Annotated in this window: 92 protein-coding genes and 5 pseudogenes; 34 read left to right on the top strand and 63 right to left on the bottom strand. The window is 66.1% G+C overall.

Annotated features, from left to right (window positions below):
- Window positions 1-620: 620 nt before the first annotated feature.
- Window positions 621-1,045, top strand: a pseudogene (locus ACH49N_RS33120) (transposase); the annotation flags it as partial.
- A gap of 30 nt (window positions 1,046-1,075) precedes the next feature.
- Here the strand turns inward: ACH49N_RS33120 and ACH49N_RS33115 are convergent.
- The 3 genes from ACH49N_RS33115 to ACH49N_RS33105 all read right to left on the bottom strand — a co-directional run bounded on the left by ACH49N_RS33115 (window position 1,076) and on the right by ACH49N_RS33105 (window position 2,755).
- Window positions 1,076-1,432, bottom strand: a complete 357-nt coding sequence (locus ACH49N_RS33115; protein WP_358276967.1) for a type II toxin-antitoxin system PemK/MazF family toxin — start codon at window positions 1,430-1,432, stop codon at window positions 1,076-1,078.
- Window positions 1,429-1,641, bottom strand: a complete 213-nt coding sequence (locus ACH49N_RS33110; protein WP_358276966.1) for a ribbon-helix-helix domain-containing protein — start codon at window positions 1,639-1,641, stop codon at window positions 1,429-1,431. The genes ACH49N_RS33115 and ACH49N_RS33110 overlap by 4 nt, the downstream gene beginning before the upstream one ends.
- A gap of 472 nt (window positions 1,642-2,113) precedes the next feature.
- Complete coding sequence (locus tag ACH49N_RS33105; protein ID WP_358276965.1) at window positions 2,114-2,755, bottom strand: PAS and ANTAR domain-containing protein; 642 nt, start codon at window positions 2,753-2,755, stop codon at window positions 2,114-2,116.
- A 146-nt stretch (window positions 2,756-2,901) separates the two neighbouring features.
- On the opposite strand from ACH49N_RS33105, the gene ACH49N_RS33100 reads away from it, so the two are divergent.
- The 4 genes from ACH49N_RS33100 to ACH49N_RS33085 all read left to right on the top strand — a co-directional run bounded on the left by ACH49N_RS33100 (window position 2,902) and on the right by ACH49N_RS33085 (window position 7,303).
- Window positions 2,902-3,612, top strand: coding sequence for a GAF domain-containing protein (locus tag ACH49N_RS33100; protein ID WP_358276964.1), 711 nt, complete (start codon window positions 2,902-2,904; stop codon window positions 3,610-3,612).
- Window positions 3,613-4,491: 879 nt separating this feature from the next.
- Entirely contained in the window at window positions 4,492-5,151 is a 660-nt protein-coding gene (locus tag ACH49N_RS33095) for a helix-turn-helix domain-containing protein (protein ID WP_358276963.1), read from the top strand.
- Between the two features lie 30 nt (window positions 5,152-5,181).
- Window positions 5,182-6,363: a hemerythrin domain-containing protein gene (locus ACH49N_RS33090; RefSeq protein WP_358276962.1), complete on the top strand. Its 1,182-nt coding sequence runs from the start codon at window positions 5,182-5,184 to the stop codon at window positions 6,361-6,363.
- Window positions 6,364-6,877: 514 nt separating this feature from the next.
- Entirely contained in the window at window positions 6,878-7,303 is a 426-nt protein-coding gene (locus ACH49N_RS33085) for a hypothetical protein (protein ID WP_358276961.1), read from the top strand.
- Window positions 7,304-7,961: 658 nt separating this feature from the next.
- On the opposite strand, the gene ACH49N_RS33080 is transcribed toward ACH49N_RS33085, so the two are convergent.
- From ACH49N_RS33080 to ACH49N_RS33070, 3 genes are read right to left on the bottom strand one after another with little or no spacing between them, the layout of a single operon-like run.
- Entirely contained in the window at window positions 7,962-8,576 is a 615-nt protein-coding gene (locus tag ACH49N_RS33080; RefSeq protein ID WP_358276960.1) for a hypothetical protein, read from the bottom strand.
- Entirely contained in the window at window positions 8,573-9,397 is an 825-nt protein-coding gene (locus ACH49N_RS33075; RefSeq protein WP_358276959.1) for an ImmA/IrrE family metallo-endopeptidase, read from the bottom strand. Before ACH49N_RS33075 ends, ACH49N_RS33080 begins: the two co-directional genes overlap by 4 nt.
- A complete protein-coding gene (locus tag ACH49N_RS33070) occupies window positions 9,394-9,732 on the bottom strand; it encodes a helix-turn-helix transcriptional regulator (RefSeq protein WP_358276958.1) in 339 nt (112 codons plus the stop codon). The genes ACH49N_RS33075 and ACH49N_RS33070 overlap by 4 nt, the downstream gene beginning before the upstream one ends.
- A gap of 284 nt (window positions 9,733-10,016) precedes the next feature.
- Between ACH49N_RS33070 and ACH49N_RS33065 the strand changes: the two genes are divergently transcribed.
- Window positions 10,017-10,586 carry a hypothetical protein gene (locus ACH49N_RS33065; RefSeq protein ID WP_358276957.1) on the top strand — a complete coding sequence of 190 codons (570 nt, stop codon included), beginning with the start codon at window positions 10,017-10,019 and terminating at the stop codon, window positions 10,584-10,586.
- Window positions 10,587-11,457: 871 nt separating this feature from the next.
- Here ACH49N_RS33065 and ACH49N_RS33060 read toward each other — a convergent pair.
- From ACH49N_RS33060 to ACH49N_RS33045, 4 genes are all read right to left on the bottom strand, one after another.
- A complete protein-coding gene (locus ACH49N_RS33060; RefSeq protein WP_358276956.1) occupies window positions 11,458-11,772 on the bottom strand; it encodes a pyridoxamine 5'-phosphate oxidase family protein in 315 nt (104 codons plus the stop codon).
- Window positions 11,773-12,145: 373 nt separating this feature from the next.
- Entirely contained in the window at window positions 12,146-12,787 is a 642-nt protein-coding gene (locus tag ACH49N_RS33055) for a hypothetical protein (protein ID WP_358276955.1), read from the bottom strand.
- Window positions 12,787-13,794 (bottom strand): inorganic phosphate transporter, encoded by a 1,008-nt coding sequence (locus ACH49N_RS33050; protein ID WP_358276954.1) that lies wholly within the window; start codon window positions 13,792-13,794, stop codon window positions 12,787-12,789. Before ACH49N_RS33050 ends, ACH49N_RS33055 begins: the two co-directional genes overlap by 1 nt.
- Window position 13,795: 1 nt before the next feature.
- Window positions 13,796-13,951, bottom strand: a complete 156-nt coding sequence (locus ACH49N_RS33045; RefSeq protein ID WP_358276953.1) for a hypothetical protein — start codon at window positions 13,949-13,951, stop codon at window positions 13,796-13,798.
- Between the two features lie 1,162 nt (window positions 13,952-15,113).
- Between ACH49N_RS33045 and ACH49N_RS33040 the strand changes: the two genes are divergently transcribed.
- The 3 genes and pseudogenes from ACH49N_RS33040 to ACH49N_RS33030 all read left to right on the top strand — a co-directional run bounded on the left by ACH49N_RS33040 (window position 15,114) and on the right by ACH49N_RS33030 (window position 17,062).
- Window positions 15,114-16,172 (top strand): YbhN family protein, encoded by a 1,059-nt coding sequence (locus tag ACH49N_RS33040; RefSeq protein WP_358276952.1) that lies wholly within the window; start codon window positions 15,114-15,116, stop codon window positions 16,170-16,172.
- A 127-nt stretch (window positions 16,173-16,299) separates the two neighbouring features.
- Window positions 16,300-16,572: a hypothetical protein gene (locus ACH49N_RS33035; protein WP_397504896.1), complete on the top strand. Its 273-nt coding sequence runs from the start codon at window positions 16,300-16,302 to the stop codon at window positions 16,570-16,572.
- A 56-nt stretch (window positions 16,573-16,628) separates the two neighbouring features.
- A pseudogene (locus tag ACH49N_RS33030) lies at window positions 16,629-17,062 on the top strand (CBS domain-containing protein).
- On the opposite strand, the gene ACH49N_RS33025 reads toward ACH49N_RS33030, so the two are convergent.
- From ACH49N_RS33025 to ACH49N_RS33015, 3 genes are all read right to left on the bottom strand, one after another.
- Complete coding sequence (locus ACH49N_RS33025; RefSeq protein WP_358276951.1) at window positions 17,052-17,879, bottom strand: hypothetical protein; 828 nt, start codon at window positions 17,877-17,879, stop codon at window positions 17,052-17,054. The pseudogene ACH49N_RS33030 and the gene ACH49N_RS33025 sit on opposite strands and share 11 nt — an antisense overlap.
- A gap of 87 nt (window positions 17,880-17,966) precedes the next feature.
- On the bottom strand, window positions 17,967-19,334 hold the full coding sequence (locus ACH49N_RS33020) for a wax ester/triacylglycerol synthase family O-acyltransferase (RefSeq protein ID WP_358276950.1): 1,368 nt from the start codon (window positions 19,332-19,334) through the stop codon (window positions 17,967-17,969).
- 114 nt (window positions 19,335-19,448) lie between these two features.
- Complete coding sequence (locus tag ACH49N_RS33015) at window positions 19,449-19,988, bottom strand: hypothetical protein (RefSeq protein WP_358276949.1); 540 nt, start codon at window positions 19,986-19,988, stop codon at window positions 19,449-19,451.
- 371 nt (window positions 19,989-20,359) lie between these two features.
- On the opposite strand from ACH49N_RS33015, the gene ACH49N_RS33010 reads away from it, so the two are divergent.
- The 4 genes from ACH49N_RS33010 (at window position 20,360) to ACH49N_RS32995 (ending at window position 24,277) form a co-directional block, all read left to right on the top strand.
- Window positions 20,360-20,662 (top strand): hypothetical protein, encoded by a 303-nt coding sequence (locus ACH49N_RS33010; protein ID WP_358276948.1) that lies wholly within the window; start codon window positions 20,360-20,362, stop codon window positions 20,660-20,662.
- A 104-nt stretch (window positions 20,663-20,766) separates the two neighbouring features.
- A complete protein-coding gene (locus ACH49N_RS33005) occupies window positions 20,767-21,759 on the top strand; it encodes an Acg family FMN-binding oxidoreductase (RefSeq protein ID WP_358276947.1) in 993 nt (330 codons plus the stop codon).
- 70 nt (window positions 21,760-21,829) lie between these two features.
- Entirely contained in the window at window positions 21,830-22,480 is a 651-nt protein-coding gene (locus ACH49N_RS33000; RefSeq protein ID WP_358276946.1) for a response regulator transcription factor, read from the top strand.
- A 75-nt stretch (window positions 22,481-22,555) separates the two neighbouring features.
- The gene (locus tag ACH49N_RS32995; protein ID WP_358276945.1) at window positions 22,556-24,277 is read left to right on the top strand and encodes a GAF domain-containing protein; all 1,722 of its coding nucleotides are present in this window, start codon (window positions 22,556-22,558) and stop codon (window positions 24,275-24,277) included.
- A gap of 122 nt (window positions 24,278-24,399) precedes the next feature.
- On the opposite strand, the pseudogene ACH49N_RS32990 reads toward ACH49N_RS32995, so the two are convergent.
- Both ACH49N_RS32990 and ACH49N_RS32985 read right to left on the bottom strand, forming a co-directional pair.
- Window positions 24,400-25,036, bottom strand: a pseudogene (locus ACH49N_RS32990) (response regulator transcription factor).
- Window positions 25,037-25,394: 358 nt separating this feature from the next.
- Window positions 25,395-25,730 (bottom strand): hypothetical protein, encoded by a 336-nt coding sequence (locus ACH49N_RS32985; protein WP_358276944.1) that lies wholly within the window; start codon window positions 25,728-25,730, stop codon window positions 25,395-25,397.
- 180 nt (window positions 25,731-25,910) lie between these two features.
- Here ACH49N_RS32985 and ACH49N_RS32980 point away from each other — a divergent pair, with 180 nt between their 5' ends.
- Complete coding sequence (locus ACH49N_RS32980; protein ID WP_358276943.1) at window positions 25,911-26,231, top strand: hypothetical protein; 321 nt, start codon at window positions 25,911-25,913, stop codon at window positions 26,229-26,231.
- A gap of 13 nt (window positions 26,232-26,244) precedes the next feature.
- Here the strand turns inward: ACH49N_RS32980 and ACH49N_RS32975 are convergent, their stop codons facing one another.
- Together ACH49N_RS32975 and ACH49N_RS32970 are read right to left on the bottom strand one after the other, a co-directional pair.
- Window positions 26,245-26,913, bottom strand: a complete 669-nt coding sequence (locus tag ACH49N_RS32975; protein ID WP_358276942.1) for an RES family NAD+ phosphorylase — start codon at window positions 26,911-26,913, stop codon at window positions 26,245-26,247.
- A 1-nt stretch (window position 26,914) separates the two neighbouring features.
- Window positions 26,915-27,985, bottom strand: coding sequence for a hypothetical protein (locus tag ACH49N_RS32970; protein WP_358276941.1), 1,071 nt, complete (start codon window positions 27,983-27,985; stop codon window positions 26,915-26,917).
- A gap of 605 nt (window positions 27,986-28,590) precedes the next feature.
- Between ACH49N_RS32970 and ACH49N_RS32965 the strand changes: the two genes are divergently transcribed.
- Window positions 28,591-29,001 carry an FHA domain-containing protein gene (locus tag ACH49N_RS32965; protein ID WP_397504892.1) on the top strand — a complete coding sequence of 137 codons (411 nt, stop codon included), beginning with the start codon at window positions 28,591-28,593 and terminating at the stop codon, window positions 28,999-29,001.
- Between the two features lie 934 nt (window positions 29,002-29,935).
- Here ACH49N_RS32965 and ACH49N_RS32960 read toward each other — a convergent pair.
- The 7 genes from ACH49N_RS32960 to ACH49N_RS32930 all read right to left on the bottom strand — a co-directional run bounded on the left by ACH49N_RS32960 (window position 29,936) and on the right by ACH49N_RS32930 (window position 35,782).
- On the bottom strand, window positions 29,936-31,288 hold the full coding sequence (locus ACH49N_RS32960) for an MBL fold metallo-hydrolase (protein ID WP_358276939.1): 1,353 nt from the start codon (window positions 31,286-31,288) through the stop codon (window positions 29,936-29,938).
- Between the two features lie 89 nt (window positions 31,289-31,377).
- Window positions 31,378-32,151: a sulfite exporter TauE/SafE family protein gene (locus tag ACH49N_RS32955; RefSeq protein ID WP_358276938.1), complete on the bottom strand. Its 774-nt coding sequence runs from the start codon at window positions 32,149-32,151 to the stop codon at window positions 31,378-31,380.
- Window positions 32,152-32,191: 40 nt separating this feature from the next.
- Window positions 32,192-32,605 carry a DUF302 domain-containing protein gene (locus ACH49N_RS32950; RefSeq protein WP_358276937.1) on the bottom strand — a complete coding sequence of 138 codons (414 nt, stop codon included), beginning with the start codon at window positions 32,603-32,605 and terminating at the stop codon, window positions 32,192-32,194.
- A 34-nt stretch (window positions 32,606-32,639) separates the two neighbouring features.
- Entirely contained in the window at window positions 32,640-32,825 is a 186-nt protein-coding gene (locus ACH49N_RS32945) for a DUF2892 domain-containing protein (protein WP_358276936.1), read from the bottom strand.
- 45 nt (window positions 32,826-32,870) lie between these two features.
- Window positions 32,871-33,140, bottom strand: a complete 270-nt coding sequence (locus ACH49N_RS32940) for a metal-sensitive transcriptional regulator (RefSeq protein ID WP_358276935.1) — start codon at window positions 33,138-33,140, stop codon at window positions 32,871-32,873.
- Window positions 33,141-33,234: 94 nt separating this feature from the next.
- Complete coding sequence (locus ACH49N_RS32935) at window positions 33,235-35,391, bottom strand: MMPL family transporter (RefSeq protein ID WP_358276934.1); 2,157 nt, start codon at window positions 35,389-35,391, stop codon at window positions 33,235-33,237.
- Between the two features lie 76 nt (window positions 35,392-35,467).
- Window positions 35,468-35,782 (bottom strand): rhodanese-like domain-containing protein, encoded by a 315-nt coding sequence (locus ACH49N_RS32930; protein WP_358276933.1) that lies wholly within the window; start codon window positions 35,780-35,782, stop codon window positions 35,468-35,470.
- A 378-nt stretch (window positions 35,783-36,160) separates the two neighbouring features.
- Here ACH49N_RS32930 and ACH49N_RS32925 point away from each other — a divergent pair, with 378 nt between their 5' ends.
- From ACH49N_RS32925 to ACH49N_RS32910, 4 genes are all read left to right on the top strand, one after another.
- Window positions 36,161-37,540 (top strand): MBL fold metallo-hydrolase, encoded by a 1,380-nt coding sequence (locus ACH49N_RS32925; RefSeq protein ID WP_358276932.1) that lies wholly within the window; start codon window positions 36,161-36,163, stop codon window positions 37,538-37,540.
- Between the two features lie 45 nt (window positions 37,541-37,585).
- Complete coding sequence (locus tag ACH49N_RS32920; protein WP_358276931.1) at window positions 37,586-37,960, top strand: thioredoxin domain-containing protein; 375 nt, start codon at window positions 37,586-37,588, stop codon at window positions 37,958-37,960.
- A gap of 1,025 nt (window positions 37,961-38,985) precedes the next feature.
- Window positions 38,986-39,735 (top strand): hypothetical protein, encoded by a 750-nt coding sequence (locus ACH49N_RS32915; protein ID WP_358276930.1) that lies wholly within the window; start codon window positions 38,986-38,988, stop codon window positions 39,733-39,735.
- A gap of 322 nt (window positions 39,736-40,057) precedes the next feature.
- Entirely contained in the window at window positions 40,058-41,320 is a 1,263-nt protein-coding gene (locus ACH49N_RS32910; protein WP_358276929.1) for a site-2 protease family protein, read from the top strand.
- 89 nt (window positions 41,321-41,409) lie between these two features.
- On the opposite strand, the gene ACH49N_RS32905 is transcribed toward ACH49N_RS32910, so the two are convergent.
- From ACH49N_RS32905 to ACH49N_RS32880, 6 genes are all read right to left on the bottom strand, one after another.
- On the bottom strand, window positions 41,410-41,568 hold the full coding sequence (locus ACH49N_RS32905; protein ID WP_358276973.1) for an SPW repeat protein: 159 nt from the start codon (window positions 41,566-41,568) through the stop codon (window positions 41,410-41,412).
- Between the two features lie 200 nt (window positions 41,569-41,768).
- Window positions 41,769-42,203, bottom strand: a complete 435-nt coding sequence (locus ACH49N_RS32900; protein WP_358276928.1) for a CBS domain-containing protein — start codon at window positions 42,201-42,203, stop codon at window positions 41,769-41,771.
- A gap of 58 nt (window positions 42,204-42,261) precedes the next feature.
- A complete protein-coding gene (locus ACH49N_RS32895) occupies window positions 42,262-42,420 on the bottom strand; it encodes a hypothetical protein (RefSeq protein WP_358276927.1) in 159 nt (52 codons plus the stop codon).
- Between the two features lie 40 nt (window positions 42,421-42,460).
- Window positions 42,461-42,928: an Hsp20/alpha crystallin family protein gene (locus tag ACH49N_RS32890; RefSeq protein WP_358276926.1), complete on the bottom strand. Its 468-nt coding sequence runs from the start codon at window positions 42,926-42,928 to the stop codon at window positions 42,461-42,463.
- Window positions 42,929-43,838: 910 nt separating this feature from the next.
- Window positions 43,839-44,837 (bottom strand): Acg family FMN-binding oxidoreductase, encoded by a 999-nt coding sequence (locus ACH49N_RS32885; protein ID WP_358276925.1) that lies wholly within the window; start codon window positions 44,835-44,837, stop codon window positions 43,839-43,841.
- A 50-nt stretch (window positions 44,838-44,887) separates the two neighbouring features.
- A complete protein-coding gene (locus ACH49N_RS32880; protein WP_358276924.1) occupies window positions 44,888-45,493 on the bottom strand; it encodes a hypothetical protein in 606 nt (201 codons plus the stop codon).
- A 219-nt stretch (window positions 45,494-45,712) separates the two neighbouring features.
- Between ACH49N_RS32880 and ACH49N_RS32875 the strand changes: the two genes are divergently transcribed.
- From ACH49N_RS32875 to ACH49N_RS32855, 5 genes and pseudogenes are all read left to right on the top strand, one after another.
- Window positions 45,713-45,979, top strand: a complete 267-nt coding sequence (locus ACH49N_RS32875; protein WP_358276972.1) for a hypothetical protein — start codon at window positions 45,713-45,715, stop codon at window positions 45,977-45,979.
- 105 nt (window positions 45,980-46,084) lie between these two features.
- Complete coding sequence (locus ACH49N_RS32870) at window positions 46,085-47,077, top strand: Acg family FMN-binding oxidoreductase (protein ID WP_358276923.1); 993 nt, start codon at window positions 46,085-46,087, stop codon at window positions 47,075-47,077.
- A 24-nt stretch (window positions 47,078-47,101) separates the two neighbouring features.
- On the top strand, window positions 47,102-47,359 hold the full coding sequence (locus ACH49N_RS32865; RefSeq protein ID WP_358276922.1) for a hypothetical protein: 258 nt from the start codon (window positions 47,102-47,104) through the stop codon (window positions 47,357-47,359).
- 233 nt (window positions 47,360-47,592) lie between these two features.
- A pseudogene (locus ACH49N_RS32860) lies at window positions 47,593-47,712 on the top strand (IS110 family transposase); the annotation flags it as partial.
- Window positions 47,713-48,063: 351 nt separating this feature from the next.
- On the top strand, window positions 48,064-48,945 hold the full coding sequence (locus ACH49N_RS32855; protein ID WP_358276921.1) for a universal stress protein: 882 nt from the start codon (window positions 48,064-48,066) through the stop codon (window positions 48,943-48,945).
- 237 nt (window positions 48,946-49,182) lie between these two features.
- On the opposite strand, the pseudogene ACH49N_RS32850 reads toward ACH49N_RS32855, so the two are convergent.
- The 11 genes and pseudogenes from ACH49N_RS32850 to ACH49N_RS32800 form a co-directional block, all read right to left on the bottom strand.
- A pseudogene (locus ACH49N_RS32850) lies at window positions 49,183-50,236 on the bottom strand (NAD(P)-dependent alcohol dehydrogenase).
- 37 nt (window positions 50,237-50,273) lie between these two features.
- Window positions 50,274-51,674, bottom strand: coding sequence for a wax ester/triacylglycerol synthase family O-acyltransferase (locus ACH49N_RS32845; RefSeq protein WP_358276971.1), 1,401 nt, complete (start codon window positions 51,672-51,674; stop codon window positions 50,274-50,276).
- 137 nt (window positions 51,675-51,811) lie between these two features.
- A complete protein-coding gene (locus tag ACH49N_RS32840; RefSeq protein ID WP_358276920.1) occupies window positions 51,812-52,681 on the bottom strand; it encodes a universal stress protein in 870 nt (289 codons plus the stop codon).
- On the bottom strand, window positions 52,678-53,145 hold the full coding sequence (locus ACH49N_RS32835; RefSeq protein WP_358276919.1) for a hydrogenase maturation protease: 468 nt from the start codon (window positions 53,143-53,145) through the stop codon (window positions 52,678-52,680). Before ACH49N_RS32835 ends, ACH49N_RS32840 begins: the two co-directional genes overlap by 4 nt.
- The gene (locus ACH49N_RS32830) at window positions 53,142-54,431 is read right to left on the bottom strand and encodes a nickel-dependent hydrogenase large subunit (protein ID WP_358276918.1); all 1,290 of its coding nucleotides are present in this window, start codon (window positions 54,429-54,431) and stop codon (window positions 53,142-53,144) included. Before ACH49N_RS32830 ends, ACH49N_RS32835 begins: the two co-directional genes overlap by 4 nt.
- Window positions 54,428-55,207 (bottom strand): oxidoreductase, encoded by a 780-nt coding sequence (locus ACH49N_RS32825; protein WP_358276917.1) that lies wholly within the window; start codon window positions 55,205-55,207, stop codon window positions 54,428-54,430. The genes ACH49N_RS32830 and ACH49N_RS32825 overlap by 4 nt, the downstream gene beginning before the upstream one ends.
- The gene (locus tag ACH49N_RS32820) at window positions 55,207-56,037 is read right to left on the bottom strand and encodes an FAD/NAD(P)-binding protein (RefSeq protein ID WP_358276916.1); all 831 of its coding nucleotides are present in this window, start codon (window positions 56,035-56,037) and stop codon (window positions 55,207-55,209) included. Before ACH49N_RS32820 ends, ACH49N_RS32825 begins: the two co-directional genes overlap by 1 nt.
- Before the next feature lie 4 nt (window positions 56,038-56,041).
- Entirely contained in the window at window positions 56,042-56,503 is a 462-nt protein-coding gene (locus ACH49N_RS32815) for a cyclic nucleotide-binding domain-containing protein (RefSeq protein ID WP_358276915.1), read from the bottom strand.
- Window positions 56,500-57,654 carry a 4Fe-4S dicluster domain-containing protein gene (locus ACH49N_RS32810; RefSeq protein WP_358276914.1) on the bottom strand — a complete coding sequence of 385 codons (1,155 nt, stop codon included), beginning with the start codon at window positions 57,652-57,654 and terminating at the stop codon, window positions 56,500-56,502. The genes ACH49N_RS32815 and ACH49N_RS32810 overlap by 4 nt, the downstream gene beginning before the upstream one ends.
- 132 nt (window positions 57,655-57,786) lie before the next feature.
- The gene (locus ACH49N_RS32805) at window positions 57,787-58,074 is read right to left on the bottom strand and encodes a dsRBD fold-containing protein (RefSeq protein WP_358276913.1); all 288 of its coding nucleotides are present in this window, start codon (window positions 58,072-58,074) and stop codon (window positions 57,787-57,789) included.
- A 12-nt stretch (window positions 58,075-58,086) separates the two neighbouring features.
- A complete protein-coding gene (locus tag ACH49N_RS32800; RefSeq protein ID WP_358276912.1) occupies window positions 58,087-58,359 on the bottom strand; it encodes a hypothetical protein in 273 nt (90 codons plus the stop codon).
- A gap of 134 nt (window positions 58,360-58,493) precedes the next feature.
- Between ACH49N_RS32800 and ACH49N_RS32795 the strand changes: the two genes are divergently transcribed.
- The 3 genes from ACH49N_RS32795 to ACH49N_RS32785 are packed head-to-tail and all read left to right on the top strand — an operon-like array spanning window position 58,494 to window position 61,508.
- Window positions 58,494-59,045 carry a GNAT family N-acetyltransferase gene (locus ACH49N_RS32795; RefSeq protein WP_358276911.1) on the top strand — a complete coding sequence of 184 codons (552 nt, stop codon included), beginning with the start codon at window positions 58,494-58,496 and terminating at the stop codon, window positions 59,043-59,045.
- An 11-nt stretch (window positions 59,046-59,056) separates the two neighbouring features.
- Window positions 59,057-60,502 carry an AAA family ATPase gene (locus tag ACH49N_RS32790; protein WP_358276910.1) on the top strand — a complete coding sequence of 482 codons (1,446 nt, stop codon included), beginning with the start codon at window positions 59,057-59,059 and terminating at the stop codon, window positions 60,500-60,502.
- A 43-nt stretch (window positions 60,503-60,545) separates the two neighbouring features.
- Window positions 60,546-61,508, top strand: a complete 963-nt coding sequence (locus ACH49N_RS32785; RefSeq protein ID WP_358276909.1) for a 1-phosphofructokinase family hexose kinase — start codon at window positions 60,546-60,548, stop codon at window positions 61,506-61,508.
- Here the strand turns inward: ACH49N_RS32785 and ppsA are convergent.
- Window positions 61,505-63,859 carry a phosphoenolpyruvate synthase gene (ppsA, locus tag ACH49N_RS32780; RefSeq protein WP_358276908.1) on the bottom strand — a complete coding sequence of 785 codons (2,355 nt, stop codon included), beginning with the start codon at window positions 63,857-63,859 and terminating at the stop codon, window positions 61,505-61,507. The two genes, ACH49N_RS32785 and ppsA, sit on opposite strands and share 4 nt — an antisense overlap.
- 150 nt (window positions 63,860-64,009) lie before the next feature.
- Here ppsA and ACH49N_RS32775 point away from each other — a divergent pair, with 150 nt between their 5' ends.
- A complete protein-coding gene (locus ACH49N_RS32775; RefSeq protein ID WP_358276907.1) occupies window positions 64,010-64,684 on the top strand; it encodes a hypothetical protein in 675 nt (224 codons plus the stop codon).
- On the opposite strand, the gene ACH49N_RS32770 is transcribed toward ACH49N_RS32775, so the two are convergent.
- Together ACH49N_RS32770 and ACH49N_RS32765 are read right to left on the bottom strand one after the other, a co-directional pair.
- Window positions 64,649-65,560: a 3-oxoacyl-[acyl-carrier-protein] synthase III C-terminal domain-containing protein gene (locus ACH49N_RS32770; protein ID WP_358276906.1), complete on the bottom strand. Its 912-nt coding sequence runs from the start codon at window positions 65,558-65,560 to the stop codon at window positions 64,649-64,651. The two genes, ACH49N_RS32775 and ACH49N_RS32770, sit on opposite strands and share 36 nt — an antisense overlap.
- Window positions 65,544-66,647 carry a 3-oxoacyl-[acyl-carrier-protein] synthase III C-terminal domain-containing protein gene (locus ACH49N_RS32765; RefSeq protein WP_358276970.1) on the bottom strand — a complete coding sequence of 368 codons (1,104 nt, stop codon included), beginning with the start codon at window positions 66,645-66,647 and terminating at the stop codon, window positions 65,544-65,546. The genes ACH49N_RS32770 and ACH49N_RS32765 overlap by 17 nt, the downstream gene beginning before the upstream one ends.
- A 195-nt stretch (window positions 66,648-66,842) precedes the next feature.
- Between ACH49N_RS32765 and ACH49N_RS32760 the strand changes: the two genes are divergently transcribed.
- Window positions 66,843-67,415: a CBS domain-containing protein gene (locus ACH49N_RS32760; protein WP_358276905.1), complete on the top strand. Its 573-nt coding sequence runs from the start codon at window positions 66,843-66,845 to the stop codon at window positions 67,413-67,415.
- 38 nt (window positions 67,416-67,453) lie between these two features.
- On the opposite strand, the gene ACH49N_RS32755 is transcribed toward ACH49N_RS32760, so the two are convergent.
- The 3 genes from ACH49N_RS32755 to ACH49N_RS32745 all read right to left on the bottom strand — a co-directional run bounded on the left by ACH49N_RS32755 (window position 67,454) and on the right by ACH49N_RS32745 (window position 69,339).
- Window positions 67,454-68,839, bottom strand: coding sequence for a wax ester/triacylglycerol synthase domain-containing protein (locus ACH49N_RS32755; protein WP_397504903.1), 1,386 nt, complete (start codon window positions 68,837-68,839; stop codon window positions 67,454-67,456).
- A gap of 74 nt (window positions 68,840-68,913) precedes the next feature.
- Complete coding sequence (locus ACH49N_RS32750) at window positions 68,914-69,048, bottom strand: hypothetical protein (RefSeq protein ID WP_358276904.1); 135 nt, start codon at window positions 69,046-69,048, stop codon at window positions 68,914-68,916.
- A gap of 36 nt (window positions 69,049-69,084) precedes the next feature.
- The gene (locus tag ACH49N_RS32745; protein WP_109328373.1) at window positions 69,085-69,339 is read right to left on the bottom strand and encodes an SHOCT domain-containing protein; all 255 of its coding nucleotides are present in this window, start codon (window positions 69,337-69,339) and stop codon (window positions 69,085-69,087) included.
- A gap of 244 nt (window positions 69,340-69,583) precedes the next feature.
- Between ACH49N_RS32745 and ACH49N_RS32740 the strand changes: the two genes are divergently transcribed.
- The gene (locus ACH49N_RS32740) at window positions 69,584-70,483 is read left to right on the top strand and encodes a universal stress protein (RefSeq protein WP_358276903.1); all 900 of its coding nucleotides are present in this window, start codon (window positions 69,584-69,586) and stop codon (window positions 70,481-70,483) included.
- A gap of 529 nt (window positions 70,484-71,012) precedes the next feature.
- On the opposite strand, the gene ACH49N_RS32735 is transcribed toward ACH49N_RS32740, so the two are convergent.
- Complete coding sequence (locus ACH49N_RS32735; RefSeq protein ID WP_358276902.1) at window positions 71,013-71,921, bottom strand: universal stress protein; 909 nt, start codon at window positions 71,919-71,921, stop codon at window positions 71,013-71,015.
- 264 nt (window positions 71,922-72,185) lie between these two features.
- On the opposite strand from ACH49N_RS32735, the gene ACH49N_RS32730 reads away from it, so the two are divergent.
- Window positions 72,186-72,716, top strand: a complete 531-nt coding sequence (locus tag ACH49N_RS32730) for a flavodoxin domain-containing protein (RefSeq protein ID WP_358276901.1) — start codon at window positions 72,186-72,188, stop codon at window positions 72,714-72,716.
- 58 nt (window positions 72,717-72,774) lie between these two features.
- Here the strand turns inward: ACH49N_RS32730 and ACH49N_RS32725 are convergent, their stop codons facing one another.
- From ACH49N_RS32725 to ACH49N_RS32710, 4 genes are all read right to left on the bottom strand, one after another.
- On the bottom strand, window positions 72,775-72,972 hold the full coding sequence (locus ACH49N_RS32725) for a PLDc N-terminal domain-containing protein (protein ID WP_358276900.1): 198 nt from the start codon (window positions 72,970-72,972) through the stop codon (window positions 72,775-72,777).
- A 26-nt stretch (window positions 72,973-72,998) separates the two neighbouring features.
- Window positions 72,999-73,616 (bottom strand): hypothetical protein, encoded by a 618-nt coding sequence (locus tag ACH49N_RS32720; RefSeq protein WP_397504880.1) that lies wholly within the window; start codon window positions 73,614-73,616, stop codon window positions 72,999-73,001.
- A gap of 113 nt (window positions 73,617-73,729) precedes the next feature.
- Window positions 73,730-74,266 carry a flavodoxin domain-containing protein gene (locus tag ACH49N_RS32715; protein WP_358276898.1) on the bottom strand — a complete coding sequence of 179 codons (537 nt, stop codon included), beginning with the start codon at window positions 74,264-74,266 and terminating at the stop codon, window positions 73,730-73,732.
- Window positions 74,263-75,777: a DUF4389 domain-containing protein gene (locus tag ACH49N_RS32710; protein ID WP_358276897.1), complete on the bottom strand. Its 1,515-nt coding sequence runs from the start codon at window positions 75,775-75,777 to the stop codon at window positions 74,263-74,265. Before ACH49N_RS32710 ends, ACH49N_RS32715 begins: the two co-directional genes overlap by 4 nt.
- Window positions 75,778-76,385: 608 nt before the next feature.
- Here ACH49N_RS32710 and otsB point away from each other — a divergent pair.
- The gene (gene otsB, locus ACH49N_RS32705; protein ID WP_358276896.1) at window positions 76,386-80,021 is read left to right on the top strand and encodes a trehalose-phosphatase; all 3,636 of its coding nucleotides are present in this window, start codon (window positions 76,386-76,388) and stop codon (window positions 80,019-80,021) included.
- On the opposite strand, the gene ACH49N_RS32700 is transcribed toward otsB, so the two are convergent.
- Genes ACH49N_RS32700 through ACH49N_RS32690 form a run of 3 tightly spaced genes read right to left on the bottom strand, consistent with a single transcriptional unit; the run spans window position 80,018 to window position 82,403 of the window.
- Window positions 80,018-81,562 carry an FAD-dependent monooxygenase gene (locus tag ACH49N_RS32700; protein ID WP_358276895.1) on the bottom strand — a complete coding sequence of 515 codons (1,545 nt, stop codon included), beginning with the start codon at window positions 81,560-81,562 and terminating at the stop codon, window positions 80,018-80,020. The two genes, otsB and ACH49N_RS32700, sit on opposite strands and share 4 nt — an antisense overlap.
- Complete coding sequence (locus ACH49N_RS32695; protein ID WP_358276894.1) at window positions 81,537-82,145, bottom strand: hypothetical protein; 609 nt, start codon at window positions 82,143-82,145, stop codon at window positions 81,537-81,539. The genes ACH49N_RS32700 and ACH49N_RS32695 overlap by 26 nt, the downstream gene beginning before the upstream one ends.
- 45 nt (window positions 82,146-82,190) lie before the next feature.
- Window positions 82,191-82,403, bottom strand: a complete 213-nt coding sequence (locus tag ACH49N_RS32690; protein ID WP_358276893.1) for a hypothetical protein — start codon at window positions 82,401-82,403, stop codon at window positions 82,191-82,193.
- Window positions 82,404-82,611: 208 nt separating this feature from the next.
- On the opposite strand from ACH49N_RS32690, the gene ACH49N_RS32685 reads away from it, so the two are divergent.
- Entirely contained in the window at window positions 82,612-83,058 is a 447-nt protein-coding gene (locus tag ACH49N_RS32685; protein ID WP_358276892.1) for a pyridoxamine 5'-phosphate oxidase family protein, read from the top strand.
- A gap of 98 nt (window positions 83,059-83,156) precedes the next feature.
- Complete coding sequence (locus ACH49N_RS32680; protein ID WP_358276891.1) at window positions 83,157-83,807, top strand: response regulator transcription factor; 651 nt, start codon at window positions 83,157-83,159, stop codon at window positions 83,805-83,807.
- A 38-nt stretch (window positions 83,808-83,845) separates the two neighbouring features.
- On the opposite strand, the gene ACH49N_RS32675 is transcribed toward ACH49N_RS32680, so the two are convergent.
- The 8 genes from ACH49N_RS32675 to ACH49N_RS32640 form a co-directional block, all read right to left on the bottom strand.
- Complete coding sequence (locus ACH49N_RS32675; RefSeq protein ID WP_358276890.1) at window positions 83,846-84,187, bottom strand: hypothetical protein; 342 nt, start codon at window positions 84,185-84,187, stop codon at window positions 83,846-83,848.
- 82 nt (window positions 84,188-84,269) lie between these two features.
- Entirely contained in the window at window positions 84,270-85,634 is a 1,365-nt protein-coding gene (locus tag ACH49N_RS32670; protein ID WP_358276889.1) for a wax ester/triacylglycerol synthase domain-containing protein, read from the bottom strand.
- Window positions 85,635-85,710: 76 nt separating this feature from the next.
- A complete protein-coding gene (locus ACH49N_RS32665) occupies window positions 85,711-86,469 on the bottom strand; it encodes a DUF6544 family protein (protein ID WP_358276888.1) in 759 nt (252 codons plus the stop codon).
- Window positions 86,470-86,966: 497 nt separating this feature from the next.
- On the bottom strand, window positions 86,967-87,272 hold the full coding sequence (locus ACH49N_RS32660) for a hypothetical protein (protein ID WP_358276974.1): 306 nt from the start codon (window positions 87,270-87,272) through the stop codon (window positions 86,967-86,969).
- A 368-nt stretch (window positions 87,273-87,640) separates the two neighbouring features.
- Window positions 87,641-87,952 carry a histone-like nucleoid-structuring protein Lsr2 gene (locus ACH49N_RS32655; protein ID WP_358276887.1) on the bottom strand — a complete coding sequence of 104 codons (312 nt, stop codon included), beginning with the start codon at window positions 87,950-87,952 and terminating at the stop codon, window positions 87,641-87,643.
- 5 nt (window positions 87,953-87,957) lie between these two features.
- A complete protein-coding gene (locus tag ACH49N_RS32650) occupies window positions 87,958-88,155 on the bottom strand; it encodes a hypothetical protein (protein ID WP_358276886.1) in 198 nt (65 codons plus the stop codon).
- Between the two features lie 978 nt (window positions 88,156-89,133).
- Window positions 89,134-89,313 (bottom strand): hypothetical protein, encoded by a 180-nt coding sequence (locus tag ACH49N_RS32645; protein ID WP_358276885.1) that lies wholly within the window; start codon window positions 89,311-89,313, stop codon window positions 89,134-89,136.
- A gap of 94 nt (window positions 89,314-89,407) precedes the next feature.
- On the bottom strand, window positions 89,408-89,608 hold the full coding sequence (locus tag ACH49N_RS32640) for a hypothetical protein (RefSeq protein ID WP_358276884.1): 201 nt from the start codon (window positions 89,606-89,608) through the stop codon (window positions 89,408-89,410).
- Window positions 89,609-89,737: the final 129 nt, after the last annotated feature.

The raw sequence follows: 89,737 nt of genomic DNA, 5'->3' as shown, positions 1-89,737 counted from the left end.
AGCGGATCGGGGGGACTTACGGCCAACCCAATCCTGACCGGCCGAGAACAGCCAAATCATGCTCACCGTGGCGCCTCATTTTTCAGGTCGAAGTAGCTAGCGTAGCGGGGTTAGCTATCCTCGCCTTGCCGTCACGGCCGCGGACCGTCCGGGCGCACGCTTGATGACGACGTCACTTCTGCGGCACGCCATCCGGATTCGACGGGAGAAGTAGACAACCGGGCCCCCGCTGGGGCACTTACGCCACTGCGATGAAAAGTTGCCCTCTCCCACCACAAGGGCGGCACGACATCCAATCACCAACTGCTCAGCAACTGAACATCATCACCACCCACCTCGGGATCGTGGGCGGCGTGCGGCGAGCGTCAACTCCCCAGGTACATCCAGGACCGAACTCGACGGATCTATGTTGCTGCATCGTGCGGGGTGTAGGTGTTGCTTGCGGCGATGGCGGACTCGACACGGCAGCGCAGGTTTTCGTCCTCCAGATGTGGAATTGCCGACCCCGGTTACCACCAGCAGCGCGGTTCCGATGCGGATCTGGGCAGTCTTGTCGACCACCGCACTGAACTGTCCTGGACGAGGTGGAGACTCCTGATCTAACAAGGAGAAATGCCGGTATGCCTGCACCGAAGAAGTACGACGCCGAGACCCAGGATCACGCCGTCCGGATGTATCGGGACCGGATCGACGAGCACGGAGGCTCGAAGGTCGCAGCCGTCGCCATGTCGGGGAGCTGCTCGACATCGCGCCGGCGACGCTGAGGAACTGGATCGAGCGGGAAGAGAGCGGCCAGGCCCGGGCGGATCGTCTTCGGCACCTGGCGTGTCGGCCGAGGTCGCCAGACTTCGCCGAAAAGTATCCGAATTACGCAGAGCCAACACGTTTTTGAAGACCGCGAGCGCGTTCTTCGCGGCGGCGGAGGTCGACCACCGACTGCGGCCAAGCAGCGCGGACCCATCTCGGGCACCGACCTGAGCGAGGCATACGCCGTTCACGCGTGCACACGGTGTACGCGGCCGACAAACGCCTCTACGGTGCCCGCACGATCTGTGGCGGAGATGTGCGGCAGTGATCAGCGCAGATCAAGATGCAGCCGCAAAGCTTCCTCGAGCGCGGCAAGCGTTCTCGTCGACAGCTTCCCGACAGGCTCAATGTCGAGGCGACGCACCGAAATCGAACGCACCTGTTCCGCTTGAGCCTTCGACTCACGCGGTATACCCGATTCGTCAGGGTCGACGAGAACCTGAAACGCGAACACATGTGCAGTGTTACTCGTCAACGGCACCACAGTAACTATCCCCTGACCGAGCCTCTCGGCGGTCGCATTGGCGCGATCATTACTGACCACAACAGCGGGTCTACGCTTGGCCGCTTCGCTCCCCTGCGCCGGATCAAGATCAACCCAGTGCACATGACCCCGCCGGATCATTCGTCATCTGCCGAAGTGACATCCCAGTCGTCGTCGACACCACCGTCGACAAATGCCGCCGCGTAGTCGCGTTCGAGACCCACCGCCCCGAGCATCCGAACCGCCGCTCGAATCCCCGCCGACCGGCCACCCAGACCGTGGTCGCGAACGTATGCGTCGAGGACGCGAGCGTCCTCGTCGGGCAAACTGATCGTGAACCTCGTCGTCATACCGCAATCATACTCCAGTATGAATCAATCGGGGCAGGCCGAAACCGCCGACATCTCGGGCAACCCACCCTCCGCTCCGCGTGCGGATGCGTCCCGAACAACTCATGCATCAGCGGCGCCTCGCGGCAATGGCACGGCTACTTGCGCGAGAAGGTGTCCGGGTCGAGGCTGACCTCGACCCGGTCCTTCTCCACCACAATACTTCGCGACCGGGGTTTGCGAACGCTCCCTCAAGTAGCCCATTTCGCGCTCGGACGGCATGTTGCTGTGCACCGCGCCCGCTGGAACTGACACTGCGGCTGCCCGGTTTGCGTCAACAGAAGGATCTCCCGGCAGCATCTACAGCGCCGCTGCTTCCCCGCCCGCCCTACCCACCGCGTTGGGCGGAAAATCCGCGCGAGTGGGCCACACCAGGAGCCTCGGCCGCAGCGGCCACCCCACCGGTGTGGTCACCGTCACGGCCGGGGGGAGGTCAGCGGCCGCGGCTGTGCACGGTCAGCAGCAGGTGATCGACCCGGTGGCGGAGCCCGCCCTCGTCGGGGTCGAGGTCGGCAAGACCGGCGACGAACGATTCGGCGATCGTGCGCAGCCGGATGTTGGTGTCCTGGGATCGCCAGGCGAGGATATCGAACGCCCGATCCGCGGAAATGCCGTAGGCCAGCATCAGCGCCCCCTTGGCCTGCTCGATCACCGCCCGTGACTGCGTGAGTTCGGCGACCACTTCGTCGACGGAGTCCTTCACATCGCTGGTGTGCGAATCGGTGATGTCGATGTAGAACCCGCTCGTGCCGATCACCCGGCCGGTGTCGTCGTGCACACGGTCACCGACGACGACGACGTGCCGGACCTTGCCCGCGGTATCGACAATGCGGTGTTTGCTGCTGAACGGTTCGGCATCGGTGACCATCCGATCGAGAACCCGGGCGACCTGCGGGTGGTCCTCGGGATGTTTGTGTGAGAGCAACAACTCGGTGGTCGGCTCGACCGCACCCGGCTGGTAGCCGTGCATCCGGGCGACGGTGTCGGACCACTCCCACCGCTGGCCGGCGAGGAGGAACCGGAAACTGCCCACCCGCTGCGCCTCACCGTCACCGACCACCTGCTCGGAATTCACGCCTATTTCTAGCGCATGAGTAACCGAAGGGTTGCGGGGAACCCTGTCCGGTGTCGCCGGCCGAGGCAGCGGAGTGCACCCTAACCGAGGTTCGTGGCGTGCGCCGCGGGCTGTTTACGGTCCCGCCGCCGGGGAAAGTGGAGGAAATGAGCGCCGAACAGAACCCAGCTCATCCACACGACGATCAGGCGGTGTCCGTGCTCACTCGCACTCGTACCCTGTGCGGACGATGCTCGGGCGTCGCCGGTGTCGACGGCGTCGCCGTCGCGGTGTTCGCCAGCGACACCAGTCGGGACCTGGTGTACGCCACCGACAGCACCGCCGAACGGCTCGATGAACTCGAGTTCACCCTGGGCGAGGGCCCCGGCCTTACCGCGTATCGCTCCTCGATGCCCGAAATACTTCCCGATCTGGCGGATCCCGCCGCAGCGACACGGTGGCCGATGTTCGTCCCCGAGATAGTCGACCTCGGCGTTCGCGCCGTCTTCACCTTTCCACTCCGCCTGTTCACCGGCGCCCGCATCGGTGTCCTCGAGCTCTACCGCACCCAGCCCGGCCCGCTCGATGCCCAGCACTCCCGGGCCGCGGCGGACTACGCCGCTGCCCTCGGCCCGATAGTGGTCGATGAACTCGATCCCACGCGCAACCCGACGGTGGTCGATCCCGCCCTGTTTCCGCGCGGCACAGTGCACGTGGCCGCCGGAATGATGGCCGTCCAGCTTCGGGTCTCTCCTACCGCTGCCCTTGCCCGGCTGCGGGCGATGGCATTCGCGCAACACCGCAGGATCACGGAGATCGCCCGGGACATCACCGCCGCCCGACTCAGGTTCCGCCCCGAGGATCCCAGCGGCAACTGAACTTCACCGACGGCATTGCAGTTCCAAGCACCCGTGCCGGGACTGATCGGATGCAACCTCGTCATGCGGACCCGCGGCAGCGACTGCCGTCGCGACAGGAACCCCGTCGTCCTACGCGTAGCTGACCTCGACCTCTCTTGTCCTGGGAGCGCATCCGGTGTTCCCGAGTGACACGAAACCTGGAAAGTGACACGCGAGTGACATGAAATTTGGAAAGTGACACGGATTCTCTTCATGGTTGAGATCTGTCTAATCGGCCGCTTCAGCCCGGCTTGGTGCCTGAGGTGCCCATTCCTCCTGACCCGCGGGGATGGCAGAGCCCGATGTACCCGCCGCGGGACAGGCCTTGGGTGCGAGAGGCAGGAGTCCTCGTGGATCTGCAAGTAGCGACGACCCCGAACACCTGACCAGTCAGGGATCCGCTTTTGGGACGGAAGCCGACCACTGCTGGACATGCGCTGGGACGTCGATCTCGGCCCGGTGACGGTTCCTCATCCGGAGCCTTCGATGGTCCAGTTGCCCGGAGCGGTGGGTCGCGAAAGCCGGGATCGCCCTGGTCCGCGGTAACGGTCGGATCTGCGCGGCGAAGGAGGTCACCGTTACCGGCGAAGACGGCACTGTCACCGTCCTGACGGCACGGCATGCCGTGCCGTGGCCACCGGATCGGATCCGTTCGTTCCGGAGATCGACGGCTTGACCGCGGCGCAGCCGTGGACCGCCCGCGAGGCGACGACCGCCAAGTACGTCCCGTCCGAGACTGGCAATCATCGGCGGCGGCGTCGTCGCCACCGAGATGGCGACCGCATCCGCCGGCCTGAGACGGCAACGAAATCACCTGAACGCTGTTGTATCGAAAACTTGCCCGTTCTAGACTGAGGTATGGCCACGGTCGGTCGTGATTCGGCGGCGCCAAGCGGGTTCCAATCCCGCCGGTACCGTTCTCCGCTGCGTCGGATGCAGGCAGCTCAAACCCGAGCGGCCGTACTCGAGGCCGCCGCGCGGTTGTTCGCCGAGCGCGGCTGGGCCGGCACCGGCATCAGGGATATCGCGCAGGCCGCGACGGTGTCCGTCGAAACCGTCTACACGACGTTCGGTTCCAAGGCCTACCTGTTGACGGCGGCGCTCGAGGCCGCCATTGTCGGCGATGACGCGCAGGTGCCGTTGGCCGACCGGCCCGTCTACACGGCAATCGGTGCGAGGCACACGAGTGGCGACCGCATCGAGATCGCTGCGCGCATGATCGCCTCGATCAACGAGCGCATCTACCGCCTGGCCGGGGCAATCCGCCAGGGTGCGACGGTCGATACCACGCTCGCAGCGGCGTCCGTCGACCTGGAAGGGCAACGCAGGCGCTCGGCCGCCGACGTCGCAAATATGATCATGGGCCGTCAACCCGACCCCGGCCAGGTCGACGAACTGTGCGTCCAGACCAGCGACCAGGTATATGCCCTGTTCATACAAGAATGCGGCTGGACTCGCGTCCGATACGAGTCGTGGCTGATCGACCGCATCACAGAAATCCTCAACCGCCCGAGCTGAATTCTCGTGCGCCTTTATCTGGAGTCCGTCATGACCACCGACACTCTGCCCCACGCCGACACCCGGATCATGCGCATCGTGCACAACGCGCTACGCCGCGATCTTGCTCGCGCGATACGGGTGCTGGGCGCCGCCCCTGCGCCCACTACGGCCCAGCGGGTCGCCCTCGCCGACCACCTCGTGTGGATGATGCATTTCCTTCACCTGCACCACCGCGGCGAGGACGATGCCCTATGGCCTCTGGCCCGTCAGTTGAACCCGGCCGCCGGAGCACTCCTCGACGTGATGGACGCCGACCATGCTCGGATCGGCCCCCAGATCGAGCGGGTCACCGCCGCGGCAATCGCATATCGTGCCGATTCCGCTGCCCGAGAAGACCTTCTACAATCCCTCACCGTTCTGGAGCAGGTTCTCCTGCCGCATCTGCAGCGTGAAGAGGACGAGATGATGCCGGTCGTCGCCCGGACCCTGACCGGTCGGCAATGGTACGAGGTGGAGCAGCGCGTCTTCATCGACTCGAAAACCAAGCGGGAGTTGGGAACTGAAGCGCACTGGATCGTAGACGGTGTCGATCGCGAGGACTACGACGTCGCCGTCGGTAAAGTCGGTCCCGTCACTCGGTTCATCTTGCTCCATACGTTCGCACGACCCTATCGGCGGGCGTGCGCCGCCCGGTGGGGCGCTCATCTCGACGTCAGCCCCCGTCTCCACCGGCCACCACGCACCGAGGGCTCGGTGGAACTGTGGATCGACGCCCCGGCCCGACAGCTGTACGACGCGGTCGCCGACGTCACCCGCATCGACGAACGCAGCCCCGAGTGCCGACGCTGCACATGGTTGCCGGGACGGCCACCGGGAACCGTGGGCGCTCGATTCCGGGGGCACAACCGCGCCCATCACCTGCGCTGGTCGCGGCTGTGCGAGGTGACCGTCGCCGACCCGGGCAGGACGTTCGAGTTCCACACGGTCTCCGAGCGTCGCAACCCGCTGTACCACGACTCGACAACCTGGACATACACCTTCAGAGCGGACAGCGACGGAACGCACGTGACGCATTCGTATCGGATCGACCGACTGCCGTACCGCCCACTGCTCGCGCTCTATTTGCATCTGCTCCCGCAGCATCGAGACATGCGACCCCAGATGCGACAGAATCTCGAGGCGCTGCGGACGCAGGCGCATGCCGGCACGACCCTGCCCAGAACGGCGTAGGCACTCCGGACAGTCGAGATCGGGCGGGCTTGCCCGAGTCGGCCGAGTCCACCACGCTGAGCAGCGAGCACGAAGACTATTACCGCAAAGAGTTCCTCGTTGTCGATCTGAGATGCGGGGAATGAATCGCCCCTCCGAGATCTCCCGTAGCGGATCCTTGACCGGTCAGTGATCGTCAACCAGGACTGGCGAACACGCGAGGCGTCCCGTCCGTTGTCGTTATGAATCGCCGTCGATGCGCCGGATCCGCGCCACCCTTTGGATTCGCGGCAAGCGGAACCCAGCCTGCCGCCGCGGCCGCCGATGACCCAACGGCTGACAATCTCTAACCGTTTGCCCCGACGTGCCGGCCCCAGATCCCTTGATTACCACACGGGACCCTGCCCTACCAGCAAACCGAGGGCCGAGACCGCCGACGGCCCCGACCGGAGCCTTTACTTCGCGATGCCGCCAGAGCACCCTGGCAGGTGCATCCCGCATCCTCTTTCGAACCACAGACCCGGGAGGTTCCTCGATGCGAACACACTACCGACTCCGCGGCACCTCGCTCGTCGTCGGCTCTGCGGTCGGAGTCGCGGCTGTGCTGCTGTTCGGGGCGCCGCCGGCCACCGCGGCGCCGACCGAAACCGTCTTTCCCATTCCGGTCGCCGGGATCGGCGTGGGCGTGACCGGACTCCCTAGCGCGGGCCACTACTACATGACTGCCACCACAGACCCGGACACGCCGGGCTTCACCGGCGTGGGGCCCTACACCGGCGTCTTCGTCCACTGGCGGAACATCTCGACCGGCGAGGGCGGCATCACGTACCTCGATAACCCCGGCGGCACGCAGATTCGGACCGGTTCCGGGACGGTGGTTGCCGCGGTCACGGTGCCCGACCAGGCGGGAACCCGAGTACTCGCCCTCGTACCAGGCGCCGGTGCCTGGTCCGTGCCGTAACTGTCTGACACGCGCGCCTGGGGTCGCGGCAAATAGGACGCTCGATACCAGATTTTCACCGGTGAGACCCGATGAGCACCTCCGCGGGTGTCCTGTTTGCCGATCGGGCTGCGGCGGGGGTCATCGGCTCACCACCGCAGTGCGGGTCAGGATCGCACCCGACAGCAGGGCATCTTTTACCGGCTCTGAGAGGCCCACAGTCTCGCCGTGGCGGTCGTGGGCAGCGAACACCGCCACACCGCAGAACGGCTGCCAGATCGCGCCATGGCCCGCGCAATCTCCGTCGCAACGACGTTGACCTGTGCGTCCGCCAGAGTCGCGCCCACGTCATCGGCCCGTACCGCCGACCTCGAGCACCCCGCCGGCCTGATACGCCGGCCCCCGGTTCACCCCCGTTCAGATCCCCAATCCGAGATCCCCAATCCCCGGAACCAGGGGATGCGCCCCCAGCTCAAACCCGCAGCCTGCGGGCGTTCGTGGTCGGTCAACTTCGTCGCCTTCATTCCGGCCGATCCCCGGCAACGCCCAAAGGCCGTTTGAAGGTCCCAGGCCGAGCGGGGTCTGGTTCGTCGACAGGCCCGATCCCCGGCCCACCGCCGTCAGTAGAGCGTTCAACGCCTCGGCCTGAGTGACGAGAATCGCCCGCGCCGCCGGCGGGTCATCGCCACATAGCCGCGGAGAGTAACGGTGTCCTCTCGATCGGTTGCAGTCCATCGTCACAGCCGCGGAGCCTCGTGTAGACGGCCCGCATCGCGCCCTTGTCAGGCAGGTACTCACCGCCGGCCGCGCGTTGCAGGATTGTCACCGTATTCACTAGCGCAATCGACCCGACCGGTTTCCCCGCCTCGCGGAGTCGATCCAATCGCTGCTTCTCGGCCGTTGCGACTCGAGCGCCAGCCTGATCGTCGATGATGACCGTCACATCGTGGCCGGTTTCGGCCGCGACGACCGCGTGCGCCACGACCATCACCTCACCGAGGTCCTTCGCCTTCGTCTTGCGCTCGGCCATCGGAAGTTCGCTGATGCGGATAACGGCGGCGTTAAGCGCAGGAGTGATGTCGTCGGACAAAATTTGGAGAAACTTTGGCGGAATCTTGGCCCACACCTTCTCCACCGCACCAAACCGAGAGTCGCTGCGAGACTTACGGAAAACTTCTTCCGCCACGGTCTCTGGCGTGCTGATCGGACCCACTGTCTTGATGAGCAGCCGCTCCTTGTTGATGGCGAGGAAGTTCAGGGCCGGGCCAGCATCGATAATCGGCCGCACGCTCATCCGGCCGAGCCCTCGGGCTCCTCGTCGCCCCAGTCACCGAGGTCGATATCGGAATCGGGAAGATCGGTCGCGGCGGCCCAGGCGATCCCCGCCTCACGCGGCTCGATGCCATCGGTGCGCAACTCGTTCTCGACCTCGCCAACGTCCATATTGCGCAAGGTGGCGATGGTCTGCGCGGACACGACGTTCTCCACATACCCAGTGGTTGCACGCGTCAGGAGCTTTTGCGGTGCCCGCCGCTGATCGGACTCCGCCTGCAACGCCCGATACTGATCCGCCCACCCGAACCGGGTCGCCAACGTCCTCGTCGCGATCTGCTTCCACTCATCCTTGGTCGCCGAGCCGATGTAGCCAGCTTGCTCGAGGGCGATCGCGGCCAAGTACGGGGACACCTCGAACCGCTGGACTACCCGGGACAACGTGCTCAGATCAATCGCACCGCGCCCCACCACCTCTTTGACCCCGGCGACCGGAACGAGCAGGTGCCGCGCGAAGGAATTCGCGCGGCTCTCCACCGGGCTGTTCACGGACAGATTCGCGGTATCGGTCCAGTCCTCGAACACCACATGGGCAAGCTCATGCGCGAGGGTGCTGCGCTGACGCATCGGATTCCGGGTGCGGGCAACAGCGATGAACACCGCACCGCGCTCCGGATCGCGCATCGTCAGACCGTGCTCATCCGGGCCGGCATCGAGGACCGCCACATCGATCCCGGTCGTCTGCTCGATCAGCGCGACCAGATCACCGAGCGGCTGGGTCCCCAGTTCGTGTTCGCGCCGGAAACTTCCCGCGGCGTCGCGACCCTCCATCTCCGCACTCATGCGCTCGTGCGGATGCCCTGGTCATCGAGGTAGGCATCGAGCTCGAGATAATGCACCAATGCCCGCCGCATGTCCTCCATGCTCGCACCGTTCGTCGCCCGCGCAGCGCACTGGACACGGCCGGCCACAGTCGACGCCCCAGTGAGTTCGGCGACGGTACACCCGGTCGCGGCGGCGATCGCCACCAGCTCATTCACCTTCGCCGCCCTGGTTCCGGCGATGATGCGCGACAAGGTGGCCTGCGCGATACCCGTCGCGTCCGCCAACGACCGCTGGCTCAGTCTCGCGTCGTCTCGGGCACGATCGATCAGCGCGCCCACGGCCACTACAGTCATGCGCCCACCCTCCTCTGAATCACTTTCCATCGTCGTGATTCAGTCTACGTAACCTCCCTTCCTCCGACAACACCCCTGCCCGGTTCACCCGTTTCCCCACGATGTCCGCACAGGACCCCCGCTCGGCTCCTGGAGTCGAAACTCCACCGGCTCAACCGCCCGGAACACCCCGACCGCACCGATACCAGCGTCGATCGCCGCCACTGGCGCCGATACCGGCGTCACCACCGAGCAACAAGCTCATCGTCGACAGCCGAGTGGCGTGTCGAAACGGTTGGGCCGTCATGATCGACGACACCACACCGGCGGCTCCCGCGGCTGTGGTGATCCCCCCGACGCTGCCGGCCCCTCCCCAGCAGGTCGCCGGCATCCCCAGCGCTCTTCCTCACGTTCTGCTTCATGAAGGCTCGGCGGAGAAGGTCGAGGTCGTCGACGCTGTCGGCTCTTGCGAGCATCCACGCAACGATGCCCCCGGTCCGGCGGCCGGGTTCGGTGAATCGACCCTCAGATGCTGCTCGCGCAAGTCGTGGAACCGGCGGATTCAGCCAGCCGCATCACCGGCGCCAGGTCCACTGCCGACACGAGATTTGGATCATCGAAAGTGGGTGTGGCGGTGTGCGATTCTTTCAGAAGGGGGTACGGGCCTCGACCGGCTTATCGACGATGATTCCAACGCCTTGTTCGGCGCGAGTCACGGTCACGTAGAAGCGGGCAGCCTGTCGCTGCGCGAGTGCGGTCCCCTTCTTTACAAACCTCATTATCGCACCGGTCGGGTAGATCAAGACGTGTTCACGTCCGAGCCCCTTCACATCGCCAAAGGTCCTGAAGCCCAGGGGCTCGAATCGCTTCCCTGATCTGGCGGAGTATCGCAGCAGCAGAAGCTATTCAGGACATTTCGGCCCCATTACCGGTGACTGGGTGACATCGCCGAACTCACCGCGGGTGTGGTCGATTGGGGTCGGCAGTCTTCGTTCCACCGCTATCGCGGGCAGTTTGCCGTCCAGCTGTGGCGGCCACCTCGTCGTTCCAGGGTCCTTATGCCCTACAGATCCGCTCCAGTCCGGGCGTAACGTTCATTTTACTCGTCCGCTCCTCGGCCGAGGACCAACCTTCAGAATGCAAGGAGAAAATCCCATGTCCAGGAACATGAAGATCACCCTGGGCGGCACCGCAGTAGGAGCCTCGATGGTCCTGGCCGCCGTATTACTACAGCGCACTCGCACGAGCTAGTTTCCTGCTGCCACAGCGGGGTGCGTTTCCCCCACCTGCACCGACTATGCCCGCGATGTGCGACTAAGTAGGACCGGTTCGGTGAGCATGGGATAGGAATGCTCGGATCATCGGATTTGCGTTTCGCACTCTGCCGGTCGCTGCGATGAACTACGAACCGAACGCCAAATTGCTGGGCTGGAGAGTCGGACCACTACTGGTGTTCACAGTGTTGCAAACGGTCGATCCCTCTGTGCAGTAACAGCATCAACCGCTCCTCCACCGTCATCGGTGGCAATGCCGGAACCACCAATCACCACTCAGTCGCCGACCTGGCGAGGGAGTCGGGAACGGAGGCGTGGACGAAGCGCACGTCGGGTGGATGCCGGGCACACGAGAACTGTCGTACACGTGGACATCCGCAGCAAAAAGGTAGACCGGCATCCTTGTCGTGGAGTTCGTTGTCCATCAGCACTAGCACGTCGAGGTCGACGAATTAGCTTCCAGTCCGCACCGCTACTCCGCGGGCGAGCATCGCACGTTCGCGAAGGGCGTCTGCCACAAGGCCGGGTGGACAATCGGAAACCGGCGGCCAGTCACCGTGGTGGGAACGAGGCGGATGAAAAGGTTCTTCGCCCCGGCCTGCCACGGAAAGGCCGGCAAATCGATGGTATCCATCAACTCATCGATCTCACGGATGCGCTCGGCACGTCCCGTCATCACCACGCTCCACGCTTCGCGCGACGGAGGCTCGTAGCCGTCGACTTCGAGCGCAACCAGCGCGTCCGACAGCGCAGCGGACACCTTGGTGCCTCTCCCGGATCGAAACACGACGGTTCCGTGATCGACCGCATAATTGAGGGGAGATATCCGGATGGTCGTCAACCCACACGGCGAGACGATCCACACTCTCGGTGCGGAGCAGCGCCCAACATTCACTGATAGCGAGTTCCTCGACGCTCGGCTCAGTGCCTCCCATTGCCTTCGCCTCCTGTCGTGGCATCAAGTTCGTGCCGTTCGTTCCGGCGCGATAAATCCGCCGTAGCAGGCATCGTCGTCGCTGTCTCGGCTCTGCGCGATATGACGTGAACGCCACTAGGCTGATGAACCGACCCGTCAGGCGGGGACGGCCCCGAAGTGTCGTCGGACGTGGTGCGATCGGTTCCGAGTCGCCGATCTCCGCTGTGGTGACGGTGAGAACGTCTCAACGTAACTTGTACACCGAATATCCGGTACGCCTCGCGACCCGCAAGATCGCGGCGTGCAGATGCTCAGCTCGGCGATAGATCTCCCGCCGGCGCAGCTCCCGCCGCACGTCGGGCTCGTTCTTCAGGTCGGCGACCGCGGCACGGTAGGCGTGCTCGGCCGCCGACAGTGCCTCGATCGCGCGATCCGCGTACGTCGCGGCAGCGCCCCTCGGCAGCGCACGCAGCCCTTGGGCCAAAGGGACTGCCGCGTCGGCGAGCGCGTCGAGTAATCCCACCAAGTACAGGTCCGGGGTCAGAGACGTCGGCCCCGAACACGACAACTCCGACTCCCGGATCAGCGCATACCCGGCCTCGGTGATCTCGCCGAGCCGTTCCCCCAACTCGAACAGATCCTCCGCCTCGATCGGCGTGCTGAAACTGTCGCGCACCGCGTTATGGAGATCGCGACGGGCGACGCGCTCAGCCTCGGCGACGACCCGCAGCTCCGCGGCCGCATCGTGGGTCGCGACGTCGCCGTGCCCCCACCGGTTCAGCACCCGCATGCCCTGCTCCACAAGCACCAGCTGTGCGCGCAGCATGCCGAGTACGTCGAACGAACGCGGCAGAAACCAGGAGGTCGGCAGGTGCGGCCAGCGCATCAGATCACCTCCCACACCGGGAACAGTGCCGCCCCCAGCAGCGCGGTCACCGGCAACGTGACAACCCACGCCAAGCCCATCTCCTTGACCACCCTCCAGTGCACATGCCGCGTGCGGTGCTGTGCCCCCACCCCTACCACGCCGGCCGCGACCACGTGCGTGGTGCTCACCGGCGCACCGACGAGGGAAGCGCCGAGGATCACTCCCGCCGCCCCGGACTGGCTCACCAGGCCGTCGAGCGGAGTCATCCGAAACACTCCGCGGCCCACGGTCCGCACGATCCGCCACCCCCCGAACGCGGTGCCGACGGTCAGGCTCGTCGCGGCCGCAAGCTTGACCCACAGCGGCACCGTGAATTCCGTGAGATGTCCGCTCGCGACCAGAAGCAGCGTGATCACACCCATGGTTTTCTGCGCATCGTTGCCGCCATGGCTGAACGCGAGCATCGCGGCCGTGCCCCATTCGGCGCCCCGCACCGGCGTGAGGGCACGCCGGCGAGCCCGCCGCATCAGACGCCAGGCGAACGCCCCGAGCAGCGCGCACGCGAGCGCCCCCAGCACCGGGGAGAGCGCCAGCCCGGCAAGGATGCCCACCACCCCGGTGGGACGGCCGTCGGTGAACCCACCCCAACGCACCCCGTCGGTGCCCGCGGCGACGAGGCACGCGCCGACCAACCCACCGACCAGCGCGTGCGACGAACTCGACGGCAATCCGAACCACCATGTCAGTAGGTTCCACGCAATCGCCGCAGTCAGCGCGGCCCCGACCGCTGACACCGTCGCCCCTGCGGGCAGCTCCACGACCCCACCGACGGTGTCGGCGACGGCCGTGCCGATCAGCAACGGTCCCACGAAGTTCCCGGCCGCGGCAAGTATCAGCGCGTGTCCGGGCCGGGCAGCCCCGGTCGCGACAAGCGCGGCAATCGAATTCGCCGAATCGTGGAAACCATTGGTGAGGTCGAACGCGAGCGCCGTCGCGATCGCCAGGACCAGGGCGACCTCCACCATCTCAGTACCGGGGACGCCAGCACGAGCGCCAGGAGGTATTGGCGATCGGCTCGACCCTCACGCTCGAGACGACACGGTCCACCGTGTGCGGCGCCAATCCCCCAGCCGCCGTCGGCTCGACATCGGGCAGTACCGGACTGATACGGCGAGTTGTCATCGGGACCTCCTGTCCAACAGTCTGAGCCACATAGCCAGGGCCGCACGCACGAACGCCGCCACAAACCCGGCAGTTGCTGTCCGTCATGCACAACGGTCGCGCGCTGGCCGCCAACGCATACGAGTCGGAGTATCGGCGCCGAGCGGATACACGGGGTGTAGGTGAAAACTACGGCGTGCGTTGCCCGTGAGGCGTACGCGGACTGCGTCGACAGGGCATTTGCGTGGCCAGGTGCAACCGTCGATCGACTGACGCGCGCCAGGGGCTGCAAGGCGTTACCCGTTCAATGAATTCCTCGACGACGGTCACAATGGCCGAGACCGGAGGACCTGCCGATACGGTGGCTTCGATCGACCCCTTCATGATTGACCCGGGGGCTGCAGTTCGCCGGTACGCAAGACAGGGTTTATTTCTGGGCGAGAAGGTAACGCCACCGGGCACGAGATCGTGAAGATACCTTCTCCTATGTGGCGGTGACATCACCTGGCGGAGATCGATCGGCAGCTCGATCGTCCGCTCGAAGCAGCCGTACCTGAACCGCGATCGCCAGGGAGAGGTGCGAGGGTCATTGCGTTGAACTTCGATCGCCAACTCCCGTCCATTAATCTCTGCGGTCACATCACGGATGGGTTTTGCGAGTCCAGGTAACGCCGCGCGCACCAGATAGCATTCGCCGGCGATCTGCTCCTCGACCCGGATACGGCGCACGTCCCGCCAGGCCGACCCCGCCCAGCTGCGGTCGAATCACAGCCACATATATCGGGCCAAACAGCGATTCGGGTCCGGTTGTTGTACCCGTCGCGGGTGTCAGGTGGCGCAGTCGCCACAGAATTTCATCCCGTTCTTGGTTGCCTGCCAGCCAGGCGGTGCACGAGGAAGAATCCGGAACACACGAATTCGTCGGCTTTTTTGGGGGACGACCCGCGCGGCTCGAACGACTGAGCGTCGCCCTCGGCATCGTCGTCGAGTCGGGTGCTTCCCGGCCCATCGCAGTCGGTAACCGCAGCTAGGGGCGTTAGCTCGATACAAGAGACCACCACCGAAGCGGCGACAGCAGTCTTCGGCTACCTGACACAGGGCCCGCGGTTTCGCCACCGGACAGTAACAGGCCAAAGACGGCGGATCCACGGTGCAATCGCCGCGCCCTGTGTAATGGACGCGTATGACTGACGCCGAAGACACTCGCCCGACGCCCCGCAGGCGTCGTGTCGAATGGGTGATCGGCGGCCTGCTCGTCGTCGTGCTCGCGGTGGAGATCGTCCTCATCTGGCCGGACCTCTCGGAGAGCGTCCAAAACCTCGGCGACCTCGAGTGGGGATGGGTGGCCGCGGCCGTCGTGGCGTCGCTGGCGTCGATGTCGAGCTTCGCCCGGGTCCAGCGCTGCCTGCTGGCGGTCGCGGATGTGCACGTCACACAGCGGCAGTCCCTCGTGGTGACGTTCGCCTCCAATTCGATGAGCGTGACACTGCCGGGCGGCCCGGTTCTGGCGACCACGTTCAGGTACCGGCAGACGCGCCTCTGGGGTGCGTCACCGGTGGTCGCGACGTGGCAACTGGTGATGGCCGGCGTCCTCCAGGCGATCGGTCTGGCGCTCGTCGGACTTGCGGGCGCACTGCTCGTCGGGGCCAAGACCAACCCGTTCTCGCTGATCTTCACGTTCGGCGGCCTGTGCGCCTTCCTCGTCGTGGCTCAGTACGCCGCCTCGCGACCCGACGCCCTCGAAGGTGTCGGCATCACCGCACTCCACGGATTCAACGCGCTCCGGAAGAAGCCTCCGCTGACCGGCGTTCATCACTGGAAGCACATCGTGAACCAGATGAGCGCCGTCCGGATGGATCGCCGCGACACGGCCCGCGCATTCGGGTGGTCGCTGTTCAACTGGATCGCCGACGCCGCATGTCTCACCTTCGCCTGCTACGCGGTCGGCGCCCATCCGGGGTTCGCCGGACTCGCCGTCGCGTATGCGGCGGGCAACGCCGCCCGTTCGGCCATCCCGCTCCTGCCCGCAGGGCTCGGTGTCATGGACGCCGTGCTCGTCCCCGCACTGACCGCCAGCGGAATGACCGGTGCCGAAGCGGTGTCCGCGATCGTCGTCTACCGCCTGGTCAGCTTCCTGCTCATGGCCGCCATCGGCTGGATCGTCTTCGCGGCACGCTTCCGCGGTACCCAGCAGGGCGAGGAAGGCCCGGACCTCGCACCACTGTGGCGCCCCGGGAAGTAGGAGGTCTCGCGCAGCGAGCGCACGACAGGACCTCGGTGGCACTGCAATGATCCAGTCGTTTCACTGACGGCGCGAACCTAGCCAGAATGCGTCCGCCTGTTGCCAGAACCACACCCACGCCCCGAAGATGCCCAGGGCGTATATTGCACCGCCGCCGGCAGCACCGGAGTTGCTGTTGATCATCGTTAGGTACCTCCGCCACAACGAGTCCGCGGTCCTGGCTGTCCACTGGTTCTCTGCATGTCGATATCCATTCGTCCGCAATACGACACGCGCAACCGTGCGTGTGTCGTGGTTCGATCGTTCGCGCACCATCGCCTTCGCGATTGCCGCGCCGGCCGCCGTCCTCCTGGGCACGTACCTGCTGGCCAGTGCCGTCACCGGCTCCAACGGCCACTGAAGCCTCAGCGCGGACCATCGAAACAAGTGTTTGCAACCTTTTTGGAGATCACCACCATGACCACAGCAAGTGACACCATGCATACCGGTGCGGCCTCATCGGCGAACACCACACCCTCACCACCGCCGCGCAACGCATGCACGAGCTCGACGTCGGAGCGCTACCGATCTGCGGAGACGACGCCCGCCTCCACAGCATCATCACCGACCGGGACATCATCCTCAAATGCGTCGCCGCCGGCACAGACCCTCACACGATTACCGCCGGCGACCTCGCCCAGGGCAGCACCTACCACGTCGACGCCGCAGCCTCCGTCGAACAAGTCGTCACCGTCATAGAAGAACACCAGATCCGCCGTCTGCCCGTCCTCGACGACCACCGGCTCATCGGCATGATCAGCGAAGCCGACATCGCCCGCCACCTCCCCGAACACGCCGTCGGCGCGTTCGTCGAAGCCATCTGCGCACCGAAAGCCCTCCCTAGCCACTGAAACCCACCACGATGAGGAGTGCCCACACCAGCCGTCCCCACGCCGGGCAGCCGAACAATTCAACGCTCAGGACGCAGTGGCGCCATTCAGTGATCACGACGAATACGCCGTGGCAATCGGTATTACTGCCCTCCGGCGGGAGTTCGTTGCCGCCGGGGCTGTCGGCGGCCCCGACGATCTGATCGACCCGCTCATGGAATATTCGCCACCGTCGCTCGTTCTCGTGCGTGAGCACCGCGCTGCGAGCCGCGAGATCCGCGGCAAAATTGAGCATTTCCGAGACGGAGAACATATACCGCGGAACGACACGGTGCGCAGTGAGATCCGCGCGCAGGGCGGCCGGGGTGAAGTCGACCCGACCGAGGATCGCGACCGCGCGCTCGAGGTTCCGGGCGATGAGATCGGCCATCGACGCGCACTGCCAATCGTTGCTCACGATACGGTGCCGCTCGGCCAGCAGATCCGCACGTTCCGGGTAGCTCAGCAATGCCTCCAACATGTCCCATGCCGCGGACATCGCGGACGTCAGCCACTGCCCGGTCGCCCGGTTCGCCTCCGCTAGCGCGCGGAGATCACCTTTCAGATTCGTGATCTCCATAGGCTCGCCACCGCCCTCCATGAACAAGATCCCGAGCGTCTCTGTGGCGCGATCATCATTGAGGTCGGAAGCTCCTGCGAACGGGCTGAGGTACTTCTCGCCAGACGGTTCGACCACCAACCACCGCTCGGCCAGTGCCTGTAATGCCCGTGAATCACGCTGCAACCGGATGACGTGGGTTGTGCACCGTGAACAGCAGCTGGTCTCGCTCCGCTGCATCGTTCGAGCGTGGCACAGCGCGACGAGACATCGCCGACGAATCGGAGAACTCTCGCATCGTCGGGGGTAATTCTCCTCGCGAGTGGATCAATCCCGGTGCCGTGACGCCTCGAGTGACCGCAGCGTCTGCTCCACTCCGCGGGCGACCACGTCGACCTCGGGGCATACGGCACCGTCACCGACAACCGTGATCGTGAACTGCCCCGCATAGGAAAACGCGCCGGCACCCACCGCGATGTTTCCCATCAGGGCCACTATCGGGACGATCTCACGCACGGCGGCCCCGAAGAGGTAAAGGGGGACGGGCGGGCCGGGCACGTCGGCGACGTACGTGTTCATCATGCGTTGCCGAGACAGCAGAGTCAGAGCAACCCACCGGACGGTCCGCCCGCCGACCACGGCGGCCCCCCGGCGCGGACGGACACCCCGCTTACGGGTGGCGGTGTCGGCGGCTATCGACACCAGTCGGCGGACGGGATCGTCGATCCAGAGCGGGAGCGGCACGATCATCTGCCCGAGCAGATTCCCGCGCGCCGGCCCCGGCACCTCCCGATGCAGCGACACGGGCACGACCGCACGCAACTCGAGGTTGTCGACCGGTTCCCCTCGACTGCGTAACAGTTCACGCAGGCCACCGGCGAAGACGGCAAGCAGCACATCGTTGACCTTCACACCGTACCAATCGGAGATCCTCCGCATCGTTACGAGTTCGGTTCGTACGACAGCGAACTCACGAGCAGCACCGATCGGCCGATTCAGGCTGCATCGCGGCGCCCGCCCCCCGGAGACCATCTCCCGCACCGATGCCCACGCACACCGGATACGACACACGATCGTCACCGGCCGTGTACACGCCACCAGCACACGAGCCACCGCGGCCCGGCGACGCCGGAGGTTGTCGACGATCAACTCGTTCGCCGCCGGCACCGGGGCCGGCATCCACGGCTCGACCCGAGGAGCCGGACCGTCGGGCGCAGAGTCGAACAGTGCACCGAGCATCGCCACCCCGGCCGGGCCATCGGCGATCACGTGGTGGACCCGGACATAAACCGCGGTCCGGCCACCCGCCAGGCCGGGTACGAACCACATCTCCCATAGCGGCCGGGAGCGGTCGAGCGGACGCCGACGCAACTCCTCGACCACCTCGAGTAGCCCCGCCTCGTCAGCGCGATCCACCGGCGGGACGGAACACACGTGGTCTCGAACATCGAAGGCTGCAGCATCCACCCACAGTGGCCGGCCCAGACCCCACCGAGGCACGTGGACCACCTGCCGCAGACGCGGCGCCAGCTGCAACCGCGCCTCGATCGATGTCCGGACGTCCCCGAGTAGAATCCGCCCGTCCGTGTCGACGAGGTCAAAGGCGTCGAGCAGGGCCACGAGACCGATGTCCTGCGACCACCCGGCCTCGTCCGGCCACAGAGTCATCACGTCCTGCGCGGTCAACCGCTCCATCAGCCTCACCCCATTAGTACAGGAACGTCCGTCCCGGACCGACCACGACTACCACGGCCTCGCGGGTTGTCGTCCTACCATCAGTGTCGATCCGGGAGTGCGCGGAAAATAGGGTCACAGGTCAACAACCACGGGCGACCCCGGGTTCGACACGATGCCAGCCGCACGATTCGAACGCGAACCGTCTCCCGCGGCAGCCCCGTCGACGTCCCGGCATTGGCCGTTTGAGCCGATGCGACCGTTGCCGCCACTGTTGCGGCCTGGACCGACAACGATTCTCCGGCGGCGGAGGCCGCGGCAAGTGCTGCGGGATGAGCGTCGGCGAGCCCGCCTACAGCGGCTGCCGCGATCACGCCGCTGCCACCGAAGGAGTCGGCGCACCCCTTGCAGGTCGTGCGCCGCGTCGAGCAGAACATCGGCGGTCCTCGCGCCGGACAGTAGCGAACATGTCAGGGAAGGGTGGGGTGATCGTCGCGTACGAACGCCATCGTGCTCGCGGTGATTCGCTCGCCGTCGGTGTGTGAAAGGTGTGTGAAAGATGTCGGCGGACGGGGTGGGATACGGCTCGCCGTACCAAATGGTGGGGATCGGGATCGCGTGTGCCAGGTGCAGGGTGGCCCGATGGAGCACGGCGACAGACGCCGCCCACCGCACGGCCTGGGTCGATGCCGTCGTGCTGTCGACGCCGACGGTGACATCACCTCCACGAGAAGGCAGGCCTCGTCGTCACTTTCCCGGATGAATTCCGTTGGCATTTAAGGGTGTCAGTGCCGAGGTGGCACCGGTCGTGACTTTGGGCCCGCATCGCGACATCTGGCGGTGTGGTCGTCGGACTGCTCATTGCCGTCGTTGCGCCGAGCGCTGGCTTGCCCGCCACGGGTGAATTGCGGCGACCGGACATTGCGGCCGACATGTGTGGGAGAAGTGACTTTCGGCCCTCCCCAGGGAGGTCACCGCTACCGCACCGTTGAACGGAGCCGAACTGCACATTCTGGAACCGACGTCGGCGGTGGAACGAGGTCATCATGCCCGGCAAACGCGCACCGGCAGCAATGCACGGCGCGGACCAGTGTTCGCCGCAGCAAGATGCCGATCCTGCAGACGTGCGGTTTCTGCATCCGGCCGGCATCGCAGCTGCCGTTCTCGTCGGTGCCGGCATCGCCTTCCTCGTCGTTCTCCTGGGCGTGTGGTTCGCGACACTGATGATCGGTGTCGGTGCGGCAGCGGCTCTCGTGGGTACGGTATGCCTTGCCACGGCAATGCTTTTACCGCATCGTCCCCATCGGCGATCCCGGCGGTACCCGGCGATTCACCCTCTTCCACGGTGACTATCGGCCCTAACCGCTCCGTCGCGTTCGGCGAAGACTGAAGGGCATGCACCACACTCCCGCCGTGAAGTCGAGGCGGGGAGTGAACCGAAGCGGAGGCGATCATGGACAGCACCATCCCCGACGAGAATGTCGTTCGGATCGCCGTGGACCTTGCATGCCGCGCGCCGTCGGTGCACAACAGTCAGCCGTGGCAATGGAACTACACGGACGGCCGACTCGATCTGCGCACCGAACGTGGCCGCCTCCTGGCGTCAGCGGACCCGACCGGCCGGCAACAGGTAATCAGCTGTGGGGCGGCACTGCACCACCTGGAGACGGCGCTGACCGCACTGCGATGGTCGACCGACATCCACCGCCTCCCGGAGGGCCCGCACTCGGGCCACCTGGCGACGATCCGCTTCCGACACGACGCCCGACCCCGCTCCCACGACTTCGACCTACTCACCGCGATCAGGCATCGGCACTCCGATCGCCGACCGTTCGGTCCACTCGGATTGAAGAATCCCCTTCCCCGTTCGCTCGCCGATCTGGTGCGCCGGCGGGGGGTGCGACTGACGGTCCTGCCGCAGGACGCGCGCCCGGTACTGGCCGCGGCCACCGAACTCACCGCCGCGGCACGCAAGTACGACTCCGCATACCAATCCGAGTTACATTGGTGGGCAGGCCATTCCATTCCGGCAGGAGGGATTCCTGCCGAGGCGTTGGCGACCGCGGACAATCGCGCACGGGTGGATATCGGTCGGAAGTTTCCCATCGGGCTGGACGATGACGCGACCGAGGAGATCGATCGGTCGACTGTCTTGCTGTTGAGTACCGAAAGGGACGGACGGCTGGATTGGCTTCGCTCCGGTGAGGCGTTGTCCTCGGTGCTCCTCGAAGTCACCGTCGACACCATCGCAACGTGCCCCCTCACCCATGTGATCGAAGTGCGCCGGAGCAGAGACATGATCCGGAACCTTCTCCCGGACGGGGGATATCCCCAGGCATTGATTCGTGTGGGAGCCGTCGAGCAGGAGCTTCCCCCGCGGCAGACTCCCCGGCGCGCGACGGACTCGGTGTTCTCGGTGGGGCCCCGACGGGGCGGCCTCCGATGACGGCAGAAGACGACCAGCTCCGACCTGGCCTGTGACGTGACTGCGCTTCTTCGCGGAGAGGACATTGCGCATGATCAACGTATTTCTCGTAGATGATCACGAAGTCGTTCGCCGCGGAATCGCCGATCTGCTCACTGCGGATTCCGAACTGGCAGTGATCGGGGAGGCGGCGTCCTACTCGCAGGCCCTTGCGAGGATCCCCGCGCTCAAACCCGATGTCGCGGTACTCGACGTCCGCCTGCCTGACGGCAACGGCATCGAACTCTGTCGGGAACTGCTCTCGAAGATGCCCGGCCTGCGGTGCCTGATGCTGACCTCCTATACCGACGACCAAGCGATGCTCGACGCCATCCTCGCCGGAGCCAGCGGCTACGTCGTCAAAGACATCCGGGGGATGGAGCTGGCCCAAGCCGTTCACGATGTCGGCGCAGGCAAATCCCTACTCGCCAGTCGTGCCGCCGCCGCGCTGATGGCCAAGCTCCGCTCGGACGCGAACGAAGAGAAGGGGGCGTACGCGCACCTGACCACCCAGGAACGGACCTTGCTCGGGCTCCTGGGCGAAGGGCTGACCAATCGGCAGATCGCCGAACGGATGTTCCTCGCCGAGAAGACCGTCAAGAACTATGTGTCACGGCTGCTGACCAAGCTGGGCGTCGAACGCCGCACCCAGGCGGCCGTGCTGGCGACGAAGATGCCACACCACCGCGGCGGGAACCACTAGATTCTCGCCGGTTCCCCCGAGGTGCCCCGAACTATTCGCACTCTCGGGCAGCGCCGACGTGGGAGACTGTGCCTCGTGCCCCGTCGACAGCGTGACCGGGATCGCCGTTCCCTGCTCGGACCGCTCTCCGAGCTCCGTCTGCGCGAGCTGCTCACCGAAGTGCAGGACCGCATCGAGCAGATCGTCGAATCACGCGACCACGTCGACGGCCTGCTCGACGCCATGCTCGCGGTGACCTCAGGGCTCGACCTCGACGACACCCTCCGCACAATCGTTCACGCGGCGATCAACCTGGTGGACGCACGCTACGGCGCGTTGGGGGTCGTCGGGGCAGGGGGCGATCTGAGCGCTTTCATCTTCGAGGGAATCGACGAGGAGACGCGCGCCGAGATCGGCGAGCTTCCCCGTGGACGGGGGGTACTCGGCTTTCTCATCACGAACCCGAAGCCGATCCGCCTCGACGACCTCGCCCACCATCGGGCATCCGTCGGGTTCCCGGCGCACCACCCGCCGATGAGCACCTTCCTCGGTGTTCCGATCCAGATCCGGGACACCGTATTCGGGAACCTGTATCTCACCGAGAAGGCGAACGGCCAATCGTTCACCGAGGACGACGAGGTCATCCTGCGTGCCCTGGCCGCCGCCGCGGGAATCGCCATCGAGAACGCTCGCCTGTACGAGGAGTCGCGCACCAGACAGTTGTGGCTCGAGGCGACCCGGGAAATCGCCACGGAGTTGCTTGCCGGCAGTGACACCGCCGACGTACTGCAGGTCGTGACGGACGATGCGCTGGCACTGACCGGCGCGGACAGCACCTTCCTGGCTGTGCCCGACAACCCCGAGGTGCCCTCGGACGAGGTCACCGAACTGATCGTGACGGTATCGGCGGGGACGGTGTCCGATCGGATCATCGGCGGAACGATTCCACTCGAGGGGTCGACCTCGGGTGAGGCCTTCCGCAGCATGATGCCGCTGCGGGTCGACGAACTCGCGTTCGACCCCGGTTTCGACTCCACCACACCGTTCGGTCCGGCGCTGGTCCTGCCGCTGCGGGCGGTTCAGTCGGTGACCGGGGTGCTGGTCGCCCTGCGCAGTAAGGGAGCGGCGGCGTTCACCGAGGACCAGCTGGCCCTGATGTCCGGTTTCGCGGATCAAGCGGCGGTGGCGCTGCAGCTGGCCAATACCCAACGGAGGATGCGCGAACTCGACGTGCTCACCGACCGCGATCGCATCGCCCGGGATCTTCACGATCATGTGATCCAGCGCTTGTTCGCGGTCGGGCTGTCGCTGCAGAGCACACTGCAACGTGCAAAGTCGCCCGAGGTCAGAGACCGGCTCGGGCACACGGTCGACGACCTGCACGACATCGTGCGAGACATCCGAACCGCGATCTTCGATCTGCACGGCGGTGCCGGTGAAACCACCCAACTGCGGCGTGAGCTCAACGAGATCATCGCGGAGATCACCGCGGACTCCGGGCTGCGCACCACCGTGCAATTGTCTGGTCCGCTGTCCGTCATCGATACAACGCTGGCCGACCACGCCGAAGCGGTGCTCCGCGAGTCCCTGAGCAATGTGGTGCGGCATGCGGCCGCCGATACGGTGACCATCAGCATTTCCGTCTACGACGACCTCACGATCGAGGTGGCCGACAACGGCGTCGGCATCCCCGACGACGCCGAACACAGTGGGCTCGACAATCTGGCGTCCCGGGCGCGTCAAGCCAACGGCCGGTTCACGATCGACTCGACGGCAGGCGGCGGCACCACCCTGCAGTGGTCCGCTCCTCTGCCCTGAGCACCAGCCTTTTATGCCACCTTGTCGGGGTCATCGGAACGTTGCGGTCTGCGGGGCACGGGAACACGCTCCCCGCCACGTAGGGGGATATTGGGCGGGCCACCTCGGCTTTCAGCGTCCTTTCAGCTTGTGTCGATGCTCGTCGTACCGAACGGAGCATCAATCTTGCGCCGAAGATAGCCGATGCAGACCTCCACGATGTTGTCGTCGCCCTCATAGTTGGCGTCCCACACCGACTGCAAAATATCGTGTTTAGTGACAACCGATCCGGCGCGGCGCATCAGGAACTCGAGCACACTGTATTCGCGGGGCGTGAGGCGAAGGCGGATCTCACAGCGAGTGACCCGCCGCATCGCCGGGTCCAACGAGAGCCCCGCTGCACTCAATACCGGTGGTCGCGGCGGAGCCCCACGCCGCACCAGCGCCCGCAACCGGGCGATCAGCACCACGAACGAGAACGGCTTGACCAGATAATCGTCGGCGCCGAGGTCGAACGCATCGGGGAGGTCGTACTCGCCGTCCTTGGCCGAGAGCATCAACACCGGCGTCCACACCTGCTGCCGACGCATCTCCCGGACCACGTCGTACCCGTGTATGCCGGGCAACATGATGTCGAGGCACATCGAAGCCGCCACTCACCGCGGCCGCCAACCCGGCAACGCCGTCGTGCTCAACCTGCACGGTGCACCCGTCAGCCGTCAAGCCGCGGCGCACCGTCGTGGCCAGTCGTGTTTCGTCCTTGACCAGCAACACCCGCACCGCCGCCTGCTCCACAACATTCCGACATCGGTCAACCCCAACGGTACGACCGGCAGCGCGGTCACCGCCCCCTACGGACCAGGACCGGACGAAGGTGCTGCACCTGCACAATTCTGGACCCGCACCCGGCAGGGTGACGCTACCGTGCGAAGGTCAGCGTGCCGGGAGCCATCGAAGATTGCGATGTTGTGGTGAGCGATTCGGAGTAAGTCGCGGAGCCTAGTGCGCCTTGATGATCGGCAGTTTCATCGAAGGCGTAAACGCAGTAGGACTTCTGCGCCGTACGCTCTTCACTCGACCGGGGCACCACCATCAGCGCCAGCGCGGTCGCACCGGTCTGCTCACGTCCGCACCCGGTTTACATCGCCACCCTTGTCCTGGGCGACGTCATCCCGACAGTCGCCAAACCGTGCAGAACCCCCGCCGGTGCGAGCACCAGCGGCGCGGTTGCCGGGGTACCACCCACAGCGCCGGTCGACGCCAGCCAGAGATGTTCCCAGCCAGGCAACTCCGCCCAAGCGTACTTGAGAACCCCGGTGTCAAGGTTCGCGCTCACGTGTTCATACACCCCAAACAGAACCGCCGGAACGGCGCCCAGCGCGATCATGCGGGCCTGCCCTATAGCGATCCATGAACGGTGGAACACGACGATCAACGCCGAGCAGAAGAGCGCACCGAGCACAATCCACGGCACCAGCTGCTCGACATTTCTTCCAGTGCCGCAACGACGCCAATTCGATAGCAACGAACGCGCATGAGAGCACAGACAGCGCGAGCAATGCCGCCTGAAACCGCACGACAAGTCTAGCCTGACGTGCGCCGCCGCGGTCGGGGGCAACCACCCCTCATCGTGCACGCCCGCCCATCTCCTACTGTGGGCCAGAACACTCAAAATCGTGACCAGCGTCTGTTGATCGATTCCGTGTATTTGCCCAATTACTTGGTCAGAGTGTCGGACATCGTTAGCTCAACAAGTGGAAGGCCGCAGTACACCCAACGAGTCGACCTCGCCCACGGCATGGACAAGGCATCCACCATCACCCAGATGTACAGCCTGAACCGATCGATTTGGATGCTGGCCTTTCGCCTGCTTCTGGAGAGCGGCGTACCGGCAGAACAACTCGCGATCGCCACCAGACAATCCGAGCGGTTCAGAACCGACGACAGCCGGTGGAAGGAACACTGGCCCGCGTGAATGTGCCGGGCCCTCAGGGCGTCCTACGCACGCGGGCCGGCGTCGGGCCAGCAACAAACTGCAGTCGAAACGTGTCCAGCAGTACTTTGCTGACCTGGGACAGCGTGTTCGGATCCGACATGATGTCAACGGAGCTGACGATATCGAGCGACGCCGGACTGAGACTTCCCCGATCGAGCAGCATGAACGCCTTCTCGTTCCCGTTATGTCGGCAGCGATATACCACTCCATCCACGTGGTCTGCGACGGACAGGATCTTGTGACAGGTCGACCTGCAATCGTCGTAGCCGGTGCCTTCGCAGCTCAGCAGATCCCCATCGAGGTTGAGTGAGGGCAGCTCGCCATCCATCAGCACGGCCACTTCGATGTCATGCTTCAGCACCATCACCGTGTGCGTCCTGCCAGCAACTCGCTTCGCCCGAATCAACCCGCTCTTGGGTATCTCCTGGTTGCGAAGAATGCCTTCCGCAACAGCGCCTTCGATTGTCTCGGCAACATACAGATATCCACCGTGCGAGTCGTCGATCGGCTCGAATCGTCCCTGGTACGGATCGCCGAGCGCCTTGACCGTGCGGTTGAAAGAGTTGGGCGCGTACGAAGACCCGCTGCCGCTGATCCGGTGCAGCTCGGTGCCCGCCCCGATGGTCCAGGTCGCTGGATGCCTGCCGTTGTACTGTCTCACGTCAGTCCATGCCGATCTGCTCGGAACGAACCATTCGATCGACGTCGTGCTCTGTGAGCCGCTGCTGCGCGAGCCGATCAATCGGGCTCTCGCCCTTGATCATTTCGTTCTCGGAGAACCACCAGTCCAACGTTCCCCACGGGTCGTCGTCGCATTCCAGCTCGCGGTTTGCGTACTCCACGATTGGGTTGATGCGCTTCCGGTCGGACTCGAATTGGAACACCGGATACCGATACTTGTTAGCGAGCGGCAGTCCGAGAAGCCGGTGCTCCTTCCGACGGTTGCCGGCGATTGCACGGTTGACCTTGCCCGGCTGGGAAAGGATCGTCGAGACCTCAATCGAGGTAATCGTGTCTCGCTCCAGCGAGATCGGCAGGGTGTACTCCAGCGGCCCGGTAGTCGTCTCCAGCTCGACAACGTCGGCGCTCGCGCTCGACTTAACCCATTGGAGATGACCGGCGGCCGCCTCCCGCGGAACCTCTTTGAGTGCATCTACAAGCTCGGCAGGAGACAGCCCAAGATGGGCCGGACGACTCGACATGAGCGAAAATCTCACCAACGAAGAATCGGCGAGGCCCTTCATCTCCAACCGCTTCACCCAGCGTTCAGGGACCGTGACCGCCTTCATCTCGTCCGTCACGACCCCAGCGACTTCCGTCAGCTCCGCGTCGATCTCAGCCAGATTTATCGTAAATTCAATATAGACATCGGACGGTTGCTTCAGATCCGCCGCCTCAGCCGCGACCCGGAAAGACGACACCCAGCTCTTCACCGCAGCAGTCCAACTACCCCCACCACGGGACTTGTCGAACTTCGCGACGTAGGTGCCCTCTTTGATCGGCAGCGATCCGACCACATCGATTTCAGCACTGCCGGTGAGAACACCGCTGCCAATGACGGCGCGCGGGTCATACAACAGGACATGCTGATGATCCGCCTTGGCCACAGCGCTCTTCTCCCGCCGCAGACCCATTTTGTTGATGACTCCAGGTTTGTGGACAAAGGCCGACTTTCCGCTCTTGATGACTCCGTGCCCGTGGGCCCTGTTGTCGGGGTAAATCTTCTTGGACAATGCACCCTCGCTTACGATAATTACTGCAGTTACCCTAGTGTAGTTGTCGTAAGCGCACTACGCCACACGCCGGTCAGAGAGGACCAAATGGGCGAGCAACGATCCCGAGGTCGCGAGTGACTGCGGCCGCGTCCTCCCCTACCCGTTGCATCTGTTCCCGCCCTTCTACAACTCGTGCCCGGCGTCTGTGCGGAACGGCCGCTCGGGACCGCTCGCTCCGACCGGCTCCGCCCGCGACTCGGTTGAAAGCATCTCGCTGGTGGGATGGGTACGCCCCGGTTCCGGCGACTCCCCTCCGAATCGCCGGTCAGAAGGTGCGTGAACGCCGACAGGTCCGCCAGGCCGCCGCCGATGACGATGCTGATGTCGAACACGACCACCCGCTCGCTAGCGCTCACCCGCCCGAGCCTTGCCACCGGGCCGGCGGACGTCCCGGAGCGATTTCGATTCCTGGGCCGTTCGCGCTACGCGCTAGTCGATCGCGCCCCGTCCCGTCGCAGTGGCGCCGGAAGAACAAGTCCGACTGGTCCGGGAATGTCCGGCATCTCCGGCAGGTTGTAGTGCATACCCACCGGGGTATTCGAGAAGGGATTGAGGTGTCGACCATGAACCTGACCGACGTGCCACCGCGTGAGCATCTGCCGGATCAACGCAACGGCGGAGACCGGCGCTTGTCCGGCCCACGACTGGTCGTGACCCGGGGTCCGGGGCCGGCGAAGGACGTGGCACTGCCCCTCGACCGTGACCTCACCGCGCTCGGAAGTCACCCCGACGCCGATATCGTGCTCGGGCATGGCACAGTCTCGCGCCGGCATGCCCAAATCCGCAGAGACGGCGAGCGGTACGTCGTGTGCGACAGCGGATCGCTGAACGGGACCTATGTGAACCGTCTGCCCGTCGACTGCGCAGACCTGGCGGCCGGCGACGAAATTCGGATCGGTGTGTTCCGCATGCTCTTCCAGCTGCCCGACGCATCGCAAGTTCCTCGCCCGGGGCAAAACAGCGGGCGGCAGTAGGGGCGTAGCAGTCGTTCCCGTGACAACGCGAAATGTCCGCCCGGCCGGTTGTCGCCGGATTCCTTCCCCGACTCCGTCACCGAGTTCGTCGGCAGGCGGAGGGGTTGAAGATGCAATTCCGATTTTCGTTCTCCGATGGGCCGCGGGGCGGCGGCGGTACTACATCGCCGCTGCTCGAACGGATCCGTCTGGCGAGGGGGCCTGGACGGTCCGGTCCACACCGAATCACCGACGCCGATTACCCCGCTTCCGGGCGGTCTCTCGATTTCCTCTCGCGCTTCTTCCGCTTCTCTCTCACGTCGACGCTCTGCGATGGTTTTCGCTGTCTCCCCGGTGCCTGACCTCCAGCGGACGAGATCGGTACCGACAAGCAACACACCCCCTACTTCATCCCCCCGGAGGTAAAGCCCAGAACTACGGCAACGCAGTCCAACAGGGAACTTCGGGCGCCTGCTTGGGCACCGCGGCAAGCGATCCCGCAGGTCTACGCCGGTTAGTCGCAGCCGCAGGAAGCGGCAGAGGCAATCGATGTTCGCCGGATGAACGGTGGGCCCGCCGCTGTGTATGGCCCCCGAGCCTCGCCGCGTTCACCGAGTTCCACGCCGACCAGGCACGTGACACGCAGAGCACTCCCGCCGGACGATGACCGAAATGACAGCACTGCCCCAATCGTCAATGACGCCGACGGGTCCGATTCCGATGATCCCGGTTAACCGATGTCCGGGAATCTTTTCATATACGGGTTGCGCCGCAATCGCAACGACACACCACCGTTGGATGGTTTGTGGCCTCGACGCAATCGCTGCGGCGCGGGAGCCCTCTGGCGATGGTCCGTTGCCTCGTGTTCGGGTGCGATCATGTCGCCCGTCCTTCGTCGACGTCCGCCGTCGTGGTGTTCCGGAAGCGATCTGCGGTCGCCGGGACGGCCGGATACCTATGTCGTGCTGGTGATGTCGGTGTAGTTCGCGTTGTCGTAGTCGTCGTTGATCAGCACGGTGGTGCGGCCGGGTCGGTCGATCATCGAGGCGGCGATGGAGGCGCGGTAGCCGGAGGCGCAGTGTACCCAGATTTCTCTGTCGGGGAGGGTGCCCAGGTGGTCGGCGAGCTCGTGGAGCGGAATGTTGATCGCCGCGTCGATGTGGCTCTCGGTGTATTCGTTGCGTTGGCGCACATCGAGGACGGTGATGTCTTTCTCGCACAGTACCTGGGAGAGGGCGGCGAAGTCCGCCACCCGATAGGACCGTAGCTCGGTGCCGGCGACGAGGGTGTGGATTTCGCCGACCGCGGCGCCGGCGAGGTCGTCGATGCCGATGCGGACCAGTTCGCGGCGGGCGTCGGCGACCTGGTCTTCGTTCTCGCCGATCAGGGTCAAGGGTGCACCCCAGCTGTAGAGCCAGCCGAGGTAGGTCACGAACGAGTCCGACAGTTCGAACCCGAGGGTGCCGCCGAGGTGGCCGGCGGCGAAGGCGGTGCGCTCACGCAGATCCACTACCCATTCCCCGGCCTCGATGCGGCGGCGGAGCTCGTCCGGGTCGACGGGTTCGGGTAGCGACAGGTCGACCGGGGCCGGCCCTTCGGTGTTGATCACGCCCATGTGCGCGTAGTAGGCAGGGTAGGCGGACAGACCGGCGAGCAATTCGTCGACGTAGCTCCGTTCGTCCTGGGTCAGCGCGGGGTTGGTGGTGCGTTGCTCACCGACGGTGGAGGAGTCCCCGGTGGCGGGGGTGGCGGCGCAGAAGCTGCCGAATCCGTGGGTGGGGTACACCTCGGTGCCCGGGGGGAGCTCGCCGGCAAGGCGGCGCACCGAGTGGTACTGGGCGTGGGTCAGCTCCTCGGTGTGCTCCGTGCCGAGGAGGTCGGTGCGGCCGGTGGTGCCGAAGAGCATCGATCCACCTGTGAAGACGCCGCGGATGCCACCGGTGCTCTCCCGCAGCACGTAGCTGACGTGGTGGTGGGTGTGACCGGGGGTGTGCATGACCTGCAAGAGGATGGGGCCGGCGTCGATGAGGTCACCGTCCCCGACGGCTCGTCGCTGGTAGCCGACGTCGTCGCCGGTGGGGACTACGTACTCGGCGCCGACGGTCCGGGCGAGTTCGAGGCCACCGGTGACGTAGTCGTTGTGGATGTGGGTCTCGAGGACATGGGTGATCTGCACGCCGCGGTCCCGGGCCAGGGCCAGTACCCTGTCGATGTCGCGTTGCGGGTCGACGACGACGCCGATAGCGCCGTCGCTGACCAGGTAACTGCGGTCGCCCAGGCTCGAAGTCTCGATGATCGATACGTCCATGACTGGTTTCCCTTTCTTACCTGTTCTCTGGTGTTCGCATACCCGGAGAGCATCGGCGACACGGTGTCGGGGGTCGGTGGTCGCCCTCCTCAGCGGAAAAGGATCGTGTCGACCAAAACGTATGCGGCGACGACGAAGACGAGGTAGGCGAACCACCGCTGCAGCCGGTCGGTGTCGACCTTGGTGCCGAAATGACCGGCGATCAGGGACCCGGCGATCGCGGTGCCCGCGAACGCGGCGGTGATTGCCCAGTCGATGCTCGTTCCGCTCAGGTGCGAGATCAGACCGGCCGCCGAGTTCGCGACGATGATGATCAGTGAGGTGCCGACCGCGACCGACATGTCCAGACCGAGCATCAGCACCAGGGCCGGAATGATCAAGAAGCCGCCGCCGACACCGAACAGGCCGGTCAGAAAGCCCACCGCGGCTCCGGCGGGGACGGATCGGGGGGCGCAGCGGCGCCAGTCGATCCCCGAGTCCCCGACCTCACAGGCCGTGCCGGTGTCACCACGATCCATCAGCATCCGGATCCCGGCGACGACCATCACGGCAGCGAAACCGACCATCACCACCGATTGCGGCAGCACCCGCCCGACCGCGCTGCCTGCGAAGGTCGCGGGAATACCGCAGGCGGCGAAGACGCCAGCCATGCGCCAGTTCACTTGGTGCTCGCGAATTTTCGGGATTGCTCCGACGAGGGAAGCGACACCGATCACCAGCAGGGAGATCGGAATGGCCTGGTCGAGGTCGAGACCGAGGCCGAAGACCAGGGCGGGGACGGCCAGGATCGACCCGCCGCCGCCGAGAAGGCCGAGCAAGACCCCGATGATCGCGCCGAGGGCGAGCGCGACGGGCAACGTCACCGATCCTCCTTTCCGTCAACGGGAATGGGCGGAAGCGGTGTCAGTCCTCCGATGCGTCCGCGCCCAAGGAGTCGATGGCGGCCTGCAATGCTGCGGTAGCGTCGTCGGCGACCGCCCCGAGCCCGGGTTGGTCGGCGACCTGAACCATCACCTGCGGGTTCATCGCATCGATCAGCACCGCACCCGGGTCGGCGGGGTCCGCGCGGACGACGACGTTGCACGGCAGCAACAGCCCGATCTGCCGGTCCACGGTGACCGCGCGATGCGCCAGCGGCGGATTGCAGGCACCGAGGATCAGATAGTCCTCCATGTCCTCACCGAGTTTCGCCTTCAGGGTGGCCTTCATGTCGATCTCGGTGAGGACCCCGAAGCCTTGGTCGGCCAGGGCTTTGCGGGTGCGGTCCACCGCGTCGGCGAACGAGGTGTGCAGGGTGGTCGACAGTGCGAGCGTCATGAGCGTGTGCTGCCTTTCTCTCGGAAAAGATGGATCAAATCGGTCGGTCACCGGCGCCGGTCATCGCCCCGATGGGACGGGGCACGCGAACCCGGTGAGCAGCAACCACCACGGGCGAAAAGCCCAGGGTGAGCGCGGAGCTCGCGAGCACCATCGCTCCGGCCGGCAACGGGACCACCCGCTCGATCGTCCAGCCGCGGGCGGGGAGTGCGTCGGTCATGGTCACCTTTCGACGAGGTCGAACGGAGGGTGGGGTGACGGAGGCTCAGGCGAGGGCGAGGAAGAGTTTCTCGAGTTCGGCCTCGGTCATCGGCTCCTTGCCTTCCTGGGACTCACCGGTGAGGCATTCGCGTAGGCCGGTGGCGACGATCTTGAACCCGGCCTTGTCCAGGGCCCGGGAGACCGCGGCGAGTTGGGTGACGACGTCTTTGCAGTCACGGCCCTGCTCGATCATCGAGATCACCCCGGCGAGCTGCCCGTGGGCGCGGCGGAGCCGGTTGAGTACCAATGCAATGCTGTTTTCGTCGCCGACCATGGCGGTTTCCTTTCCTAGACCTCTCACCATTGTACCCCCCGGGGTATTGGAGTGGGGTGGGTAAGGGTCGCGCCGGCCCACCTCCGCACCGGCCTCAGTGCGAGAAGTTGATCTTCGGCAGGACCTTGCGCAGCCAGGCGGGTGACCACCAGGCGGCGTGCCCGGTCAGCCGCAGCAGCACCGGCAGCAGGATCAGCCGGATCAGCACCGCGTCGAGCAGGACCGCGACGCCGAGGATGATGCCCATCTCTTTCGGAGGCAGTGGGTCGGCGAGGGCGAAGGTGAAGAACACCGCGACCATCACCGCGGCGGCGGCGAGGATTACCCGCCCGGAGTGGGCGAGGCCGTCAACGTGCGCGACCGCCGGATCGCCGGAGTGTTCGTAGTGTTCCTTCGCGGTGGCGAGGAGGAACACGGTGTAGTCCATGGCGATCGCGAAGATCATCGCGAAGAAGAACACCGGCCCCCACCCGTCGAGGAAGCCCTGCGGGGTGAAGCCGAGCACGCCCGCGCCGTGGCCGTCCTGGAAGATCAGTTTCGCGACTCCGAATGCGGCGGCGGTCGAGAGCAGGCTGACCACGGTGCCGAGGAGCGCGATCAACGGGGCCTGTAGCGCCACCAGTAGTAGCACGAATCCCAGGATCAGGATGATGGCGACGATCAGTGGGAGGTAGTCGTTCAGCGCCTGCTGCAGGTCCAGGTTCTCCGCGGGTGCGCCGCCGACGAGAGCGCCGTCGGGTAGGCCGGCACGCAGGGTGTCGAGGATCGTGCCCATCCGTGCGTCGGAAGGGTCGACGGTGGGCATGGCTTGGAGCATCACGTGGTCGCTGCCGTCGGGTGCGGGCTGCGGTGGGGTGACCATGGCGATACCGTCCGTGGCCGCGGCCGCCGCGGCGGTCTCGGCACCCTCGACGGTGGGGGTGATGATCTGCAGCATGCCCGGTGCGCCCTCGCCCATCTGGGCCTGGACGAGTTCGTAGCCCTGGCGGACCGGGGCGTCGGTGGGAACGACCTCTATCGAGGGCATCGCGACCTTCAGCCCGAGCACCGGGGCGGCCAGGGCGATCAGCACCAGCAGGGAGCCGATCGCGAACGGCCACGGGTGGCGATGCAGCAGCTCCCCCCAGGCGGCGAACCGCGGCGAACGGTGTGTTTGCCGCTTGGCGTAGGGCAGGGAGCCGGCGTTGACCTTGCCGCCCAGCGCGGCCAGGGCGGCGGGGAGAAGCGTCATCGAGGCCAGCAGGACGAAGAACACCGCGAGCATGATCCCAACGGCCATCGTCCGCACGGCCGGTGCGGGAACCAGGAGAACGGCGGACAGGCTCACCAGCACCGTGATTCCGGACAGGACGACGGCCTTGCCCGCGGTCTCCATGGTTTCGGCCACCGCGGCACGCGGTGAGGAGGCGTGACGGATCGCGTCGCGGAAGCGGGCGACGACGAACAAGGCGTAGTCGATACCCAGGGCGAGGGCGAACATCATCGCGAAGTTCATCGCCCACACCGAGATCGGGGTGACCTGGTTGAGCAACACCAGCCCGCCAGCGGAGGCAACGAGCCCGGCCAGGGTCAACAGCAGCGGCAGCCCGGCGGCGACCAGCGAGCCGAACGCGAGCACCATGATCGCCAATGTCACCGGCCAGGAGAACAATTCGGCCTGAATCATTGCGTCGTGGTTGGCCTTGTTGAAATCGCTCCAGAGTGCGGATGCGCCGGTCGGGTATACCTCGATTCCGTCGCCGGAGAGGGCGGTCAGTTCCGCTTTGTGGTCGTCGACGGCCTTGACCATGTCGTCGGTGCTCGCGTTCGCGCCCGCAATGAGGATGCCGGTGTGGCCGTCCGGGCTGATCGACATTCCCGGTTGCGGTGCGATCACCGCACCGAACCGTGGGTCGCCCGCGAACACGGTCCCGACGTCGGCCAGGGTCTGCTGCATCTGCGGGTTGTCGATGGTCTGGGTATCCGAGTGCACGACCACCTGTACCGCGGCCGAGGAATTGCCCCCGAAATGCTGCTTCGCGAGTTCGCGGACCTGCACCGACTCCGAGCCGTTGGCCTGCCACCCGGCACCGGCCAGTGAGCTGAACACCGCCGGCGCGGCGGCGCCGAGCGCGACCAGCAGGATCAGCCAGATGCCGAACACCCATTTCGCGTGCCCGGCCATCGCCGCGCCCATGCGGCCGAGCACACCGCCGCCGGCGACCGGCTCGGCCGCCGGGGCCTCGACGCCCCATGTCGTACTGCGGGTCATACAAGTCCTCCTCGAGGTGATGGCCGAATGAAAGCGCTGGCAGCGCGCATCGGCGAGGCCGGGCGTGCGGGTTCGCTCACGATCCGTCTCCGGTATCGAGCGGCCTGCCCAAAGCGGCCCAGCCCGAGGTTCCCCCGGCGACCGAGACCGCGCTGCGGCCGGCGGCCTCGACGATGCGGGCCCCCTCCCGGCTGCGGTTACCGGACGCACAGATCACGTAGACGACATCCCCCGCGGGAATATCCGCGGTGTGAGCGGCGAGTTGGCCGAGCGGCATCAACAGTGCACCAGGTATGTGCCCGTCGACGTACTCCCACCGCTCGCGCACATCCACGACGGGAACTCCGTCGGCCCAGCGCACGGCGAATTCACCGAGGTCTACCTCACGCATATCAAACTCCTCATACCCAAGGGGGTATCTTCCAGAACCTCCTCACTGTACCCCAGGGGGTATCTCGGAATGCAAGTGTGCCGATTGCCCGGGAAGTGAGCGAGCAAAAGCACCAAGGGGATCCGCGCCAGTTCGGCTCGGCGGTGCCGTCATGGGAACCTCGCCAGCAAGGCGCCGCTTTCGCCCAGCGGCAGTGAGGACCGGCCAGCTCCCCCAGGCTAGGGCGGAGACGGCAGTGCCGACTTCGGCCCTCGAACAACTTTGCGGTCGGGATAATCGAGCAGACATGGACGATACCCCAGGGGGTACTTGACATACCCATGGGGGTATATGACACCATGTTGCTCAGACGAGAACATCGACCCGATGGAGGAACGCATGATTCTCGAGCAGTACTACATCGAGTGTCTGTCGCACGCTTCATACCTGATCGGTGACGAGAGCACCGGCCGAGCGGTGGTGGTCGACCCTCGCCGGGACATCGGCGAGTACCTGGACGACGCCGACAAGCACGGGTTGCGAATCGAAGGAGTGATCAACACCCACTTCCACGCGGACTTCGTCTCCGGCCACCTCGAATTGGTCGAGGCAACCGGGGCGTGGATCGGGTTCGGCGAGGCCGCCGACACCGACTACCCGATCCGCCGCCTAGCCGACGGCGAGCAGATCCGCCTCGGCGAGGTCGAGCTCGAGATCCTCTCGACCCCGGGACATACCTGGGAGTCGATCTCGGTCCTGGTGCGCGAGCGGTCGGGGGCGGCCCCGACCGCGGTGCTGACCGGCGACTCGTTGTTCATCGGCGACGTCGGCCGGCCGGACCTGGCCAACCTCGGCCACGGATCCACGGTCGACCTGGCCCGGGCGATGTACCACACGGTGCACGAGAAGCTGCTGAACCTGCCCGATCAGGTCACCGTCATGCCCGCCCACGGCGCCGGCTCGTCCTGCGGGAAGAACCTCTCGACGGAGCTCACCTCGACTATCGGGGAGCAGCGCGCCACCAATCCGGCGGTGCAGCCGATGAGCGAGGACGTCTTCGTCGCATTGGTCACCGAGGGACAACCCGCGGCGCCGTCCTACTTCTCCGTCGACGCCGCGATGAACAAGCGAGTTCATCCTCTCCTCACCCGAGACCGGGCCATCCCCGAACTCCCGCCACAGCGGGTACACGCCGCACTCGTCACCGGTATCCGGGTGGTCGACGCGCGCAGCGTAGACGACTTCGCGGCCGGGCATCTGGGCGGCTCGGTCAATGTCGGGTTCGACGGCCGATTCGCCGAGACGGGCGGGATGGTCGCCGAAGTGGGCGAGAAGCTGGTGCTGATCACCTACCCGGGCGAGGAGCAGGAGGCTGCGGTGCGGCTGGCGCGGATCGGCTCGGACAATGCGATCGGCTACCTCAACGTCGGCCACGACCGGCTCTTTCCCGCCGAGCTGGCTGATCTCGTGCAGTCGGCGCAACGCACCACCATCGACGAACTCGACGCCCTGCTCGCCGCCGATGCGGTGACCCTGGTCGACATCCGCAATCCGGGCGAGCGGGAGTTCGGGACGATACCGGGGGCGGTGCCGATTCCGCTGGCGCAGTTGCGCACCCGGCTCGAGCAGGTACCCACCGGCAAGCCGATCGTGGTGCACTGCGCGGGCGGCTGGCGATCGAGTGTGGCCGCGTCGCTGCTGCGGGCGCAGGGCCTCGAGAACGTAACCGACCTGCTCGGCGGTTACAACGCCTGGGCCGAGGCGCACGTCCCCGCCTGATCGTTCAGGCCACACGCAGTCCCGATCAACGAAGGAGCCCAACCGATGGCAACGAAAAATCTCACCCTCGTCGACTTCGAGTCCACGATCGCCGACAGTGACACCGTGCTTGTCGACTTCTGGACCTCCTGGTGCGGACCCTGCCGCGCCTTCGCCCCGGTGTTCGAGAAGTCCTCGGCCGCGCATCCAGATATCGTGCACGCGAAGGTCGACACCGAAGCCGAGCAGCAACTCGCCGCCATGGCGAACATCCGGTCGATACCCAACATCATGGCCTTCCGCGAAGGCGTGCTCGTCTACTCCCGGCCCGGGGTACTGCCCGCGCCCGCCCTCGACGACCTGATCGGCCAGGTGAACGCCCTCGACATGGCTCGGGTGCACGCGACGGTCACCGAACGACGCGCAGTCGCCGGCGCCTGACCCGAACCGTTCACCCGAGCCCCGCTCTGGTACCCAGGAGGATCCCCATGTGTTATCCCGTCACCTGCCCGAACTGCGGCAACACAGGCTGGGGCGGTTGCGGCCGACACGTCGACACCGTCATGAGCTCCGTGCCTACCGCCGACCGCTGCACCTGCCGTCAGGACACCACCCCGGTCCAGGACCAGCGTCGCACCCTACGTTCGTTCTTCCGCCGCTGACCGCCGGCCGAACGATCGGCTGCGGCAGTCGCGGCAGAATTTGTCGTTCAAGATGGCCAGCACCAGAAACGCGCGAGCGAATGTACCTCGCAGCCCGTAACGAACCGGCGATATCTTGATCACCATCGAATTCGGTGCACTGACGAACGCCGTGCTCACAAGATGCTCACCGGAGAACTCGCACACTGGGGACGGATTTTTTGGCCGGTCACTGATCGGTGAACGGCTGTCACGGGCACGGAAGGGCCGGTGATATTCGATCCTTGATTACCGCAAACACACGAGTCTCTGCGCCGGGCAGCCTAAGCCCTCGAGAACAGCGGCGTCGGGGAGGCAAGCACACCGGATCATCGTGCTGATGTCGGACTTGGTATGAATCTCCAAAGGAGATCCAGCACGAATCGCAGTGGACACCTACCGGTAGCGCCACACCGCTCTACCTCAGCAGCGGCATCCTTCACGCCCTCAGTAAGCTGCACAGTCTCTCTTTGCCCGTCGCGGAAGGTTGCTTTCGCACCGCCACACCACAGAACGGCTGCCAGAGCCCGCGCAATCGTCGACCTACATAATCAGTACCGGCCCACAGGCATCGATGACATCCCCGCCCTCGAACTCGGCCCGGCCGGCGAGGTGCGCCGTCAGCGCTCTATGCCCGGACACTCGGCACCTCCCCGGCGCCGGCAAACAGGTGGAAGTCCCTACCGACCGCCCCCGAACTGCTCCACGCGGAGAGAATGACCCCGATGATGCGAGAGTTCTCCGATTCGCCGGCGATGTCTCGCTGCGCCGTGCCACGCTCGAACGATGCAGACGGAGCGAGACCAGCTGCTGCTCACGGTGCGCAACCTCGCACGGTTCCACCGCGAGCACGAGAAGTTTTATTCCGAATCACCATTTCACGACGTGATCCGGTTGCAACGCAGTTCACGGGCATTACAGGCACTGGCCGAGCGGTGGTTGGTGGTCGAACCGTCTGGCGAGAAGTACCTCAGCCCGTTCGCAGGAGCTTCCGACCTCAATGATGATCGCGCCACAGAGACGCTCGGGATCTTGTTCATGGAGGGCGGCGGCGAGCCTACGGAGATCACGAATCTGAAACGTGATCTCCGCGCGCTAGCGGAGGCGAACCGGGCGACCGGGCAGTGGCTGACGTCCGCGATGTCCGCGGCATGGGACATGTTGGAGGCATTGCTGAGCTACCCGGAACTTGCGGATCTGCTGGCCGAGCGGCACCGTATCGTGAGCAACGATTGGCAGTGCGCGTCGATGGCCGATCTCATCGCCCGCAACCTCGAGCGCGCGGTCGCGATCCTCGGGCGGGTCGACTTCACCCCGGCCGCCCTGCGCGCGGATCTCACTGCGAACCGTGTCGTTCCGCGGTATATGTTCTCCGTCTCGGAAATGCTCAATTTCGCCGCGGATCTCGCGGCTCGCAGCGCGGTGCTCACGCACGAGAACGAGCGACGCTGGCGAATATTCCACGAGCGGGTCGATCAGATCGTCGGGGCCGCCGACACCCCCGGCGGCAACGAACTCCCACTGAAGGACAGGTAAAGACGACGACTAGGCCGACTTTGTGGTCAGTCTCGAGCGTCAACTCGCCCAGATTCCGGATGCAGGGAACCGCCAGAAGGCGTCGCGGATATGCGCAAGTCCTGGAACGATACGCCGCCGGCCGCGACAGGCTTCGGCAACCGGTTCGGAATTCGGGCGACCTACGGCTGACCTAACTCGGCGCGGAGACCGAATCGACCGTGCAGTGGCTGTAGTCCCGGCGAACGTGACCAATGACCCTGCCGTATCAATCCGGCCCGGAGTGGAATGGAATAGGTTCGGGTCGCGTCCGGCGACCCCGGCTTCCTTCAGGAGGTGCCCGATGTTGCGCGGAGCGATTCCCGCCGGCCGGATTGCGGGCATCCGGATCTCGGTGCACTGGTCGCTTTTCCCGACACTGGCGCTGTTGACTTCACTGCTGTCGCTGTCGATACTGCCGGTGCATTTCGCCGGCCGGCCGACTTTGCTTTACTGGATCATCGGGACGGTGACCGCGGCAGGGTTCATCCTGACGCTCGTCGCGCACGAGTTCGCTCACTCCCTCGTCGCGCGCCGCCATGGCGTCTCTGTCGACCGGGTGACCCTGTGGTTGCTGGGTGGGATGTCCGAGCTGCGTGAGGAACCACCCGATCCAAAGGCGGACCTGCATATCGCACTCGCCGGACCGATCACCAGCTTGCTCATCGGTGTGGTCTCTCTCGTCGTCGCCTTCTCGGTCGAACAGTTCACCGGTCCGCTCGTGACCGCTGCCCTCGTCTGGCTCGGAACGGCGAACCTGATCGTTGCGATATTCAATCTGCTGCCAGGCGCGCCCTTGGACGGCGGCCGGGTGCTCCGTGCCGTCCTGTGGCATCGCAGCGGAGACAGACTCGCCGCCGCCACGTCGGCGGCCAGGAGCGGACGGGTCCTGGGACTGGTGCTGATCCTGCTCGGCGGAGCACAGGCGATCGTCTTCGGAAGCAGCGGACTCTGGTTGATGCTGCTCGGGTGGTTTCTCCGGTCGGCGGCGAATGTGGAACTGATGACCGCATCGGCACGGCACCGTCTCGGTAACCTTCAGGTGGCCGACGCGATGACACCCACCCCCGTCGCCGCGGCCGCGGGCGACACCGTCGAAGAATTCCTGGCCAGTGCGGCATCGTCGTCCCACCACCGGATCTTCCCGGTCGTCGACCCAGACGTTCACCCCGTCGGGGTGATCACTCTGAGTGATCTGGCCCGGACAACCCCGGCGGCGCGACGCCGGACGACTATCGGGTCACTCGCCCGGCCCCTGCCCGACGCCGACATCGTGGCCGGTGACACGCTGTTGGCGGACGTGGCCAGGGCGGTGCTCCTCCGGCCGGGTCTGGATCTAATTGCAGTCGTCGACAGTGAGCAGCACCTGACGGGCATCGTTACGGCCACCGACCTCGTGCGGGGCTGCGATCGGACCGCGCTCGGACTTCCCCTCCGCTACCATCCGACGGTGCCAGGCAGTGGCAGTGGCAGTAGCGGCGGTCCCACTGAACCGGATCGGCAGCACATCATCCACCTCGCCCGCGAGAGACCAACCGATGCTTCACCACCAACGCGACCGAACTAGCTTCCCGCTGGTCCGCTCCCCTGCCTGCCCTCAATCCGCGCGCAGCCCTCGATGTTCGCGCAGCCCTCGATGTTTACGCCGTCCACGGACTAGGGGGGACGACCAGCCAGATCCCGAGCAGCGGTGCGGCAAACATCATGCCGTGGGGTGCAGCCGTAGGCGGACCCGAACGCGGCCGCCAACAGGACGACCGCGAGACCGAGGATCAGGGTGGACCTGGTGAGCGATGTCTGGTCGGCGAAGCCGATGATCCCGTCCGACGCCACCGCGCACAGGCCCGACTACGTCATTGGCCCGGCGGCGACCTGAGCGGCGGGGTGTTCGGCTGCCTGATCGCAGGGCTCGCGCAACGCGACGATTGTCCGGATGAGTGTGGATCGGGATGTGGTCGACCAACGACATCTCCTCGCGCCGGGGAGGCCCTTGCAGGAACTCCCCGGCCGCGAGATCAGTGGCTCGGGAGGGCTTTCGGTGCGCAGATGGCTTCGACGAACGATCCGACGGCGTGTTCGGGCAGGTGACGGGCAATATCAGCTTCGCTGATCATGCCGACCAAGCGGTGCTCGTCGAGGACGGGCAGGCGGCGGATCTGGTGTTCTTCCATCACGGTGATGACCTGTTCAACGCTCGCTCCGGCATCGACGTGGTAAGCGCTGCCCTGCGCGAGATCGCCCGCGCTCATAGTACTCGGATCTTCCTCGGCAGCAACGCATTTGAGGACGATGTCGCGGTCGGTGATGATGCCGCGGAGTCGGTCGTCGTCACCGCAGATCGGCAGCGCCCCGACGTCGAGTTCCCGCATGCGCTGCGCGGCGGTGGTGAGGGTGTCGTGTTCGCCGATGCAGGTCGCACCGGTGTGCATGATGTCACGTGCTGTGGTCATGGCGGATAGTCTCCAAAAAGTTGCAAAACAATTAGTTTGATAGTCCGAAGCCGAGCCTTCAGTGCCCGCCGGAGCCGGTGACCGCACTGGCCAGCAGGTACGTTCCCACTACGACGGCAGCCACGGCGGCGAACGCGAAGGCGATGGTGCTCCAGGCGCCGATTGCAGCGAGGGTCAGCCACAGGACCGCGATGATGGGGACGATCGGCTTCGCCATGGTGTCCTCGCCTGATGCGAACCGGACGCAGCCGGGCCGGTCAGTTTTTCTTGTCGCCGCTGGGGGTGATCTTCTTGATTTCGACGTGCTTTTCCGGTGTCGGCGATTCGGTCACCGGCATCGTCACCGTCAGGATGCCGTCGGTGTAAGTGGCATCGATGTCGTCTTCTTTCGCACCGGCCGGCAGCGGCATGGATCGGTAGAAACTGCCGTAGCGGAATTCGGATCGTGCGCCTTCCTTGTGTTGTTCGGTTCGTTCGGCTTTGATCGTCAATTGTCCGTCACGGACGTTGATGTCGACGTCTTTCTCCGGGTCTACTCCCGGGAGTTCGGCGCGTAGGGTGTAGCGACCCTTGTCGAGGTGTTCCTCGACGCGGATCATGTGCCCTTCGAGCGAGGTCCACGGAGGCATTGCCTCGAACCTGGCCATCAGATCGGACCAGTCCGGCAGTGACGGCCACGCCGGTGGCAGTGCCTGGCGTGGACGGTGGTGCGACAGAATGCTCATAGCTGGCTCCAGAACTGGGAGATGGTTGCTTGACCTCTCCGAGTCCACTCCCCATCGAGTGAAGGTAGTAGGGCCAACGGTCCTTTATTCCAGGTCTCATGTCCGCAGCAGGGCATGACTGCGTGGAGAGATGCCAGCGGGAGAGCTGGGTGGTGAACCACTCGCGGGCGATTCGAGTCCTGCAACCTGTTCGAGGGTGCGGGTTCTTCATGGCACCAGCACATTCTCGATCCGGCTCCGGGATAGCGACCTGTCCGTGGCGGTTGGGGTCGAGGACGGGGTCAGGGTGGGGGGTGTGGAACTCGTTCAGGCAGCGGATGGCGTCGACGAGCCGCGCTCGGCGACGAGATCGACGTCGGATACCAGGACTGTGTCATGACTGATAGTGGTGATTGGTCGGCGCGCATCGCGCGGAAGACGACGCCGGAGATGTCTGCGTTTGTGGATGCGCAGCGCGACCATTTCGCCGTCGCCGTCGCCGTCACCGTCGGCTTGGGCGGGCCGAGAGTGCGCGAGTGTGCATCGTGGCGGGGGACCCTGAGTGAGCGTGATCCTGTGGATGTCGGCGTTGAGCTGCCCTTATCCGCCGGCCACGGGAGTTGTCGCTGTCCTACCGGACGGGTCGCTCTCGCCGTCGCCGGGGTGGTCGTTCATCTCGCCTTCGAGCGCGGACTCCGCCAGCTTGGTCAGTCTGTCAACGCCCCACCGTCGCCGGTGGACTGCAACCCTACGGATTGGTCACGATCCCGTGTCCTGCAACTGCGTATCGCTAACATCCGGCTGGACCGAGTTCGTCTCTGCCGCCGAATGTTTTATTAGTCCCCGTGGCGCATCTCATTTCGCAGTAGCGCTGGTGTTCTCCCTCCCCCTTTTCGCGGGGCGCCAATAGGTGGTGATCGGCGCGGAGTCCTTATTCGGGTGGTGTCGGTCGGACCTTGAAGAGGACTTCGGACAGCGGACGACGAGATGTGGTGGGAGGGGTCTGCTCATGGGTTGCCCTTCCCACCCGAATGAGTACTTGGGGCAACCCGGGGTCGGCGGAGAGGTCACGGACGAGGGTACGAGTCGCCGGCATTTCGGTGAGGTGAGTGACCGGACACGTGGCGAGCCCGCGGGATGCGCAGGTGAGCAGCACAGCGGACAGCGCCTCGCCGCACCGCAGCCAGTCCAGTCTGGAATCTGCGTCGGTGGTGAGCAACAGGATGGCGGCCTGATCCTGCCGTGCAGCCGGATCCGCCGATGCCGCGGTGCCCGACGGGAAGTCGCGAGCCAACGACACGGAACGGCGTTGGGTGGCAGACGGTAGCGCCGCTTCGGGCACCCCCTGCGGGAAAGGATCCTGATGACCGGCCCACCATCGGAGTTCGGCTTGATACACCGGATTGCCCCCGCGGAGACCGGACAGCCGCAGGGACGCATTCTCGAGGGCTGTTCGGCTGCGCTCGTCGAGAACGACGAGGCGAACCCCGCGCCTTTCCGACACGGCGTGCAGATACGGGGTTGTCTCGTCCCACGACGGTGGTGCCGCGAACGGCAACCTGTCGGTAGTCCTCGTCGGGATTGCTTCCACCAGGCGGGCGTCGTCCGGCCCGATCTCACGCTGGTGAAACATTCCTACCGTCGCAAGGAGCTCGCGGTCGGCTCCGGCCGGCATCCGATCGATCTCGATGCCCCAGCCCTGTGCAGCGAAGGCATATTCGAGATGGTTCAGCGCAGCGCCGCACGAAATCACCATTTGACGACCGAAGTCGTCCGTCGCGGGAAGCAGGCGATCGGGATCACTGAACAGTGAAAGCCCGAACCGGTCGACAACCCAACGCCAGGGCTGGCTGTTGTGGAGCGACGGCGCCCTGCACGCAAGGGCCACTGCGGATTCGAGAGAGGCTCGGTCGGGCATAGCGGAGGTCATCGATGCTCCCGGTGACGTGATTCTTCCCGTTGTCGTCAATCGAACAATGGTCAATTGATCGTCCATCCTGGGGTCCGGTCGACGTTGCCCCATTCACGATCCCATCGCCGCATCCGCTCGCGTGAGCCTGCCCATCGTACGAGGGCCAGTAGGGCAACGGCAGTGGTCGCGCCGAAGACCCACACACAGAGTGCCGCGCTCACCGCGATGGCGGCGTTCTCCGTTCCGGTTCTCGGCTCGTCCACGACGTCGCCGTTCGCATCGATCCAGACGTCGACGGTATCGCCGGCCTGAGCATTCGGTGGGACCTCCACATCCCCTGTGCGAGGTGATCCGTCGGACCCGATCCACCGCGCCGGGGCGTCGTCGTGGGTCAGCGGAGATCGGGCGTACCTGTCGTCCATTCGGGGCTTCGGGTCATCGACGAGGACGACCGCTGTCACATGCCGGTTGGCGCGGTCGGTGTGGGACTGTTCGCTCAGGTCGGTGTAGGTGACGGTGCCGAATGCCGCCGCGCACGGCACCAGCATGAGCACGAAGAGGGTCGCCGTCAGGACCGCGAGCGACTCGCACCGATCACTCGGGCGCATCAACGAATTCCGGCTCCACGGCGCCAGTCGCCACCACCGCAAGGTGAGTGGCTGCGTGCTGTCCATCGCCACCTCCTCGGGGTGCTCTATTCCGAGTGTTCCGCGATGAATCGAAGGTGCGTAGAGCACAAAGTCATCGGCCCTCGACTCGTCCACGAGTGCCCAAACCCGACGAGGACCACGGTGCCGAGATCGGTGACCTTCGGCCCTGGAAGAAAGCCCGTTGTTATCGGACCGTTGTTCACAGAAGCCGACACACACCTATCGGCACGAAACGGAGAGGACATCGTGGGACAGCATCGCGAGGGCTCATTCGCCGGTGAGGACCGACGGGAGGGCGACGACCTTCGATACTTGCACCCGGCCGGGATGGCGCTTGCGGTGCTGTCCGGCGCGACTGTGGCAGGGTTGGTCGCTTGTCTCGGTGTCTGGCTCGCGACACCGCTCGTCGGTGTGGGTGCGGCAGCGATTCTTGTCGGAATACTGTGCCTTGCGGCAGCAATGTTGATGCCCCGCCGGCCACGCAGGGGGCATACCGGGACGCTCGTGTGACCATCGGCCCTGCCGCGGAAGTCCAGCAACGACGAGTATGGGTACGGCAAAGCGGTGCGCCGATCCCGTCGGGGTGTCGGCGAGCGTGTGGGTGAGGAGTAGACCATGAATGTCGAGTTGCCCAGTCTTGATGTGGTGCGGCACGCGGTCGACTTGGCGGGCCGAGCACCCTCGGTCCATAACAGCCAGCCATGGCACTGGACGCTGACCGACGATCGCCTCGAACTTCATACCGATCCCCAAAGGCTCCTGAAGACGGCTGACCCCACCGGCCGGCAAATGGTGATCAGCTGCGGGGCGACCCTTCATCATCTGCAGGTGGCGCTCACCGCGGTGCGATGGACCGCCGAGATCGTTCGTCTCCCCGAAGGTCCTCACTCACCCCATCTCGCGACGATTCGCTTCCGGCATGATGCTCGCCCTCAATCGCACGACTTCGACCTTGTGTCCGCGATGAGGCATCGCTACTCGGATCGACGGGCGTTCGACCCCGTGACGACGTGGGGTCCGGGCAGTCTGTCCGAGGTGGTTCGCGGACGGGGCGCACGGTTGACCGTGCTCCCCGCCGACGCGCGTCCGAAGCTGGCTGAAGCGACGGAACTTACCGCGGCCGCGCGACGCTACGACGCGATGTATCACACCGAATTATATTGGTGGGCAGGTCATTCGATTCCATCGGGAGGAATCCCACCGGCTGCGCTGGCCACCGCCGAGGAGCGAGCACGCGTCGGCATCGGCCGCAACTTCCCCTCCGGAACCGACACACACGGAGCCGACTCGACGCAGATCGATCAGTCGACCGTGGTGGTGCTGAGCACCGGAACCGACACTCGGATGGACTGGCTGCGCTGCGGTGAAGCCCTTTCCGCCGTCCTACTCGACGCAACGGTGAACAAAGTTGCCACCTGCCCGCTCACCCACGTGACCGAGATCCCGCAGAGCCGGGCGATGATCGGAGATCTTCTCCCCGAGCCCTCCTTCGCCCAGGCATTGGTTCGCCTGGGCACGGTCGGGAATCTTGCTCCGCGGCAGACTCCCCGGCGTGAGGTGGATACCGTGCTGTCGGTGCACAGGTCTCGGCGAGAAGACGGTCGCTGACGGTCATGTGAGACAGGAAATACCGTGCACACTCTCGATCTCGATGCTCACGATCTGCGGTACTTCTGGCTGGTCGCCGCTGCACTCACCGGTGGTGCCGCACTGTTCGCAACCTCCGCATTCAATGTGCTCGGTTGCGCGTCGGTGATCGTCTTCTGCGGATTGGCCGCGAGTCACAGCGCCCGGTACCGCAGTTGGGGTCTCACACTGATCTCTATCGGTGTCGGCCTGATGGTCCCGGGGTGGCCGGCTCTTGTTCTGCAAGGCGTCAATTCCCTCTGACCACCCAGTTACCGTCCTTATGGTCCCGTTTCGCGGCGCTACGGTCGCCAGGTTCGGTATGACTCCTTGCCCGTGTCGTTCCGAATGTCCCGGGGGTGGCGGCCTTGTGGCATTGACGGACCGCTCAGATTGCAGGCGACCCCGACAGCAGTGAACGCGGCCGCCTACGAGAGCGTCACGCCGTGCTCGTCAAACGACGGCGAACGCGCCCAGCGTGGCCGTCACAGCGACCGCACGCACTCCACATGGGTGCACGCCTCGCGACCGACATTCTCGCCGCGCTGGACACGCGGAGGGTGAGGGTGCCCGGTAGCAATGCCACGCAGATAGTCCTATGGAGTCTTGCCGTCTCCGGGTTCCAGTCCGCGCGTGCAGCCCCCGGGCGACCGACTAACCACGGCTACTTCGACCGCAAACGCACCGAGAGGAAAAGGGCCGTGGTCGCCACCTCGATCCGTCTGGACCCCACGCCGATGCGGCTTCCTCTACGCCATGCTCATGGACAAGGCCCGCTATCACACCCTCCGTAACCGCTGCCGCTTGGACGAACCCTAGCGACTCCCCTGATGACGACTTTCGCCCGAATCGGCGGGACGCTCGAGGTGCGGAGGTGATGACCTTCTCCTCTACGGAGGTCGGTCACGGATAACGACGATAGATGTCGAGACAGAAACTCATCGCAGAGCAGCCCGGAGGAGTACACCATGACCGGCCACCGCCCGATCGTTGTAGGAACAGACGGCTCACCCTCAGCGCTGCAGGCGGTGTCCTGGGCAGCCAAGGAAGCCGCGCTCCGTAAGCTGCCGCTGTCGCTGATCACGACGACGTTCGTTCCCGGTGCCTATGGCGTCCCGATCGGAATGCCCGCCAGCTTCTTCGAAGACGAGCAACGCGATGGTCGGGAAAGATTGGTGCTCGCAGAACAGATCGCCCGTGCCGCGGCGCCTGGGCACGATATCGAGATCGTCGCCACGTTGTGCACCGGAACTCCGGCCGGTGAGCTGATCGGGCGCTCGGCGACGGCGTCGATGGTCGTGGTCGGCGCGAACAGGCAGGGAATCGTCGAACGCGCCTTCCTGGGCTCGGTCAGTTCCGCGGTTGCCGCGCACGCTCATTGCACCGCTGCAGTCATTCGGGGAGCAGCTGATCGTGATATCAATGACCGTTCCGGGCCCGTCGTCGTCGGCGTCGACGGATCGCGTCACAGTGAATCCGCCATCTCGATGGCCTACGAAGAGGCCGCCCTGCGGCAGGCTGAGCTCGTGGCTGTGCACGCGTGGTCCGATATCACTTTGGTACTGGCCCCCGACGGCGGCAGCGACGCCGAGTGGAGACGGGCCGCGGAAAACGAGACCGCTGTGTTGTCCGAGAATTTAGCTGGCCGCGCGGAGGAATACCCGGATGTGAAGGTGCGCACCGTCGTCGTCCGGGATCGTCCTGCAAGGAATCTGAGGGAGCAGGCCGAGAACGCACAACTCCTCGTGGTGGGGAGCCGGGGGCGAGGTGGATTCACCAATATGTTGCTGGGATCGACCAGCAGGGCGTTGATGCACTCGGTTGCCTGCCCGCTGCTCATCGTTCGCTAGCGCTCCTCGATGACGACGATGCTGCCGGCAGGGCGGGGCAACTCCAGCGGGTGAGGCCAACGCTGAGATTCTCGTGCAAATCGCATGCACTCGGTGTGGGCGCCGCGCCTGTTGGCGCTGCTCGTACCGAGTGCGCTTACCGGCGGACCCGCGGAAGAAGCCCTTCGCGGTGGCGAGGGAGCTCCGCGTCTGCCGCGGCGCCTATTCTTGTGTTTCTCAACTCATCTCGGTTTGATTTCAGGGTGTGGACGACGGCGTGATGACGGCGCGACCACGCAACGTTCCCGCGGCCAGCCGCCGATACGCCTCCACACCGTCCTCGAGCGCGAAGCGTTCTACGGCAATGTCGAACACACCCTGGTGGGCCATGTCGACCAGCTCGATCAGCTCGTTCCGGGCACCCCAGTATGGGACGGCGACGTTGACTTCGTACGCCCCGCGGAAGAAACCTACCTGGGCGGCTGCCTGACCGTCACCCAGTCCGACGATCGCGACGTCGGAACCGACGCCCGCGATCGCCATCGACAGGTCCAGGGTCGGTTGCATCCCCACGAGATCGAGCACCAGCGCCGCGCCGTTGGGTCCGGTGATCGTGCGGACATTCGCAGCGGCGTTCGAGTCGGACAGCACCGCCTCGTGGGCGCCGATCGACCGGGCGAACTCGAGTTTGTCTTCGCTGACGTCGAGAGCGACGACGCGGGCCGGTGACAGGTGCCGCAACAGCTGGATGGCGACGTGACCGAGTCCCCCGGTGCCGATTACCACCGCGGTCGAGCCGGGACGAAGTTTGCCCAGCGACCGTTTAATCGCGTGGTAGGGCGTCAGCCCGGCATCGGTCAGGGGAACCGTCGTCACCGGGTCGAGGTCGCCGATCGGTACGACGTGGCGGGGCGAATCGACCACCATGTATTCGGCGATCGCCCCGGGTGCGCCGAGCCCGGGCGGCAGGATGTTCAGGTCCGCGGCCCGCGAGCAGTAGTTCTCCATGCCCTGGGAGCAGTGCCAGCACTGTCCGCATCCCCACGGCCCGTAGACGAGCACATTTGTGCCGACTTCGAGTCCTTCCACACCGGCGCCGACGGCGGCGACGCGTCCAGCGCCCTCGTGACCGAGTGTCAGTGGCAGCCCGACGGTGTATTGCTCCTCGGGTAGCCCCACGATGAAGGCATCGGAGTGGCAGACCCCGGCCGCGGTGATCTCGAGGAGGATCTCGCCGGGGCCAGGTTCGGGTGTGGGGATCTCGACCAGTTCGGGGTTCTGCGCCGATGCGGCGGTACTGGATCGCCTTCATGCTCGCTCCCTCATGTTGACGCTGTTTTCTCTGACGGCTAGTTCACTTCGGACAGGCGGGCCGCGGCCAGGAGTGATGCCACGCCGTGTTCGATTCCGTGGGCCAGGTCGGCAAGGTCGGGGTTGGTGTCGTAGTCACCCGTGACACCGAAGGTGAGGTGGTCGCTGTAGCTCAAGACAGCGATGCCGATGCGTAACCGCAGTGCGATCGGCACGTAGGGGAAAATTTCGAGGATCTCCCGGCCGAGGATGTGGCGTGTCTGACGGGGCCCGGGAATGTTCGTGGCGACGGCCACGACGCTGTGCTGGGGGAACCGCATGGCCAGGCGTATCGCCCAAGCCAACGGCATGAACGGCCCGTACTGTGCCAGCGCTGTGAACGCTTTTCCACCTTCCGCCTCGTTGCCGGCTTTGTGCGCGGCGAGGCGCCGGTGCACCGCAGTGAGCTGTTCGACATGGTCCTCGATGTCGACGGGGAGAAACGGCAGCATAAGAGAAACCTCGTTGTGCACTGGGCCCCCACCCGGGGGGTCGGCGCGCACGGACACGGGGACGAGGGTGCGGACGGTGCGGGCTTCCGGGATTTCGCCTCGTCGCAGGAGGAGCGTGCGCAGTCCGCTGGTGATCGCGGCAAGAGCGACATCGTTGACCGTGACTCCGTAGGCGGAACAGATTTCGCGGACATCCCCCATGCGGGTGCGGGCGGCGCAGTACCGCCGCTGCCGTCCGATGGGCCCGATCAATGACGTGCCGGACGTTGACGTCACCATCTCGGCGAGGAGGCGAACGAAACCAAGGGTGGCGCCGACCGTGGCCGCCGCGAACCGCTGCGGTGCAGTCAGCACCGTTGTGAGCATTCGGAATTGACGCGCCGGCGAGAGAACTCCGGTGATCGTGTCGATGATGCCGGCGGGAGTCTGCTTCTGGGAGACGATTTCCGGTGTGCTCCGTGTGATGGCCGGCGGGTCCTCGTCACACATCGCTTCGAACAGTCTGGTGCCGGTGATGCCGTCCGCCATACAGTGATGCATTTTGGCGAGCACGGCCCAACGCTCCCCGGTGAGTCCTTCCACCACCCAGCATTCCCACAGCGGATGATCCCTGTCGAGGCGATGCCCCATTACCCGGGCCACGAACCCGAACAGCGTCTCCTCGTCCCCGGGCTGTGGGAGCGCCACCCGGCGCACGTGGTGGCCGAGGTCGAACACCGGGTCCTCCACCCAGGACGGTTTCCCGAGATCCAGCGGCACCATATGGAGTTTGTCTCGTGCGTGCGGTAGATCGACCAGCCGCGCCACCACCGCCGCACGGAACTGGTCCGGAGTCGGCGCCGGACCAGCGAGAATCGCCAACGCCCCGATCGTCAGGCTCGCATGATCATCGGAATCCTCGGTCTCGAGGAACCCCGCATCCAGAAAACTCAGCGTGTCATCGTCCATCATTCCCGCCTCACCACGTCAAACGTGCATACCGACCACTGTGCCGCAGACAATCCGGCCACGGCAGAGTCGAACGGTGTGCTCGTGCGGCCGAAAGTCATCCGTGCTCTCGACACAGCGTCTGAAGGGCCTCACGCTCAACACCGCGGGACGACGATGAGCGGGCATGGAGCGGTGTGCAGTAAGGCCGCGCTCGTCGAACCGAGGGTCATTCCCTTGAATCCGCCGCGGCCTCTGGTGCCAACGACGAGTAGCTGCGCCTCTTCCGCCTGCGCCAGCAGGTGCCGCACCGGCCGGTCTCTGACAAGGACCTGCTGCACCGGGACGTCGGGGTACTGCTCGGCGCATCCGGTCAGGCTCTCCCCCAGCAGTGCCTGTTCCGACTCCGCCACCGCCTTCCACCGGTCGGGGCCGGTTCCCATGGGAAGAGTGGACAGGTCCTGGTCCGACCACGCATGGAGTGCGATCAGCGTGGTTCGTCGTAGGGCACTTTCCTCGAACGCCAGCGCGATGGCGGGTTCGCTGTTGTCCGAGCCGTCGACGCCGACCACAACCGGGCCCACGCCGCCCTCCTCAGGGGAGGCTGCGGCACCCTCGATCACGACAACGGGGCAGTGTGCGTGCCGGGCCACGGCCGAGGTGACCGAACCGATCAGGCCGCCGGTGAATTCGCCCAGTCCGCGGCGGCCGAGCACTATCATTCGCGCCGACTCCGATCGGTCGACGAGCACCGCGGGCGCATACTGCCAATGCAGCTCCGTTCGTATGTGGACAACGCCGCGGGGGTCGTGAGCCCGAGCGAGCTCGGTGGCTGCGGTGAGGTCCCGCTCGGCTCGCTCACGCAATTCTGCGCCCACCAGCGGTAGGGACTCGGCCCCGCGGTAACTGACACACGCCAGAAGGAGAAGCGGAGCGCTGCGAAGGATCGCCTCGGCTACCCCCCACCGCACCGCCTCCGATGAGGGCGGCGACCCGTCTACGCCCACGACGATCGGGGTGGTGCTCATGATGTCCCCCTCCGCGCGCCGACGACTTCGGCCAACACCGCCGACGTCACCGGTTCGAGAACGTCCTTTGTTGCAGAGGACAGTCCGCGACCGTAACCCACGTCGGCGACCTCGACGGCGTACAGCACCCAGCGCCGGGGCATCCGGCCGAGCACTGCACCCAATCTCAATGCTTCGGTGAGTCCGAGCCCGTGGGTGCTGGTGGTCTTCGCCGGCAGGGCGGCGAGCGTTTGTGAGTCGAATCGGTGCACGGTGCCGGGCCGGGGAGGATCGCACACGATGGCGTCCACCAGGACAGCGACATCCATATCGGCCCAGGCGTCGAGGAGGGTCGCCGGGTCACCGTCGGAAACCGTGACCAGCACATCGGCCCTTGCCCGGGCGGCGACCGCGCGCGCGACCGCGGGCCCGACACCGTCGTCGCGTCGGTCCTCGTTCCCGACTCCGAGCACCACGGCCGTCATCGGCGGTCGATCGTGAGTGTCAGGAAGTGGGTGGCACAGGAGATGCAGGGGTCGTAGTTGCGGATGATCCGCTCGCACAGGGCGGCCAACTCCTCGTCCGGGAGGGTGAGATGAGCATCGACGGCGCCGCGGAGGTCGTGTTCGATCGCCGCCTGGTTCTGTGAGGTGGGCGGAATGATGGTCGCCGTGCGGACGAGGCCGTCCGGATCGAGTTCATAGCGGTGATACAGCAATCCGCGGGGTGCCTCACTGACCCCGTGTCCCACCGCATGGACGGGCGGCCCGTCGATGAAGGATCGCGGGGGCCGCTGATAGTGATCGATGATGCGTAAGGCTTCCTCGACCGCGTAGACGACTTCGACGGCGCGAACGACGATGCTGCGGTAAGGGTTCCGGCACTGCGCACCGAGATTGGCTGTTGCCGCCGCGGCGGCCGCACCCGTCAATTGCGTGGAGTTGAGGCAGTAGCGCGCCAAGGGCCCCGTCAGGTAGCGCCGGCCGTCGAGTTCGGCGTGGAGGGCGGTCGAGTGCGGCACCTGGTGCTCGATCACATGCCGGGGGAATTCTTCTGGCCCACACTGTAATCCATTCGTCGAGACGATGTCGCCGTCCTCGATGGCGTACCGGGATTCGTGCTGGAGCGCGAGGAGGTCGTGGTCGAGTTCGATGTCCGGGAAGTCGAAGGTGGACACCCAGTCGACGGTGGCTATCGCCTGGCCCAAGGCGGCGCGCAGCTGCTCCGCCAGCGGGGCCAGCTCGTTGCGGGTCGGTGCGCGGTGGAATCCGCCGACCCGGACGTTGACCGGATGAATGGCCCGGCCGCCGATGAGATCGAGGATGGCGTTGCCCGCCTTCTTCAGTGCCAGTCCCCGCTCGACGGCAGCCCGGTCGCGTCGAGCGAGGGCGATGGAGTCGGGGAAGCCGAGGAAGTCGGGTGCATGCAGGAAATAGATGTGCAGGACGTGGCTGGCGATCCACTCGCCGCAGTACAGCAGCCGCCGAAGGTCGAGGACGGCATCAGTGACCTCGATACCGCAGGCCTGTTCGAGCGCGTTGCAGGCACTGACTTGGTAGGCGACCGGGCAGATGCCGCAGATCCGGGAGGTGATGTCGGGTGGCTCCAAGTAGTGCCGGCCGCGTAGGAACGACTCGAAGAAGCGGGGCGGCTCGTAGATGGCCAGGTCGACTCGGTCGGCGCAACCGTCTCGTACGGTGACGTCGAGTCGGCCCTCCCCCTCGACTCGGGCGAGAGCCTTGACGGTCAGTTCTCTCGTGGTGGCGCTCATGTGGGTGATCCCGGCGCATCGGTGCCGAATGCGGCCACGTTGAAGGTGGCGAGGACGCGCGAGATGGCATCGTCGTTCATGCCGCAGGTGCGCAGCCACCCCATCAGCGAGGTGAGGTTCGGGTCGGTCGTGGGGCCGAAACAGCCGTAGCATCCGCGCGAGACCGCGGGACATAGTGCTCCGCAACCGGAGTGGGTGACCGGTCCGAGGCAGGGGGTGCCGTCGGCGACCATGACGCACGTCAGTCCGCGCCGCTTGCATTCGGTGCACACGGTGGTGTTCGGGATGTTCGGTCGTCGACCGGCGAGGTAGGCGGTGATCACCTCGAGGAGTTGCCGCCGGTCGATCGGACACCCGCGTAGCTCGAAGTCGACCGGGACGTGCGCGGAGATCGCGGTCGAGGTGGCCAGGGTGTCGATGTAGTCGGGGCGGGCGTACACGACCGACAGGAAGTCGTCGATATCGGCGAAGTTGCGCAACGCCTGGATACCGCCCGCCGTGGCGCAGGCCCCGATCGTGACGAGGAAGCGGGACTGCTCGCGCACCGCCCGGATCCGCTCCCGGTCGGCGGCGGTGGTGATCGATCCCTCGACGAGCGACAGGTCGTAGGGGCCGCCGATGATCGTGTCGGACAGTTCGAGGAAGTGGGAGATGGTCACGGCCTCGGCCAGCGCCAGCAGTTCGTCTTCGCAGTCGAGCAGGGTGAGTTGGCAGCCGTCGCAGGACGCGAACTTCCACACCGCGAGGGTAGGTCTGGTGGTCGGTGGTGCGCTCATCACAGCTCCGGTACCCGTAGAAGTGGTTCGGCGGTGGCGAAGTCGACCACCGGCCCGTCACGGCACAACAGCAGCTCGCCGAGCTGGCAATGACCGCAGACGCCGACACCGCACTGCATGTTCCGCTCGAGGGAGACCTGGATGTCGGTGGCAGGTACACCACGGTCGAGCAGGACTCGGGCGGAGAACCGCATCATCGGTTCAGGCCCGCACAACAACGCGGTCGTGCGGGTGGGATCGATGTCGATGCGGTGCAGCGATTCGGTGACGAATCCGACGGCCCCCGTCCATCCCGATACCGGCTGATCGATGGTCAACTCCACGTCGAGGTCTTCGCGGGCCTGCCAGGCGGCCAGCTCGGCGCCGAAGAGAATGTTCGACGGACTGCGCGCACCGACGATGACGGTCACCCTCCGGAACCGGTCGCGCTCGGCCAGCACGGACCCGATGACGGGCCGCAGGGGGGCCAGGCCCACACCACCGGCAACCACGACGAGGTCGCGTCCGCCTGGGTGCAGGTTCCATCCGTGCCCGAAGGGGCCACGAACTCCTACCACCGCGCCGACCGGCGTGTCGTGGAGGGCTCTGCTCACGGCGCCGACGCTGCGCACGGTGTGCACCAGCACACCGAGGTCCCCGCGGGGCGCGTCGCTCACCGAGATCGCGACCTCCCCGACTCCGTGGGCGTACAGCATCATGAATTGCCCGGGCAGAACGGGGGTTTTCGGGACGGCTGTGGTGGGTGTCAGGGTCACCGTCACGGTGTCGGCGGTTTCTTGTGTTCGGGAGTGGACACGGTAACCGGTGGGGAGCATGTGGGTGATCGACATGGCGTCACATCTCCCGGCGGTTCGCATAGAGGTCGAGCAGCCGCGCCCGGGTGGACTGGAGGCGGGCGATGAGCAATCCCGAGAGGGCACGGGTGACGACATACCCGAATTCGGGCTCCGCTCCGGCCATCCGCTCGAGGGCGGTGATGTCGATTTCGGCGGCTTCGGTGGCCGCCGCCGCGTGGGCGGCGAACTGCCAGACCGGTCGGGCCCCCAGCCAGGACCAGCCGAGAACGTCTCCACCATGCAGGGTTTCGAGTGCCACCGCGCCGCGGCCGGGTACATGCGTGGTCAGCACGACGCTGCCCGACCCGATCAGCCAGCACCGAGTCGCCGGTGCGCCCTCCCGGAAGATGACCTCTCCTTCGCCGAATCGCACCGGGGAGGTGAGTGCGGTCAGCCTGCGGCGGTGCTCGTCGTCGAGTGCGGCGAGCAGGGGCGGCAACACGGTGCCGCCCGCGGTCATCGTTGCTCCCGCGCATCGTCCGGCCGGTACGGCGGAAGGGTCTGGACCAGCCGTGCGGCCTCCTCGGTGATGTCGATGCCGACCGGGCACCAGTCGATGCACCGCCCGCACCCCACGCAACCGGAACTGCCGAACTGGTCGAACCAGGTACCGAGCTTGTGGGACATCCATTGCCGGTATCGGCTCTGCCCTGATGTCCGGACGGTTCCCCCGTGCAGTTCGCTGTAATCGAGTTCGAAGCATGACGACCAGTGCTCCCAGCGTTCGGCATGCTCGCCGGTCAAGTCGGTGATGTCCTCGCTGGTGGTACAGAAGCAGGTGGGACAGACCATCGTGCAGTTGCCGCACGTCAGGCACCGGTTGCTGACCTCGTCCCAGACGTCCTCGCTGCGGGCGTCGGCCAGCAGGTTACGGAGATTGACCTGCGGCATCGTCCGTCCCATCCGGCCGGCTGCAGCGCTCACGGCCGCTCGGGCTTCGTCGATGTCGGTGGCCGCAGCGGGGCTTCGGTTGATGTCGGCGAGTACGTCGGCTCCGGTGTCGGTGCCGACCTCGACGAGGAACCGATGGCCTTGCGAGTCGACGCGTTCGGTCAACGCGAGGTCGTAGCCGGGGCCGGCTGCCGGACCGGTGCCCATGGAGGTGCAGAAGCACACGCCGCCGGGTTCGGTGCAGTGGGCGGCGACGACGAACAGGGATCGGAAGCGGCGGGCGGTGGCGCTGTCCGCGTCCGGATCCGGGCACAGGACCCGGCGCAGGACGGCGATCGCCGCGAGGTCGCAGCCGCGGACGCCGACGAACGCATAGGGGGTGTCGTCCTCGGCTGGGGGGTGGAAGGTGCCGTCGGATTCCGCCGCCCACAACTGCTGTCGGGGCGGGTGCAGGTACTGCTTCCACGACTGGGGGCCGGACGAGTGCCCGAAGACCGCGTCGTCGTCGCGTCGACGCAGCCGGTACGTGCCGGGGCCGGTCGTCACGCCCCAACCCGCTGGTAGTTGAGCGCCCGACTCGAGCTCCTCGAGGACGATGGCACTGTCGCGCACCGTCGGACCGACCACACGGTAGCCGCGCCCCCGGAGGACGTCGATCAGCTGGTCGACACCCCGACGGTCCAGGACGCTGTCACGATGTTCTGCAGGAGTGTTGGCCATCGGGTCGCTCCTTTCGGGCGTCTCGCCCCTCCCCTTTCCCATTGAGCCAGTCGCGTCCGGTGAAGAACAGGGCCGTTCGGCCTTTCCGGTCGATAGAGCCGACACGTACCTCTCGGGAGTTTCGCGGCCCCGCTAGGCCTCGAGATGGATGTGCTCGTACGTCGCGGCCTCGAGATCTGCCACCGTCGCTTCGATGAGTTGGTGCGAGAGGTCGGCCAGCGCGCGGGCTGCGGCGAGTTCGTCACCGATCTCGGGGATCTCGGTGTCCTTCGGATTGCGGCGGGCCGTCCCGACACCGGTCAATGCGGTTTTGTCATGGGTCCGCAACCGCGCTTGTGCCCTGGTGCGCGATCCGGCCTCACCTGAATCATGTTCGTCGATCACGATGTCGACCGACCATTTCCTCTCGTACATACTCATCACGCCCTCCTTCTAGGTCGCTCCGATCACTGGGTCACCACTGCCGAACGCACATGTGTACGCGTCGACTCGCTCGCGCACCGTGAGTAACCGCTGACGGGCGAGGCGCTCGGCGAGTTCCGGAATGTCCGCAGCCGGCACTCCGGCGAAGTCTCGGATGCTTCCGGTAACCATCCGGCAGATCGCCGCGCGTGCGAAGGACTGCCCGAGCTCTGATACCAGGCGGTCGACGATCCCCCGCCCGGGATCATGGTCGGTGCCGTCGTGCGTAGCGGGGCTGTTCATCGCGGGTCGAGGTCCTCTCGAGCTGGTGTGGGTGGCGACTGTCTCCCAGCATCGGCGCAGCGGAGATCACGCAATAGAGGCGAAGGACCGTAGTCGGTGACTTATGCCTCTGACGCTGAGGTGCCGTCCGGCGGTTGAATGCTTACGACGGCACACCGGCAGAGGGGCTGACAACGATGGCGACCGCAGCACCCCAGGTCAGAGCGGAGGTGACGGTACGCCGCTTGCTTGCCGATGATCACGACGCGGTCCGCGGCCTGCACGAGCGGCTCGACGAGCACGACCGGTACATGCGGTTTTTCGCCGTGCGTCCTGCACACCTCGCCGAGCTCGCGGAATCGCTGTGCCGGCAGGATCCTGCACATTATGCGTTGGGCGCGTTCGTCGGCGATACGCTCGTCGGTGTCGCCAATTATGTCTCTCTCGATGCCGACGAAGATGCCGCGCCCTCGGTGGTCGAGTTTGCTCTCGTCGTCGAGCACGCTTATCGGATGCACGGAATCGGGACGGCATTACTGACCCGGCTGGTGCAGCACGCGAGGGCATGTGGAATCGAGCAGATGAGGGCCGAGGTTCTGACAGAGAACGCGTCCGTACTTGCTCTGATCCGCGACCAGGGCTGGGGGTCTGCGTTGCGGCGCGACGGTGACGAAATGCACCTGGACATCGACGTGGGTGAGTCGTGATGGGAATTACCGTGCGAGAAACGCACACGGCGTATGTCGTCATGGTCGACGACGTGGTGTACAAGGCCAAAAAGCGCATCCGAACGGCGTTTCTGGATTTCAGCACGGCGGACAAGCGCCGGTCGGCGTGTGAGCGTGAGGTCGAACTCAATCGCCGTCTGTGTCCCGATGTGTATCTCGGTGTCGCCGAACTCGCCGATCCGACCGGTGGCCCGGCCGAACCGCTCGTCAAGATGCGGCGGATGCCGGACAACCGCCGGCTCGCCACGATCGTCGCCCGTGGTGACGAATCGCCGGCGCAGCTCGACGAGATCGCCGATGTGATCGCCCGGTTCCACGAGCGGGCAGTGCGCGGCCGCGCCATCGATGACGATGCCACTCGAGACGCCGTCGCCGCGCGGTGGCGGGCCAACGTCAGCGAGGCGAGGGGGTATCAGCCGCGGGCGCTTGCGGAGGTGGAGGTCGACGAGATCGATCGGCGCGCACGCCAGTATGTGGTCGGGCGTGAGCCGGTTTTCACCGAGCGGATCGAGTGCGGGCGGATCGTCGACGGTCACGCCGACCTCCTGGCAGATGACATCTTCTGCCTGCCGGACGGTCCCCGGATCCTCGACTGCCTCGACTTCGACGACCACCTGCGCCACATCGACGGCCTCGATGACGCAGCGTGTCTGGCCATGGATCTCGAGTACCTCGGCCGCCCGGAAGTCGCGGAGGCCTTCGTGCGCCGTTACTGCGCGTGCGCCGCGGACGACCCGCCCCCCACGCTGATCGACCACTACGTCGCGTATCGCGCATTCATGCGCGCGAAAGTGGCCTGCCTGCGCTATACCCAGGGTTCGGCGGAGGCGCTGGTGGATGCGCGTGGCCACGCCCAGCTCGCTCTGCGTCATCTGCGTTCGGGGGCGGTGCGGCTTGCCCTGATCGGTGGACTTCCCGGTACCGGGAAGTCCACGCTCTCGCGTGCGGTGGCGGAGCGGGTGGGTGCCACTGTCCTGTCCAGCGACCTCGTACGCAAGGAGCTGGCGGGCGTCGGCCCGCACGTATCGTGTGCCGACGAGTACGGGCACGGCCTCTACAGCGGCACGGTGACCGAGGACACGTACACCGAATTGCTTCGGCGCGCGGCCCAATTGCTCTCCCGCGGGTGTTCGGTGGTGCTCGATGCCTCGTGGACGGACCCGCGGCTGCGTCAGTGGGCCACCTCGACCGCCCGCACGGAGCACAGCGACCTGGTCGAGATCGAGTGCGTCGCGCCTCGCTCCGTCGCCGTGGAACGGATCCGCACCCGCCCGCACGGCAATTCCGATGCCACCGCAGAAATTTACGACGCCATGGCCCAGCGGGTTACGCACCCTCCGTTGGCCACCCCGATCGACACGACCACCGATCTCGGTGACGCGGTGGACGCGGTCCGCGCCCTTTGGGATGCCACGGAGGGATGGCGCAAGTACTGACTCACGTCACCTCTGCCGGTGGCGGCACCTGACCGGAGACCCCATGCGCGAGATCGTAACCCTGACGATGAACCCCGCTCTCGACATCACCACGGCGACAGGGCGGGTGGTCGCCACCGACAAGGTGCGGTGCGCCGCCCCCAGACGTGACCCCGGCGGTGGAGGCATCAACGTCGCCCGCATCCTGCATGTCCTCGGCGCGCCGGCTACCGCCGTGTTCCCTTCTGGTGGGCACAGTGGCCGGGCGTTGGAAGACCTCCTGGCCACCGAGGGAGTGCGAAGTCGGAGCATCACGATCCGCGGATCCACCAGGGAGAGCTTCACCATCGACGAGGAGCAGACCGGTCTGCAGTACCGCTTCGTGCTGCCCGGTCCGTCACTGACACCGCGGGAAGTCGAGTCCTGTCTCGACGCCCTGGTGCACAGAGCGAAGGACGCCGCCTTCGTCGTCGCGAGTGGCAGCCTTCCCCCGGGGGTGCCCGTGACCTTTTATCAAACCCTCGCCGATGCCCTCGCCGATTCGTCTGCTCGCCTCGTCGTCGACACGTCCGGCCCGCCGCTGCGCGCGCTCGAGCGCGGTGTGTATCTCCTCAAACCGAGTATTCGCGAGCTACGTGAGCACGTCGGGCGGGAGTTGCGGACTCTCGACGAGCAGGTCAGCGCGGCAAGGGAACTCATCACCGCCGGGATTTGCGCTGTGGTCGTTCTCTCCCTCGGCCCGGACGGGGCCGTGCACGTGACCGCGGCGGAGGAGGAGCACTGCCCGTCCCTGGCGGTGCCGGTGGTCAGTGCGGTCGGGGCCGGAGACAGCATGGTCGCCGGCATCATTTGTGGGCTCGAGCGACGGTGGGACCTGCGGGAGGCGGTGCGCTACGGTGTCGCCGCGGGGGTGGCGATGCTGCGGACACCGGGCACGGCGCCGTGCCGTCGAGGCGACGTCGACCAGTGTTATGCCGCGCTCGTTCGCCGTGCCACTGTCGGACAGCATTCCGACACTGCCTACTAGCTTCCCAGCTTCTCGCGCCCCGGCGAGCAGTCGCGGGCCTGCTCGAGCAGGATCCGGCGTTCGGCGACGGAGATGTTCCGGCGCGTGCGGGTAGCGACGTCGGGTGCCACCGACACCGAGGTGATGCCCTTGCGCACCAGGTGTTCGGCCAGGGCCGGGTGGGTCGACACCGCCTGCCCGCACAGCGAGGTGGTCAGCCCTGCCCGGGTCGCCCGCTCGATGATGGTGTCGACGGCGTCGAGGACGGCCGGGTCCATCGTGTCGAACAGGTCCCGGCAGATCTCGGAGTCACGATCGACGCCGAGGATCAGCTGGGTCAGGTCGTTCGTTCCGATGGACACACCGTCGATGCCGAGGCGGGCGTATTCCGGGATCCAGTAGGCCACCGACGGCACCTCCGCCATGATCCAGCGATGCATGCGGTGATCGGCGCCCAGCGGGTGCGCCGCCAGGTGACCGAGACACTGTTCGAGTTCCCACCGGGTGCGTACGAACGGAATCATCAGGTGCACGTTCGGATAGCGTGTGCGTACGGTGTGCACCACGTCCAGGTCGAGTCCGAACAGTTCCGGTTCCCGCACATAGCGGAAGCACCCGCGGTACCCGATCATCGGGTTGTCTTCCACCGGTTCCACGTCGCCTCCGACCAGATTCGCGAACTCGTTGGTCCGCAGGTCGATTGCCCGGTACACGACCGGTCGTGGGGCGAAGGCTGCAGCGATCTTCTCGACGGCCGCGGACATCGTGTCGACGTACTCGGCGCGGCGTCCTTCGGCGAGCATGGTCATCGGGTGCCTGCCCTGCAATGCGTCCATGATCATGAACTCGGCGCGCAGGAGTCCGACCCCGTCGACGTCCATCGCTGCGACCCGCTCGGCCGCATCCGGTGTCGCCAAGTTGACGTACACCGACGTCCCTGTCGGCTCCGCCCAGCTGAACGATCCTGCGTGCGGTGTTCCCCCCGGTGCGGCGGGGGCCGAGTCGGTAGCCGCCGTTTCAGCGGTCCCCAGTGTGCCCTCGCACACGGTTCCGGCGTCACCGTCCACAGTGACGACGGCACCATCGACGAGTGTGGTTGTCGCGGTGCGGGTTCCGACCACGACGGGGCGTCCGAGCTCACGTCCGACGATCGCCGCGTGGCAGGTGATACCGCCCCCGTCGGTCACGATCGCCGCCGCCCGGCGCAGCACGGGCAGCCAGTCGGGACGTGTCATCGGGGCGACCAGAATGTCACCGTCGTGCAGTTGGTGGGCGTCGGTGACGGACCGGAGGATGCGTACCCGGCCCGTCACGGTTCCGGGGCTGGCGCCGAGCCCGTGTGCGAGCACCGCGCCGGTCGGTGCCGGTTCCGGTCGGCCGGCATCGAGAGGGGGCGTGTGGTCGCCGAGTGTGGTGATCGGGCGGGTCTGGACGATCCAGAGTTTGTCACCGGCGAACGCGAACTCGAGGTCCTGGGGTGCGTGGTAGTGCTCTTCGACCGAGAGTGCGAGGAGGGCGAGCCGTTCGAGTTGGGTGTTGGTGAGGACTCGGTCGCCGCGCTGGTCGAGGGGGATCTCGGTGGTCCGCTCTCCGCTCGCATCGGCGGTGATCGCGAAGGTTTGTGATCCGATGTGCTCGTCGAGTAGGTGGAAGCCGTCCTTGGACAGCACGTACGTGTCGGGTTCGACCTGTCCGCCGACCACGACCTCGCCGAGCCCCGCGGCGGCCTCGACGACCATGCGGTCGCGGGCGCCGGTTCGCGGATCGGCGGTGAAGGTGACGCCGGAGGTGTCGGAATCGACCATCAACTGGACGACGACGGCCACCGAGGGTTCTTCGGTGACACCTTGCACGCTGCGGTAGGTCAGTGCTCGTTCCGACCAGAGCGATGCCCAGCATTTGCGTATCGCCTCGACGAGGGCGTCGGGTCCGCAGATGTCGGTGAAGCTGTCGTGGATGCCGGCGTACGAGGTGTCGGCGGCGTCTTCGGCCGGAGCTGAGGAACGTACTGCGACACGCACCGAGTCACCGAGTTCGTGATAGGCATCGATGATCTCGTCGCGGAGCGCGTCGGAGACCGGGGCACCGAGCACAGTCGACCGTAGCTCGCCGGATGCTGCGGTGAGCGCGGCATCGTCGGCGCCGGCGGGGGGAAGTCCCCGCGCGCGCAGCATGTCACGCACTCCCGCATCCTCCATTGCCTGCAGGTAGCCGTCCTTGGACACCACGAAGCCCGGCGGCACGGGAAAACGGGCGTGGGTCAGCTCACCGAGATTCGCCGCCTTTCCGCCCACGGAAGGCGCGTCGGGCAAACGCACCTGATCGATCGGCCGCACCCAACGATGCTCGACCACTGCCTGTTGGACATTCATTGTGAACTCCTCACCGTCTCGTTTCAGCCAACCCCGCGATGCGTCCACAGGACAGGGTCGAAGGTCACCGCCGTACCGGCGCCGCGCCGTGGTGGGCAGCGCCCGAAATACCCTGGCACCGTCCCGGAGGTCACGACCAGGATGAGGATCATGACTCCCCGATCCACCGCCCGCACCTCGATGCTGACCACGAGCGCCGCAACGGCCGCACAGGCGATCTTCGCTGCTGCCCTGATCGGCTTCCACGTGCTCATGTCGAAGCCGCTGCGCCGCTGGCGCACCACCTGGGGGGCGACAAACGCCGAGGCGCTGACACCCCTGCCCGGAGACGACCTCATACCCAACCCGCACTGGGGATACAACCACGCGATCACGATCGCCGCTCCGACCGAGCAAGTGTGGCCCTGGATCGTCCAACTCGGACAAGGACGAGGCGGCTTCTACAGCTACGAAGGACTCGAGAACGCCATCGGGTGCCGCATCCGCAACGCTGACCGGGTTCTTCCGGAATGTCAGCACCTCGCGGAAGGCGACGAGATCCGGTTACACCCGAAAGCCCCCGCCCTGACGGTGGCGGTGGCGGACCCGCCGTCGGCGTTGGTTCTGCACGGGTGCAACACCGAAACAGGCGACGCGTCGATCTGGGGTTTTCACCTGCAACGGATCGATGAGCGGCGCACCAGACTGATCGAGAGGGGCCGGGGAACCTACGGGCCCGCGCTGGGAAGCCGGCTCGCCTTCGGCCCGACGCTGATCGAACCCGTCGGATTCGTCATGAGCCGCAAAATGCTACTGACCATCCGGAACCTGGCCGAAGGCGGGTGAGCCGTTCGCGGGTGGCTCGACGTACACCGCAGCACCGGCCGTCACGCCCGCACCGGCAGCGATGATGAGCGTACGAGTGCCGGCCCGGCGACCACCCGCATCGAGTCCGGCCACCAGCGCGGCGGTATGGATGTGTTCGTCGCCCGCGACCACCACCCGGGAGGCGGGCAGGCCGAGGTGGTGGGCCAGGGCCGAGCGGAATCCCGGGCGGGGCGGGGCGAGCACCACGGCATCGATATCGGCGAGGGTGAGGCCAGCACGGGTGAGGGCTTCGGTGGCGGCTGCCGCGGCCGCGGCGGCATAGCGTTCGTCCATCGAGGCCGACTCCCGGAACCGCAGCACGTTTCGGGCGTCGATCTGCCCGACCGTGGCCGAGAACGCGGCGGAGCCGTCGAAGTCGTTCACCCAGTGCACGCGGCCGAGACCGTAATCCTCGTCGGTCCAACTACACAACACCGCGCCCCCGGCCGCGGAAAACGTGAAATTCTCGCTCATCCCGTGTCCGGGGTCGGCGTCACTGGCGACGACGAGGGCGCAGTCGATCGTCCCGGAGCGTAGGAACCCGTCGACGATCTGCAACCCGGTCAGCACACCACACGTTCCGTTCGCGACATCGAACGAGAACGTGCCGTGCTCGCCGACGTGCGGGTCCTCCGGATGTGCGCCGATGTCCTCCTGGATCATCGCGGCGAGAGCGGGTTCGCCGAGATTGCGGTCCCGATACAACCCGGCGTTGACCAGGAGGTCGACCTCGTCCGGGCTCCGTTCGGCATTCTCGAGACAGGTCTTCGCCGCGGCCACGGCCAGGCGCAGTGCGCTGTGCCGGTTTCGCCACCCACCGGCGGTGACGTCAACCCGATCAATGATCGTGCCCATAACCAGCCACCAATTCCTCATCCAGTTCCAATAGAACAACCCCGATCTCGAGACCGGAAGCCAGCGAGATCAACGCCACGGTCTCCCCCGGCCGAATATGTCCGGCCTCGAGTTCCTCGACCAACGCCACGGTGTGCGTCGTCGACGCCGTGTTCCCGTACCGGTCGACGGTGATCACCGCGTCGTGCCGAGGGGCGTCACCGAACGCCGACTTCAACTCGGCCATGCCTTTTCGGATGGCCCGGGCGGAAGTTTGATGGGTGATCACGTGATCGATGTCGTGCATCGACATCCCGAGGGTGTCGAGGACCTCGTGCAACAGCAGCGGCGTGTCCGCGATAGCGGCTTTCTGGATGCCACGAGAATTGGTGAACATCCGCGCGCCGGGTTCGTTGCCCTTCGGGTAGGCCAGACACAACCGGCTGTAATCGGCGACGGTGGTGAAGCCGGCGAACCGAATCCCTGCCGATCCGGCCGGAGCCCGCTCGAGGACCAGTGCGGCACCCGCATCTCCCAACGTCAACGACGCCAATTCCTTGCTCATGATGTTGTGGACATGCCGCGCCGCGTTCTGCCCGAGCTGCGAGATGTATTCACCACTGACGATCAACGCGCGCTCGATGATGCCCTGCCGAATCCAGTTGTCCGCCAACGTGACTCCGGTCAACATCCCGGCGCACGCGTTGGACACGTCGAAGGTCATCGCCCGATCCGCACCGAGCGCCCGGGCGACCGCACTGCTCATCGTCGGCTCGAGCCACTGGGTGAGTCCGCCGCGGAACTTGGTGATGCTGCAGCTGATGACGGCGTCGAGGGATGCCGCATCCCGACCCGAATGCCGCAGAGCGTGCTGCGCCGCGGCCGCGGCGAGGGTATAGGAATCCTCGTCTCCCACCGAGACCCGCCGCTCGTGAATTCCCGTCAATCGCTCGAGGTCGATGTGCGTGGTGTGACGGGTCGTTGCCATCAGGTCCTCGGTCGTGAGCCGCGTGACCGGGAGGTGCCTGCCTGCACCGGCCACCCGCGTGCGGTAGGGGGTCCGGGCGTCCTGTCCCCCAGCTTCCATCAGGAGCCAATGCTTGATCATGGTTGCCACCTCCGTACCCACCACGATCGCCCCCTCACCGTCCGCGGACCAGGGCACTTCGGCCCTTCCTCCCAGAAATCGTCACCGAAATCGGCAGCGGCACCCGAACGCTGCCCAGCAAGGACGACAAAGGCCCAATGGCCCTTCCCCCACGACCGCGGGCGGGCCAGGCTTGTGCCGAGGGAAGGAGCCGTCATGCAGGCGCGACACATCATGAGCAGCCCGGTCACCACCGTGACGCCGTCGACACCGATCGACGAGTGCCTCCGCATCATCGGGGAGTTCGGATTCACCGTGCTCCCGGTGGTCGATGAGGCACACCGGCTGGTGGGTATAGCCTCCGAGGGTGATCTGCTCCGCGAGAAGTTCCGAGCATTTCCCCAGGCCGATGCGACGGTGAAGGAGACGATGACCAGCCCGGTCATCGCCATGACCGCGGACACCGACCTCAGCGATCTCGCCTCCGCGATGCTGCGCTCGGGTCTGCGTGGGATTCCCATCGTTCACGGAAGCGACCTCATCGGGATCGTGACCCGGCGTGATCTTCTCGGCGCCCTGACGATGGACGACACCCACATCGCCAAGGAGGTCCAGCATCGCCTCGACGTGTACGCGGGCTCACGGCGCTGGACCGTCGAGGTCGCCGACGGCAAGGTCGCCATCAGCGGTCTTTCCGCCGACGACCCGGAACGCGGCGTGGTCACCGCCCTCGCCGAGACAGTTCCCGGTGTCGCCGATGTGCGGTTCACCGGCTCCTGGCATTCCTGATCGAGCGGCATTCTGGCTCTACTCTGGTCGACCATCTGTCACGGCACCGAGACGAGCGCGGTGTCGGGTGCGGGCGAACACAGGGCCAGGACGGCGCGGAAACCGTCTGCCAGACAGTCGGTCAGCGTCTCGACGTCGGGGACCGCGCCGAGGTCGGCGTTGATACCCACACAGCAGTGCGACGTGTAGGACATGAGGGTGACGTTCAACGCCGACCCCAGGGTGGGACTGAACGCGTAATACCGGATGATCTGCGAGCCGGCCACGAAGAGCGGAACCGGTGAGCCCACCACGTTCGACGCCACCAAGTCGACATGCTCGAGCATGTTCCCCAGCAGCGAAGCGGGGAGCAGATTCAATGCCCCGGCAATGCGGGACGACAACGCAATCGCCGGTTCTCTGCGCCACCTCTCCACAACGGCGTGCACCTCCCGTACCAGCTGGGTGGGGTCGCCGATGTTCGTCGGCAGGGCGAACCGCGCCAGAGTGATGCGGTTACCACCGAGCGGGTCGGTGTCGGTGCGCAAGCTGATCGGCAATGTCACTCTCAGTGCCGGAATGTCGGCGCCATGAAGCCGGTGATACTTCGCCATACCCAGCAGAATGGCGGCGAGGAAGCCGTCGTTGAGTGATCCGCCGGCGGACTCCGCGGCCCGGCCGAGCGGTTCGAGCGGAGCCTCGAGGACGGCGAACCTGCGGCGCGTGGTGCGCGTCCGCATCACCGGGGACAGCGTGGTGCGAACTGGACGCGTCAAACGCATCGTCGACGCCGCGACATCAACCGACCGGCGAAACGCGTCGGCCGGACGTTGGATCAGCCCCGCGCCTGCCCGCACCGCCCCGATCGACATCCCTCGCACCATGCGCCCCGTCATATCTCGATACCAGGCAACACCATCGATCGGTCCGGGCCGTCGCCCGTCGTCCGGCACCACCACCTCGGCGTCGTCTGCTCGCACGGTCCCTTCCCGGGTGAAGTCCACGATCTCCCGGGCGATCTGCATGCCGCCGACGCCGTCGGTGAGGCAATGATGAACCTTCATCACCAGGGCGGCCCGCTGATGGTCGAGCCCGCCCAGCACCGTGAACTCCCAGAGGGGACGCTCCTTGTCGAAGGCCGCCATACCGGTGGTGCGCGCAAAGTCCAGCACGGCGCCCCAACCGCCCGGTTCCGGAAGCGTGCAACGTCTTACGTGCCAGGTGAGGTCGAAGTCGGGGTCCTCGACCCAGCGGGGCGGGGCAACGCCCACCGCAGCGGTGAACACCTTGCGCCGAAAGATCGGCACCCGCTTCGTCCCCCGCTCCATCATGTCGACGAACCGCGGCCAGTCGGGAACCCGGTCCAGGACCGCAACCGCAACAATGGTCGAGCGCAGGATCGGATCTGCCTCCATCCGCCACGACATGTAGTCCGTCTGCGTCATATACCTGTTCGTTGCGCTCACCGTGATCACCTTGCAAATCCAGTACTGAAAAGGCTGTCCCTTCGTTCCGGCCGTTACATCGGCATCATGTGCATCGGCATGTGCGGCAGTATGCCCGCGCCGTGCAGCCACATCATGAACTCGTGCGGCAGTAGCCCGGCGCCATGCAGCCACATCATGAACTCGTGAGCCATCTGCAGTGCATCCATGTCGATCACCTCCTCACCGACGTCGTCACCACTCGGTCAGGACGCTGTCTCGGCGCGCAACGTCGCCAGGCGTGTCCGGTACTCCGCCTCGTCGATCTCACCTCGCGCGAACCGTTCCGCGAGAACCTTTTCCGCGGCATCGCGGGCAGACGGCACATTGTGGGGGGTCTGCATTCCGTGGCCCAGATAGCGGATCATCGCGACAATGCCCACGATCAGCAACCCCCAGAAGAGGGCCATCCCGACGAACATCAACGCGTATCCCCAACCGCTTGGATCGTTGTGGTACATCACGATCAGTCCTCCACGCTTCTTCGTGCCGGCGCACCAACTCGGGTCGGTACAGCACGGCTCGTACCTCGAGTGTCCCCCGCCAGGCGGTCATCACCACAGAGTCTTTCGCCTCTCGTGACCACCGGCCCCTGGGGGACCCGGAGGACCACGGGTGCCGACGAAGTGCCCTTCGGCCCTACCTGTACCTCACGAAGATCCCGGATTCTGGACGGGAGAGCCGGTCACATCGACAGGAGCCATCATGCGAGTAGATATTCCCATCGTCGTCGGAGTCGACGGCTCCGCCCATGCACTCGACGCCGTACGCTGGGCGGCACACGAGGCGGTGGTCCGCCGTGCCCCGTTACTGCTGGCTTCCTCGCTGGTGGTGCGGCGCGGAACCTACGGTGACGCCATTAACCTCTCGGCAGGTGCCTTCACGGATCTCGAGTACGCCGGGAAACAGCGCCTGGACAGGGCGGCGGAACTGGCAGCCAAGGCGGTCGGCGACTCACCGCTGACGGTGCGCACCACGCTCCGCGAGGGCAGCCCCGCGACTGTCCTTCTCGAACTGGCGAAATCGGCCCGCATGCTCGTCGTCGGATCCCGCGGGCTCGGCGGTGTCGCCGGTGGCCTCCTCGGCTCGGTGAGCACAGCGGTCGCCGCCCACTCGCCGTGCCCGGTAGTCGTGGTTCGCGGCATGCCCGACCCGGTAGACGCCGCCCTCGACGGCCCGGTCGTGGTCGGGGTCGACGGATCGGCGCGCAGCACACCGGCGATCGGCGCGGCGTTCGAGGAAGCCGCTCTGCGCGACTGCGACCTTGTCGCCGTGCACGCGTGGAGTGATATCGACTTGTCGACCGTCTTCACCACCGACGACGCGGACCATCACGATCTGAGCTGGCCCGCGATCGCCGTCGCGGAAGAGGCGGTACTCGCCGAAAGCTTGGCCGGCTGGCACCAGTCCTACCCCGGCGTCAGTGTCCGCAAGGTCGTGGTCCGGGATCGGCCGATCGACCACCTCGTCGAACTGTCCGAGCAGGCGCAACTCGTCGTCACCGGCAGCCGCGGACGGGGCGGCTTCACCTCCCTGCTCCTCGGGTCCACCAGCCGGGCCGTGCTCCATGCCGCCCGATGCCCGGTGATGATCGTCCGCAAGTAACCCGCAGTTCGCCGGGCGTCGCGACCGCAGGGACTGCCTACAGACCTCAGCGAGGGGTTTTCCTCAAGTAAATGCAATGAAGGGGACATCGCACAGCAGCGAATCCGGATGCTCGGTAAAGACACTCCAGCGGTGAAGACACTCCCGTGCGCTTTCGCGGCGTATAGACGACCGCCCACGAGCACGTGTTGGCTCTGCGCATGATGTGGCGGCCGGATATCGATTCCGCGTTCGCCGCGAGTGAGACTCCGCCGCAACACGCATCCGGTCACTACGGGCTCCGCGGGTCCGGAGCCTTCGCCGATCCGCCCCTCGGGCCGTCGGCGGCCTTCGTGACCAACCGAATGGGCAACAACCAGCGGAATCCATCGCGCAGCGTCGGTGACGGCGCGACACAGGTCCGACGGCAGTGTTCGGGCGGGGACCTATGTGTGCGGAGGCCCCGACTTACCGCGCACCGCAATGTATGACGTGACGATCGCTGTCATAGAAAAGATGAGCGCTATCAACACGAGCGCCAGTGGCCAGGTCATCGCTTCTCACTCCTCGGTGGACGGCAGATCGTGATAGGGCACAATGCATGGTGCAGAAGGTTCTGGCTGGTCGATCCCAGCAGCGATCCGGCAAATCGATTGTGGCCGTGACTTCCCACGACGACGAGTTGTGCGTCGCGCGCATAGTGCAGCAACAATTCGGCAGCGTTCCGCTCATCGATGACCGTGGTGACTTCCAGGTCTTGATACTTCTCGCGCCAACCGGCAAGATTTTCTGCTACCAGTGCCGTCTGCTCTTCTGCCATGGCGGCCCAGTCCACCTTCGTCGCAGCCGAGCGTCGTCCGGAAAGGTCACCGGCGCTCCATGCGTGCACCGCGAGGAGCGGGACGTCGAAGAGCACTGCGAACTCGACGGCGGACTCGATCGCCGTGATGCTGAGCGCACTTCCGTCGACGCCGACCACGACAGGCCGGTGATCGGGCACCGGTGACTCGGAATCGGATCGAAAGACCGTGACAGGGCAGTGTGCGTGGTTGACCACCCGCACCACGGTGGCTCCCGTGAACAGTGACTCGACCATACCGGCGCCCGTGGAACCGACCACCACCATGTCGGCGTGCTTGCTCAGTCCGGTGAGCGACATCCCTGCCGGTCCCGGATGGATGCTCGAGGACACCCGGACATCCGGACACTCCTGCCGCACTCGCCGCTCGGCGCGCTCGAGGATCTCCTCGGCCGATTTCCGGACTTCCTCGGCGAACTCATCCTGAAACAGCAGCGCAGCTTCGCTGTAGTGGTAACCGGGACTCGGGAGAGCATGGGCAAGGCGCAGCGGCGCGGATCGTCGCCGCGCCACCGCGGCCGCCCACACGGCGGCCCGCATCGCGCGTTCGGAGCCGTCGACACCGACGACCACGGACTGGCGGTTCGCAAGAGTGCTCATTGTCCAACTCCAGTTGTCGCAACACACTTCCGGACTTGCACCGAACACCTTCAGGATCGGACACCTGTGGCCGGAGCGAAAGGGCACTAGGTCATCACACCTGGAATGTCGAGTGAGGTTTGCACGCTGGACGGGACTTTCGGATGACCTTGTGCCCTCGGCCGGCACCTCGGACGGTGAAAGACTCGAACGTGAACCAGAGGTGACGGGCTGAACCCCGTGCGGTTCAGCGGTACCGAACAAGTCGAACCAGGAGGCAGCGACATGCGAACACTGATTATCTACGAGTCGATGTACGGCAATACCCATGCTGTGGCAGAGGCGATTGCGCGAGGATTCGCGCCTGCGGGCGACGTGACGACGATCCCCGTGTCCCAGGCGCCCCAACAGGACGTGTCCTCATACGATCTTCTGATCGTCGGCGGTCCCACCCACGTGCACGGGATGAGCCGGGAATCGACCCGGCGCGGTGCGGTGGAGGCCGCCGAGAAACCGGACAGCAACCTAACACTGGAACCCGATGCGGCCAGTACGGGTATTCGTGAGTGGCTCGACGGGCTCACCGCGGACGAGGGGAATGCTGCCGCGTTCGATACTCGTATCGACAAGCCCGCACTCATCACCGGACGGGCGTCGAAAGGAATTTCGAAGAAGTTGCGGCATTTGGGTTTCGAGCTGGTTGCCGATCCGGAGAGCTTTCTCGTCGATACGAAGAACCAACTCGTCGAGGGTGAACAAGCACGGGCGCAGCAGTGGGGTCATATGCTGGCGAAGCAGTACACGGCGCACACCTGAGCGGTGCGTCTTCAGCCCGGGTGCTGTGTGTGCAGGCCACACCACCCGGGACAGGCGATCACGGTGCGGCGCGCCTGCCGCGCGTGAAGTAGGCGACCGGCCCGATAAAGTTGATAGCGATGACCGCCGCCCATATCCCCTTGCTGCCGTTGATTTCTCGGGGATCGCGGCGAGCGAGATCCACCCAGGCGGCGACCGCCAGCACCATCTGGACGATCGTGAGCACCACCAGCCCGCCGCGCTGACGATCTGTCATGTCACTCCAGGTTTTGCGGTTTCTTCTCACGTGTTTCCCTTTCCTCGTGTGGACGGAACCTCGTCTCGAGGTCGAACGATCTCGTCCGGCCCGGGTAGGAACCGTCCGGTGATTACGCCCAGCACCGTCCCGGCTACCAGACCGGTTACTGTTCCGAGTACGGTCACGGCGGGTATCGACCAGGTGCTGCCCGGGGTCGTCGCTCCGACGAAGATGACCACTATCGCGAGAGGCCAGCCGGCCACGTTGGCCCGCACCCATCGGCCCGGCCGGCGAATCAGACCGCGGAGCACCAGTGCCTGGGCTGCGCCGAGCACGGCACCCATTACCGCGCCAAGGGCCACTGCACCGGCCAGCACCATGAGCAGCGGCGGCCCGACGCCGCCGTCCGAACCGAGCACACCGGGTACGGAGGCGCCGGCCCAGCCCAGCCCGGCGACCACGGTCGTGACCACCACCCATCGGCCCGCATCGAACCGGGGAAGCAGCCGGCGCAGCCCGTGCGCCTGGAGGACGCCGAGAGCGACCCCCTCGACGAGTCCCCCGGCCACCACCACGGCGAGGGCCAGCGCTGCATCGCGCCCCTGCGGTGCGTCACCCGATATCCGTTGTGCCAGCTTCGCGGCGAGGGCGGCGGCGGTCATACCGACAGCCTCCGCTGCGGCACACAGAGCTGTCCACCGGGTCGACGACAGAGCTGGGACGCGAGGTGCGGAACCGTCGAGGCCGCGATCGATGGGCGCTGACTCGGATGCCGTCATTCGCCGCGTACCTGGGCATCTCGGTGATGGATGGACTCCGCCCACCGATCGATGTCCGCCCAGTCGCGGGCGTCGCCGTAATGCCCGCCCATCAGCCGGAAGAGCACCCGGCCGAAGCCCGGCCAGTCACCGGGGCCGATGGCTCCGGCGAAGAAGCGGTGGCCGCGAACATCCGCGGCCTCCCGCAGGTGCTGCACCACCCGCGGTTCAGGGGTGATCCGGCGAAGATAGGACGCCACCCGGTTCGACAGGATTGTGCTGGTCGCCCCCACCGAGGACACGGAGTACGCCCACACCGTCAGGCCGCCCAGCTGCGGGCGGAGCCGCCCGATGGCGGCCGCCGCTTCGGGAAGCCACTGACCACTGTGGATGGCGCTCCCGACCACGAATGTCTCGTAGTCGCGCACCGAGGTGATCTCGCTCAACGGCTGTACGTCCACTCGCTCACCCGAGGATTCGAGGTACGCGGCAATGCGCTCGGCCACCCCTCGGGTCGATCCTTTCGCGGTCGCGTAACCCACCAGCACAGTCATCGGGTCGACTCCTGAGGGTGACCGGCGGCCGGCTGGTCGTCCGGTGACGGTTCTGGTGGCGGGGTGTGTTCGTGGGGTTCGCGTGGCCCCTGATCGAATCGGAAGGGTGGATACTCGTCGCGCAGGAGCGCGACATAGGCGAGGACACGGTAGACCCAGCGGTTGATACCCATGACGAAGTCGAAGAGCGGACGGGGATAGCGGCCGGTGAACAAGATGATGATCGCTGCGACCAGGATCAGCACACCGAGGAGCGAGCCGAACAGCCAGGGCTGCCCGGGGACCCCGTCGGCGCCGCTGGTGACGCCGAAACGCCAGCCGCCGAACCAACCCCCCGCGAGGACGGCCAGAATTAGGTAGTGGGGTATCGCCAGCAGCCACCACTTCACCAGGACCAGACCACGGGAGAGCCGCTCGGGATATTCGACGTCGAAGTCAGCCGGGTAGTCGGTGGGCGCCAGCGTGAAGGGCGGATACCGGTCGGTGCCCAGCGCGGAGTAGGTGTAGAACTGCACACGCCAGAGCCACCGCAGAACTCCGACGCTGAAGTCGAACAGCCCCCGCGGATACCGCCCGGTGAAGAGAATCGCGAATCCTGCCACCACCGTGGTCACGAACAAGCCCAGACCGAGGAAGACCAACACCACGTAGTGCGGAATCGCGAGCAACCACTTGACCAGCCACAACCACCGTGACAGCGGTTGGTCGAGATCGCCTCGCAGGTGCGCGGGATAGGGCTGGAAGGGCAGGGGCTCGGCTGGGGTCGACGGTGTGGTGGAGGCGGACGCCGCACCGGTTGCACTCGTTTGTACCGGCCAGTGCGGTTGGGGTGGACCGTGCCGGCCGAGCCCGAGCGCTCCCACCACCACAAGCGGTATGCCCACGACGAGCATCACCACACCGGCGAGGAGCACACCGAGCGCGAGCGGGCCGAGGAAGTCGAGCCGGGCACCGGCCTGGATATCGACCGAGACGCCGGGACCGCCGTCGGCGTTCATCACCACAGCGGTCCAGGACCCGCGCTGAAGATCCCACTGCACCTCCTGGGTGCCGGGCCCGGTGGACGAGACGGACCAGAATGTCTGCGCCGAAGGGGTTTCCGGTTCCCGGTCACCGGTGATCTGACGGTAGCTCGGCTGGAAGGGGCCGAATTCGACCTCCGTCACCTCGGTCCGCGCGACACCGGAGAGATAGCGTTCCACCGCCTCACGGGGGCCGATTCCGACGAAGATCTCCCGAGTTGACGGGTCCGCGGTGACCCGCAACAACACCCGGCCGAGATCCTCGGTGCTGAAACCCTGGGGAAGGTCGGCCTCGTCGAAAAGGTCGATCCGCTCCGACACCAGCGCATTCCCCGAGGACTGATACCTCTGCGTGGGTGAGGTGACATGACCGTCGTCGTTCTGGGCGAAGTATGCCCATCCGAGGAACACTGCACCGCTCAGCAGGGCGAACCCGAGCAAGGCACACAGGCAGCCGATGACGAGCGCCACGATTCTTCCAGGTTTCACTGTCCGCCTCCGGGGTCATCTGTCCTGTACCTCAGTGTGGTGGCACACCAACCGCGAGGTGAGGGCCATTGGTCACCACCTGCCGCAGTCTCGGGCTCTGCGGGCAGTACCCGACCGGAATGCGCGACAAACGGGACTTACGGCCGCACAGACCTCTTTGTCCACGATCCGATGGGGCGGGGGAAGGGACCGTTGGCCCTCCTACCCGGTGGTGGGCGCCGTTCAATCACTAGGAGGCCACCTTCAAGGGGCAACCTCACACACTCGGGTGAGGTGGAATCGTCATGGGTGTCTTGTCAACCGTCTCGAGTGTGCGCCACCCTATATTTTCCGGAGCGGTCTCTTACGGTGTCCGGGCGCAGTCGTGCTGAGAACTATCGCCCCATTGTGATGGGCGCGTGGGTGGTGCTTGTTGCACTCGGTGTCGTGAGTACCGCATTGTTCGTGGCCGTCGCTGCGGGTGCTGTGATAGCGGGTCTCCTGATGCTTCTACCCATTGACGTAAACACCGCCGCCCTGTCTTTGCCCTTCACGTCCGTGGTCCGACGTACTCTGGACGCCACTCGACAAGTACCCGGACAGCTCTGCACAACGCGAAAGCTGAACCCATGGCCGGACCTGTGATCGATCTGCGCCGGCACGGCGCCGTCCTCTTCGACCTCGATGTGGTTGTCGACACCGAGTCCGGGAAGCCTGTGATCGTCGATTCCACTGTCATGCTGGTGCGCCGGTTGCGTGCGCTGGCCATCGACACGGCGGTGTTCGCCCCGAGCGGCGATGTGGAGGCGGTAGTCGAGGACACCGGGATCGCCGACTTGTTCCCTGCCCGCACCGATGGGGTCGCGCCGGCCGAGGCCGCACACCGGCTCGGAACCCAGCCCGCCGCAGCGGTGGTAGTCACTCGTTCGGAAGCGGCTGCGACAGCAGCCAAGCGGAGCGGGTTCGCCTTGGTCGTCGGGATCGGCCCGGAAAAGGGTTCCTGGGGTGCCGACCTCATGGTGACCGACCCGGCGGACATCATGATCCGCCAGGGGGATCGTCCCCTGTCGCAGATCCCCGACGCGGTGACATCCCGGCACGAACTGACCGCGCCGCTGCGTATCCGGCGGCCCGCGGTCTTCCTCGATTTCGACGGCACCCTCGCCGATATCGTCAGCGACCCCTCCGCGGCGGTCCTCGTCGATGGCGCCGCACCGCAACTGGCCCGACTGGCCCGCGAGTGTCCCGTGGCCTTGATCAGCGGCCGCGATCTCGAGGACATCCGGTCGCGCATCGGCATGGAGGGGATCTGGTACGCGGGTAGCCACGGTTTCGAACTGAGCGGGCCGGACGGGGAGCACTACGAGAATCCCGAAGCGCTCACCGCGGTGCCGCTGCTCGCGCAGACTGGACGTCTCGTCGAGGAACAGCTTCACGGAGTTCCCGGTGTCCTGGTGGAATACAAGCGGTTCGGGGTGACAGTCCACTACCGCAACGTCGCCGCAGCCCGCGTCGACGAGGTGATCGCGGCAGTGTACGAGGCCGCACACGGTGTCGATGGTCTGCGCGTCGCAGCGGGCCGCATGGTCGTCGAACTACGTCCCGACATCCGCTGGGACAAAGGCCGGGCATTGGAGTGGATTCTCGGACACGTCCTCGATTCGACGCAGCTGCTTCCCCTGTACGTCGGTGACGACCTCACCGACGAGGACGCTTTCGACGCCGTGGCGGCCACCGGGGTGGGAATCGTGGTCCGCAGCGACGAGGCGGGCGATCGGCGCTCCGCAGCCCGGTTCGCGGTCAACGGACCCGCACAGGTGTGCGAGCTGCTGCAACGATTGGCCGACCTACTCGCGCGGGATCCGAAGACGGTCTCGCGGGCGGACGCCTGGATCCTGTTCTTCGACGGATACGACCCCGCCGCCGAGAAACTGCGTGAGGCGCTCTGTACGGTCGGGAACGGCTACTTCGCCACCCGCGGGTGCGCACCCGAGTCCGGTGCCGGCGCCGTGCACTATCCGGGCACCTACCTCGCCGGCCTCTACAACCGGCTCAGCGAGGAACGGTCCGGAATGACCATCGTCAACGAAAGCCTGGTCAATGCGCCGAATTGGCTTGCGACCACCTTCCGTGTCGACGGGGCGCGGTGGTTCGACATCGATGCGGCCGAACTTCTCGACTACCGCCAATATCTCAATGTGCGCCGTGCCGTCCTCACCCGGCGATGGCGTTTTCGCGACGAGGCCGGGCGCACCACCTCGGTCCTCCAGCGGCGCTTCGTCGCGATGCACCTGCCCCACGTGTGTGCGCTGCAGACGACGATCGTGGCAGAAGACTGGTCGGGGCGCCTCGAGATCCGCTCGGTGCTCGACGGTTCGGTGGGTAACACTCTCGTCGAGCGTTACCGCGATCTGGCCAGCGACCACCTCACTGCCCTGCGCGCCACCGAGCTGACGGACGACTCCGTACTGTTGTCGATGCACACCGGCCAGTCCGGAATACCGGTGGCGATGGCCGCCCGAAACCGGTTGTGGCGCAATAACGAGAGAGCTGACTGCCGCTACCAGCCGTTCGCCGATGACAGGCAGATCGGGCACGACGTCGCCGTCGAGATGGCCCCGGGCGAATCGGTCACGCTCGAGAAGATGGTCACGATCTTCACGGGCCGCGATCATGCGGTGTCGCATCCGGCGGACGAAGCTGCGTGTCGGCTCGCGGAACTCGGCCGCTTCGACGAGGTGCTCGACGGTCACGTCCTGGCATGGGAACACCTGTGGGACAGGGTAGGAATCGAACTGCAGGACTACGAGGACGCCTCCCGCATCGTGCACGTCCATCTCCTGCACCTGCTGCAGACGGTCTCCCGGAACACCGCCGACCTCGATGTGGGGGTGCCGGCCCGGGGACTGCACGGTGAGGCCTACCGCGGGCACATCTTCTGGGACGAATTGTTCGTCTTCCCCGTACTGAACCTGCGGGTACCCTCCCTCACCCGGTCACTGCTGCGCTACCGGTACCGCCGGCTGCCCGAGGCCCGCCGCGCCGCGCGAGCGGCCGGCTACCGGGGTGCAATGTTCCCCTGGCAATCGGGCAGCGACGGCCGGGAGGAGAGCCAGCAGCTCCATCTCAATCCGGCGTCGGGGCGGTGGCTGCCGGACCCGAGCTGGCGCCAGCACCACATCGGGGTCGCGATCGCCTACAACGTCTGGCAGTACTACCAGGTGACCGGCGACCTGGAGTTTCTCACCGAGTGCGGGGCCGAACTGCTGGTCGAGATCGCACGGTTCTTCGCCAGTCTCGCCACCTACGACCGGGTGCGGGGCCGATATGTCATCAGCGGGGTCATGGGTCCCGACGAGTTCCACTCCGGCTACCCCGGGTCACCATTCGGTGGAATCGACAACAACGCCTACACCAACGTGATGGCGGTGTGGGTCATCCTGCGCGCTCTCGAGGGTCTCGACGCGCTTGCCTCGCCCGACCGGGTCGACCTGGTCGAGACCCTGGCAGTGGACGCGCAGGAAATGGCACGGTGGGAAGACGTCAGCCGCCGAATGTTCGTGCCGTTCCATGATCAGGTGATCAGCCAGTTCGAGGGGTACGACAACCTCGCCGAACTCGACTGGCATGCCTATCGCGAGCGTTACGGCAACATTCAACGGCTCGACCGGATCCTCGAGGCCGAAGACGACGACGTCAACCGCTACCGCGCGTCCAAACAGGCCGATGTGTTGATGCTCTTCTACCTGCTGTCCGCCGATGAGCTGCGGGATGTGTTCGGCGGACTGGGCTATCACCTCGAACCCGAGGCCATTCCGCGGACGGTCGACTACTACCTGGCCCGGACCTCGCACGGTTCGACCCTGAGTGCGGTGGTGCATTCCTGGGTTCTCGCGCGCGCCAACCGCGACAACGCCCTGGACTACTTCGAACGGGTACTCGCCTCCGATATTGCCGACATTCAGGGCGGTACGACGGCCGAGGGCATACACCTCGCCGCGATGGCGGGGAGCGTCGATCTGCTTCAGCGGTGCTTCACCGGACTCGAAACCCGCGGGGATCGTTTGGTATTCGGCCCGCAATGGCCGGAGGAACTCGGCGCACTGAAGTTCCCCATCGTCTACCGCGGACTCCAACTCTGGCTCACCGTCACCGGCAGAGAGGTGCAGGTGAGCGCAGCGGCCGGCAACCAGCGACCGATCGAGATCGTCTGCCGCGATCAGGTTGCCACCCTGCAGCCCGGGAACACTGTCCATCTCGGCTAGATGCCGTTGCCGGCACCGACCATGTCGAGCCACGCCTCGACCCCCCGGCTGTCCGGGCTCCGAAATCCCACGTAGCCGTCGGGCCGGACGATCACGACTCCGTCACCGGGCCAACTGTGTATCCGGTGGACTCGCACGAACCCGCCGTCGGCGGGCGAAGACCTGGACCAGGGGGTGTCGCGGCACAGGAGCACATGTATCCCCGGCGCCGCGGTCAGATCATGCAGCCGACGAGGAGCACCGTCGACCGTGATCTGCTCATCGGGCAGCCGCTGGCCCGCCGACACCACGGTGGGAGGACCCGAGCCACCATCGACCGACAACACGCTGCGCCGGTAGTCCCACCGTAGTTGGGACAGCAGCCGAACCAGGTGCGTCTGCACCCGCCGCCCCGGCAGAGCTCGGGGCAGCAGGTGCGGCCCCATCGAGGCGACCGCGCCCCGGGCACAGGCCGGCACCGGATCCGTCCCGGCTTCGCACCACAGCAACAGGTGAGTCAGGGCCAGGACACGCTGTGCGACAGGCCGCCGTTCTTCCTGGTACGAGCGCAGCAGGGCGCCGCCATCGGGAAGGTCACACCGGGCTGCGGCAGCGAGTTTCCAACCGAGGTTGACCGCGTCCTGTAGGCCCGCATTCATTCCCTGCCCGCCGGCCGGCGAGTAGGCGTGGGCGGCGTCGCCCGCGAGGAACACCGGCCCCTCCTGGAACCGGGCCGCGAGGCGGTGTTCGATCGGGACCCGTTGCGACCATGCAACATCGGTGACGCGGCACCCGGCGCCGAGCTCGTCGAGCAGCGCCTGCGGGTGCACATCGCCGGGCAGGGACGGTGAACGGTGCGCCGGTACGGGGGCCACCAACCGCCAGCGGGCCCGCTCGCCGAGCGGAAGCAGGAAGGCAAGTCCCCGGTGCCGGACGAAGACGTGGGCATCACCGGTCTGGACATCGCCGCCGGTCACGTCGAGGTCGGCGAGGAGAACGTCGCGCCGGTACGGTGCCCCACGCCAGTCGATCCCGGCCGCCGCCCGCACCGTGCTCGATCGCCCGTCACAGCCGACGAGATAACGACTCACGAAGTGCTGTGCACCGCACCGCGTCAGCACGAGACCGTGTGCCGGGTCGACCTCGTAGCGTTGCACCGCCGTGTCCCATTCCACCTCGATACCGCGCTCGCCCAGCGCGCGGCGCAGGACGGCTTCCACGTCAGCCTGCCGGACAAGGAGCAGGTGGGGATAGGGGGTGTCGGGCAGCCGGAAATTCCCCAGCGTCACGGACACGCTGCCCCTGTTCAGATGGACGTGCAGTCGAGGGCCGAGTTGCCCGAGGCCGACGATGGCCCCGGTCACCCCGTGCGGGCGCAGAACCTCGAGGGTGCGGGGATGGACGAGAAAGGCCTGCGAGGGACGGCAGGGGTGCGGCCTGCGATCGAGCACCCGGACGGTGGCACCGTGGTCGTGTGCGGTGAGGGCCACGGCGAGTCCGGTCGGTCCCGCGCCGGCGACGAGGACGTCGGACCGCTCACCGTTCTGGTTGCCGGGGTGCATCCGTCGCCGTCCGCACCAGCCGCCACCACGCCGTGCCGGAGACTCGAGGGTTCTCGGCGGATTGAGCGGCACCGAGGACGTCGTCGCGGCGCAGACCCGGCAGTATCCGGTACCGGATGGACGTACGGTGGCTCACCGAGGCCAGTGGCCACCACAGTGCGCGAACGTAGTCGTCGGCGGCCCGGGCACCATCCCACTGGTAGAACCCCCGGTAGCGGCCCTGCTCGTCCGCCGTGAGCCACAGTTTCGACACGAATCCCGGGAAGCCCGCGAACAGTGGGGTGTTGAGCAGACTTTCCGCTCGGAACAGTGCATGCCCAACCCTGCCGTGGACACCGCGCAGCCGGAACGCGACCACGAGAACAGCGGGGTCGTCGACGGACTCGACGTCGGCGGCGGTTTCCCGATAGACGATCCCGGTGCTGCCGTCGGCGAAGGTCATCGTGCGCCCGAGGTGCTGGCGTGGTTGATGCAATCGCCGGTGGGCAAGAAGGTTCGCTGTGCGCGCGGCACACCGCATGATGCGGGGCACCGCCACGCGCAGCGGAAGCGGTGTCGGTGTCGTGTCTGCGTCGTCGGTCATCTGGTCACTGTCCCGCGCAATCGTCGGCGCCGGGAGGGCCGTTGGTCACCGGCTTCGGGGTTCTTCCCGGTGTCCGGCCTTCCTGCCCCGGTGGGCCCGCCAGCGTAAAACCTCGTGACAGCCCCACACCATCACCGGAAGCGGGAGCAGCAACGCGATCTGCCACGGCTCGGGGAGCGCTGCGGCGAACACGCCCTGGAACAGCGGCACCGTCACCACGGCGGCCGCGAAGCACATCTCGAACAGGATGCCCCCCATCACACCACGACCACGCAGGCAGGCACGGCGGTTCACCCGCCCCTCTCACGTGGCTCGAGGAGGACGGTCAACGAGTACAGCCGGAATACTCCCGGAAAATGGCGGTCAGGGCGCTCGAGGGCCACAGTGACGACTTTGTCCTCTGTTGCGCCCCTAGGACGGGACCAGATGCTGGTGGGGTCGGTTCTCCCCCACGGAAGAAGCAATCATGTATCAGGAAAACCCACCCGTGGTGGCCACGCGATCGGACGGTCCGCTCCCCACTGCCGAATGCCGGAAGTTGCTGCGCTCGGCTGCGACCGGCCGGCTCGTCTACACCGAGAACGCCCTGCCCGCGGTGCGGCCGGTCACATTCGCCGCCCTCGACGACTATCTCGTCATCCCCACCGGCAACAACCCGTGGTTCGACCGGTTCGACCGGGGGGTGCTCGCGTTCGAGGCGGGGACCATCGACCCGGCCACCCGCACCGGCTGGAGCGTTCTGGCAATGGGCAGATCACGGGTACTCTCCGGCACCGACGGGTTGATCGGGTTCGCCGACCCGGCCCGCATACCGTGGAGCAGCTCTCGTGACGACCGCTACCTCGTAATCGGCATCGAACAGATCAGCGGGCACCGCACCACGTTGCTCCGCCCCGCCGGTGACCTCCGCTGACCACATCGCAGAAATGCCCGAGGCGGCGAGAAGAGCCCGCCTCATCACGTACCCTGTCGTGCAGGGCGCTGACCACCGGAAATGGAGTTCTGAGCCGCATGATCACAGTCTTTCTCGTCGACGATCACGAGGTCGTTCGCCGGGGCATCGCGGATCTGCTCTCCACCGATCCGGAACTGACCGTCATCGGCGAGGCCGGAAACTGCGCCCAAGCCCTCGCACGAATTCCCGCGCTGCAACCCGACGTCGCCGTCCTCGACGTGCGGCTACCCGACGGCAACGGCATCGAACTGTGCCGCGACCTCCTCTCCCAGCTGCCCGACCTGCGGTGCTTGATGTTGACCTCCTTCACGGATGAACAGGCCATGCTCGACGCCATCCTTGCCGGTGCCAGCGGGTACGCCCTCAAAGACATCCGCGGCACCGAATTGGCCCACGCAGTTCGCGAGGTCGGTGCCGGAAAGTCGCTGCTCGATAACCGCGCGGCCGCCGCCCTGATGGAAAAACTGCGGACGAAACCCACCGAGGAGGAAGGACTGGTCGCCGGACTGACCAATCAGGAACGCACACTCCTGACTCTTCTGGGCGAAGGATTGACCAACCGGCAGATCGCGGAGCGAATGTTCCTCGCGGAGAAGACCGTGAAGAATTACGTCTCCCGGTTGTTGAGCAAGCTCGGCGTCGAACGCCGCACTCAGGCCGCCGTCATCGCCACCAAACTTCCGCGCACCCGCACCAAGCCGCGGTGATGTCGTCTCATCGCAGTCCCGGCCTTTGGTGGGAGCCACTAAGTTTCGGGGTCGGACCGCTGTTCCGGTCGCTGATACGTCAACTGCGAGGGTTGATCTCCGCTGCCGAGGTGCTGCCACCCGTCGTCCTCGATCTGCTGCCGCAACTCGGCCAGAGCAGCCGTCATCCCGGGCGCCCATTCCTCACGCGGAGGTATCGATCCCCATGTCCGGGGAACGGCGAAAGTCGCGCTGAAGTACCGCGGTTTCCCGTCGACCACCCCCACGAACCGCATGTACGCGTTGCCGTACTGCTCGGACAGGGTCGCGAGGAGCGCGGCCCACCAGTGCCGGGCACCGACCTCTTCCAGGTCCACACGCAAGGTCTGCACTTGGGGCATACGGCCATTGTCATATCCCCAAGCCTCCTTGGTCCTCGTGAATGATGTGCACCCACTGTTCGCAGGTGTTCTGTTCGACTGTCTACCGCGCTGACTCGTTGCCCTCGTCGAAAACCTGGAGTTGTTCGTGCAGGGCTGCGGCGAGGTCGTCGATCTCAGGTACCACGCCGGGGTCGGCGATGATTGTGACCGTGAGTGTGCCGGCATACGACAATGCCGCGAACGCCACACCGACATTTCCCGCAGTGACGGTAATCGGCACCATCGACACGATCGGAACCCCAGCGATGGCCAGTGGGGACGGCGGACCTGGCAGGTTCGACAAGAACGAGTTGACGAGCCGTTGACGGTCGACGAACCACCGAAACAGCTTCACAGCTGCCAGAAACCGGAAAAGGGGCCCGATCAGTGCCGCGGACGTACCACGGGTTCTCCTCTTCTGATCACGGGTAATCCTCGAAATGGCGGTTACCCGCTCCGCCGGGCCTCCGGCCAGCGGTACCCGGACCGGCATGACTCCCACCTGATTTCCCAGGTGCCCGCTCGTTGTCGACCGTCGGGCGGAGACCGGTACCGAGACCACAAGCTCGAGCGGGAACTCGCCCCATCGGTGCAGGAGGTTGGCCAGGGCTCCGGTGACCGCGGCCAGGAGGACATCGTTGACGGTTCCCCCGCAACTCCTCCCTGCTTCCCGAAGAGTGCGGAGGTCGGTCTCCAGCGTCGTCACCCGGCGGCGCGGCCCGGTTGCCACATTCAGGGAACAGCGGGGTGCGCGGCGACCAATACTGTGCCCGAGCTCACTCCAGCCCCCGCGCACGCCTGCCACGGCGGCCGGGAATCCCCGCAGCATGCGGAGGCGTTCGACGGCGCAGTCAGCGAGAAGCTCCATCGGCCGTGGCGGCGGGGACGCGCTGGGAATCTCGTCCACCGATCCCGCCGCGGCCATGCCATCGACCAGATGCCCGAGGATCGCCAGACCACCGATTCCGTCGGCGAGAACATGGTGCAGCACCATCACCAGGCCGACCGCACCGCAATCGCCGACAAGGTCGGTGATGATGATCGCTCTCCACAGCGGCCGTGAGCGAGGCAGCGGCTCGGTGACTGCGTCCACCGCGATCGCCAGGGCGGCGTCGCGGTCACCCTGGTCCGGGCAGCGCACCCGTGCGAAATGGGCGCCGGCGTCATAGAGTTCGTCGTCGGCCCAGTACGGCCGGCCCAGGCCCGGTGGCGGGTCGACCAGGCATTGCCGCAACCGGCGTATCCCGCTGATCCGCTTCGTGAACGTGGCCTCGATCGTCGCCGCATTCACTGTCCCGTCACCGGCTGCCCTGTCACCGGCGAGGAAGAGCACGGCACCGACATTCATGGGCACCGGCCCGACGTCTGAGGCGAGTTCGGTCAGGTCGCTCGGGCCGAGGCGCTCAATTCTGCGCTGTTCCGCCATGATCCGAGGATGCCAGACATGTCTCGCTGCACGCAGGCTTGCACAGTTGCACCCAACGCGACGTGCGGCTGTGACGTCAGCGGAAGTGGGCGTCGGTGATCTCGGCGCGAAAGAATTCGCCGGCCGACGCGCCGCCGGTGTCCCACCCCGCGCGCAGGCGCGCCGGAATGGTGATACCGGCGAACGTACGCTCGGACTCGACGGCCACGGTGAACCGGTAACGGCCGAACCCCTGCCCTTCGGGGTTGCCCCACCGCTGCATCCACACACCGCGCAGGGCGCCGTCCTCGGCGATGTTCAGGTGCACGGTTTCCTCGCGACCAGCCACGGTCCACGTCGCCGAGACATCGTTCCCGTCACCGGTCCAGCGTGCCAGGGGAAAGGCGGTCGGCACGAAGATGCTCTCCCCGGCCAGGCGCCCGGCCGCACTGTCGGTGACATCACGACCCCGGGCGGACATCACGGGGATCAGTCCGCCGACTCGCCACCGCATCTCGCCGCTACCGTCGGTGAAACGGTCGTAACCCAGAATCGGCAGACCCCTTACTTTCGCCGTCGCGGCCCAGATAAAACCTTCCCCCGGGGCGATGAGCTGGGTGGCGGCAAACGGCCGCCAGTCTCCGAGCCGGATCTGTCCATGCATCTCGAGTTGTACCGCTCGTGCAAGCGGCGTGTTCTCGGCGACGGCACGGACGATCCACCGTCGGGCCACGAGTGGAAGATCTTCGGCCAGTGCGGCATGAAACCGTTGCCCGGTCCCGTGCACATTCGCCAAGCTCTCCCACTGCCCCCTCACGTGGCGGGCGGCCCGAGGAACCGACAACGGCTCAGACATTGAATTCTCCTCCTCACGAGTGCTGTGCGGTGCGGGGTCATGCTTGCCGCGATGATCAGCAGCGGCGGTCTATATCACACCACGGCCCGACCGTCCACCGACAGTCGTTCCGCAACCGGACGCGGGCAGACTGCCCGTATCCCCGGCAGCACTCGGCATCGATGCCATGTGGCCCCCAAGCGAATGACCAAGTCCTCTGACGCTCCGCCGATCACGTCCTTGGACTCCGCGAACGGGCCACCGGTCGCCGGCGGGCAGCCCCTCACCGTCATACCGGACGAACATGCCCTCCGCGGGCAGTGCCTCACTGTCGACGACCTAGTCCTGCCATTCCTATGAATGACACTAAATTTTCCATGCGAGCGGCTGCAACCCCTCGGTCACCAGCGTCGCCGTTCCCCAAAAGAACGGAATCGTTCATCGACACCATGAGGACAGGACTTGCCTGCAACGATTTTCGACGAGCCGGATCTCAGCATCGAAACGGCTGAGCGCATTCACGTGCGCTCGATCGTCGGGCCCTTCGGCGGCCAGTCATATCGGCCGCACCGCTGCCATTTCCCGAGACGCTTCGCCGCCGGCAACAACCGTTGCATCGTCACCGCATCAACCACCCGAGCATCCTGGCCAACCAACAGCCGCGCCTTGCCCCGTTCCACGCCCCGCAGGAACAACCGTGCAGCATCGTCGGGATCCGTTCTGGCGATACGTTCCTCGAACGACCGCGCAACCTCGTCACCATAAACGCCCACGGCATGCACAGCCGTACGAGCGATCGAGGTGCGAATGCCGCGGAAAGACACACGTCACCTTCACTGGATGGCCACCTCCCTGCCTCGCTTGGCGCAACGATCGCACGAGATCGTGCGACACTGCTCAGCTCATCGAGAACCTCATCGAGCGCGGTCGTCGGGATGCGGAAGTCCCCACGCTCCGACGCACAAAGTCGTCCGCGCATACCGGCGAGCATGGCGAGTCCACGCTCGAGGTCTGCTGCGGATCGATCGCCCACCGCCTCATCCTGTCCCGAGCGGGCGGTCATCAAAGCGCGCCGCTCGACACAAAATGGCACCGTCAGTGCGTTGCAGCATCCTGGTCACGGGCAGGGACTTGACGTTCGAGCAACTCAGCAAGCTCCTCGATGGTGACCTCCACGGTGCCGAACACGGGATCACCCGAGACGGCATACCGCGGCAACAGGAGTCGGTCGGTCACGCTCAACGGCGGCCCCGCACCCGTTTCGCCCGAGCGGGAGCGGCAACTTTGCCGCAGCGTCCTGGAATGCTCGCACAATCAAGGCCGAAATCCGACCGCGGAAGGACACTTTACGGCCCTCCCCGATTGCCCACTCGCGAATCTCCTTGGTCGTCGCCTTCGCCGGAGCGGTGCCCGCCGCCGCTTCCGTCACCGGCGCCTTCTTCACGGCCGCCGACTTCGCTACCGACGTCTCCGCCGGGGCCTTCCTCGCGACCTTCTCCTTCACGGCCGTCACATCCGCAGCGACTTCACAGCCGCCGCCTTCGTTGATGCCCCCTTCACGACCGACGTCTCCGCCGGAACCTTGCCCGTGACAGCCTTCTTCACAGGCGCCTTCGTCGCCGGCACCGCTTCTGCCGGAACCTCCTTTGCCAGGGCGTCATGGAAGGCTTGCTCGATCTCGGCCGAAATCCGACCGCGGGGCGACACTTCACGGCCCTCCCCGATCGCCCACTCGCGAATCTCTTTGGTCGTCGCCTTCTCCGGAGCCTTGCCGACCGTCGGGTCGCAGCGGTACCGACCCTACGGCGCAGGCGCCCGCCGGGCCACACCCCCCAGCAGCCGGGAGAGCACTGTCATGACCGTGTCACCGCATGTGGAGTGTGACCACTCACAGTCGGCGTCATCGTCGCCCCACAGGGCCCCGGTCCACGGCGATCGCCGACCTCCACACCGACGGCCCCGATCTGCTGTCGCCCCGTGCGGGGGATGTTCTGGTCGTCAACCCGCCCGCCAGCCCTTGCGCGCACGCCACCTCCCCCGCCGCACACACCCACCTGCATTCAGGCCGGATGCGGGGGCTGTCCACCGGCGAATCTGCACGCAGGCGTCCTCGCCACCAGCCGGTGGGCGGTCGCCCTATCCGCCGCGCTTCCGGCCGCTCGACCATCGCCGATGAGGCCGCCATGATCACCGACGACCCCGGACACGATCACGGCCCGCCCCGCAGGGTTCATCGACACCCTCGACGAGATCACCGACGTCGACCCCACATTCCCACGCCACCGCGGATCTGGCAGATCGGCCCGATGCGTGCCCGTCCCGGGATCGGCGGCCCGGTACGCGCTGACGCGAGTTCCGTCCCACCCCGGTCACCCGAATGTTCCTGTGGCACAGCATCGACTACCGACGCGGCGCCGCCGTGGACGTCGAAGACACCGACACCGCAGAATCCTTCGAACTACCCCGGCGCCGACCTGTCCGGTGAAGAACTGACCGTCCGCGTCATCGGCACACAATCCGACGCAGTCACTGCACCAGTTGCTTCCTGGTCCATCACCAAGGCGACGTGCCGGCAAGCAGCAGCTGATCTGCCGCGACTGCGCCGCAGACCCGGACGGTCAGGGCTCGGGCCGGTCGGCCGGAACCTGCGGGTAGACCACGACACCGTTCTCCTTCACCCACGTCTCATCCCCCGCCGTCGGCATGCTCGACAAGCAGCTCGACGGTCGGGATCTCCGCGGACAGTGGGTGATCGAACGCGGCGCGGGCATTGCGGGCGCACACCGTCTCCGCGGAGTCACCGGTGCACAAGGGCGTCGATGACGAACCCCGGTGTGAACCGGCCACCCAGACCGCCGCCGCCACGCAACGCCTCCTGCCGGCCCCGCCACCACCGGGTCAACGCCCGGGCCCGGGTGATGTGCTGGGGTGCCTCGACATCGAGGATCGTGAACTTCTCCTAGTCCGCGTAGGCAAGATCGCGCATGAGCCGCGGGCCGAGGCCGGACCAGCTGAACGTGCCCTCAAGGACCAGGTTCTCCCCGCGGGACAGACAGATCTCCGTGATGGTGTCGAGGAATTTCGTCGACTCGGTGTGCACGAGGGTGGCGAGTTCGCGGGGCATCAGTTGGTGCCCGTCCGCGAGGTCGATGCTCAGCAAGCTCTCCGGCACTCCTCGTTTTGCTACCTGTTATCTACTTCGACCTGAAAAAGTCGGGGTGTGGCGGTGCGTGATCAGCCAGTCCTGAAACGGGACAATGGCCTCAACCCTTGGGCTAGAAGGGATTGA

The organism is Rhodococcus sp. NPDC019647 (genome assembly GCF_044389235.1).
GTDB classification, from domain to species: Bacteria; Actinomycetota; Actinomycetes; order Mycobacteriales; family Mycobacteriaceae; genus Rhodococcus_F; species Rhodococcus_F oxybenzonivorans.
The sequence above is the reverse complement of the archived record's forward strand: the minus strand, read 5'-3'. Positions and strand labels throughout refer to the sequence as shown.

Coding starts and splice junctions, on each gene's coding strand:
- ACH49N_RS32695 (WP_358276894.1), bottom strand. CDS start 82,145: ATGACCGACGACGCAGACACGACACCGACACCGCTTCCGCTGCGCGTG.
- ACH49N_RS32965 (WP_397504892.1), top strand. CDS start 28,591: ATGAACCTGACCGACGTGCCACCGCGTGAGCATCTGCCGGATCAACGC.
- ACH49N_RS32745 (WP_109328373.1), bottom strand. CDS start 69,339: ATGTACCACAACGATCCAAGCGGTTGGGGATACGCGTTGATGTTCGTC.
- ACH49N_RS33010 (WP_358276948.1), top strand. CDS start 20,360: ATGCCCGGCAAACGCGCACCGGCAGCAATGCACGGCGCGGACCAGTGT.
- ACH49N_RS33095 (WP_358276963.1), top strand. CDS start 4,492: ATGGCCACGGTCGGTCGTGATTCGGCGGCGCCAAGCGGGTTCCAATCC.
- ACH49N_RS32755 (WP_397504903.1), bottom strand. CDS start 68,839: ATGACGCAGACGGACTACATGTCGTGGCGGATGGAGGCAGATCCGATC.
- ACH49N_RS32730 (WP_358276901.1), top strand. CDS start 72,186: ATGCGAACACTGATTATCTACGAGTCGATGTACGGCAATACCCATGCT.
- ACH49N_RS32940 (WP_358276935.1), bottom strand. CDS start 33,140: ATGGTCGGCGACGAAAACAGCATTGCATTGGTACTCAACCGGCTCCGC.
- ACH49N_RS32945 (WP_358276936.1), bottom strand. CDS start 32,825: ATGACCGACGCACTCCCCGCCCGCGGCTGGACGATCGAGCGGGTGGTC.
- ACH49N_RS32915 (WP_358276930.1), top strand. CDS start 38,986: ATGCAGACGGAGCGAGACCAGCTGCTGCTCACGGTGCGCAACCTCGCA.
- ACH49N_RS32895 (WP_358276927.1), bottom strand. CDS start 42,420: ATGGCGAAGCCGATCGTCCCCATCATCGCGGTCCTGTGGCTGACCCTC.
- ACH49N_RS33035 (WP_397504896.1), top strand. CDS start 16,300: ATGCCCAGGGCGTATATTGCACCGCCGCCGGCAGCACCGGAGTTGCTG.
- ACH49N_RS33025 (WP_358276951.1), bottom strand. CDS start 17,879: ATGCAGCGGAGCGAGACCAGCTGCTGTTCACGGTGCACAACCCACGTC.
- ACH49N_RS32845 (WP_358276971.1), bottom strand. CDS start 51,674: ATGGACGATGACACGCTGAGTTTTCTGGATGCGGGGTTCCTCGAGACC.
- ACH49N_RS32880 (WP_358276924.1), bottom strand. CDS start 45,493: ATGGACAGCACGCAGCCACTCACCTTGCGGTGGTGGCGACTGGCGCCG.
- ACH49N_RS33085 (WP_358276961.1), top strand. CDS start 6,878: ATGCGAACACACTACCGACTCCGCGGCACCTCGCTCGTCGTCGGCTCT.
- ACH49N_RS32885 (WP_358276925.1), bottom strand. CDS start 44,837: ATGACCTCCGCTATGCCCGACCGAGCCTCTCTCGAATCCGCAGTGGCC.
- ACH49N_RS32925 (WP_358276932.1), top strand. CDS start 36,161: ATGATTCTCGAGCAGTACTACATCGAGTGTCTGTCGCACGCTTCATAC.
- ACH49N_RS32930 (WP_358276933.1), bottom strand. CDS start 35,782: ATGCGTGAGGTAGACCTCGGTGAATTCGCCGTGCGCTGGGCCGACGGA.
- ACH49N_RS32735 (WP_358276902.1), bottom strand. CDS start 71,921: ATGAGCACTCTTGCGAACCGCCAGTCCGTGGTCGTCGGTGTCGACGGC.
- ACH49N_RS32870 (WP_358276923.1), top strand. CDS start 46,085: ATGAATGTCGAGTTGCCCAGTCTTGATGTGGTGCGGCACGCGGTCGAC.
- ACH49N_RS32825 (WP_358276917.1), bottom strand. CDS start 55,207: ATGAGCGCACCACCGACCACCAGACCTACCCTCGCGGTGTGGAAGTTC.
- ACH49N_RS32775 (WP_358276907.1), top strand. CDS start 64,010: ATGACTCCCCGATCCACCGCCCGCACCTCGATGCTGACCACGAGCGCC.
- ACH49N_RS33080 (WP_358276960.1), bottom strand. CDS start 8,576: ATGAGCGTGCGGCCGATTATCGATGCTGGCCCGGCCCTGAACTTCCTC.
- ACH49N_RS32665 (WP_358276888.1), bottom strand. CDS start 86,469: ATGTCTGAGCCGTTGTCGGTTCCTCGGGCCGCCCGCCACGTGAGGGGG.
- ACH49N_RS32670 (WP_358276889.1), bottom strand. CDS start 85,634: ATGGCGGAACAGCGCAGAATTGAGCGCCTCGGCCCGAGCGACCTGACC.
- ACH49N_RS32765 (WP_358276970.1), bottom strand. CDS start 66,647: ATGATCAAGCATTGGCTCCTGATGGAAGCTGGGGGACAGGACGCCCGG.
- ACH49N_RS32950 (WP_358276937.1), bottom strand. CDS start 32,605: ATGACGCTCGCACTGTCGACCACCCTGCACACCTCGTTCGCCGACGCG.
- ACH49N_RS32830 (WP_358276918.1), bottom strand. CDS start 54,431: ATGAGCGCCACCACGAGAGAACTGACCGTCAAGGCTCTCGCCCGAGTC.
- ACH49N_RS33040 (WP_358276952.1), top strand. CDS start 15,114: ATGACTGACGCCGAAGACACTCGCCCGACGCCCCGCAGGCGTCGTGTC.
- ACH49N_RS33110 (WP_358276966.1), bottom strand. CDS start 1,641: ATGACGACGAGGTTCACGATCAGTTTGCCCGACGAGGACGCTCGCGTC.
- ACH49N_RS32840 (WP_358276920.1), bottom strand. CDS start 52,681: ATGAGCACCACCCCGATCGTCGTGGGCGTAGACGGGTCGCCGCCCTCA.
- ACH49N_RS33050 (WP_358276954.1), bottom strand. CDS start 13,794: ATGGTGGAGGTCGCCCTGGTCCTGGCGATCGCGACGGCGCTCGCGTTC.
- ACH49N_RS32760 (WP_358276905.1), top strand. CDS start 66,843: ATGCAGGCGCGACACATCATGAGCAGCCCGGTCACCACCGTGACGCCG.
- otsB (WP_358276896.1), top strand. CDS start 76,386: ATGGCCGGACCTGTGATCGATCTGCGCCGGCACGGCGCCGTCCTCTTC.
- ACH49N_RS32700 (WP_358276895.1), bottom strand. CDS start 81,562: ATGCACCCCGGCAACCAGAACGGTGAGCGGTCCGACGTCCTCGTCGCC.
- ACH49N_RS33065 (WP_358276957.1), top strand. CDS start 10,017: ATGATCGACGACACCACACCGGCGGCTCCCGCGGCTGTGGTGATCCCC.
- ACH49N_RS32740 (WP_358276903.1), top strand. CDS start 69,584: ATGCGAGTAGATATTCCCATCGTCGTCGGAGTCGACGGCTCCGCCCAT.
- ACH49N_RS32805 (WP_358276913.1), bottom strand. CDS start 58,074: ATGAGTATGTACGAGAGGAAATGGTCGGTCGACATCGTGATCGACGAA.
- ACH49N_RS32815 (WP_358276915.1), bottom strand. CDS start 56,503: ATGACCGCGGGCGGCACCGTGTTGCCGCCCCTGCTCGCCGCACTCGAC.
- ppsA (WP_358276908.1), bottom strand. CDS start 63,859: ATGAATGTCCAACAGGCAGTGGTCGAGCATCGTTGGGTGCGGCCGATC.
- ACH49N_RS32675 (WP_358276890.1), bottom strand. CDS start 84,187: ATGCCCCAAGTGCAGACCTTGCGTGTGGACCTGGAAGAGGTCGGTGCC.
- ACH49N_RS32820 (WP_358276916.1), bottom strand. CDS start 56,037: ATGTCGATCACCCACATGCTCCCCACCGGTTACCGTGTCCACTCCCGA.
- ACH49N_RS32690 (WP_358276893.1), bottom strand. CDS start 82,403: ATGGGGGGCATCCTGTTCGAGATGTGCTTCGCGGCCGCCGTGGTGACG.
- ACH49N_RS33115 (WP_358276967.1), bottom strand. CDS start 1,432: ATGATCCGGCGGGGTCATGTGCACTGGGTTGATCTTGATCCGGCGCAG.
- ACH49N_RS32680 (WP_358276891.1), top strand. CDS start 83,157: ATGATCACAGTCTTTCTCGTCGACGATCACGAGGTCGTTCGCCGGGGC.
- ACH49N_RS32855 (WP_358276921.1), top strand. CDS start 48,064: ATGACCGGCCACCGCCCGATCGTTGTAGGAACAGACGGCTCACCCTCA.
- ACH49N_RS32960 (WP_358276939.1), bottom strand. CDS start 31,288: ATGGACGTATCGATCATCGAGACTTCGAGCCTGGGCGACCGCAGTTAC.
- ACH49N_RS32900 (WP_358276928.1), bottom strand. CDS start 42,203: ATGACCACAGCACGTGACATCATGCACACCGGTGCGACCTGCATCGGC.
- ACH49N_RS33005 (WP_358276947.1), top strand. CDS start 20,767: ATGGACAGCACCATCCCCGACGAGAATGTCGTTCGGATCGCCGTGGAC.
- ACH49N_RS32935 (WP_358276934.1), bottom strand. CDS start 35,391: ATGACCCGCAGTACGACATGGGGCGTCGAGGCCCCGGCGGCCGAGCCG.
- ACH49N_RS32770 (WP_358276906.1), bottom strand. CDS start 65,560: ATGGGCACGATCATTGATCGGGTTGACGTCACCGCCGGTGGGTGGCGA.
- ACH49N_RS32750 (WP_358276904.1), bottom strand. CDS start 69,048: ATGGATGCACTGCAGATGGCTCACGAGTTCATGATGTGGCTGCATGGC.
- ACH49N_RS33075 (WP_358276959.1), bottom strand. CDS start 9,397: ATGAGTGCGGAGATGGAGGGTCGCGACGCCGCGGGAAGTTTCCGGCGC.
- ACH49N_RS32910 (WP_358276929.1), top strand. CDS start 40,058: ATGTTGCGCGGAGCGATTCCCGCCGGCCGGATTGCGGGCATCCGGATC.
- ACH49N_RS33000 (WP_358276946.1), top strand. CDS start 21,830: ATGATCAACGTATTTCTCGTAGATGATCACGAAGTCGTTCGCCGCGGA.
- ACH49N_RS33020 (WP_358276950.1), bottom strand. CDS start 19,334: ATGGAGCGGTTGACCGCGCAGGACGTGATGACTCTGTGGCCGGACGAG.
- ACH49N_RS32835 (WP_358276919.1), bottom strand. CDS start 53,145: ATGACGGCCGTGGTGCTCGGAGTCGGGAACGAGGACCGACGCGACGAC.
- ACH49N_RS33070 (WP_358276958.1), bottom strand. CDS start 9,732: ATGACTGTAGTGGCCGTGGGCGCGCTGATCGATCGTGCCCGAGACGAC.
- ACH49N_RS32890 (WP_358276926.1), bottom strand. CDS start 42,928: ATGAGCATTCTGTCGCACCACCGTCCACGCCAGGCACTGCCACCGGCG.
- ACH49N_RS32725 (WP_358276900.1), bottom strand. CDS start 72,972: ATGACAGATCGTCAGCGCGGCGGGCTGGTGGTGCTCACGATCGTCCAG.
- ACH49N_RS32715 (WP_358276898.1), bottom strand. CDS start 74,266: ATGACTGTGCTGGTGGGTTACGCGACCGCGAAAGGATCGACCCGAGGG.
- ACH49N_RS32920 (WP_358276931.1), top strand. CDS start 37,586: ATGGCAACGAAAAATCTCACCCTCGTCGACTTCGAGTCCACGATCGCC.
- ACH49N_RS32785 (WP_358276909.1), top strand. CDS start 60,546: ATGCGCGAGATCGTAACCCTGACGATGAACCCCGCTCTCGACATCACC.
- ACH49N_RS32800 (WP_358276912.1), bottom strand. CDS start 58,359: ATGAACAGCCCCGCTACGCACGACGGCACCGACCATGATCCCGGGCGG.
- ACH49N_RS33090 (WP_358276962.1), top strand. CDS start 5,182: ATGACCACCGACACTCTGCCCCACGCCGACACCCGGATCATGCGCATC.
- ACH49N_RS32685 (WP_358276892.1), top strand. CDS start 82,612: ATGTATCAGGAAAACCCACCCGTGGTGGCCACGCGATCGGACGGTCCG.
- ACH49N_RS33100 (WP_358276964.1), top strand. CDS start 2,902: ATGAGCGCCGAACAGAACCCAGCTCATCCACACGACGATCAGGCGGTG.
- ACH49N_RS33055 (WP_358276955.1), bottom strand. CDS start 12,787: ATGCGCTGGCCGCACCTGCCGACCTCCTGGTTTCTGCCGCGTTCGTTC.
- ACH49N_RS32720 (WP_397504880.1), bottom strand. CDS start 73,616: ATGACCGCCGCCGCCCTCGCCGCGAAGCTGGCACAACGGATATCGGGT.
- ACH49N_RS33045 (WP_358276953.1), bottom strand. CDS start 13,951: ATGACAACTCGCCGTATCAGTCCGGTACTGCCCGATGTCGAGCCGACG.
- ACH49N_RS32810 (WP_358276914.1), bottom strand. CDS start 57,654: ATGGCCAACACTCCTGCAGAACATCGTGACAGCGTCCTGGACCGTCGG.